Source organism: Azospirillum sp. UENF 112521 (genome assembly GCF_058780665.1).
In genome coordinates this window covers 56,223-167,199 of record NZ_JBSNCI010000009.1, presented here as the reverse complement: position 1 = coordinate 167,199, position 110,977 = coordinate 56,223, and the positions used below count along the sequence as shown (strand labels likewise).

The following is a 110,977-nucleotide window of genomic DNA, read 5'->3' as shown; positions in this document are numbered from 1 at the left end:
GAGCAACGCCGTCGTGTGCCACTCGTCCAGGTGGCGGCGCAGGGTCGAGCCCGAGGCACGCCCGTCCGCCGCTCGAAGCTCACGCCACTGGACGCCCTCACGCAGGAAGAAGCGGAGCGTTTCGATGATCTCGACGGGGGGCATTGGCGGACGCCCGGCACCGATAGGCCGATCCTCGATCCGGTCGATGATCCTCGCCACCAAATCGGCAATTGTTGGCCCCATGTCTGCCTCTCTGTGCCAAAGGCACAGGAAACCGACAGCAGATCAGCGGGTTTCCAGAGGGTGATCATCGGATGGAGGTTCTGGAACCGGTCTCTTAGCACCACTTTGGCAGTTCTACTGGCGCCTGTGCGGGACGAGCCAGCACCGACAACAGGGGCATCGGATCGGCACGATCTGATGAATATGCGCGAGAATGGCTCGGCGTACAGCGGGCAGCAAGGCGCTTGGCCAGCACGCTGGGGTCAGGGCGCAGTTGGGGCCGCCAGCGCAGCGGCCTTCCGGCTGGCGCGCGGGGCGCGCTTGGGCGGGTTTGCCGCCAGTTTCGCCTGTCGCGCGGCGACCTCCGCCTGGATGGCGGGCATCGCCGCCTGGGCCGACTTCTGCTGCTTGGGTGTTCCCGCCCGCACCAGCCGCTCGGCATTGGTGACGAGGGTGGAGAGGTCGGCGTCGGCCATGCCGGGAAGCCGGTCGATCAGTTCGGTGGTCATGTAATCATCCTGTCGTGATGGCATTGGCATCGGCAGCGCTGCGGAAGGCAGCGTCGCGGAGCGGGGCGATGCCGGGAACCGGGAACCCCGAAGCGGGGAGCCCGGCTGCGGGTGTGGAAGCTGGACCAGGAGGGGAGCGGACGCCGCGTCATGGTCATAGGCGCGCCAGCCGGCAAGCCAGCTCTGCGCGAGGGCGCTGTCCGTCGGGTGCGGGTTCGATGACCAGGCGGTGCCGGCTGTCGCCGCCAACTGTCCGGTCATATGAGCGACACGCATCCAGGGATCGACGAAATGCCCACGCGACGCCTGAGCTGCTTTCTTTAGGCGCATGCCCACTCCGGTCATTGTTCGGGAAAAATTGCAGCGTCGCGTATTATGGTCTTTTTCTGGAAAATACCAAGCGCACATTTCGGCTGTGCTCGGAAGCATCTGCATCGGCGGCGACGGTAATCCGGACATCGGCCGTCTGTTCTTGTGTCTTAGTGTATCGTCGACGGTCTTTTCTGAACCGTCCATATCGTGCACGGCCGTGGGCGGGGATCTTATGATCGCACGGTCGGCGGAAGGGCCATGGCCCGGAAAGAAACAGTGCGAGCGACTGGCAGAGGGCCTGTTCCCAAGCCGATCGACACCGATGGTTCACGACTTCCCATCATCGGCCAGTTCTGGCCCAACACCTACCGCGTCAAGGAGCGAAAAAGCGCCGTCGCGCCTCATTACCACAAGGCGCCTGTCAATCCGGCCACATCACGGTGGAACTGCCAAAGTAGTGTTAGGGCGCGTCCTCATTCGGCTCGGCGGCGGCTCGACGCATTTCCGTGCCAGCGTGCACGCTATGGATCACGGTACGAGCTTGCCGGATGTTTTGAAGGTCAAGAGCATAGCCGATGCCCGCTTGCTTCAGATCGGCTTCGAACGTATGCACGGCTTTAATCAACTTCTCTCTTGCCTCCCCATGCTCGGGAGCTGACGACAAAGTGATATAGCAACTAAGTTCATAGTCCATGATTTCTTCCCTTCTGGAAGATCAACACTGCAAAATCATTTTCGTCACTTCGGAGAAAACCGTTTTCCAGACATGCAATTTATCGATAAATATTTTCTCATAACTTTCAGTTGTACTGTGCTGAACACCGCCTTCCCCCGAACTCGCTCACCTCGTCGCGGCGAAGACGGCCTTTGCCTTATCTGTGCCAAAGGCACAGGAAATCGACGGCAGATCAGCAGGTTTCTGGAACGGTGATCATCGAATGAGAGTTCTGGAAACCGCCTCTTAAGTTGCGGGATAGAGGAGCGCTGGCCTGGAGGCGCTTCGCCGATTTGCCGATCGGCCGGCACTTCTTTCGGCGTCATCCCCGCGAAGGGCGGAGCCGGCTTCCCTGCCGTGCTCCCGGTTTTGCACAAAATCCACCATAAAGGATCAAAATCCTATAACCTCTCCGCAAACCGTCCACCAGCCTGCGGAGCGACGCCATGGCCCTCGACAGCCGTACCTTCCAGAACGACAATTTCCCCCGCTGGGCCGAAGAGCCGCCGGTGCCCTCGGATGGCTCGCTGGTCCCCGGTTCGCAGTTCCATGAGGAGCAATGGATCATGGCCGCCGGCATGCTGGCCCGCGGCAGCAGCTTCCTCTATGTCGCCCGCGCCATGGGATGCAGCCGGACGACACTCTGGCGGGCCTATTACGGTTCCAAGGATTTCCGTCACAGGGTGTGGTGGGAGCGGCAGGCACTGAGACGCGAGGCCGACCTGCGGCTGTCCTCGCTGCGCAGTCTGGTCGTCGAGCAGATCGAACGGCTGGTCTCCTCCGGCGATCCGTCCACGGTGCGCTGGCTGGCCGACCGGCTCGGCATCCTCGACGGGCTCGCCGACCAGCCGGCGCAACGGCCGGCGCATCAGCCGCAAACATCTCAGCCGTCGGAAGACCCGTCGGCCATGCCTGCTGCCGACCTTGCCGCCGACCTGATTGCCGACCTCGACGACGACAGCATTCCCGGCGCCTTCCGCGAACGCACCCCGCCCGATCCGCGCGCCGTCGCCGCCATCCTCGCCCGCCCGGAAGCGACGGGGCCGAAAGGCGTCTATCCCTACACCCTCAACCCCGACGATCCCTATCCCACCCTCGGCTCGGCGCTGGAGCGCAAGGGCGGAAAGGCCGCCTTCGACCGTCTGTGAGGCGGCCGGTCGTGAGGCGACCGGCCGTGAGGCGGGCCGGTGAACATGGAACAGCAGCCGGAAACCGTTTCACGCTGTTCCATCCCCTCTGATGCCCCCCCGATGCCGCCCGGGATGGCCCCCAGGAGGTAAGGATCGGCGGAATCCTCCCCCGCCGACCTCGTCATCCCATCCCCCGAACCCTCAGCCCTGCTTGGCCTTCAGCGCCGCCAGACGGTCGGACAGGCTGGTCGGCGCCGTCTTGCCCGACGCGGCGGCCAGCGCGGCGGCGATGTTGGGGTCTTCCTTCTCCGGGGCCGACGGGCGCAGCAGCTTGGCCTTGGCGTTGGCGGCCTCCGCCGCGGCCAGATCCTTGGCCGCCGTGTCCTGCATCGCCTTCAGCGCGACGGTCAGGCCGCTGGTGGCGCCGGCGAGGCCGGCGGCCTGGCGGGCGGCTTCGGCCTGACGCTCGGCCATGGCGCGCTGCTGGTCGGCGCGGCCCATGTCGCGCTGGGCGCGGGTCAGCTCGGCGCGGGCGGCCTTCAACTTGGCGCCGGCGTCGGCATAGTTCTTCTCCAGCATCTCCAGGAACTCGCGCGCCTCGACGGCGTCGCGGACCTCGCGCTCGATGTCGGGGGCCATCTCCTCCAGCATGGCGATGACGGTCTCCAGGCTCTTTTCCAGGGCGGCCTTGCGCGACGGATCGGTCTCGGCGTCGATCTGGCGCTGCAGATGCTCGGCGGCGGCCATGCGCTGGGTCGACAGGGCCTTGATCTCGTCGGCCTCGCGCTGCTCGCGGTCATGGATGGCGCGGGCTTCCGCCACCTGCCGGCCAAGCCCGTCGAGATGCTGCTCCATGGTCCGCAGCTCCGCCTCGGTCGCGGACTTCGGATCCCAGCGGACCAGCGCCTCCATGGCGCCCTGGACGGCCTGGTCGGTCTTGACACCCATAAGGTTGCGGATGAAGGCAAGCATGGCTGATTCCTGTCGAAGGAGGGTTGTTGGAGGCGCCCCCGGACCAAGGCCGCGGACGCTTCGCCTGCACAGATGGGGTGGGGGCGATCCGGGAACCAGACCCCCGTCCTTACCTCTCGGGGGCGATTTTCTCTATCCCGCCCCGTTTACCCGGCCCGGCTCATCCCGCCATGGCGGCGGCGTTGATCACCGCCACCCCGAGCTGGACGCCGACCAGCGTCGCCGCCGACGCGACGTTGCCCGATTCGATCTGGCCGCGCAGGTCGCGGATCAGCAGGGTCGCCACGGCGAAGGCGACCAGCTGGAGGATCACCGCCACCACGCCCCACAGCACGATGTCCAGCAGGAAGCTGCTGGTCGCCAGCGTCGCCGCCAGCGGAATGGCGAGCGCCACGATGGACCCGCCCAGCGTCAGGCCGCCGGCGGCATTGCCTTCCGCCACCAGCCGGCGCTCGTCGAAGGGGGTGATGCGGGTGTAGACGGCGACGCCGACCGCCAGAAGCGCCAGCGTGACGGCGAGCTGGACCAGCAGCACCGGAAGGCCGGTGCCGAGCGCGGTCAGGATGGAACCGAAGGTGCTTTCCATGGGGCCGGCACTCTTGTCGTGTGGGGGGTTAGGACAGGGAGAGGGAGGCGGGGTTCACGTCGATGCCGGCGGCGATCTCGACCGACGCGCGGCCGGCGCGCTCCACCGCCTCCACCAGGATATATTCGGTGGCGGGCGCCGGGTCCCCGGCGTTCGTCGGGGCGCCGTACAGCATCGCCTGGCTGGTCACCGTCTCGGTCCCGCGCAGGGTCTGGCGCGCCTCGCTGAGGGTGAAGGGCTGGATGCGGCTGGCGCCCGGCTGCCAGACGCGGGGATAGAGCTTGCCGTCCTTGGTCTGGAACTCCGGCCAGCCGATCATCCCCTCCGCATCATCCAGCCAGAAGCCCCACTCGCCCTCGTCGGACGGGGTGACGCTGTCGATGGGGGTGAAATAGCGGCACTCGTCCGGCTGCCCGTCGGGGCCGAGATGGATCTGGAAGAAACCCCCTCCCGGCAGATGCAGGCGGTAGACGGTGGCCGGGCCGGAGGTGACGGTTCCCACCGCCTCGATCGACACCAGCCGGTCGGTGCCGGTGTCCGGCGCCTTGACCTTGGTGGCGCTCTCCGCCAGCAGGAAGGGGGTGGGGTCGATGGTGACCGTCATGCCCAGCCGGAACAGCGACGGGCTGTAGGCCTTGCCGCCGAGCTTCTGGTTCACATAGTTGCCGAGCGTTCCGAACAGGGGCACGTCGAATCCTCCCTTGGAGCCGGAGCCCTTGGAAACAGGGCTGCCGGCGACTGCATTCGGTTTGGATGGCGCATCCATCCGCCGCCGCGCCCGCCACAGCAGGAACAGCACCGCCGCTCCCAGCAGCAGCAGGCCCCACCACCAGAAGCCGTGCCCGGAGCTGCGCGACGCCTGCGCGGCGCTGGCGCTGTCCACCGAACTGGCCGAACTGGCCGAATCGGCGCGCGCCGAGATCCGCCGGCACGTCGGGCGGCAGCTGGCCGGCCTGGCGCGGGGTGCCGGCCTGGGCCGCCACCGACTGGTCGAGCTGGTCCAGCTTGCCGCGCAGCTCCGCATTGTCGCGGGCCAGCCGGTCGGCCTCCTGGCGCCATTCGCGGTAGCCGGGGTCGTCGGCGTTGTTGTGGAAGAAGGCGGCATGGCCCGGCCGGGTCAGCGTGTCGAGCATGAACCACAGGAACAGCCCGTCCCAGACGCCGAAGCGGCGCGGGGCGCTGACGGTGTAGGGCGGCGGGCTCCAGCCATAGCCGCCATAGGGATTGGCCGGCGCCGGGCGCGTCGACGGCGTGCGGTTAGAGGAGCCGCCCCAGCCCCAGCCCCAGCTGGACCCGCCGGAGCTGCTGGAACTGTTGGACCCGCCGGTCCGCCCCTGGGTGGAGGCGGCGGGCGGCGGCGCGCCCGGCTGGGCCGGCGGGGTGCGGTCGGCCTCCTGCTTGGTGCGGTAGCGGTTCAGCGCATCGGCCGAGCCCTGCTGGCTGAAGGTCCGGTCACCTGCCGAGGTCGGCGGGGCGGCGACCGACGGGGCGCTGTTGCCCGGCCGGGCATAGCCGCCGCTCGAACTCGAAGACCCGCCGGAGAACCAGCCGCCGCCGCTTCCGGTGGACGGCGTCCGCGAGGTGGAGGGGCGGGAGTATCCGCCGCTGCCGCCGCTGCTGCCGACGGACGGGGTGCGCGATGGGCGCGAATAGCCGCCGGACGACCGGCTGCTGGACGACCGGCTGCTGGACCTGGCGCGGGCCTCGGCATCGCCCGGCGCCAGCGTGACGGCTGCTGCGGTGACGGCGATTGCAAGCGGGGCAGGGCCCGCGGGAGCGGTCAGGATGGTGCCGACGGGGGCCGCCAGCGGCTGTACCATCATCAGCAGGGCGACGGCGGCTGCGCGCCATCGCTCCGTCCAGCGATCCTGGTACCGGGTAGGCCTGGGGGGCTTCGCGGTCTGCGTCATCCATCCTCTCGCGCGTCATCCGGGGCCGGTTCAACCGGCCCTCCCGGCGATTCGTTGCGCGAGGGTAGGCAGATACGCGGCGGCGCTCAAGGGATTAACCGTGGGGACCGGCCCCTATGCCTTCCGTCAGGAGACGGCGGCCGCCGTCCGCTTGCCCTGTGCCGGCTCAGGTGGCGGCGGGCGCAGGGTGGGCGGTCCGCCGGCCGCGGTGACGAGGCGGTCGCTCGCGGCCTCCAGCCGCTCCTCCAGGTCGCGCATCGCTTCGGCGCGCGGCTGGCCGGGCATGATCGGCGGCAGGAACTCCACCACCACCGTGCCGGGGTGCTTCAGGAAGCTGTGGCGCGGCCAATAAAGGCCGGCATTGAGCGCCATCGGCACGATGGGAATGCGGAGGCTGTCATAGAGCATGCCGACGCCGATGCGGTAGGGGCGATAGGTGCCCGGCGCCACGCGGGTGCCCTGGGGGAAGATCACGATGGGGCGCCCCTCGTCCCGCACCGGGCGGGAGTTGCGGATCAGCGACTTGATCGCCGCCCCGCCGGCGCCGCGGTCGACCGGGATCATCTTCGCCTTGGCGGCGTACCAGCCCCAGATCGGGATCCACATCAGCTCGCGCTTCAGGATGATCGCGGGGTCCTTCACCAGCAGGTGAAGCTTCATGGTCTCCCATGCCGACTGGTGCTTGGCCGCCAGCAGGAAGGGGCCGTCGGGCAGGTTCTCCCGCCCGCGCACCTCGTAGCGGATGCCGACGAGCGTGCGCTCCAGCCAGCCGACCGTGCCGAGATACCATTTCACCACCGCGACCATCTGCGGACGCGGCAGCAGCAGCATCCACAGCAGGGCGAAGCACATCAGCGCGGTCCAGAGGTGGAACGCGATGTTGAAGGCGAGGGACCGGATCCAGATCATGGCCGGCAACTTGTCAGGTCTTCGCCGACTTCTCAAGTATTCCGCGCGGTCAGGGAGAGGACGGCGGAGAGAGGACGGCGGGGAGGGGAGGGCCTTTTGCCGGGCAGGGTGGACTCCGCTCCCGGCCGGGTGCATTGTCCCCGGCATGGAGGGGGGCTGCGCGAAAGGGTGACAAGCTGTGGTGGAACCGTGATCCGTTTCGAGAATGTCGGCCTGCGTTACGGCACCGAGGCGGAGGTGCTGCGGGACATCAGCTTCACCCTTCAGCCGGGCTCGTTCCATTTCCTGACCGGTGCCAGCGGGGCGGGCAAATCGTCGCTGCTGAAGCTGATGTATCTGGCCCACCGGCCGTCGCGCGGGCTGGTCACCCTGTTCGGCCGCGACATGGCGGTGGTGACCCGCCGCGACCTGCCGGAACTGCGCCGCCAGATCGGCGTGGTGTTCCAGGATTTCGCATTGCTCGACCACCTGTCGGCGCTGGACAATGTGGCGCTGCCGCTGCGCATGGCCGGCACGCCGGAGACCGACGTGGTCGCCCATTGCAGCGAGATCCTGCGCTGGGTCGGTCTGGGCAACCATCTGCACGCCACGCCCTCCACCCTGTCGGGCGGGCAGAAGCAACGGGTCGCCATCGCGCGGTCGGTGATCAACCGGCCGCGGCTGCTCCTGGCCGACGAGCCGACCGGCAACGTCGACGACGGCATCGGCATGCGGCTGCTCTACCTGTTCGAGGAACTCTACAAGCTGGGGACCACCGTGGTGATCGCCACCCACAACGAGGCGCTGATCCGCCGGTTCGACCACCCGCGCCTTCATCTCGACAACGGCCGGCTGATGGTGCTGCCGGCGCGCGGCCGCGTCGAGGCCCGCACGAAGGATGCGCGGGCCAATGACCCGGGGCCAATCGATTCGAGGCCCATCGACTCAAGGTGGGAGTAGCGGCATGGCGCTTCGTCCGGTGCGGCCCCGTTCCGACCTGCCGCTGGCGGTCGACCCCTCCTCGCGCTTCCTCGGCTGGATCACCGCGCTGATGGCGTTCCTGGCGGCGCTGGCGCTGGCCGGCGCCATGCTGGTGTCGGACATGGCCCAGCGCTGGGACAGCGGGCTGGCCGGCGGCCTGACCGTGCAGGTGGCGCCGATGCCGGGCGCCCCCGTCGCCCCGTTGGACGAGCGGGCGGAGGCGGCGCTGACCGTCCTGCGCTCCTTCCCCGGCATCCGAACGGCGACCCTGCTGGGCGGGGGGAGATCGCCCGGCTGCTGGAGCCCTGGCTGGGAGCGGGGGCGGCGGATCCGCTGCTGCCGATGCCGCGGCTGATCGACGTCGCCGCCGACGGGCCGGTCGATGTCGCGGCACTCCGCCTGCGCCTGACCTCCGCCGCGCCGGGGGCGACGCTGGACGACCATGCGGTGTGGCTGGCCGATCTGCGCTCCTTCGCCGGGGCGATCCGGCTGGCGGCGCTGGGTGTCGTGGTGCTGATCGGGGCGGCGGCGGTGATGACCGTGGTCTTCGCCGTGCGCACCGGCCTTGCCCTCCACCGGCCGGTGGTGGAACTGCTGCATTTGATGGGCGCCACCGACCGCTATGTCTCGCGCCAGTTCGAACGGCATGTGGTGGGCCGCAGCCTGCGCGGCGGCGGGCTCGGGCTGCTGCTGGCCGGCGGCACGATGTATGGGTTGCACCGCGCCTCCCAGGGGCTGCGGGCCAGCCTGCTGCCCGATCTGGCGTTGCAGCCCTGGCAATGGGGGGCCCTGCTGCTGGTGCCGGCGGGGCTGGCCCTTCTGGCGCTGGTCACCGCGCGCTGGACCGTGCTGCGCACGCTGGAGTCCATGCCATGATTAGGGTCATGATCCGCGCCATGAGTGGGGCCATGGCTAGGACCGGGGGTTGGTCGGCACCATGATGAGCCACGGTCACCGGCGGCGCGGCGGCGGAATGATGGCGCGGGCGATTGCGCATGTGATCGTCGGCATGCTGGTGCTGGCGGCCGTCTGGCTGGGCGGGCTGTTCTGGTATGCGGCCGACGTGCCGCGGTCGTCCCCCGGCGGTGCCGAGGCCGACCGGCCGACCGACGCCATCGTCGTGCTGACCGGCGGCAGCCACCGGCTGGGCACCGGGCTTGAACTGCTCGCCGCCGGCCGCGCGAGGAAGCTGTTCGTCTCCGGCGTCTATGACGGGGTGGATGTGCAGGAACTGCTGAAGCTGTCCCGCCGTTCCCCGACCGAACTGGAGTGCTGCATCACGCTGGGCTATTCCGCCGACAGCACCATCGGCAATGCCTATGAGACGGCCGACTGGATGCGAGACCAGGGATTCCGGTCGTTGCGGCTGGTGACGGCCAACTATCACATGCGCCGCAGCCTGCTGGAGCTGTCGATGGCGATGCCGGATGTGGAACTGGTTCCCCATCCCGTCGTCGCCCCCACCGTCCATCTCGACGACTGGTGGATGTGGCCCGGCACCGCCAACCTGCTGGTCAACGAATACAACAAGCTGCTGGTGGTGGGGCTGCGCTGGGCGGTACGCCGCGCGGTTCGGGACTGATCGCGGGAGAGGATGTCAATTTTCAAAAGCGAATGAGAATGACTTGCAATTGGCTTCGGGCCGAGTTAGGGTCCTGTCCAGGGTTCACGCCCGGACATCGCCAACCGCAACGTCCGTCCAGCAAGAAAGACTCGCCATGCACGACAGCGCCGTCTCCGTTCCCGCTTCCTTCGCCGCATCCCTGCCGGTGGTCGAATCCGGCCGCCTGATGTCGGGCAGCCGCGAGATCGTGATCCAGCACGCCGGGCAGAGCTACCGCCTGCGTGTGACCCGCGCCAACAAGCTGATCCTGACCAAATAAAACGACCTTCAAAGAACCTTCCGGGAAAAACGCCGCCGAGAATGGGCGCCCGACCACTTTGGTCCGGCGCCCATTTTCTTATTTGTGATGACCTTTCACGCCCGGCCCTGTACCTCATAGCCGGCATCCTCGATGGCTTGCCGGATGGCGGATTCTTCGGCGCCGCCTTCGATCGCGACCTCGCCGGCCTTCAGGTCGACCAGGGCGCGTTCCACGGTAGGGAGAGCCTCTAAGGCCTTGGTCACGGTCTGGGCGCAATGGCCGCAGGTCATTCCGGAAACCTTCAACGTCAGCATGGATCTTCTCCCTTGGGAGTTAAGGTGTGCGGATGATCTGGAAAGGCTGCACCTTCCAGCAACGGGAAGGTCAAGCGGCATTCCGCAGCTCCGCTCAACCACCCGATCTCCCGATCGTCACGCTTGAAGCCATGTCTCGAAAATAAGACAAAATCTTGAAAACGAGACGATTCCTCAGTCAATAGTCTCGAAAAAGAGAGAGGCCGGTCCCTGGCGATTTTAGTGTGCACTGCAAAAAATCCGCTATTCCAAAGGTTTCGCCTGCGACATCCTGTCAAGGCCGCCCTGGCATAACCCTTGCTGATACGGATGCATGCACCCCCGTCCCGGGGTTTGCCAGGAAAGAGCGCCGCGATGCCGCTTGTCACCGCCACAACCCTTCTGCCTGTCCCGGCGCGCCACGTGTGGCCGCTGGTGCGGTGGGATGGCGCTGTCGGTGAATGGTATCCCGGCGCGGTTTCCATGACCGTGGACGGGACGGAAAAGGGCGCGCTCAGGCGCCTGCGGCTTTACGACGGCTCGCCGGTCGTCCACCGGCTGGAACATGTCAGCCGGGTCGATGACGCCTACACCTATGCGGTGATCGAGGGACCGTATCCGGTCGCCGACCTGCTGGCGCAAATCCGCCTGCGGGCCGATGGGGAGGGGCAGGCCGTGCTTCACTGGACCGCCACCTTCCATTCCTACGCCTCCCACCCGCAAGAGGGGACGGAGGCGGAAGCCGAACGGTTCGTCCGCGACCTCTACGACGCCGGCATGGCCCGGCTCCGTACTCTGCTTCATCCGTGAATTCCGAAAACGACACTCCAGACGCCAAGCGTCGGAAAAGAATAACCGAGGGAGCACCGTCCAAATGAGTTTCCTGATCTGCCTGGGAGCGCTCGCGTTCCTCATGCTGGTCGCCTACCGGGGCTTCAGCGTCATCCTCTTCGCGCCGGTGGCGGCGCTGGGGGCCGTGCTGCTGACCGACCCGTCCGCGGTGCCGCCGATCTTCACCGGCCTGTTCATGGACAAGATGGTCGGCTTCGTGAAGCTGTACTTCCCGGTCTTCCTGCTGGGCGCGGTGTTCGGCAAGGTGATCGAGCTGTCCGGCTTCTCCAAGTCGATCGTCTCGGCCGTGATCAAGCTGGTGGGGCGCGAGCGCGCGGTGACCTCCATCGTGCTGGTCTGCCTGCTGCTGACCTACGGTGGCGTGTCGCTGTTCGTCGTGGTCTTCGCCGTCTATCCCTTCGCGGCCGAGATGTTCCGGCAGGGCGACATCCCCAAGCGCCTGATCCCCGGCGTGATCGCGCTCGGTGCCTTCACCGTCACCATGGACGCGCTGCCGGGTACGCCGCAGATCCAGAACATCATCCCCACCACCTTCTTCAAGACCGACGCCTATGCCGCTCCCTGGCTGGGCCTGATCGGTTCGGTCTTCATCCTGACGCTGGGCCTGCTGTATCTGGAATGGCGCGTCCGTTCGGCCATCGCGCGCGGCGAGGGCTATGGCAGCGGCCACACCAACGAGCCGGAAGCCGTGGCGTCCGAGGCGCTGCCGAACCCGATCCTGGCGCTGTCGCCGCTGGTCGCCGTCGGCGTGCTGAACAAGCTGTTCACCATGGCGATCCCCAGCGTCTACGGCGCCACCAGCGAAGTGGCGCTGACCCCCGGCGCCAAGCCGCTGGTGACGCAAGTGTCCTCGGTCGCCGGCATCTGGGCGGTGGAAGGGGCTCTGCTCTGCGGCATCCTGATGGTGCTGGCCTTCGCCTGGAAGCCGGTGTCCCAGCGCTTCGCCGAAGGCACCAAGGCCGCCATCGGCGGTTCGCTGCTGGCCTCGATGAACACGGCGTCCGAATACGGCTTCGGAGCGGTGATCGCGGCACTGCCGGGCTTCCTGGTGATCCGTGACGCGCTGGCCGCCATTCCCAACCCGCTGGTGAACGAGGCGGTGACCGTCACCGCGCTGGCCGGCATCACCGGATCGGCGTCGGGCGGCATGAGCATCGCGCTGGCGGCCATGGCCGACCAGTTCATCACCGCCGCCAACGCCGCCGGCATCCCGATGGAGGTGCTGCACCGCGTCGCCTCCATGGCCAGCGGCGGCATGGACACCTTGCCGCACAACGGCGCCGTCATCACCCTGCTGGGCGTCACCGGCTTGACGCACCGGCAATCCTACGGCGACATCTTCGCCGTCACCTGCATCAAGACGCTGGCGGTCTTCTTCGTGATCGCCGTCTACTACCTGACCGGGATCGTCTGATCATGAAGAACAAGCTCATTTCCCTGGAGGACGCCGTCGCGCGCATTCCCGATGGGGCGTCCCTGCTGATCGGCGGCTTCATGGCCGTCGGCGGCCCCAACCGGCTGGTGGACGAACTGATCCGCCAGGGCAAGCGCGAACTGACCATCATCGCCAACGACACCGCCCGGCCCAACAACGGCCTGGGCAAGCTGGTGGTGGAGAAGCTGGTCCGTCGCGTCGTGACAAGCCACATCGGCCTGAACCCCGAGACGCAGAAGCAGATGATCGCCGGGGCCATCGAGGTGGAACTGGTGCCGCAAGGCACGCTGGCCGAGCGCATCCGCGCCGGCGGCGTCGGGCTGGGCGGCGTTCTGACCGCCACCGGCGTCGGCACCATCGTGGAGGAGGGCAAGCGCACGGTCGAGATCGACGGCGTCACCTACCTGCTGGAAATGCCGATCAAGGCCGATTTCGCGCTGGTCGCCGCCAAGCAGGCCGACCTGTACGGCAACCTGACCTACGCGCTGACCGCCCGCAATTTCAACCCGTTGATGGCGATGGCCGGCGCCACCGTGATCGCCGAGGCCGAGGACATCCTGCCGGTCGGCTGCATCCCGCCCGACGCGGTGATGACGCCGTCGGTGCTGGTCGATTACATCGTCGCCGCAACGCCGCGCTGATCGGGGAGTAGAGAGCCATGGATGAAAAGACCCTGATCGCCAAGCGCGTTGCGCTGGAACTGATGGATGGCGACCTCGTCAACCTGGGCATCGGCCTGCCGACCCTGGTCGCCCGCTATGTCCCCCCTGGCCGCCATGTGTTCTTCCAGTCGGAGAACGGCATCGTCGGCATGTCCGGCCCGATCACCGGGGCGGAAAACCACGACCTGACCGATGCCGGCGGCTCGCCCATCTCGGCCCTGCCGGGGGCGGCGTCCTTCGACAGTGCCTTCTCCTTCGGGTTGATCCGCGGCGGCCATCTGGACGTCACCGTGCTGGGCGGCCTGCAGGTGGACCGCGAAGGGCGGCTGGCCAACTGGATGGTGCCGGGCAAGATGGTGCCGGGCATGGGCGGCGCGATGGACCTCGTCACCGGCGCCCGCCGGGTGATCGTCGCCATGCAGCACAGCGCCAAGGGCGAGGCGAAGATCGTCGAACGCTGCGCCCTGCCGCTGACCTCGGTCCGCCGGGTCGATCTGGTGGTGACCGACCTCGCCGTCATCGAACCGACCGACGCCGGCCTCGTCTTGAAGGAAACCGCCCCCGGTGTCACGGTGGAGCAGGTGATCGCCAACACCGGGTGCGAACTGATCATCGCCCCGGACCTCCGTTCCATGCCGATCGAAGGATAAAGAAGAATGACCAATCTGAAGGGGAAGGCTGCGCTCGTCACTGGGTCCACCAGCGGGATCGGCCTTGGGATCGCACGGCAACTGGCGGGCCAGGGCGCCGACCTGATGCTGAACGGCTTCGGCGATGCCGGCTACATCGCCGAGCTGTGCCAGTCGCTGTCCAAGGAGTTCGGCGTGCGCGTCGCCCACAACGGCGCCGACATGTCGAAGCCGGAGGAGATCGAGGCGATGGTCGCCGCCACCGAGGCGGCCTATGGCCGGCTGGACGTGCTGGTCAACAATGCCGGCATCCAGCATGTGTCGTCGGTCGACACCTTCCCGGTGGAGCGCTGGGACGCGGTGATCGCCATCAACCTGTCGGCCGTCTTCCACGGCACCCGCGCCGCTCTGCCGGGCATGAAGGCGCGCGGCTGGGGCCGGGTCATCAACATCGCCTCGGTCCATGGGCTGGTGGCTTCGGTCAACAAGTCTGCCTATGTCGCCGCCAAGCATGGCGTGATCGGCCTGACCAAGGTGACGGCGCTGGAACTGGCGGAGACCAACATCACCTGCAATGCCATCTGCCCGGGCTGGGTGCTGACGCCGCTGGTGCAGAAGCAGATCGACGCGCTGGCCGCCACGCGCGGCCTGTCGGTGGAGGAGGCTGGACGCGAACTGCTCAGCGAGAAGCAGCCGTCCAAATCCTTCGTCACGCCGGAACAACTGGGCGAACTGGCGGTGTTCCTGTGCTCCGAGGCCGCCGGCAACATGCGCGGCGCGGCTCTGACCATGGATGGTGGCTGGACCGCCCAGTAAATGGTGCGTCGGCCCAAGCGGTTCCAAAGCGGCTTGGGCTGGACGCGCACCGAAGCGTCCCGGGAGCGGATCGAAAGGTCCGTTTCCGGGGCTGCTTTTTTTCCGGTTTCAGGTTTCGCTGGTGGCCGGAACCGTGTCGAAGGGCGTCGCGATGAAGGGGCGGCCCTGTCCATGGCCGGCGCGGGCGTGACCGCGTTCGGTCGCCGCCTGCCGGAAATAGCCGACAACGAACACGCGCAGGGCATTTGCAAGGGAAACGCCCGACCGTGATGAATGGCGGGCCTGCTGCTCCATGCGGTCACGCACGTCGTCGCACAACTCGTCCACCGTCATAACTTCCCGCCGGCAGATCTCCTCCAGCCCTTCCCAATAGGAAGGCTCAAGCCGGATCGAAACGTCACGTCCAGACAATTTCAGCGTGCGAGAGGCCAGAGAAGCGGCACCTGTGGATTGATCGATGCGAGATTTGCTGTCCCCAACGCTCGACATGTTCGTATGCCCTCGTGCTACCCGTGCGATTGCCCCCAACGCATGAACACTATAACGCGACCACAACCGGTTTTGGGAACAAAACTTTAGGCATGTAAGGATTCCCCCTAGGGGGTGCGTTCCGGATCTCCGGCCATGTCCTTGAGCAAAGCCACATCGTTGATGACGATAAAACCTTTGGCATATGTCACTGTTCCGGTCCTGCGCAGGGCGCCAAGACACTTGTTCACCATTTCACGGGTGACGCCCAGCATGTTTGCCAATGCTTCCTGGGACAGGGGCAAAGTCAGCCGCAGACCGGCGGGGGTTGGCTGCCCGTAACTGTCCGACAGCAGCAGCAGCCGGCGCGCGAGCCTGCGTGGAACATCGTGGAACACGGCGTCCTCGATGTTCTCCGACACCCAGCGCAGCCGGTCGCAAAGGACGATCATCATGCGGGTGCAGAGACGCGGGTGACGCTCCAGGAAGGGGATGAAGTCGGCGCGGTCGATCCGGAACAGCTCGACCGGCCGCAGGGCGACCGCGGCGGCGGTCCGTTCCCGGCCGTCGATCAGCCCGATCTCGCCCAGGACATCGCCGGCTTCCAGGATGTTCAGCAGCATGGTCTTGCCATCCGCCGATGAGGTGCGGATGGCGATCTGGCCCTTCAGCACGGCGAACAGGCTGTCGCCCGGGTCGCCCTTGTCGAAGATGATCTGGTCGGCATCGAAGCGTGCCATGCGGCCCAGAGCCACCATCTCGGCCATCTGCTCGGGATCGAGTTCCCCGAGCAGCCGGTTGCGCCTCAGCACCGATGCGACATCCACAGGCGCGTTCATCCGTTCGTCCAGACACAGTTTCGAGCCGGGCTGGCGGTCATCGCCACCCCGGCGCGATCAGTCTAGCCAAAACGCGCTTACATCGCGAGCGGCGCCGCATCGCGCAGGGCGCGTTCCCACAGGACGGTGTGTTCAAAATGGAAACGGGCTTCGGTGGTCGCATCATCGCTCGTCGCGCGGCCCAGCCGGCGTGCCATGGCGCGCAGCATCGCCTTGGCGTCCTCGCGCTTCTGGTCGAAACGACCCAGCGGCAGCCAGCCGCGAAAAGCCGCCAGTTCGGAAGCCGGCAGGGCGATGTCGCCGCCCAGCCGCAGCATCCGGCCATAGCCGCGCTCGCGGTAGGGCAGTTCCTTGGCGATGGACTCCAGGCGCAGGGCCGTCCCGGCGGTCAGCACCCGGTCGGCGACCGCGTCGGACAGGGTGCGGCGGATGTTGACCATCGCCTCCGACAGGGAGGTGTAGCCCAGCTCGGCCGGGCCGTGGATCACCGCCACCTCGTCGTCGTCCTCCAGCCGGCCGTCGCGGAAGGCCTCGAAGATGGCGCCGACGCCGGTCATGCCGAAGGGATACAGTTCCGCCGCGCGCAGGGCGCCCATGCTGGAGGCGCCGAACACCGGGATGCCGGCGTGGATGGCGTAGAGGATTTCCTTGTGCCAGACCGACGGCACGCTTTCGAAAAAGCCGTCGATGATGCCGATGGCCGCTGGCTTTTCGGCGCACAGCCGCAGAACGTCGCCCTGGGCGACCGGCGGCAGGTAGGTGGCGTCCAGCTCCAGCGCCGCATCCTCGCGCGGCAGGGTGGGGCCCAGGAAGACATAGATGCCGCTCATGCCGCCTTCTCCATGGCTTGGCTGCCGAGAGCGCGCAGGCCGCGTTCGCCCAGCAGGTAATCGGGGGATTCGTCGGCACCCTCCAGCCCGGGCACGACGACACGCACGACCGGGATGCCGAATTCCGGCTTGGTCAGGTCGACCGCCACCGCCTCCTCGATGCCGACGGTGCGCAGCCTGTCAAGCTGATGGGCGAGATCGGCCTCGATGGTGGGCGCGGCGCCGGTCGGGCAGTGGTGGAAGGATCGCCTGCCGACGCCCTCCACGATCATCGCCTTCCAGCGGGCATGGTGGGCGGGGTCGAGGTGGCGCTCATACTCGGCACGGGGCATGTCGTCGCGGGCACCGGCGATGAAGGTCAGGCGGCTCTGCGCCGCCTCGGTCAGGGCGCGGGACAGGGCGATCTCGCGCGCCACGTGGCAGCCCATGCCGATGGCCGGGCGGATGGAATGCTGGGGCAGCTCCTCCCGTTCGACGATGCGGCAGAGGAAGGCGGGCAAGCCGACGTCGCTTGTGGTCTCCCACACGCCGACGGCGACGCCGGCCGCCTCGAAGCGGTCGATCAGCGAGCGGCAGACCGGATCGTCGATGCTGTCCAGGTCGATGCGGGTCGCGACCTGGGCAGCGGGCTCCTGCAGGTGCCACAGGGTGGTCGCATCGCGCTCCACCAGTTCGGTGACCGCGTGGCTGATCGCCTCGACCTTGTGGTTGCCGGATGCCAGACCGTTGGAGCCGGCCAGGAAGGCACCGTGGCCGGGGGCCATCGGCACGGTGAAATTCAGGTGGACCATTTCGAACGGCACCCATTTCGGGCCGCCGCTCAGCAGGTCCTGACCCTCGATCCACAGGATGGGGCTGTGGGGATTGAAACTTCCGGTCGACAGCCGGGGCAGGCGGTCGACATCCACCACCGGATGGGTCCAGCGCAGCTCTTCGAAGCTGGCGAACTTCAGCGGCAGGGTAATGCGTTCGGCGTGATAGCTCTCGATCGATTCCATGACCCCCGACGCCTTGGCGGCGGCGAGCGTCACTCCCTTGCCCTGCGACACCGAGATGGAGCGCGAATTCGGCCGCGTCACCATCACCACCGGAATGCCGACGGCATCCAGTCCGGTGACGTTTGCGACCCGGGTGATCCCCATGATCGGCAGGAACGGGGCGACCCGCGCCAGGGTCTGTTCGGGTGCCACGACCCGGTGGGTGCCGACCGTATGGGCCTTCACCGCATCCGAAACGGAGGCTTTGATATCGAGCAGATCGAAGGGCATCGCAACTGATCCGGGGCGGAGGAAAATCGAAGAGGCGTCCTGTTCCCGGGTCCGTGGCCGGTCAGCACCTCATCGGTGCTGGTGGCCACGGTCCAAAAACCGGTACCGGGATTCCGATCAGGCGCCCGGGGTGATGCTGTAGCGACCGGCTTCATGATCGGCGGCATCGAAGGTGCTGCGGTCACCGGAGCGGACGAGGTTGCGGGCCGTGGAGGCCTGAATTTCGGCGATCTCGGTCACGCCCTGGGCCGAAACATTGTACAGACGGCCATCAGCGCCACGGATCATCGAGGACTGGGACAGGTTGAGCGACATCGTGCATCTCCTTGGTGTGAGGTGATGTGCCTATTTCTTCGAATTCGAACTGATTTACGCTGTGAAGTTTTTCACTTTGCGAGCACTGGCATTGGGATAACACGGCACTGCCAGTCGGATGTATCCGTGACGGCGACGGCCAAGGAGTTCCATACAATGCTGAACACCGTCAGCAAGCGTCGTGAGGATCGGTCCAGCCATTTATCCGGGTTGATGGATTGGCCCGCGATGTCGGTCCGTGTCGTTCCGGTTGGAAACGGCCAAAGGCGCGTGCGTCTTGAAAATGCAGTGTGGGATAGCTTGGATGCAATTGCCCAATCCGAGGGGCTTCTGACCAAGCAACTCTGCGCAAAACTTGATGCCCGCCGCTGTGAAAGCGTTGCGCTGAGCAGCGAAATTCGCAGTTTTGTGTTGGATTATTTTCGGAGAAAAGACCAGATCTAGAAAATTATCTCAGGAATTTTCGATTTCATTGAGGTTTCATTAGGCGTCCAGTCTCATTTTTTCCGTTCGAACGTTTCTCCCACCTTGACTGCTGAATGTCGTCAGCAGTCCCCCCGCATGCGCCACCAGTGACGTTTGAGAGGTGTTGCGGGCAATTTCCAACCCGTTGCGTGCGGCTTGCATGGCTTCATCCAGCCTTCCCGTGGAAGCGAGCGCCTGGGCATACCAGATCATGACCTGAGGAACGCGCCCAAGCGGGTGAAGCCGCCCATTGCCGCCGCCCTGCTGGAGGAAAAGCGCGAAGCTGCGATCGAACATCGCGAAGCCGGCCTCCCGGTCTCCCGTCAGGACCGACGCATACCCGATGCCGCCCATGACCAGCGGCAGCAGCAGCGGAGCATGGATTGCGTGTCCGATGGACAATGCGGTTTCGAATGCTGGGACGCTGTCTTTCAAGTGCCCGCAGATGATCTGCGTCCATCCCAGATGCGTCAGGGCAAACAATCTCGAGAAAAGGTGATTGCTTTCCTCGGCGATCTCGACCGACCGGCGACCGGCCTCCACCGCCTCTTCGGCCCGTCCCAGTTGGGCAAGACAGCGTGCCGCGATGCTGCCCATATGCACCTGTGCGACGGTTGCCAGTCCATAGCGGTCGTGCGGGCGGGATGTGGTGAGCATGGTGGCGCCAAGCTCGAACGTTTCCAGGGCGTCGACGAAAAGTCCCTTGTCTGTTTGCAGGCCGCCCAGCCGGAACAGAAGCTGGACGCGGGTGCGGCGGTCGTCCCGCTCGTCCAGTGCGGACAAGCCGTCCCGGCAAAGTGCCAGCCCCTGATCCAGATCGCCGAAAGTCCACAGGAACGACGCCAGCATCGAGCAGGCTCGGGCGTAGCGGACGCGGTCGCCCGACTCCCGCGCCATGGCGATGGCCCGTTGCAGGTGGTCGTCCACCCCCATCGATCCGCGCGGCAGCAGCGACCGCGGAAGTGCGATCAGCAGATCGATTTGACGCGCCGTGTTCCTTGGATGATCCGGCAGATGCCGCACCGCGGCCAGGGCGTTGGCGTAATGCCGGCTGGAGTCCTCCAGTTTGGAGCGGCCCTCGGCCCTTTCGCCCGCCCGCCGGCCAAACAGGTGCGCGGCCGGCCAGTTCTCCGCCATGAAGGCATGGTGGGCCAGCAGGTCCAGGCGGTTCGGCAGGTCGTGGTCGCGGCGGTGGCGCAACGCCTCCAGCACGCGGGCATGCAGCGCCCGGCGGTCGGACTTGGTCAGGGTGGCGTAGGCGACTTCCTGGATCAGCGCATGCTTGAAGGAATATTCCAGGTTGGGCAGCAGACGGGTGCGCAGCACGAAGCCGGCGCGCTCCAGATAGGCCAGGGAGTCGGACAGGACCGGCGTGGACAGTCCGGTCAGCGCCTGGAGCAGCCCGACGTCGAAGGTGGTGCCGATCACGGCTGCATTCATCAGCAGCCGGCGCCGCTCCAGCGTCATCATGTCCATGCGCTCGGCCAGCAGGGCATGAAGCGTGCGCGGCAGCTTGTGGACCACCAGAGGATCGATCAGCCGGTAGGCACCCGGCGTGCCCTCGATGGCGTTCGACGCCTCAAGCGTGCGCAGAACCTCCTCCAGATAGAGCGGAACGCCCTGGCAGCGGCTGGCGACCTGGGCCTTCAGCTCCACCAGCGACCAGTCGGGGCCGAGCCAGTGTGCCAGGAACCTTTGCACCTGATCCGGCGACAGCATGCCCAGATCGATACGGCGCCCGCCCGGACGGCCGCTCCAGCCCCGTTCTTCCGACTCCGGTCCCAGCGGGGGAGGCCGTCGTGTGGCGAGCAGCAGCAGGCGAGCCCTCGACCCCGGCAGCGCCTGGGCCAGCCGGTCCAGCAGCCGCACCATCACCGGCCGGGCCCAATGGGCGTCCTCCACCAGCACCAGCAGCGGTCGTCCCACTGCTCCACTCGCCGTCCCATCCCCCGAGTCGCTTCCACCGCCGGTTCCGAGCGGTGCTGCCAGTTCCAGCGTCGCCCCCACCAGACCTTCGATGCCCAGGGACAGGCGCTGCGCCGCGTCCAGGCCGCTCCACAGCGGATCCAGCCCGGATCGGCCGAACAGCGCGTGCACGGCATCGCCGGCCAGCGAGCCGGACCGGCGGCGTGCCGCTTCGCAGACCCAGCCGATGCCTTCCTCGCTGGCGCAGCCGGCCACCTGTTCGGCCAGGCTCAGCGCCACCGCCTCGAGGTCGTCGGGATCGGCCAGCCGGCGGATCGGCATCTGCGGCCATTGCAGCAGGGTCCAGCGCCGGCTGCGCGGGTCGCGCAGGAACTCGCCGACGAGGCGGGACTTGCCGATTCCGGCCTCTCCCTGGAGCAGAAGCTGGGCGGGAGCCCCGGCCTCCACCGAATCGGCGATGGCGAACAGGGTCGCCACCTCCTCTTCCCGGCCGACATGCGGGGCGTCGGTGGCGGACAGCAGGTCGGTGGCGGTGCGGCGGACGGCACGCGCCCCGTCGAGCAGGAACGCCGGCATCGGCTCCACCTCGTCGGACAGGCGCAAGCTTCCCATCGGGCGCGCGGCCACCCCGACCGGGATCAGGTCCAGCGTGTCCCGGCTGAGCTGTGCGGTGTCGGAAGCCGCGCGCTGCTGCAGCTTGGCGGCCATATGCACGCACTCGCCGACCGCGCGATAGTCGGTCCACAGCCCATTGGTCACCACATGGGCGACGACGTCACCCGAACTGATGCCGATGCGGATGTGGAAGAGAGGCCGTCCCTGTTCGTCGCGGGTGGCGCTGAGGATGTCCTGGGCGGCAAGGCAGGCGCGCAGTGCATGGTCCTCCTTGGCGCCGGGGGCGCCGAAGGTCGCCAGGAAGCCGTCACCCAGCATCTGGGTCACCGTGCCTTCGAAACGCGGCACAGCCTCCGTCACACGGTTCAGGATCGAAAGGAGCAGATCGTCCGCATCCTCGGGATCGCGGCCTGCCACCATGGCGGAGGAACGGACGATGTCGACGAACATCGCCGTGACGACCTTGCGTTCGCGCGGCTTATCGCCCGGCAGGCGAGATGCCTCCTGCCAGGGACGGCCTTCGTCCGTCGCTGCGCCCAACATGGTGTCCGCCACGTCCGCCCCCCTCGCGGAATTCGCGTTGGCATATTAGAGCATGCATTTCGAATTTTGCGAACATCCGAGCGATGCGACACCCGAAGATTTTCCCGCCAACGGAAAGTAACATATCTGTGTATGTAATTCCTGGCAAAAAGAAAGCGCCGCGACTTGCGCGGCGCTTTGATTGTTACTTGTGATGAATGTTCGTTGTGCCTGATTGCGGCGCTGCCGGCGCCCGTTGCCTAAACCATGTCAGCGGCGGACGGCGATATTCTCCACCTGGGTCACGTCACGCACGGCGCCGCGGTCGGCACTGGTGGTCAGGGCGGCGTAGGCGCGGAGAGCCGGGGAAACCAGACGGTCGCGGTTGACGGGCTTCCAGGCATCCATGCCCTTGGCGTTCATCGCGTCGCGGCGGCGCTGCATCTCCTGGTCGTCGACGGCGAGACGGATGATGCGGTTGGGAATGTCGATCTCGATGCGGTCGCCATCCTGCACCAGCCCGATGGCGCCGCCCTGGGCTGCTTCCGGAGAGACGTGGCCGATCGACAGGCCGGACGTCCCGCCGGAGAAACGGCCGTCGGTCACCAGCGCGCAGGCCTTGCCCAGCCCCTTCGACTTCAGATAGCTGGTCGGGTACAGCATTTCCTGCATGCCGGGACCGCCGCGCGGGCCCTCGTAGCGGATGACCACCACCTCGCCAGCCTTGACCACGTCGCCCAGGATGCCGGCGACGGCATCGTCCTGGCTTTCGAAGACGCGGGCCGGACCGGCGAAGACGAGGTTGGAGGCGTCGACGCCCGCCGTCTTCACGATGCAGCCGTTCTCCGCGATGTTGCCGTACAGCACGGCGAGGCCGCCATCCTGGCTGAAGGCGTTCTCGGCCTTGCGGATCACGCCCTTCTCACGGTCGAGGTCCAACTCAGGCCAGCGGCGTTCCTGGCTGAAGGGCACGACGGTCGGGATGCCGCCGGGGGCGGCCCGATACAGGGTGTGGACGGACTGGTCCTGGGTGCGCATCACATCCCAGCGGTCCAGCGCCTCGCCGAGCGACGGCGCATGGACGGTCGGGGTATCGCGGTTCAGCAGACCGGCGCGGTCCAACTCGCCAAGGATGCCGAAGATGCCGCCGGCGCGGTGGACGTCCTCGATGTGGACGTTGGCCACGGCGGGAGCGACCTTGCAGACATTGGGGACGCGGCGCGACAGCCTGTCGATGTCCTCCATGGTGAAATCGATGCCGCCCTCCTGCGCCGCCGCCAGGATGTGCAGGACTGTGTTGGTCGAGCCGCCCATGGCGATGTCGAGCGTCATCGCGTTCTCGAACGCTTCTTTGGTGGCGATGCCGCGCGGCAGGGCGGTGGCGTCCTCCTCCTGGTACCAGCGGCGGCAGAGATCGACCGCCATGCGGCCGGCGGCGAGGAACAGCTCCTTGCGGTCGGCGTGGGTCGCCAGGATGGTGCCGTTGCCGGGCAGCGACAGGCCCAGCGCCTCGGTCAGGCAGTTCATCGAGTTGGCGGTGAACATGCCGGAGCAGGAGCCGCAGGTCGGGCAGGAGCCGCGCTCCATTTCCGCCGCCTCTTCATCCGAGACGGTCGGATCGGCGGCGGCGACCATGGCGTCGATCAGGTCGACCGACTTGATCTTGCCGCGCCACTTGACCTTGCCGGCCTCCATCGGGCCGCCGGAGACGAAGACCGCCGGGATGTTCAGGCGCATCGCGGCCATCAGCATGCCGGGCGTGATCTTGTCGCAGTTGGAGATGCAGACCAGCGCGTCGGCGCAATGGGCGTTCGCCATGTATTCCACCGCGTCGGCAATCAGCTCGCGCGAGGGCAGGCTGTACAGCATGCCGCCATGGCCCATGGCGATGCCGTCGTCCACGGCGATGGTGTTGAACTCCTTCGCCACGCCGCCGGCCTTCTCGATCTCGCGCGCCACCAGCTGGCCCAGATCCTTCAGATGGACGTGGCCGGGGACGAACTGGGTGAAGGAGTTGGCGATGGCGATGATCGGCTTGCCGAAATCGCCGTCCTTCATGCCGGTTGCCCGCCACAGGCCGCGCGCGCCCGCCATGTTGCGGCCATGGGTGGAGGTGCGGGAACGGTAGTGCGGCATGGATCGGTCCTCAGCTGGTCGATTTTGGCGAATTGGCGAAAGGAATGGAACGAAACGGGTGGGCACCTTAGCAATCTCCTGTCGCGCGCGCCAGAGGCGCGATCTCGTCCAGGGCGCTGGAGGCGCGACGCGGACGTGGCCCTGCCATGCACGCCGCGAGGATTGCCGATGATAAGCTTGCTTATTAGTTTTGAGGAACCAATAAGCAAGCTTACGATCCGCCGATGTCCTCCCCTGCCGATCCCCGCTCCGCAAATGCCCATTCGACGAGTCTGGGCGCCGTTTTGACCGACACGGCGCGCTTGATGCGCGTCCGTTTCGACCAGCGCGCCCGCCATCTCGGCCTGACCCGCGCACAATGGTCGGTGATCGCCACGCTGGCGCGGAACGAGGGGATCAAGCAGGCGGCGCTGGCCGACCTGCTGGAGATCGAGCCGATCACGCTCTGCCGGCAGATCGACCGCATGGAGGAGGGCGGCTGGATCGAACGCCGCACCGATCCGACCGACCGGCGCGCCCGGCTGCCGCACCTGACGCCGAAGGCGCATGCGGTGCTGGAGCAGGGCCGGGCGCTCGCCGCCGGGCTCTATGCGGAGGCGCTCACCGGCCTGCCGCCCGATGCCGAAGCCATGCTGGTCGGGATGCTGGCCCACATGCGCGCCAACCTTTCCGACCGCCGGGCGGAACCGCCCGCGAAGACCGCCGCTGAAAAGATCGCCGCCAAAGCCTGACGACCCCGCCTTTTTCTTCGGGACCCGACCGCCATGACCGCCGTGACCGACCGCGATACCGATACCCGCCCGGATGCTCAGAATCCGGCAGCCAAGCCCATCCGACGGACGCGCTGGCGCCGCTGGCTGCTGATGGCCGCCCTGCCGCTGCTGGTGGCGGTCGGCGGCGGCTATGAATATGTTGTGGGCGGACGTTATGTCTCGACCGACAATGCCTATGTCCAGCAGGACAAGGTGACGATCAGCCCGGATATCTCCGGCCGCATCGTCGAGGTGGCGGTGCATGAGAACCAGCAGGTCCATCGCGGCGACCTGCTGTTCCGCATCGATGACGAGCCCTACCGGCTGGCCTTGCAGCAGGCCGATGCGGCACTCGCCTCTGCCCGGCTGAAGGTGGAACAGCTGCGCGCCGACCTGGGCGAGGCGCAGGCCAAGCAGGCCGCGGCGGAGGAGAAGGTCTCCTTCGAGCAGCGCGAGTTCCAGCGCCAGCAGGATCTGCTGAAGACCGGCGTCGCCGCGCGGGCCACCTACGATTCGGTGCGCCACGACCTGATGGCGGCCCAGCAGGATCTGAACACGGAGAAGCAGGCGGTGATCAGCGCCCGCGCCGCCCTTGGCGGCGATCCCGAAATCCCCACCGACCGCCATCCGACGGTGCTGGAGGCGCTGGCGAAGAAGGCATCGGCGCAGCGCGACCTAGACCACACGGTGGTGGCGGCGCCGGCCGACGGCGTGGTGAGCCAGACCGACCGGCTTCTGGTCGGGCAATATGCCTCGGTCGGGCTGTCGGCGGTCAGCTTGGTGATGAGCGGGTCGAGCTGGGTCGAGGCCAATTTCAAGGAAACCGACCTGACCCACATGGCGGTCGGCCAGACCGCGACGGTGGTGCTGGATGCCTATTCCGGCCGCACCCTGACCGCCCATGTCGAGAGCATCGGCGCCGGCACCGGATCGGAATTCTCGGTCCTGCCCGCCCAGAACGCCACCGGCAACTGGGTGAAGGTGGTGCAGCGGGTGCCGGTCCGCCTCCGCATCGACCGGCCGGAGGGCGAGCCCGTGCCGCTGCGCACCGGCCTCAGCGCCGAGGTGGAGGTCGACACCCACCACAGCCGGCCGTTGCCGGGCGCCATCGGAAACGCGGTCGCGGCGATCCGGTAAGGCAACCACGCATCCATCATCCGCAGGCATCCCATGGCCGCCAGCCAATCCTCCGTAGCCCCGCATGAGGTGAAGCATCGCGGCATGATCACCGTGTCGATCATGCTCGCCACCATCATGCAGGTGCTGGACACCACCATCGCCAACGTCGCGCTTCCCAGCATGCAGGGCAGCCTGGGGGCGGCGCAGGACACCATCACCTGGGTGCTGACCTCCTACATCGTCGCGGCGGCCATCGCGACACCGGCCACCGGCTGGATGGCGGACCGGTTCGGGCGCAAGCGCCTGTTCCTGATCGCGGTGGCGGGCTTCACGGCGGCGTCGGTGCTGTGCGGGCTGGCCGGCAGCCTGACGCAGATGGTGGCCTTCCGGCTGGTGCAGGGCGTCTTCGGCGCGGCATTGGTGCCGCTGTCGCAGTCGGTGCTGCTCGACATCAACCCGAAGGAGCGGCACGGGCAGGCGATGGCGCTCTGGGGGGCCGGTATCATGGTCGGTCCCATCGCCGGCCCGACGCTGGGCGGCTGGCTGACCGACAGCTTCAGCTGGCGCTGGGTCTTCTACATCAACCTGCCGGTCGGGCTGCTGGCCTTCGCCGGCATGGCGGTCTTCCTGCACGAGACCAAGGGGCGCATCCGCAGCTTCGATTTCTTCGGCTTCGCCATGCTGGGGCTGGCGGTCGGCGCCTTCCAGATGCTGCTGGACCGCGGCGAGCAGCTGGACTGGTTCGGTGCGACCGAGATCTGGATCGAGACGGCCCTGGCCGCCTGCGCCTTCTGGGTTTTCGCCATCCACATCGCCACCGCCCATGGCAACACGAAGACCGAGCCCTTCATCGACCCGGCGCTCTTGCGCGACCGCAATTTCGTCACCGGGCTGGTCCTGATCTTTGTGATCGGTGTCATCCTGCTGGCGACCATGGCGCTGCTGCCGCCGATGCTGCAGAACCTGCTGGGCTACCCGACGGTCACCACCGGGCTGGTGCTGGCGCCGCGCGGCGTCGGCACGATGATCTCGATGCTGATGGTGGGGCGGCTGGTGCGCCGGGTGGATGCGCGGCTGCTGATCCTGGCCGGCGTGCTGCTGACCAGCTGGTCGCTGTGGTCCATGACCGGCTTCACCATCGTGATGGACCGCGAGCCGATCATCATCAGCGGCGTGGTGCAGGGGCTGGGCCTGGGGCTGGTGTTCGTGCCGCTCAGCACCATCGCCTTCGCCACGCTGGAGCCGCGGCTGCGCACCGATGCCGCCAGCCTGTTCAGCCTGGTCCGCAACCTGGGCAGCAGCGTCGGCATCTCGGTGGTGATGACCCTGCTGTCGCAGAACACCCAGATCAACCACGCCAGCCTCGCCGCTCACCTGACGCCCTTCTCCCAGATGATGACGGAGCAGGTGACCGCCACGCCCGAGGCGCTGGCGATGCTGAATGCCCAGGTCACGCAGCAGGCGGCGATGATCGCCTACATCGACGACTTCAAGCTGATGATGTATGTCGCCCTGCTGGTCATCCCGATGCTGCTGCTGCTCCGGCGGCCGAAGGCGGGAGCCCCGGCGCCGGAGGAAGCGGCGGTGATGGAGTAGGGGCGCCGCTCCGGTCAGGCGGCCATGCTCGACATCGCCCGGCAGCTTTCGGCGCAGCGGCGGCACATCTCGGCGCAGCGCTTCATCATGGCGTCGTCGGCCATGCGGTCGCACTGGTCGGCGCAGGCCGCACAGATCTCGGCGCAGGCGCCGCAGGTTAGATGGTGGAAGCGGGAGCCGCGGATCATGAAATCCGCGCTGGTGCGGCAGATGTCGACGCAGTCCAGCAGCAGGCGGACATGCCCGGCCTCCGCATGCGCACCGCCCTTGGTCAGGCAGTGCGATACGGTTTCCAGGCAGACCGTGTGGCAATCGGTGCAGTTGCGGATGCAGTCGTCCATCGACGGCGTGCCGGCCATGACGGTTCCTCCGGAGAAGAGTGCAGGGATTACCTGACAACCGGCTCCGGGGCCGCTGGGTTCCGGCAAGGGAGGCTGGATCAGCCGGCGGTGGCGCTCTTGCCGCCGTCCTTCTTCGAGCTGCGCGGGGGCTTTGCAGCCGGAGTCTTTGCGGTTGTGGACTTGGTGGGCGCCGCCTTGGCGGTGGTTTTTGCCGGAGCCTTGACGGAGGCGGCCTGCTCGGCCGGAGCGGCATCGGCCTTCGGCTTCGAGGCAGTCGCTTTGGAGGCAGCGGCCGGCTTGGCCTTCGCCGGCTTGGCCGCTTCGGATTTGGCGCTCTCCGCCGGGGCGCTCGCGACTTCCGACAGGGATTCGGCGGCGGCACGGGTGCTCTTGCCGGCGGCCTTGGAGCTGGAAGGCTTCTTGCGCGAGCCGGCGACCTTGCCGGTCGGCTCCAGCGCACCGGCGCCGCGAACCTCCGCCTCGGCCTGGGTCCAATGGTCGGAGTCGCGGCCGTGCGGACGGCCCTCGCTCTCCCACAACTCGTGGGCACGGCGTCGGATACGCTCCTGGATATCGTCGGTATCGGCCATCGAGTTCCCCATGTGTCTGTCCGGCAATCGTCTGCCCGGCGGGTCTGCCATACCGTATTTTGTGGCAGCGACCCGCCAACGTTGCAAAGCCACTCGTGCGAGGCACCACGAAAGAGGCGGAGACTCCCGACTCCGCCGTTCCATGAGGGCAACACCGGAGCAAGCGTCTGGTTCCCAGGGGAAACGGGAGATGGTTCCCAACCGGCCTGTTCCGTGCCACAAGGCGGCCGACCTGAACCGTGAGCCGTGCCAATCATGATGCCTGCACCCTCCGCCGCCCGTCCCTCCCTGCTCGACCGCGTCGCGGCGGCGCCTTGGTGGCTGCTGTGCGCCGGGCTGGCGGCGGCGATGGCGCTGTCGGTCCTGCTGGTCGGGTTCCGTCTGCCCTATTGGGTGCATTCCGATCAGGATCTGGTGCTGGCCTATCACGGGCTGCTGTTCGGCGACGGGCTCTCGCAGGAGTATTTCGACCATCCCGGCTACGGCTATTTCCTGGTGATCGACGTCTGGTACCGGCTGCTGCATGCGGTTGGGCTGCTGCCGGTCGCCAGCCTGTCGGCCCTGCCGCCGGGCAGCGACGTCGCGGCGACCGAAGCCGTTTGGCAGTCGCTGGTCCAGGCCGGGCGGGCGCTGTCGATCCTGCTGACCGCCGCCTTCGCCGTCAGCTATGCCACGCTGCTGCGCGGGCTGGTGGAGGACCGGCGGGTGGCGCTGCTGGCCGGCATCCTGCTGGCCTTCGGCGTCGGGCTGACGGCGCAGGGGCGGCAGATGCGCACCGACCTGCTGTCGGCCGGTTTCGTCGTGCTGGGGCTGCTGCTGGTCCTGCGGGCGGTGCGGCCGGCGGACGGCAAGCCGTGCGGCGGCGCATCGCTGCTGCAACTGGCGCTGGGCGGGTTGCTGGTCGGGCTGGCCATGGTGACCAAGGTGCAGGCGGTCTTCCTGGCGATGGGGCTGCCGGTGGCGGCGATCCTGTTCGGGCGGCCGGCGGAGGCCGTGCCGGAAAAGGGCTGGGGCGTTGCCGCGCTGGTCGGGCTGATGGCGGTGGCCGCGGCGGTGCCGGCCTTCGGGCTGATCCAGGCCGGGCTGGCCGGCTGGGGGCGGGCGGTCTATCCGTATACTCCCGTTGGCGGCGGGCTGTCGGGCGGCGGCTATCAGAGCATCGTCGCCGGCTGGGTGCTGGTCGGCATCCTGGTCCATGCGGCGGTCCACCGGGTGCCGGTGGCCCGCGTGGTGGCCGGGGCGGCGGCGGTGCTGCTGGGGCTGGCGGCCGGGCTGCTGGCGCTCGACATCCGCTGGAACGAGCAGAACGCCATCGCCGTGGCGAACTTCGTCGAGCATATGTTCGTCTTCTCCTCCTGGCGGCACGGGGCGGAGCTTCAGGGCCAGGGGAATGTGGTCGGGCAGGGGACGCTCGGGCTGCTGCTGGCCGGCATCGGCCGGACGCTGGCGATCCGCACCATCGTCCTGCACCCCGACAACATCCCGCAGACCATCGTCGTCGAGTGGTTCGCGCTGGCCGGTGCGGTGGTGCTGTGGCGGCGGGGAGAGCGGCTGGCGGCGGTGCAGGCGCTGTTCCTGCTGCTGGTCGCCTGGGGGCTGGAGTCGCTGTTCTCGCTGCGCGGCTTCCAGCGCGCCTATGCCGCCTACACCGACCCGCTGGCGATCCTGTCCGCCGCCTGGGTGCTGGCGCGGATGCCGGGGTTGCTGGAGCGGGCGAGGCCGCGGCGCTGGATCCTGGCGGGCGTGGCGCTGGTGGTGGTCGCGGCCCATGCCTGGCCGGTCATCGAAACCCGCAAGCTGCCGAACCCGGCGACCCATTGCGAGTGGATCCCGGTCTACATGCCCAAGGTGGCGCCGTTTCCCTTCTGTCATTAAGTCCCTTCTGCCGTTAGGAACCTCCCAGGGTCCGCGCGCGGTCGAGTGCCTCGACCACGCCGGCGCTGTCGATGTCGTTGAAGTCGGGACGGTGGTGGATCAGCACGCGCGGGCCGGTGCTGTGGATCGGGTTGGAGGCGTCGGAGAACACCACGACGGTGGGGCAGCCGACGGCGGCGATCAGGTGGGTCGGGCCGGTGTCGTTGCCGACCGCCCCCCAGGCCCGGCGCGCCAGCCCGCCCAGCTCCGGCACGCTGGTGCGGTCGGTGAGGTCGACCGCCTGCGGGCAGGTCTCGGCGATCACGCGGGCGAGGTCGCGCTCGATGCCGGTGCCGATCACCGCCGGCACGATGCCGCGCTCGGCCAGCGCCGCCGCCACCTCGGCATAGCGGCGGGCCGGCCAGCGCTTGTCCGGCCGTCCGGGGGAGGAGCCGGGGACCAGCAGGGCGAAGCGCTCCGGCAGACCGAACTTGGCGATGTCGGCATCGAGCCAGGACAGGTCCGGCGTCTCGTCCGGGACGATGCCGAAGGGAGCGAGCTGGCGGACATAGCGGTCGCGCACCGGCACCTTGCGCCGGCCTTCGTAGCGGTCGGGATGCGAGGCGCCGCGGGCGGTGCCCGACCATTCCGGCCAGGGGCCGGGGAACAGCAGCCGGTGATAGAGGTCGGTGCGCGTCTGCGCCTGGAGATCGTAGACGCGGTCGAAGCGCTGGGCGCGCAAGGCCCGGCGGATCGCCAGATAGGCCGACAGCGAACGGTCGCGCGGGTCCTCCAGCACCTCGTCGAACAGCCCGCTCATCCGGGCGAGCGGGGCGAGCGAGGGCAGGGTCAGCAGGGTCAGCCGGTCGCCGGCATGGTGGCGGCGGATGGCGGCGAAGGCGGTCTGGGCCAGGAAGAAGTCGCCGAAGGCGCCCAGCTTGATGACCAGGATGCGGAGCGGGCGCTTGCTCATCGTGTCTTGTTCCCGATAGGGGCCCCGATGCGGGTCGCCAGCCGCAGCATCAGCGCCGCGGACAGGAAGCCTGCCATCCACCAGGGTTGCCAGATGCCGTAGGCGGTGCTGCCCATCGCCATCGCCGTGGCGAACAGCGCCAGCGCGAAGGGCTGGTCGCGGCGCTCCAGCCGGGCGGTGGCGGCCAGCAGCAGCAGCATCGCCGCCAGCGCCAGCGCCGCCCCGACCGCCCCGGTCTCCAGCCAGAGCTGGAGGAAGGCGTTGTGGGGATGCAGCGGCAGCAGGCTGTCGCCGATCGGCGAGAATTCCGACACCGCCCCTTCCGGCGGCAGGGAGCGCGAGGCGTCGATGCCCTGGCCGAACACCGGCGTGCGCAGCGCGCGCTCCGCCGCATGGCCCCAGATCTCCACCCGGTGCTGGGCGGAGCGGAACAGCAGGCCGGAATGGTCGAGGTCGAGCGGGCCGGAGAACAGCAGGGCGGCGGGCAGCACCAGCAGGAAGGCGGCAGTGACCGCGGTGCTGAACAGCCGGCGGGTCCATTTGGCGGAGGCGCGGGCGGCGGCGAGCGTGACCAGCCCGGCGGCGATGCCCAGCATGGCCGACCGGCTGGTCAGCGGCAGGCAGGCCAGCGCATAGCCGACCGGCACCAGCAGGGCCAGCGCCTTGCGCCCGAAGCGGTCCACCGCCAGGGCGGCGGGCCAGACCAGCAGGCAGAGCAGCGCCGCCGTCCGCTTCGGCACATTGCCGTTCAGCAGGTTGGGCAGCTGGTCGTCGGGCACGCTGTTCCACCAGCGGTTCAGCGGGAAGTCCAGCGCCGCCTCCACCGCGAACAGCAGCCCGCCGGCCAGCCCGCCGGCCAGGAACAGCCCGGCCAGCCGCCGCGCGTCGGCCGCCGGCAGCCCGGCGATCCAGGCGCCGCCGGCCAGCGCACCGAGCGCGATGTAGCCGATCTCCAGCACCGTCGCGAGCGCGCGGTCCGACGGGCTCCACAGGGTGGAGGCCAGGGCCAGGAGAAGGAAGGCGCCGACGGCGGCGACCGGCGGCGTGAGGCGCAGGATGCGCCCGAAGGCCCCGCGCCGGGCCAAACCGGCGAGCGACAGCACCAGCACGAGGATGGCCCAGACCGGCAGCCCGCGCGGGGCGAGTGCTGCCAGCGGCCCCAGCACCAGGGCGGCGGCCCCGGCCACACCGTGCAGCACGGCATCGACCCCGCGGCCGGCGGGAGACGGGCGGGGAACTGGGGGAGCGGGGCGCGACGCGGTGGCGTCCAGGGACTTGACGGGCATGACCTTGACGCGGATCAGCGGAAACCGGCGGCGACTTAACCGCACTCCCGCCCCGAAAGCAACGGCGCGCGGTCGGTGGCGGCCGGGCGCCCTATGGGAGGCGTGTAACGGCGTGGAACAGGGATCCGGGGGCTGTTCCATTGTTTCATCCGCCGTCGGGGCGGTGCCGGAGGGTGCGGCCGGGCTGACGGTTTGAAACAGCGTGGAACAGGAATTCGGATCGTGTTCACCTCTTTCATGCGGAGCGGGGGCAGTACCGGGGGACGCGGGGCGGGCTGACGGTTTGAAACAGCGTGGAACAGAAATCCGGGTGTGTTCCACTGTCTCACCAAGGGTGAAGGCATTGGCGGGAAACGCAGATCGGGTGAACGGCGTCCGGCGCGGCATGGCGGCTCCTGGCCGGCAGTAGCAAGGATGATAGTCCTATCATGGTTGTCGCGGCTTGGGGAAAGGGTGGATGAAAATCGGGGTTGCCCCCTCTCCCCGGGGGAGAGGGGATCTTGGTCGTGTCGCTGGGTGGCTCCCAGCACGCCGTGGATTGCGTTACGCTCTGTTCCATAGGGGCGAAGGGGGCGGAGATGGAACGCAGCGGGGCGCAGGGGACCGACGGCTATCGGGTCCGTGTAATGAGCCGGGCCGACCTGGATCTGGCGGTCGACTGGGCGCGGCTGGAAGGGTGGAACCCCGGCCTGCACGATGCCGGCGCCTTCCATGCCGTCGATCCGGCCGGCTTCCTGGTCGGGCTGCTGGACGGCCAGCCGGTCGCTTCGCTGTCGGTGGTCCGCTATCCGGGGAATTTCGGCTTCCTCGGCTTCTATATCGTGCGGCCGGAGGCGCGCGGGCGCGGCTATGGCTGGACGCTGTGGCAGGCGGGGCTGCGCCATCTGGAGGGCTGCACCGTCGGGCTCGACGGCGTCGTCGCCCAACAGGACAATTACCGCAAATCCGGCTTCGCCCTGTCCCACCGCAACATCCGTTTCGGCGGCGTTCTGCCGGGGGATGGGGGCGGCGGGACGAGGCTGGTGGACGCCCGGACGGTGCCCTTCGACCGGTTGACGGCGTTGGATGCCGCGCTGTTCCCGGCGCCCCGCCCCGGCTTCCTCGCCAACTGGGTTGCCCTTCCCGGTGCGACGGCGCTGGCGGCGGTGGGGGACGGCGATGTGACGGGCTTCGGGGTGATCCGGCCCTGCCATGACGGCTGGAAGATCGGCCCGCTCTATGCCGCGGACGCGAGGATCGCGCGGGATCTGCTGCTGGCGCTGGGTCGGGCGGCCGGGGCCGGGAGCAGGGTCGGCCCGGTGTTCCTCGACGTGCCGGAACCGAACGCGGCAGGGGTGCGGCTGGCGGAGGAATTGGGGCTGTCGCCGCAGTTCGAGACGGCGCGGATGTATCTTGGGCCGGCTCCAGCGACCGGGCTGGGGCGGGTGTTCGGAATCACGAGCTTCGAGTTGGGGTGATTCCCTTGTGGGCGGCGGAGCCCCTCACCCCGCCGCCGTTCTGTCCGCCGTCCTTTCGGCCGTCCTCTCCAGCGAGCGGACGATGTGCTCGGCCAGCAGGTCCACCGCCTTGGGCAGCGGGCCGGGCTGGCGGTAGAGGGCGGTTTCGATGTCGGGCAGGTCGGGCAGGCCGTGTTCGGCGTTCACGATGTGGAAGCCGGGGGCCAGCATGTCCTTCGGCAGGATGGTGACGCCCAGCCCGGCGGTCACCGCGGCCTTGATGCCGGCGAGGCTGGGGCTGGTGTAGGCCATGCGCCAGGGGCGGCCGTGGGCGTCCAGCGCGTCGATGGCGCGCTTGCGGTGGATGTCCGGCGCCGGGGCCAGGACCAGCGGGACCGGGGCGCCCGCGTCGAGGATCAGCCGGTCCGACGCCACCCAGAACAGCGGCTCGCGCCAGACCCGGACGCCGCCGGCCGGACCCTGCGGCTCCCGCTTGCACAGCACGAGGTCGTATTCGCCGCGGGCGAAACGGTCGAGCAGGTTGACGGTGAAGTCGCACTGCACCTCCAGCGCCACCTGGGGATGGGCGCGGGAGAAGCGCCACAGCACGTCGGGCAGATGGGCGGTGGCGAAATCCTCCGGTGTGCCGAGCCGCACCACGCCGCCGACCTCCGGTTCCATCAGCAGGGCGCAGGCCTCGCCCGCCATGCCCAGCAGGCGGCGGGCGTAGGTCAGCAGGATTTCGCCGTCGGGGGTCAGGTCCAGGCCGCGGCCCTCGCGCAGGAACAGCCGCTTGCCCAGCCCGTCCTCCAGCCGCTTGATCTGCAGGCTGATGGTGGACTGGGTGCGGCCCAGCCGCTCCGCCGCCCGGGTGAAGCCGCCGCTGTCCACGATGGTCACGAAGCTGCGCAGCAGGTCGAGGTCGAAGGGCGGCAGCGGAGCGGGCATGGCAGGCGGAGGGGAGGGCAACGTGGAGGGCGGCATGGCGGTGGTTCCGGCTCGGCCGGTCAGGTCAGCACCGCCCGGCTCACTGCGAGGTAGAGTGGAATACCGACGAGGATGTTGAAAGGAAATGTGATGCCCAGCGACAGCGGAAGCGACAGGCCGGGCTCCGCCGCCGGCAGGGCATGGCGCAGCGCCGCCGGCACCGCGATGTAGGAGGCGCTGGCGCACAGCGTCACCAGCAGGGCGGCGTCGCCGAGACCGAGCCCCAGGGACGCGGCGGCGGCAAGGCCGATGCCGGCGCCGGCCAGCGGCATGACGATGCCGAAGGCGATCAGCCGCGGGCTGAGCGACACCGCTTCCCGCAGCCGGGAGGTGGCGAGATAGCCCATCTCCAGCAGGAACAGGCAGAGCACGCCGTCCCACGGCGCGATGAACAGGCCGTGCAGGCTTTGCAGGCCGGGCTTGCCGATCACCAGCCCGACCAGCAGCGACCCGGCCAGCAGCAGGACCGAGCCGTTGAAGGCGGCCTCGCGGATGGCGCCCTTGATCGAGCCACCCTGGACCGGGCCGCCGCCGAGCGGCACCGACAGGCTGCCGCCGCCGCCCGCCGCCACGCCGGACACCATGCCGGCGGCGCCCGCCAGCAGCAGGCCGCTGACGATGGCCGGGCCCTCCATGATCGCCAGTGCCGCGACCATGTGGCCGCCGAAGGTGACGCCCTGGCTTTCCAGCAGCTTGGTGGCGGTGACGAAGGTGACGAGGCTGACCGAGCCGTAATGGGCGGCGATGGCGGCCGCATTGACCTGATCCAGACCGACCGCCGAGCGCAGCAGCCCGAAGCCGAGGACCGGCATCAGCAGGCTGAGCAGGCCGGCGGTCAGCAGCAGCGGCAGCACCGCGCCGACATCGGCGCCCGCCAGCGCCACGCCGCCCTTGAGGCCGATGGCGACCAGCAGATAGGCGGCGAGCGCCTTGCCGAAGCCCTCCGGGAACGGAATGCGCGCCCCGGTAAGCGCGATGACGGCACCGAGGCCGAAGAACAGAATCGGTGCCGACAGCAGCGTGTCCATGATGGATCTTCCCTCGTTTCGATCGTCTGCACGGGTCTTGCCGCAGTGTGGAAATCCGTGGCGGAAAACCATGGGACGGACGCTAACGGGGTATGGTTCTCATGGGAAATTGATAGTTTTCAGCGCTTCCATTGATTTCTTCAATGGAGGGCGGCGGGCCTCAGGCCAGCAGATCGTCCTGCCGGTTGCGCCGCATCCACAGGGCGGCGTAGCTGCACAGCGGGACGATCTTCAGCCCCTCGGTGCGGGCGGTCGCCACCACCCCTTCCATCAGGCGGCCGGCGGCCCCGGTGCCGCGCAGCGAGGGCGGGGCCTCGACATAGGAAATCACCAGGGTCTGGCCGTTGCGGCGGTAGTTGGCGAACACCGTCTGGGTGCCGACCGCCAGTTCAAACCGGTTCATCGCGCGGTTGTCCGTGACCGCCTGTCCCATGCCTTGCTCTCCATCGGTTGTGGGGGCCTGCTCCCTTCAACAGATGGGAGGCGGCGAAGACGCCGGAAGCTCCTGCTTTTTCGCGGCGGCGTCTTACTCGCCGTGCCAGCCGCAGGCGGACAGCGCGTCCCGCATATGCTCCGGCGCCGGGGCGACGGCGCTGACGGGGGCGTACTCGAAGGCCATGCGGAAGGCGACGGAGCGGGCCAGCAGATGCAGATTGCCGGACGGCCGGCGCTCGGGACCGTAGAAGGGCTCGCCCACCAGCGGGCAGCCGATGGCGGCGCAATGGACGCGGATCTGGTGGGTGCGGCCGGTGCGCGGGCGAAGCTCCAGCCAGGAGCGGCCGTTGCCGGTGCCGAGAACCCGGTAGTCGGTGACCGCCGGCTGGCCGGCCGGGTCGGGCAGGATCGTCCAGGAGGAGCGGCCGAACCCTGCGGCGGACTTGGGTTCGATCCGTTTCAGCAGCGGCAGGTCGATCACGCCGGTCCCGGCCTCCGGGATGCCCTCGGCCACTGCCCAATAGGTCTTCCCGACATGGCCGGCGGCGAACATCTGGCCCAGGCGCTTCAGCGCCCAGGGCGTGCGGCCCAGGATCAGGCAGCCGGCGGTGTCGCGGTCGAGCCGGTGGGCGAGCTTCGGCGCTTCCCCGTCCGGCTCCGCCAGATGGGGCAGGTAGAGTTCCAGATGGTCGGTGATGCGCCCGGCCTTGTGGACGGCCAGACCGGCCGGCTTGTCGATCACGAAGCACAGCTCGTCCCGGTGCAGCACACGGGCGCGCAGCTGGTCCGCGGTGAGCGAGCCGGGAGCGGGCTCGTCCTGAGTCGGGGGAGTGGGGGTAAGCGAGTCGGGGATCATGGCCGGCACCATGAGGGCGGACGCCCCCTTCGTGCAAGTATTCGCAACAAAACGTCATACGGAAAGTTCGTTTGTAAAGCCATGACGCCGTACTGGCAGCGGCACGGTGTCGCGCCGGTGGAATCCGTCGCTTTTTCAAGCGGTCCAGCCTATGAGAAAGGTTTGGTGCCGGCCTGGACGTAACGGATAAAGATCGGCTTGATTGAGGAGTTTCAGCCGGTTTTCATTTGATTTCGGCCTCTAGGACTAGCCTTTTGCCCGGTCTCGGAAGGTTTGTTGCGCAGTGACGGAAGGCGTGGCAGAAAGCCGGAACCACGGTCGTGCTTCCGCAGGCTTCGCTTGCGGTCGGGTCCAGCCGTGGAACCATGGATTTGACTTCGCCTCAACCACAAGAGACGTCCAATGCGGAAACCCGTGCGCAAGGTGGTGTTCCCGGTCGCCGGTCTCGGCACGCGCTTCCTGCCGGCCACCAAGGCCATCCCGAAAGAGATGCTGCCGCTGGTCGACCGCCCCCTGCTGCAGCACGCCGTCGAAGAGGCGCGCGCCGCCGGCATCGAGGATTTCGTTTTCGTCACCGGCCGCTCCAAGCGTGCCATCGAAGACCATTTCGATGCCGACACCGAACTGAACCGCACGCTTGAAGAGCGCGGCAAGATCGACGCGCTGGAAGAGGTTCGCCACAGCGAGATCGCGCCCGGCCGCTGCTTCTACACCCGCCAGCAGGTTCCGCTGGGCCTCGGCCATGCCGTCTGGTGCGCCCGCGCCCTGATCGGCAACGACCCGTTCGCCATCGTGCTGCCCGACGACTTCGTCCAGGGCAAGACCCCCTGCCTGAAGCAGATGGTCGAGGCGTACGAGGAGGTCGGCGGCAACGTCGTTGCCGTCGTCGACGTTCCGCGCGAAAAGACCAGCAGCTACGGCATCCTCGACGTCGAGAAGGACGACGGCCGTCTGGCCACCGTCCGCGGCCTCGTCGAGAAGCCGAAGCCGGAAGACGCGCCGTCGACCCTGTCGATCATCGGCCGCTACATCCTGCAGCCGGAAATCTTCGACCATCTGGAAAAGCAGCAGCGCGGCGCCGGCAACGAAATCCAGCTGACCGACGCCATGGCCAACCTGATCGGCAACCAGCCGTTCCACGGCCTGCGCTTCGAAGGCACCCGCTACGACTGCGGCGACAAGGTCGGCTTCATCGAGGCGACGCTCGCCCACGCGCTGAACCGGCCGGACATGGCCGACAAGGTGCGTGCCATGCTGCGTAAATATTGCTGACCGACGGGCAGCACGCCTGACGCGGTGCCCGCCCCCGTCCCCTGATCCGGACGGGGGCGGGCGCATGCGTTTGGACTGCATTTCAAGAAGAGCCGGCCGGAAACGAAAAGGCCGGCCGTGAGGAACGCCTCGCGGCGGAGATCCGCCAGGGCATCCCGAAACATACAGGTTTTCCTTTTTTCAAGGACATGAGGGGGACGCGATGCGCATTGCGATGATCGGCACGGGCTATGTCGGCCTGGTCTCCGGCGCCTGCTTTTCCGAATTCGGCGTGCACGTCACCTGCGTCGACAAGGACGCCGGCAAGATCGAGCGGCTGAAGAACGGCGAGATTCCGATCTACGAGCCCGGCCTGGACGACCTCGTCGCCCGCAACGTCGCCGCCGGCCGCCTGTCCTTCACCCTGGATTTGAAGGAGGCGATGCAGGGCGTCGACGCCGTGTTCATCGCGGTCGGCACCCCGTCGCGCCGCGGCGACGGCCACGCCGACCTGTCCTACGTCTATGGCGCCGCCGAGGAGATCGCCCAGCATCTCGACCACTACACGGTGGTGGTGACGAAATCGACGGTCCCGGTCGGCACCGGCCGCGAGGTCGAGGCGATCATCCGCCGCGTCCGCCCCGAGGCCGAGTTCGACGTCGCCTCCAACCCGGAATTCCTGCGCGAAGGCTCGGCCATCGGCGACTTCATGCGGCCGGACCGCGTCGTCATCGGCGCCACCTCGGACCGTGCGGGCGAGGTGATGCGCCGGCTCTACCGGCCGCTCTACCTGATCGAGACGCCGATCGTGGTGACCTCGCTGGAGACGGCGGAGCTGACCAAATACGCCGCCAACACCTTCCTGGCCGCCAAGATCACCTTCATCAACGAGATCGCCGATCTCTGCGAGAAGGTCGGCGCCAACGTCCATGACGTGGCGCGCGGCATCGGGCTGGACGGCCGCATCGGCAAGAAGTTCCTGCACCCCGGTCCGGGTTACGGCGGGTCGTGCTTCCCGAAGGACACGCTGGCGCTGGTGCGCACCGCCCAGCAGGTCGGCAGCCCGCTGCGCATCATCGAGACGGTCGTCGACATCAACGACAAGCGCAAGAAGCAGATGGCCGAGCGCATCATCGCCGCCTGCGGCGGGTCGGTGGACGGCAAGACCGTCGCGGTGCTGGGTGTCGCCTTCAAGCCGAACACCGACGACATGCGCGACAGCCCGTCGCTCGACATCGTCCCGGCGCTCCAGGCGGCGGGGGCCCATGTGCGCGCCTTCGATCCGGCGGCGATGCACGAGGCCGAAAAGCTGCTTCCCGGCGTGGAATGGGCGAAGGACGCGTACGGCACCTTGGAAGGGGCCGATTGCGTCGCTATTCTCACGGAGTGGAACGAATTCCGTGCGCTCGACCTGCGTCGGGTCAAGTCGATGCTGAAGCGGCCGGTGATGATCGACCTGCGCAACATCTACAACCCCGAGGACATGGCGAAGGCCGGCTTCACCTATACCTCCATCGGCCGGCCGTCGCCGGCCGGCGGGATGGACCGTGGCTGACGGTCCAAAGACGGCGTCCAACAGAGGACTAACGAGACGATGAGCGAAGCCCATACCTTCCACCCCACGGTGCTGCGCGAGTACGACATCCGCGGCATCGTCGGCAAGACGCTGACCCCGGCGGACGCCCGCGCGGTCGGCCGCTCCTTCGGCACCGTGGTGGTGCGCAAGGGCGGCAAGACGGTCTGCGTCGGCTATGACGGCCGTCTGTCCTCGCCGGAACTGGAGGAGGCGCTGGTCGAGGGGCTGGTTTCCACCGGCCTGCATGTCCTGCGCATCGGGCTCGGCCCCACGCCGATGCTGTATTTCGCCACCCGCGACCGCGAGGCGGCGGCCGGCATCATGATCACCGGCTCGCACAACCCGCCGGACTACAACGGCATCAAGATGATGCTGGGCAAGGGTCCGGTCTATGGCCAGCAGATCCTGGAACTCGGCACCATGGCGGCCAAGGCCGACTGGGAGCAGGGCCAGGGCTCGTCTGAGAAGATCGACGTCCAGGACGAGTATGTCGCCCGCCTGCTGAAGGACTATGACGGCACGCGCGACCTGAAGATCGCCTGGGACGCCGGCAACGGCGCGTCGGGCGAGATCCTGCGCCGCCTGACCGCCAAGCTGCCGGGCACGCATGTCCTGCTGTTCGACGACATCGACGGCAACTTCCCCAACCACCACCCGGACCCGACGGTCGAGGCCAATCTGGTCGACCTGAAGAAGGCGGTGGCGGAGCATGGCTGCGACATCGGCATCGGCTTCGACGGCGACGGCGACCGCATCGGCGCCATCGACCACAAGGGCCGCGTGGTGTGGGGCGACCAGCTGGTGGCACTCTATGCCGCCGACGTGCTGAAGAGCCATCCGGGCGCCACCATCATCGCCGACGTCAAGGCCAGCCAGGCCCTGTTCGACGAGATCGCCAAGCATGGCGGCAACCCGCTGATGTGGAAGACCGGCCACTCGCTGCTGAAGGCCAAGATGGCGGAGACCGGCTCGCCGCTGGCCGGCGAGATGTCGGGCCACATCTTCTTCGCCGACAAGTGGTACGGCTTCGACGACGCGCTCTATTGCGGCGTACGTCTGGCCGGGCTGGTCAGCAAGCTGGACACCACGCTGGCGGCCCTGCGCGACGGGCTGCCGGACATGGTCAACACGCCGGAGACCCGCTTCCAGATCGACGAGGAACGCAAGTTCGCCGTGGTCGAGGAGGTCAAGGGCCGCGTCAAGGCGTCGGGCGCCAAGGTCAACGACATCGACGGCGTCCGTGTGACGACCGACGACGGCTGGTGGCTGCTGCGCGCGTCCAACACCCAGGACGTGCTGGTGGCGCGTGCCGAGTCCTACAGCACGGAAGGGCTGGAGCGGCTGAAGGGCGCGCTGATCGAGCAGCTGGTGGCTTCGGGGCTGGCGGCACCGTCCTTCGAGGGCGGCGGGTCGCACTGATCCGAGCGGTTGGGGAAAGGCGCCGTCGGCTGACGGCGCCTTTCTTCGTTTTATCTGAAACTCGCCAGATGCCGCCGGAACCGGGCCAAACTCCAGGCGAAGAACAGGGCACCGATCCCGGCCGTCGCGGCGAAGCGCGGCCACACCACGTCGAAGCCCGCGCCGCGGAACAGGATCGCCTGGGCGAAGGCGACGAAATGGGTCGAGGGTGACAGCTGCATCGCCAGTTGCAGCCATTCCGGCTCGCTTTCCAGCGGGGTGAAGCCGCCGGACAGCATGTTCATCGGCAGCACGATCAGGATGAACAGCAGCCCCAGCTGCGGCATCGAGCGCGCCACCGTGCCGAGAAAGATGCCGAGCGCGGTCGCGAAGAACAAATAGAGCGCCGTCCCGGCCAAAAACAGCGGGACCGATCCGGCCAGCGGCACCGACAAGAGGCCGCGCAGCACGGCATAGAGCGCCACCAGCGTCAGACCCAGGATCACCGCACCGTTGGCCAGCACCTTGGCGGCCATGATCTCGGCCGGGCGGACCGGCATCACCAGCAGATGCTCCAGCGTGCCGTGTTCGCGCTCGCGGATCAGGGCGGCGCCGGCCAGCAGCACCGCCAGCATGGTGACGTTGCTGACCACCGACATGGTGCCGGTGAACCATTTCGTATCCAGCGCCTCGTTGTAGGCGACGCGGACCTGCAGGCTGACCGGGGCGGCGCTGCCGTCCGCTTCGTGGCGGACGAAGCGGCCGACCTCGTCGTCGACGATGCCCTGGATGGTGCCGGCGCCGATGCCGGCCTGCATCATCGCGGTGGCGTCGATCAGCAGCTGGATCGCCGGGCTGCGGCCGGCCAGCACGTCGGCCTGGAAATCGGGCGGGATGTCGAGGACGAAGGTGTAGCGGGCGGAATCCATCGCCGGGTCGATGTCGGCATGGCCGATCGTCGCCGGGGTCTGGAACTCCGGCCCATGGAAGCTGGAGGCCAGACGCTGCGACAGGGTCGAGCGGTCCTCGTCGACGATGGCGATGGCGGCGTTGCGCAGCTCGTGCGAGATGCCGGTCGCTTGGCTGTAGACGGAGAAAGTGAAGGAATAGACGACGAAGCCCAGCATGAAGACGTCGCGCAGGAGACTGATCCACTCCTTGCGCGCCAGTGTCAGGCTGTTGCGGAGGAAGTGCCGCATGGCTCAGCGCTCCTGTTTCGGCAGGAAGACGACGCCGAGCGCCAGGAAGACCGGGATGAAGGCGGCGGTCGCCAGGATGAAGGGGAGAAGCTCGGGCAGGGCGAGGCCCTTGGTGAAGGCGCCGACGGAAATTTTCAGGAAATGGGTGGTCGGGAACAGCGTGCCGAACAGCCACGCCCCGCCTTCCAGCGTCGCGACCGGTTGCAGCATGCCGGAGAATTGGGTGGCCGGCAGCATGGTGACGATGGCGGTGCCGAACACCGCCGCCGTCTGGGTCGCGGTGAAGACGGAGATCAGCAGCCCCAAGGCTGTCGTCGCCACCACATAGACCAGCCCGCCGAGCAACAGCCCGGTCAGGCTGCCCTTCACCGGCACGCCGAACAGGGTGATGGCCATGACCACCATCAGCAGCAGGTTGAAGGCGGCCAGCCCGATATAGGGCAGCTGCTTGCCCAGCAGGAATTCCAGCCGGGTCACCGGGGTGACGTAGAGGTTGGTGATCGAGCCCAGTTCCTTTTCCCGCACCACGCCGAGGGCGGCGAGGATGGCGGGGATGAAGACCAGCAGCAGGCCGATGGTGCTGGGGACCATGGCGTCGAGGCTGCGGAAGGCTTGGTTGTACCGGTAACGCATCTCCAGCGTCGCGGGGGAGGCGGGCAGGGTAACGCCGGAAGCGAGGGCGGCATCCTGGATGAAGCGCTGGTGCAGGCCGGCGACGTAGCCCTGGATGGTCTCGGCCCGGAAGGGCATGGCGCCGTCGATGCGCACCGCCACCTCCGGGATGCGGCCACGGCGCAGATCGCGGCCGAAGCCTTCGGGGATCTCGATGGTCAGCGATGCCTCGCCGCGTTGAAGGCGGAGTGCCAAGTCGCGGGCGTCCACGGCCGGCGGGGTGGTGCGGAAGCTGCGGGAGCCGTCGAACTGCTCGATGTAGGCGCGGCTTTCGGGCGAGCGGTCGTGGTCGAGGACGGCGAAGGTCAGGTTCTCGACATCCATGGTGATGCCGAAGCCGAAGACCAGCATCAGCAGCACCGTGCCGAGCAGGGCGACGGTCAGGCGGACGGGATCGCGGCGCAGTTCGAGGGTTTCACGCCAGGCGTAGGCGAGCAGGCGGCGGGTGGAATATCCCCTCTCCCCCCGGGGAGAGGGTTAGGGTGAGGGGGTGGCGCGACGGCCCTTTCCCGAGAATCCTCGCTGTGCATCCCCCTCACCCCGACCCTCTCCCCGGGGGGAGAGGGGGAATAGGATGGTTGAGAGGGGGGGCGCCCTCCGCCTGCTCCATGAACCCAATGAAGGCGTCGTCCAGGCTGTCGGCTCGCTGCTGGCGGCGCAGCTCGTCGGGCGGGCCGGCGGCGATGACGCGGCCGGCGTTCATGAAGGCCACCCGGTCGCAACGCGCCGCCTCGTTCATGAAGTGGGTGGAGACGAAGATCGTCACCCCCTGCTCGCGCGACAGGGCGATCAGGTCGCGCCAGAACTGGTCGCGCGCCACCGGATCGACACCGGAGGTCGGCTCGTCGAGGATCAGCAGCTCCGGTTCATGCAGGATGGCGACAGCCAGCGACAGCCGCTGCCGCACGCCCAAGGGCAGCCGGTCGGCCACCGCCTCGATGTAGGGCGACAGGCCGAACCGCTCCACCAGTGCCGCCAGCCGGGTGTCGGCGTCGGGCAGGTCGAACAGGCGGGCGTGCAGGTCGAGGTTCTGGCGCACCGTCAACTCGCCATAGAGCGAGAAGGCCTGCGCCATGTAGCCGACGCGGCGGCGGCTCTCCAGATCGGTGGCGTCCACCGGCCGGCCGAACAGCCGCGCCTCCCCGGCGCTGGCGGGCAAGAGGCCGGTCAGCATCTTCATCGTCGTGGTCTTGCCGCAGCCGTTGGATCCCAAAAAGCCGAAGATCTCGCCGCGGCCGATGCGGAAGCTGATGTCCGACACCGCGGTGAAGTCGCCGAAGCGGCGGGTCAGGCCGATGGCCTCGATGGCGGGTTCGGCGCCGGCCGGCTCGGGCGGGCGGGGCGGGACGGTCAGGCGCTGGTGGCCGCGTTTGGCGTCCTCCGGCAGCAGGGCGACGAAGGCCTCCTCCAGATCGGCGGCGCCGGTGCGCGCCTTCACCGCCGCCGGGGTGTCGTGGGCGAGCAGGCGGCCGGCGTTCATCATGACGACTTGGTCGAAGCGCTCCGCCTCGTCCATGTAGGAGGTGGCGACCAGCACGGTCATGCCGGGGCGGCCGGCGCGGATGCGGGCGATCAGGTCCCAGAACTGCCGGCGGGACAGCGGATCGACGCCGGTCGTCGGCTCGTCGAGGATCAGCAGGTCGGGGTCGTGCAGCAGGGCGCAGCACAGGCCGAGCTTCTGTTTCATGCCGCCCGACAGCTTGCCGGCCGGACGGTCGGGGAAGGGGGCGAGACCAGTGGACTCCAAGAGGTCGGCGATGCGGCGCCGGCGCTCGGCGGCGTCGAGGCCGAAGAGGCGGCCGAAGAACTGGAGATTCTCGGCGACGCTGAGGTCGGCGTAGAGGTTGCGGCCGAGCCCTTGCGGCATGTAGGCGATGCGCGGCTGGAGGGCGGCGCGGCCATGGCGGTCGGAAACGTCGGTGCCCAGCACACGGACGCTGCCCTGCTGGATCTTCTTCGCCGTGGAGATCAGGCCGAGCAGGGTCGATTTGCCGACGCCGTCCGGGCCGATGACCGCGACGCTGGTGCCGGGAGCGATGTCCAGCGAGGCGTCCGCCAGCGCCACCGTCCCGCCATAGCGGTGCCGCACGCCCGACAGCGAGACGGCTGGGGCGGGGGTCATGATCTTTCGCCTGTGGGAATATCCCCTCTCCCCCCGCTCTCGCGCAAACTTCGTTTGCGCTGACGCGACAGGCGGACCATCGGTCCGCCGAAAGTGGGGAGAGGGTTAGGGTGAGGGGGGAGCGTGGGGTGGATTGGGGGGCGGAGGGTGACTGATTTTCGGCGAAGTCACGCGGTGCGTCCCCCTCACCCCGACCCTCTCCCCGGGGGGAGAGGGAGTATTCCCGGGGGAAGAGGTTGCTTCGCGCGTCAGGGTCGACTCCAGCCAGTCGGGCCAGACCGCCTTGTCGTCCAGCTTCACATAGGCCATGCCGGTCAGGCCGGTCTTCACCCGCTCGATGTACCGGGTCACCAGCGCTTCGGGCACGCGGGCCTTGACGCGGAACATCATGCGGTCGCGTTCGGACTTGGTCTCCACCTGCTTGGGCGTGAACTGGGCGCGCGGGGCGACGAAGGTCACGGCGGCAGGAATCGCGGTGTCGGGAACGGCGTCCAGCAGGATGCGGGCCTCGGCGCCCAGAGCGAGGTTGCCGGCCGTGTCGGTCGGCAGGAAGAAAGTCATGTAGACGTTCGACAGGTCGAGCAGAGTCGCCGCCTTGCCGCCGGCCGCCAGCACCTCGCCGGGTTCGGACAGGCGGTAGAGCACGCGGGACTTGCGCGGCGCCTTCAGCACGCCGTCGGCGACCAGATCGGCCAGCCGGTCGACATCGCCGGCCGCGGCGGCGATGGCCTCCTCGGCGCTGGCGAGGTGGCTCTTGGCGGCCTCCAGGGCTGCGTCGGCGGTGCGGCGGCTGTTGCGGGCCTGATCGACGCGCTGTTCGGAGACATGGCCCTTGCCGAACAGGATCAGCGCCCGTTCCATCTCCTTGGCGGCGAAATCGGCTTCGCTGACGCGCTGGGCGACCAGGGCGGTGGCTTCCTCGCGGGCACGGCGGGTCTGGCGCAGCTGGGCCTCGGCGGAACGGAGCTGCGCTTCGAGGTCGCGGGTGTCGAGCGTGGCGATGATGGTGCCGGCCTCCACCAGATCGCCCTCCTCGACCGGGATGGTCAGGACGCGGGCGGCGTATTTGGTGGCGATGTCGATCTCGTTCGCCTCGATCCGGCCATTGCCGGAGGCGAAGCCGGCGGGCAGGCGGTTGCCCTGCATCGCTCGCCAGCCATAGGCGGCCCCGGCGCCGAGGATCGCCAGCAGAACCACGGCCACAAGGAGGCGTTTCAGGGTCATGGACGGGTTCCTTTCCCAGTGTCGAGCGCGCCCATCACGCCGGCCAGGATGCGGTCGCGCGCCGCATCGTCGGGGGCGGCGTCCAGCGTGCGGCGGAGCGCCAGCAGCGCCTCGGCATAGTGGTTGTGCCAGTCGAGGCCGGCGGCGAGGTCGGCGGGGGCGAGGCGGGGGTGGCGGTCGGCCGGGGCGAGCGGGCGCGGGGCGGCGAGATCGACGCGGTCGTCCAGTGCCGGCTGGGCGATGCGTTCCGGCGACCAGCCCTTGTCGAGCAGGGCCTGGCGGATGGCGGCGCGGGCGGGCTCCTCGCCATGGACCAGGAACAGCCCGTGGCCGACGCCGTGGCGGGCCGCCACCCAGTCCAGCAGGGCGCTGCGGTCGGCATGGCCGGAATAGACGTCGATGGAGCGGACCCTGGCTTTCACCGCGATCTCCTCGCCATGGATGCGGACGCGGGGCGTGCCCTCCTGCAACAGGCGGCCCAGCGTGCCGGGGGCCTGGTAGCCGACCAGAAGCACGGTGTCCTGCGGGCGCCACAGCCGGTTCTTCAGGTGATGGCGGATGCGGCCGGCATCGCACATGCCGCTGGCCGCCATGACGATGGCGCCGCCGGCGATGCTGTTGAGGCGCTGGCTGTCGGGCACGCCGCGGACATGGTGGAAATTGGCGCGGGTGAAGGGGTCGCCGTCGGTCTCCAGATCGTCGAGATGGCGGCGGAAGACGCCGGTCACCGCGTCGGCGAGGGGGGAGTCGAGGAAAACGTCCACCGCCGGCAGCTGGCCGCTGTCGAACAGGCGGTCGAGGTCGTAGAGCAGCTCCTGCGTCCGCTCCACCGCGAAGACCGGGATCAGCAGGACGCCGCCGGCCGCCAGGGCGGTGGACACCTCGGCGCGCAGCACCGCCTGCCGCCCGGCCTCGTCGAGGTCGGTGCGCTCGCGGTCGCCGTAGGTGGTCTCCAGCACCATCCAGTCCGGCCGCTCCGGACCGTCGGCGTCGGCGTGGAAGCTCTTGCCGCCGGGGCCGAGGTCGCCGGAGAACAGGATGCGGGTGGGGTCGCCGGCGCCGTTTCCAAGGCCGTCTGAGACTTCGACCTCGATGGAGGCGGAGCCCAGGATGTGGCCGGCCTGCCAGAAGCGGGCACGCAGGCCGGGCAGGATGTCGGTCCAGCGGTCGTACTCGACACGGCGGAGCCGGCGCAGGCTGCGGATGGCGTCGTCCTGGGTGTAGATTGCCTGGACCGGCGGACGGCCGCGCTGGCGGTTGCGGCGGTTGAGCCGCTCGACCTCGCCCTCCTGGATGTAGCCGCTGTCGGGCAGCATGTACTCGAGCAGATCGACCGTGCCGCCGGTGGCGTAAATCCGGCCGCGGAAGCCCAGCTTCGTCAGCTTCGGCAGCAGGCCGGAATGGTCGATGTGGGCGTGGGTCAGCAGGACGGCCTTGATCGCCGCAGGATCGAAGGGGAAAGGGCGGTAGTTCAGTTCCCGGATCGTCTTGGTGCCCTGGAACATGCCGCAATCGATCAGCACGTCGCCCGCGGGCGTCGACAGGCGGAAGCAGGAGCCGGTCACCGTTCCGGCGGCGCCATGGAAGGTCAGCGACAGGGACATTGGTCGGCTCCTTCAGATGCTCACCCCACTGCCACCCCGCTGCTCTCTGCGGCATGGGCCTGGGCGAAGGTGAAGTCGGCGTTGGTGCTGGCGTGGATGCGGTAGAGCGGCTCGCCACGGCGCACCGGCTCGCCCACCTTGCGCAGCAGGTCGATGCCGGCCCCCTTGTCGGTCGGCGCGCCGGCCAGCCGGGCGATGCGGGCGAGGCGGTAGCAGTCGAGCGACGAGACGATGCCGTCGGCGGGCGAAGCCACCTCCGCCACCAGCGAGCCCAGCGTCGCCACGGCGGGCGGCGGGCCTTGCATCTCGATGATGCGCTCCATGGCGGCGAGTGCCGCGCCCGACGCCAGCAGCTCGCGCGCCCGGCGGGTGCCGCTGCCGCCGCGAACCACGGGGTCGAATTCCAGGATGCGGCCGGCCAGCAGCAGGGCGCGTTCCTTCAGGTCGGCGGGACCGGCGGGATCGTTGCGCAGCACGGCCATCACGTCGCGCGCCTCCAGCACCGGGCCGATGCCGCGCCCGACCGGCTGCGAGCCGTCGGTGATCGCCACCTCCAGCGTCAGGCCCAACCGGTCGCCGACATGCTCGAACAGCTTGCGCAGGCGCACCGCCTCGCCGGCGTTGCGGATCTTGGCGCTGGGGCCGACGGGGATGTCGATCAGCAGATGGGTGGAGCCGGCCGCCACCTTCTTCGACAGGATCGAGGCGACCAGCTGTTCGCGGGTGTCGATGGCAAGCGGCCGTTCGACCGAGATCAGGATGTCGTCGGCCGGCGACAGCCGGACATGGCCGCCCCAGACCAGACAGCCCTTGGCCTCACGCACCAGGGCCTGCATGCGCTCCATCGGCACGTCGACATTCGCCAGCACCTCCATGGTGTCGGCGGTGCCGGCGGGCGAGGTAATGGCGCGCGACGAGGTCTTGGGGATCGGCAGGCCGTGGGCGGCGACGATGGGCACGACGATCATCGAGGTGCGGTTGCCGGGAATGCCGCCGATGCAGTGCTTGTCGGCAATCGTGCCGAGACCTTCCCAATGCAGCCGCGTGCCGGCGGCGATCATGGCGCGGGTCAGGCCCAGCACCTCCGCCGTCGTCATGAAGCTGGCGCAGGCGATCAGGAAGGCGGCGATCTCGATCTTGGAATAACGCTGCTCGGTGACGTCGCGGATGATGGCAGCGAGCTGCTCGTCGCTGAGCGCGGCACCGCCGACCTTGGCGCGCACCAGCTCGAAGCTTTCCGGCGGGGTCGGGGGCACGAGATGGACGGCGGAACCCTCGGCCAGCCCGAGCTGGCCGAAGGCGGGGTCGGACAGGCCGATCTCGTCGGGAGCGACGATGGCGGGGTCGTCGACGACGTTCAGCACCGCCAGCAGGGAGCGGCCGTCGTTCCGCACCTCCACCCGTCCCAGCCCGAGGAAATCCTCGACATGGTACCGGGTGCAGCGGCGGTTGAGGAAGGCGACGTTCTCCCGGACGGTGTCTATCGCCAGATGTCGAAGCGTCAGCATGCGCACAGTCTACGCCCGGCCCGGCAGGCCAGCGTCGCCGAGCCTGCGCGGCAGCCATGCCGCACCTTACGCCCTGCGGTTGATCCGGATCATTGGCGGGGCGGAGGGGCTGTGCTCTGTCACGTGCTTTCCCGCGCGATGAAGGTCAGGCCGAGGTCGAGCCGCCGCTGCGGCGGCTCCTTGCCGTCCATCAGGTCGAGCAGCATGGCGGCGGCGTGGCGGCCGATGGCGTAGCGCGGCGTGGCGACGGTGGTCAGGGTCGGCGTCGTCCAGGCCGACGCCGGCAGATCGTTGAAGCCGGCGACGGCAAGCTGGTCGGGCACGCGGATGCCGCGGCGCCGGCATTGGAACAGGGCGCCCTGGGCCAGATCGTCGTTGCAGAAGAAGACGGCGTCGCAGTCGGTGTTCTCCGCCATCAGCCGGTCGATCATCGCAGCACCCAGATGGATGGAGGACGGGTCGGGCAGCCGCCAGACGCGGCTTTCGTCATACAGACCGGCCTCCTCCAGCGCGTGGCGGTAGCCGTCGAGGCGGGCCAGCGTGCGCGGGTCGAGCTGCACGGCGACGAAGCCGATGCGGCGGTAGCCGCGTTCCAGCAGGTGGGTGGTCATCAGCCGGCCGCCCTCCTCCTGCGAACAGCCGACGCTGAGGCTGTCGGGGTCGTCCAGCAGCTCCATCATGTGGACGGTCGGGCTGGCGAGCGCCGACAGGTAGGTGCGGGCGACCGGGGTATGGTCGGTGCCGGTCAGCAGGATGCCGTCGGGCTGGAACTGGAGATAGGTGCGGATCAGTCGCTCCTCCTCCTCCGGCGAATAGTGGGTGACGCCGATCAGGGCGCGGTAGCCGCGCGGCAGCAGCATGTCGTGGATGCCGGCGAGCGTCTCGACGAAGACCATGTTGGTCATCGACGGGATCAGCACCGCCACCGTCATCGACCGCGCCGAGGCCAGCGCGCTGGCGGCCTGATTCGGCACGTAGCCCATCGACTGCGCGGTGTCGAGGATGCGCTGGCGCAGCTCCGGCATCACCAGCTCGGGACGCTTGAAGGCACGCGACACGGTGATGGCGCTGATGCCCACCCGCTCCGCCACGTCCGCCATCGTCGCCCGGCCGGTGCGCGAGGAGCGCGGCTTGCGCGTCTTGACCGCCGGGGTTGCCGTCCCATCGCCGCCACGGGTCGTCACAGGGCTTCGTCCTTCCGTTTCCGGCCGGCGCGACGGAAGGTCGCGCGGGCTCGCTGGTCACCGGTGTGTATCATACTCGGCAACGGCCGCGGTCCATGCGCAGACATCCCATCCGGGGGCTCAACCTGCAACCCGCGGCCATCCCCGATCAGTTTGTCCGCAACTCAAACAAAACTCTTTACGGCCGTCAAGGTTAGCGCTAACAGTATCGCCACCTCATCCCGGCGTCACCCGCGATTTCCGGCCGGCAGGCTGGCAGCGTCGTTTTGACCCGGTGATGATAGCGCTAACATCATTGTGTCGGTGCGAGGGCCGCCGCGATCGCTATCGCGGGGGCGGTGCCGCACCGGTCTTCGGGAACACGAGCCTCATGAACGGTCCCCCCATCGCGCCGTCCCCCGGCCTGAACACCATTCCCCCCGAGCTGTTGGGCGGTGCGCCGCCGATCGTCGTGGTGATGGGGGTCGCCGGCTGCGGCAAGTCCAGCGTTGGCCAGAGCCTCGCCACGAAGCTGGGCGACGCGTTCATCGAGGGCGACGCCCACCACCCGCCCGCCAACATCGAGAAGATGTCGGCCGGCATCCCGCTGACCGACGCCGACCGCGACGGCTGGCTGGGCACGCTGGCCGGCTTCATCGCCGAGGCGCATGGCGCGGAGCGCGGGCTGGTCGTCGCCTGTTCGGCGCTGAAGCGGCGCTACCGCGACCGGCTGCGCGGCGACTGCGAGCGGGTGGTCTTCCTGCACCTGCACGGCGACAAGGCGCTGATTGCGTCCCGCATGGGGGCGCGCACCGCCCATTTCATGCCCACCGCCCTGGTCGACAGCCAGTTCGCCGACCTGGAGATGCCGACAGCCGACGAAGCCGTGCTGTCCTATGAGGTGACGCTGCCGGCCGAGGCCATCGTCGCCGATGCCTATGCCCGCCTGACCGGCACCGGCGGGACATCGAACCAAGGCGGCGCAGCCGCTGAGAATCAAAGCGGCTCAGCCGCTGGGAATCAGAGCGGCGCAGCCGCTGGGAGGAACGCATGAAGAGCGTTGCGGATCTGCTGGAGCGGATCACCGAATGGATCATGGCGGCGATGCTGGCGGTCATGGTCGGTCTCGTCTTCGGCAACGTCGTGCTGCGCTACATCTTCAACAGCGGCCTCGTCGCGGCGGAGGAGATCGCGCGGCTGATGTTCGTCTGGCTGGTGTTTCTGGGCGCCACCGTGGCGCTGCGCCACCAGAGGCATCTGGGGCTGGAGATCCTGCAGGCCCGCCTGCCCTTCAAGGTGCGCCGCGCCTGTGCCGTGATCGCGCACCTGATGATGCTGTACGCGCTCTACCTGTTCGTGCAGGGCAGCTGGATCCAGCTGCTGATCGGCATGGAGACCTTCTCCACCGTCCTGCGCTTCCCGATGGCCTTCTATGCCGCGGCCGGCTTCTTCCCGGCCATCGCCATGGCGCTGATCGTGCTGGCGAACCTGTGGCGGATCGTCACCAACCAGCCCGGCGCCCGCATCCCCGGCGACCCCGACACGATGATGGACCATCCGGAGTCGCACGGCCCGGCCGTGGCGCCCCCTGTGGATCCGGCGGCACCCGGCAGCCATCCCGGCGCCGCCGTCGCCAAGCGCTGAAGCCCAGCCCAGAAGACCCTTTGCGGACGGAGACGCCGCCATGACGCTCACCATTTTCCTGGGCTCGCTGTTCGGCTTCATGCTGCTCGGCATGCCCATCGCCTTCGCGCTGATGCTGACCGGCGTCGCGCTGATGGTCCACCTAGACTTCTTCGACGCCCAGCTGGTCGCCCAGAACATGCTGAGCGGCGCCGACAACTACCCGCTGATGGCGGTGCCCTTCTTCATCCTTGCCGGCGAGCTGATGAACGCCGGCGGCATCTCCCAGCGCATCATCAACCTGGCGGTCAGCCTGGTCGGCCACATCAAGGGCGGCCTGGGCTTCGTGACCATCGGCGCCTCGGTGATGCTGGCCAGCCTGTCGGGCTCGGCCATCGCCGACACCGCGGCGCTCGCCACGCTGCTGATCCCGATGATGCGCGACCACGGCTATCCGGTGCCGCGCTCCGCCGGGCTGATCGCGTCGGGCGGCATCATCGCCCCGATCATCCCGCCCAGCATGCCGTTCATCATCTTCGGCGTGACCACCAACACCTCGATCAGCTCGCTGTTCATGGCCGGCATCGTTCCCGGCCTGCTGATGGGGCTGGGGCTGATCGCCGCCTGGATGTTCGTCGTCCGCGACATGACGGTGAAGCTGCAGCCGAAGGCCAGCGGGCGTGAGCGGCTGAAGGCGCTGGCCGACGGCGTCTGGGCGCTCGCCCTGCCGGTCATCATCATCGGGGGCTTGCGCGGCGGCATCTTCACGCCGACCGAGGCCGCGGTGGTCGCCGCCGTCTATTCGCTGTTCGTGGCGCTGTTCGTCTACCGGCAGGTGACGCTGCCGCAGCTGGTGCCGCTGCTGGTCCAGGCGGCGCGCACCACCAGCACCGTCATGTTCCTGTGCGCCGCCGCCCTGGTGTCGTCCTACATGGTGACGCTGGCCGACCTGCCGCAGCAGATGACCGAGCTGCTGGCCCCGCTGATGGGCCATCCCAAGATGCTGATGCTGGCCATCGCCGTCCTGCTGCTGGCCGTCGGCACGGTGATGGACCTGACCCCGACCATCCTGGTGCTGGGTCCGGTGCTGACCCCGCTGGCGATCAAGGCCGGCATCGACCCGACCTATTTCGGCGTGATGTTCGTCCTGATCGGCACGCTGGGCCTGATCCATCCGCCGGTCTGCACGGTGCTGAACGTGGTGTGCGGCGTCGCCCGCATCTCGCTGGAAAGCGCCACCAAGGGCATCTGGCCCTTCCTGCTGACCTACATCGTGCTGGTGGGCCTGCTGATCGCCGTGCCGGAGATCGTCACCGCCCCGCTGCACATGTTCCACTGACGCCTGCCCAAAACCAAGCAAGCCCAAAACCAACCAAACACCAGACGCCAATCACCAGATGGCAAGGGAGATCGACCCCATGTTCCGCAAACTGCTGCTCGCCACCGGCATCGCCGCCGCCCTGCTGGCTCCGGTCGCCGCCTCGGCGCAGGACGTGAAGACCCGCATCATCCGCTTCGGCTACGGCCTGTCGGAAAGCAGCAACCAGGGCCGCGCGGTGAAGTATTTCGCCGAGGAGCTGTCCAAGCGCAGCGGCGGCAAGCTGAAGGTCAAGGGCTTCGGCGACGCCAGCCTGGGCAGCGACATCCAGATGCAGAACGCCCTGATCGGCGGCGCGCAGGAGATGATGGTCGGCTCCACCGCCACCCTCGTCGGAATCGTCAAGGATTTCGGCGTCTATGACCTGCCCTTCCTGTTCAACAACGAGAAGGAGGCCGACGCCGTCCTCGACGGCCCGTTCGGCGAGAAGCTGCTGAAGTCGCTGAACGACAAGGGCTTGGTCGGGCTGGTCTATTGGGAGAACGGTTTCCGCAACCTGACCAACAGCAAGCGGCCGATCACCAAGCTGGAGGACATGGGCGGCATCAAGCTGCGCGTGATGCAGAACCCGGTCTACATCGACATGTTCAACCGCTTCGGCGCCAACGCGGTGCCGCTGGCCTTCTCCGAGCTGTTCACCGCGATGGAGACCGGCACGGTCGACGGCCAGGAGAACCCGGTCACCACCATCCAGTCGTCCAAGTTCTATGAAGTGCAGAAGTACCTGACGATCTCCCGCCACGTCTACAGCCCGTGGATCATGCTGGCCAGCAAGCGCTGGTATGACGGCCTGTCGGCCGACGAGAAGAAGATCCTGAACGAGGCCGCCGTCGCCTCGCGCGATTTCGAGCGCAAGGACAGCCGCGAGGCCTCGGCCCAGAGCATCGCCTACCTGAAGGAAAAGGGCATGCAGATCAACGAGCTGAGCCCGGCCGAGCTGGAGCGCATGCGCGAGATGGTCAAGCCGGCCTTCGACAAGTACGCCGCCGACGGCGGTGCCGACGTGCTGAAGGACCTGCAGGGCGCCATCGCCGCCTCGCGCAAGTAAGCGCGGCGACGCGGGTTTGCGAGGATGACGGGGGCGGGCCGGATCAACCGGTCCGCCCCCTTTCTTTTGCGGCTGTCCGATCCGGGTTGCAGCGATTGGAACGATTCGCAAATCGGTCCTTGGATATGGTTTGCGGATGCGGGTCCGAGTTCTTCGGTGGTTTTGAGAACAACTCGCAGTTACTGTTGGCTGGACTGATATATTGATAATTAATTTACTCGAATTTAACAGAATTACGAGACAGTTGCCCTGGGGTGTCGTGCCCTTGTCCGGGTGTGTCGTGGGGACTGTCGATGTTCAAGAAGCTGCCTTTGGTGACCAAGCTGGTATTGGCGATCGGACTGGTCATGACGATCGGGCTGGGGGCCGGGTCGGTCGTGATCTCCGTCAAGAGCGGGGCGGACACCGACGCGCTGTCCTTCCAGGTCGGGGAGGAGCTGGGCAAGTACCATGCGGCGACGGTCGAGCGCCGGCTGAACGATGCGTTGGACATCAGCCGCCATATGGGCACGACGCTGCTCAGCCTGAAGCGGAGCGGCGTTGCCGACCGCGGCGCGCTGAACGACTGGCTGAAAAGCCTGCTGGAGGCCAACACCGGCCTGATCGGCGTCTGGGTCGGCATGGAGCCGAACGCGCTGGACGGTAAGGATTCCACCTTCGCCAACACCCCCGGCACCGATGCCAGCGGCCGCTTCATCCCCTATTGGAACCGCGGTGGCGGCAAGGTCCAGCTGGAATCGCTGGTCGGCTATGACGATCCCGGCCCGGACGGCCTCTATTACCAGCAGGCCAAGCGCACCGGCAAGGAGGTGATCGTCGAGCCCTACAGCTATGTCGTTGCCGGCAAGAGCGTGCTGATGGTGTCGCTGGCGGTGCCGATCCTCGACAACGGGAAATTCATCGGCGTCGCCGGCGTCGACATCGCCACCGACGTCATCTGGGACGAGTTGAAGACGGCTAGGCCGTTCGAGACCGGGTCGGTGTTCCTGATCTCCAATGCCGGCGCCTGGGCGGCCTACAGCAACCCCGACCATCTGGGCAAGCCGATCCTGGAAACCAATCCCCGGCTGAAGGACGCGATGCCCGCCGTCCGCGAAGGCCGGCCCTTCGCCCATTTCTCGGTGTCGGCCAGCCTTGGCTCCGAGGTGAAGCAGCTGTTCCGGCCGGTCGCCATCGGTAACACCGGCACGCCCTGGTCGATTTTGGTCAACCTGCCCATCAACAAGGTCGAGGTGCCGAAGCAGGAGCTGCGCACCTTCATCGCGGTGGGAGCGGTGCTGCTGACCGTGGCGCTTCTGCTGGCACTGTGGCTGACCAGCCGGGTGGTGGTCGGCCAGCCGCTGCGCCGGATCATTGCCACCATCCAGGCGCTGACCGCCGGGCGGCGCGACGTGGAGGTCGCCGACCGCGACCGCGCCGACGAGATCGGCTCCATCAACACGGCGTTGCAGCTGTTCAAGGAGAATGCCGGCCGCGTCGCCGAGATGGAGGAGCAGCGCCGCCTGGACGAGCAGCGCGCCGCCGAGCAGCGCAAGCAGGATCTGGCCCAGCTGGCCCAGCGCTTCGAGGGCTCGGTCGGCGACGTGGTCGCCAGCGTCGCCCGGCAGGCCGAGATGATCCGCACCGATTCCGAAGGGCTGTCGGCCATCGCCGAGCAGACCAACGCCCAGGCCTCCGCCGTCGCCAGCGCCGCCGACGTCGCCAGCGGCAACGTGCAGACGGTGGCCGCCGCCGCGGAGGAGTTGGCCCATTCCATCGAGGAGATCAACCAGCGCATCGCCGCCTCGTCGCGCATGGCGAACGACGCGGTGGGCGAGGTCGAGAAGACCAACGGCACGGTGGCCGGCCTGGCCGAGGCGGCGCAGAAGATCGGCGACGTGGTGAATTTGATCCAGTCCATCGCCGGCCAGACCAACCTGCTGGCGCTGAACGCGACCATCGAGGCGGCACGGGCGGGGGAGGCGGGCAAGGGCTTCGCCGTCGTGGCGCAGGAGGTGAAGAACCTCGCCAGCCAGACCGCCAAGGCGACGGAGGAGATCGCCGCACAGATCGCCGAGATCCAGTCGGTCAGCGGCAGCGCCGTCGGCGCCATCCAGGCCATCGGCCGCACCATCCTGGGTATCAGCGAGACGGTGACCGCCGTCGCCGCCGCCGCCGAGGAGCAGGGGGCGGCGACGCGCGAGATCAGCCGCAACGTCCAGCAGGCCGCCAGCGGCACCCGCGAGGTGTCGACCAACATCGAGGGCGTCACCCGCGCCGCCAGCGAGACCGGCAGCATGGCCTCGCAAGCGCGTGCGGCGGCCGACACGCTGTCGCACCAGTCGGCGCAGCTGCGCGGCGAGGTGCAGCGCTTCGTGGCGACGATCCGCGAGGCGTGACGGGGTGGGGAAGCCGCAGGTCGGCGGCTCCCCCCTTCACAACAGTCCCACCCTCAGCAGTCGAAGAAGACCGTTTCCCCGTCGCCCTGGATGCGGATGTCGAAGCGGTAGACCACGCCGCCCGGCGTCTCGGCGCGGGTTGCGATCAGGGTATCGCGGCGGTCGGCCGGGACGCTCGCCAGCACCGGGTCGGCCGCATTCGCCGCGGTCTCGTCGGAGAAATGCAGGCGGGTGAAGGCGTGGCTCAGCATGCCGCGGGCGAACACGGTGACCGCGATGTGCGGGGCATGGCCGGGGTCGCAGGCGCCGGGCTTCACCGTGTCGAAGAAATAGCGGCCGGCGTCGTCGGTGCCGCAGCGGCCGAAGCCGGCCGCACCGGGGAGGTGCCTGCCGTCGGCGCCGGCCTGCCAGATCTCCACCACGCAGTCGCGGACGATCTGGCCCTCCCCGTCATAGACCACGCCTTCGATGCGGATGTGCTCGCCGGCCATGTCGCGGGTGGCCAGCCGGTTGGTCGCCAGCGGGCGGCGGCCGTAGAGCTCCGGCGTCCAGGCATAGGCGAAATAGGGGCCGACGGTCTGGGAGGGGGTCTGTTTCAAGGTTTGGCTCATGACGGTCAGCCCTCCATCGGCGTGGCGTGGCGTCCGCGCAGGACGATGTCGAACTCGTAGCCGAGCGCCCACACCGGCTCGGTCACGTCGATTGAGAAGCGGGAGACCAGCAGCTCGCGCGCACCCTCCGGCACCCCGTTGTAGATGGGGTCGAGCGGCAGCAGCGGGTCGCCCGGGAAATACATCTGGGTGACCAGACGGGTCAGGAAGGACGGCCCGAACAGCGAGAAATGGATGTGCGCCGGCCGCCAGGCATTGTGGTGGTTGCCCCAGGGATAGGCCCCGGGCTTGATCGTGGTGAAGCGGTAGCGGCCCTCGGCGTCGGTGAGGCAGCGGCCGGCCCCGAAGAAGTTGGGGTCGAGCGGCGCGTCATGCTGGTCCCAGCGGTGGACGTAGCGGCCGCAGGCGTTGGCCTGCCAGATCTCCAGCAGCGTGTGCGGCACCGGCCGGCCATCCTCGTCCAGCACGCGGCCGGTGACGATCATCCGCTCGCCGATCGGCTCGCCGTTGACGCGGCCGTTCTTGGTCAGGTCGTGGTCGAGCGGATCGAGGCTGTCATGGCCGAACACCGGGCCGGTGCGCACCGACAGCCCCTGCTTCATCGGGATCAGCGGCTTGGACGGCGAGCGCAGCACCGTCGATTTGTAGAGCGGCGACAGGTAGGGCGGGTGTTGCGCCCAATCGCGGGGGCGGAAATCGCCCTCCTTGTCCTGAACGGCGGTGTCCATCTCGGCTGTCCTCCTTGGGCGCGGTCAGTTGTGCTGACGCTGTTGGGATCTGTGATCGGCGAGTGCGCGGTCGATGAAGTGGGAGGCGGCGCCGGTGTAGCGCAGCGGGTCGAACAGCCGGTCGAGGCCGTCCAGGCCCAGCGCCTGCATCACCTCCCCATCCTCGGCCAGCACGTCGCGCAGCGGACGGGCGGCGGCGGCGGCGCGGCGGCTGGCCTCGGCGACGCGGGAATGGGCGGCCATGCGGCCCATGCGGTCGCCCAGCGCCATGGTGACGGCTTCGGCCAGGATCAGGCCGCGGGTCAGGTCCAGGTTGGCGCGCATGCGCTCCGCATCGACGGTCAGGCCGGAAACGGTCTCGCGGGCATGGCGGGCGGCACCGGCAACGAGGCGGCAGAGGTCGGGCAGCGCCTGCCACTCGGCATGCCAGCCGCCGAGGCCGCGCTCATGCTCCTGCACCTGGGCCGCCAGCAGCCCGCCGACCAGGGCGGGAGCGCGGATGGCGGCGGAGAGCAGGACGGCGCAGGACACCGGGTTGCGCTTGTGCGGCATGGTGGAGGAACCGCCGCGGCCGGGGGCGCTGGGCTCGAAGGCTTCTGCCACCTCCATCTGCATCATCAGCGAGATGTCGCGGCCGAGCGTGCCAAGCGTTCCGGCGAGGATGCCGAGGGCGGCGGCCAGTTCGGCGATGCGGTCGCGGCTGGCGTGCCAGGGCAGGGCGGGCAGGGGGAGGTCCAGCTCCTTCGCCAGCGCCTCCGCCACCGCCGGACCGGCGTCGCCGAGTGCCGCCAGCGTGCCGGCGGCACCGCCGAATTGCAGAGCGAGGCGGGCACGGGCGGCGGCGAGGCGCTGGCGGTCGCGGCCGAGCGCGTCGAGCCAGCCGGCGGCCTTCAGGCCGAAAGTGGTCGGCAGGGCGTGCTGAAGCCAGGTGCGGGCGACCATCGGCGTCGCGCGGTGGCGCTCGGCGAGGTCGGCGAGGCCATCGGCGAGCACGGCCAGATCGGCGTCGAGACCGTCGAGGAAGCGGCGCAGCTGAAGCATCAGGCCGCTGTCCATCGCGTCCTGGCTGGTGGCGCCCCAATGGACGTAGCGCGACGCCTCCTCGTCGGCGGCCTTCACGGTGGCGGTCAGATGCTTGACCAGGGGGATGGCGGTGTTGCCGGCGAGCGCTGCCTCCGCCCCCAGCGCGGCCGGGTCGTAGAGATCGGCCCTGCACGCCGCCTCGATGGCCGGGACGGCGCGGGCGGGGATGACGCCGACCGCCGCCTCCGCCCGCGCCAGCGCCGCCTCGAACTCCAGCATGCCTTGCAGCCTTGCCGAGGGGGAGAAGGCGTCGGCCGCGGCATCGCTGGTGAAGAGCGGGTCGAGCAGGGGGTCGGCGTGGATGGTGGTCATGCTGCTCACCCCTTCTTCGCGTCTTCCTCGTCCATCTCGGCATAGACGGCGCGGGCGAGCGCTATCGCGTGGTTGGCGGCGGGGATGCCGGCATAAATGCCGGCCTGCATCAGGATTTCCTTCACCTCGTCGCGGGTGACGCCGGTGTTGCGGGTGGCGCGGATGTGCAGCTTCAGCTCGCCGTCCTTGCCGAGTGCGGCCAGCATGCCGATGGTCAGCATGCTGCGCGTCCGGATGTCCAGCCCCGGCCGGGTCCAGATCTGGCCCCAGGCGGTCTTGGTGATGAACTCCTGGAAATCGGCGTCGAACCCGGTGGCGCGCTCCAGCGAGCGGTCGACATGGGCGTCGCCGAGGACCGCGCGGCGCACCGCCATGCCGCGGTCGTACAGATCCTTGTCCGTCATTTCACGGTCGGCCATCACAGGTCCCTCAGGAAGCCGTCGATCAGGGCTGCCAGCTCCGCCGGCTTCTCGACGCCGGGGATGTGGGCGGCGCCGGGAAGCAGCTCGAACCGCGCGCCGGGGATGCCGGCCGCCAGCTCGCGGGCGGCGTCGGGCGGGGTCGCCACGTCCTCCGCGCCGCAGATCACCAGGGTCGGCGCCGTGATGGCGGCGTTGGCGGCGCGGAGATCGGCGTCGCGGATCGCCATGGCGCAGCCGACATAGCCATCCTCGGGAATGCGGGCGACCATGGCGGTGTAGCCGCGGATCTGGTCGGGACGGCCGTCGCGGAAGCTTTGGGTGAACCAGCGCGCCATCACCCCGTCGGCAATCGCTGTCATGCCGCGGGCGCGGATGGCGGCGATGCGGTCGGTCCAGACCGACGCCGGGCCGATGACGCCGGCGGTGTCGCACAGGATCAGGCCATGCACCCGGCCCGGCGCCTTGACGGCGAGGCGCTGCGCCATCATGCCGCCGATCGACAGGCCGCAGACATGGGCACGCTTGACGCCGAGCGCGTCGAGCAGGCCGGCGGCATCGTCGGCCAGCAGATCCATGCTGTAGCCGGCGTCCTCCGTGACCGGCGTCACCTGGGTCAGGCCATGGCCGCGCATGTCGTAGCGCAGGATGCGGTAACGCTGCGACAGGTGCGGCACCACCGCGTCCCAGATGTGGAAGCTGGTGCCGATGGAGTTGGCCAACAGCAGCACCGGCGCGTCGGCCGGGCCGGTCAGGTCGTAATGCTGGGTGATGCCGGCGGCTTCGATGAAGGGCATTGGGTCTGCCTTCGCTTGTTGTGGCGGTCGCGACTGGGTTTGACGCTACACCCGCTCGATCATCACCGCGATCCCCTGGCCGACGCCGATGCACATGGTGCAGAGCGCCGTCCGGCCGCCGGACCGTTCGAGCTGGTAGACCGCGGTGGTCGCCAGACGGGCGCCGCTCATGCCGAGCGGGTGGCCGAGTGCGATGCCGCCGCCGTTCGGGTTCACATGGGCGGCGTCGTCCGGCAGGCCAAGCTCGCGCAGGATGGCCAGCGCCTGGGCGGCGAAGGCCTCGTTCAGTTCGATCAGGTCGATGTCGCCGACGGTCCGGCCAAGCCGCTCCAGCAGCTTGCGGGTGGCCGGGACCGGGCCGATGCCCATGACGCGCGGCGGCACGCCGGCGGTGGCGCCGCCGAGGATGCGGGCGCGCGGGGTCAGGCCATGGCGCTTCACCGCCGCTTCGGAGGCCACCAGCAGGGCGGCGGCGCCGTCATTGACGCCCGACGCGTTGCCGGCGGTGATCGTGCCGCCGGGGCGGACGATGGGCTTCAGCGCCGACAGCGCCTCGATGGTGGTGGCGCGGGGGTGTTCGTCGGTGGTCACCACCGTCTCGCCCTTGCGGGTGCGGATGGTGACGGGAACGATCTCGCGGGCCAGGCTGCCGTCGGCGATGGCGCGGGCGGCGCGCTCCTGGCTGCGCAGCGCGAAGGCGTCCTGGTCGGCGCGGGCGATCTTCCAGTCGTCGGCGACGTTCTCCGCCGTCTCCGGCATCGAATCGACACCGTAGGCCGCCTTCATCGCCGGGTTGACGAAGCGCCAGCCGATGGTGGTGTCGAAGATCTCGGCCTGACGGGAGAAGGGGGCGTCGGACTTGCCCATGACGAAGGGGGCGCGGCTCATGCTCTCCACCCCGCCCGCGATCATCAGGTCGGCCTCTCCCGCCTTGATCGCACGGGCGGCGGTGGCGAGCGCGTCGAGGCCGGAGCCGCAGAGCCGGTTCATCGTCGTGCCCGGCACCGCGTCGGGCAATCCCGCCAGCAGCGCCGACATGCGGGCGACGTTGCGGTTGTCCTCGCCGGCCTGATTGGCGCAGCCATAGATGACGTCGTCCACCGCGGCCCAGTCGACCGAGGGGTTGCGCTGCATCAGGGCGCGGATCGGCACGGCGCCGAGATCGTCGGCGCGCACCGACGACAGGGATCCGGCATAGCGGCCGATGGGAGTGCGGATGGCGTCGCAGATATAGGCGTCACGCATGGTCTTATCCTTCCCCGCCAACCTGCCCGTGGGCGGCGGCGGTGCGGGCCTGGAGGTCGCGCAGCGCCGCCAGGGTTGCGGCATCCGGGATGTCGGTGGTCTTCAGGTCGGGCGAGATCTTCAGATCCCAGCCGGTGGCCGCCTTCACCTGCTCCACCGTCACGCCGGGGTGGATGCCGGTCAGGGTCAGTTCCTTGGTCACCGGGTCGGGGGTGAGGATGCCGAGGTCGGTGATCACCGCGGTCGGTCCGGCGCCGGGGATGCCGGCCCTGGCCCGTGCATCCCCGCCGTCGAGATAGCCCGCCGAGGTGACGAAGGGCAGCTTGGCGACGAAGGCCTTGGGGCTCTGCTTCAGGACGATGAAGACCTCCTTGGCCTGGGAGGCGATCTCCGGCGCGCCGCCGGCACCGGGCAGCCGCACCTTGGGTGAGTCGTAGGGGCCGATGACGGTGGTGTTGATGTTGGCGAAGCGGTCGACCTGGGCGGCGCCGAGGAAGCCGACGTCGATCCGCCCGCCCTGGAGCCAGTAGCGGAAGATCTCCGGCGTGCCGACCACGGTGTCGGCGGTGAGCGCGAGGTCGCCGTCGCCGATCGACAGCGGCAGCACCGTCGGCTTGGCGCCGATCGGCCCCGATTCATAGATCAGCACGACGTCCGGCGCATGGGTCAGCCGGGCGAGGTTGGCGGCGGTGGAGGGCAGGCCGATGCCGACGAAGCAGACAGTGCCGTCCTTCAGCAGGCGGCTGGCCGCCACCGTCATGATCTCGGTCGCGGTGAAGTCTTCGGAACCCATCACACGGCCTCCTTCATGATCTGGGCCATGCTTTCGGCCAGCACGCGGCGGAAGCCGGCGAAATCGTCGGTGTCCAGCACATGGCGCTGCATCCAGGCCTGGAAGGTCTCGCGCGAGCGGGCGATGGGATCCCAGGCCTTGTAGAAGCGGTTGTCGCGCTCCGAATAGCCCTGCGCGTAGGACGGATAGGCACCGCCGGGGACAGGGCAGACAGCCGACAGCGCCCAATAGGGCAGCACGCAGGCGTTGGGCGGCGCCTCCAGGTCGTCGACGATCTCCTCCACCGTGACGATGGAGCGCTTGGCGGCCAGCACCGCTTCCTTCTGGACGCCGAGGATGCCCCAGAGCAGCACATTGCCGCGGCGGTCGGCCTTCTGGGCGTGGATCACCGTCACGTCCGGCCGGACCGACGGGATGGCGGCCAGCTTTTCGCCGGTGAAGGGGCACTCGACGAAGCGGATGTTGGGGTTGACCTTCGGCAGGTCGGAGCCGGTGTAGCCGCGCAGCAGGGCGAAGGGCAGGTTGGAGGCGCCGGCGACATAGGCGTTCGCCATGCCGGCGTGGCTGTGCTCCTCGATCTCCAGCCGGTGCGGCCAGCTTTGCTCGACCGCATCGCGGAAGCGGTGGAGGGAACCGACGCCGGGGTTGCCGCCCCAGGAGAAGATCAGCTTCGCGGCGCAGCCCATGCCGATCAGCTGGTCGTAGATCAGGTCCGGCGTCATGCGCACCAGCGTCAGGCCGCGCCGGCCCTGCCGGATGATCTCATGCCCGGCGGCATGGGGGATCAGGTGGGTGAATCCTTCCAGGGCGACCGTGTCGCCGTCGTGCACGAGGCTCGCCACCGCCTCGCGCAGGGGCGTGATCTTCGCCATATGACCTCCCGGATGTGCGAAAATCGCACAGATATTCGTCGTTACGCACAGAGTGGCGAGCGGTGCGCTGCGCTGTCAAGGGCGAAAAATGCTTGTATCGTGCGATGATCGCCCATATTGCGGCGCAACATGAGGATTGCTTTGTCGATGCGACCGGAATGAAAGAGAAAAAATATATTTATCAAATACTTGAATTGATGACTGATTCTGTGCGATTATAGAACATAACATCAAATATCGCACTTGACGGTTCGGTCCTCCCTCAGTACGGTGGACGGAACAGTCAATGACCGGAATAGCGAATTCCGGCGCCGGCATATGGTCACATGTGGGAGGGACGATGACGAGGACTCTGCGCAACGCGCTGTTGGGCAACGCGCTGCTGGGTGCGGCGTTCGGTCTGGCGCTGGCGGCCGGTCCGGCCGGTGCCGCCACCATCAAGGTCGGCGTCGTGGCGCCCTTCTCCGGGCCGTTCGGCGTGGTGGGCAAGAGCTTCAAGGAAGCCATCGAGGTCTATCAGGCCGAGCACGGCAAGACCGTCGGCAACGACACGGTGGAGTTCATCTACAAGGACCTCGACCAGGCGAACCCGGCGCAGAGCAAGGCGCTGTCGCAGGAGCTGATCGTCAAGGAGAAGGTGTCCTTCCTCGCCGGCTATTTCTTCACGCCGGATGCGCTGGCCGTCGCCCCGCTGATCGACGAGGCGAACATCCCCTGCGTGATCTTCAACGCCGCGACCTCCGCCATCACGGAGAAGTCGCCGCGCTATGTCCGCACCTCCTTCACGCTGTGGCAGAACACGGTGCCGCTGGCCGAACACATGGCCAAGCAGGGTATCAAGAAGGCGATCTCGGCGGTCAGCGACTATGGTCCCGGCATCGACGGCGAGGCCGCCTTCAAAACCACCTTCGAGAAGAACGGCGGCACGGTGGTGGACACCATCCGCATGCCGCTGAAGTCCACCGACTTCGCCCCCTTCATGCAGCGGATCAAGGATTCGGGCGCCGAGGCGGTCTATGCCTTCCTGCCCGCCGGCCCGACAACGCTGGCCTTCGCCAAGGCCTTCAACGACACCGGGCTGAAGGCGGCGGGCATCAAGTTCTTCGGCCCCGGCGACCTGACCCAGGAACCGGACCTGCCGGCGCTGGGCGACGCGGTGATGGGCATCACCACCACCTTCAACTACAGCCGGGCGCACGACTCGGCGATGAACAAGGCCTTCGTCGCCAAGCACAAGGAGATGTTCGGCTCCTACGACAGCGTCACCTTCACCTCGGTCGGCGCCTATGACGGCACGCATGTCATCTATCAGATGATCAAGAACAGCGGCGGCAAGATCGACGGCGCCAAGGCGGTGGAGTCGGTGAAGGGCATGAGCTGGGAAAGCCCGCGCGGTCCCCTGACCATCGATCCCGACAGCCGCCACGTCACCCAGACGATCTATCTGCGCACTGTCGAGATGGTCGACGGCCGATTGGAGAATGTCGAGAAGCAGTCGTTCCCGAAGCAGCCGGACTATGGGTACAAGCTGGCGAAGTGAGGGGATGGTCTCCCTCTCCCGTCCCGGTAAGAATGCCCTCTCCCCCCTGCTTTCGCGCATACTTCGTTTGCGCTGACGCGACAGGCGGACCAAAGGTCCGCCGAAAGCGGGGAGAGGGTTAGGGTGAGGGGGACGCGCGGCAGGATTTACGGGTAAGGCACGCAGTGCTTCCCCCTCACCCCGATCCTCTCCCCGGGGGGAGAGGGGGAGGGGCGGGTGGAGAGACATCATGGAAACCATGTTCGGGATCGCCGTCGACGGGGTCGCCTACGGCATGATCCTCTTCATCATCTCCGTCGGGCTGTCGGTGACGCTGGGGCTGATGCGGGTGGTCAATCTGGCGCATGGCGCCTTCGCCATGGTCGGCGGCTATGTCGCCTCCTATGCAGCACAGAGCGCCGGGCTGCCCTATGGGCTGGCGCTGGTGGTGGCGGTGGCGCTGACCGTGCTGGCGACGCTGCCGCTGGAACGGCTGCTGTACCGGCGCATCTACGGCTCGGCCAACGAACTGGCGCAGGTGCTGCTGACCATCGGGCTGACCTTCGTCATCGTCGCCGGCATCAATTACCTGTTCGGCCCGACGCTGAAGCGCATTCCGCTGCCCGATCTGCTGACCGGCACGGTGCAGCTGGGGCCGAAGTCGATCCCGACCCACCGCGCCTTCGTGATCGGCGCCGGGGCGGCCACCCTGCTGGGGCTGTGGTGGCTGTTGGAGCGCACCGATTTCGGCATCCGGCTGCGCGCAGCGGTGGATGACCCCGCCATGGCGGCGGCGCTGGGCATCCGGACCGAGCGGCTCTATCTGGCGACCTTCGCGCTCGGCACCGGGCTGGCGGCGCTGGGCGGCGTGCTGGGGGCGGAACTGCTGCCGTTGGAGCCCTATTACGCCATCCGCTACATCGTGCTGTTCCTGGCGGTGGTGGCGGTCGGCGGGGCGGGCAGCATCTTCGGCTCGGCGGCGGCGGCTTTGGCGCTCGGCATCGTCGACACCGCCGGCAAATATTTGATCCCCAATTTCGGCGAGTTCTTCTTCTACGCCGCCCTGATCCTGATCCTGTTCCGCTGGCCCCACGGCTTCTTCAAAGGGAGGACGGCATGACGAGCGTCGCCGAGCGCGACGGAAAGGCCGGCGCGGTGACCCGCCCCGCTCCGCTCGGGCGGCGCCGCGATCTCGGCTGGATCGGCATTCCGCTGGTCGCATTGGCCGGGCTGGCCGCCTATTGGCTGCTGCCGGACGATCTGGCGCTGCTGACCCGCATCGCCGCCTCGGCGCTGTTCGTGCTGTCGCTCGACCTCGTGCTCGGCTATGGCGGGATCGCCACGCTGGGGCAGGCGGCGATGTTCGGCACCGGCGCCTATGCCGCCGGCATCGTCGCGGTCAACTGGAACAACGACCCCTTCGTCATGCTGGCGGCCGGCGGGCTTGCCGGCGGGCTGGTCGCGCTGGCGACCGGCGCGCTGATCCTGCATGCGCGCGGGCTGACCCTGCTGATGCTGACCATCGCGGTCGGGCAGATCGTGCAGGAGGTCGCCAACAAGGCGCGCGACTGGACCGGCGGCAGCGACGGGCTGTCGGGCATCGACCCGGCTCCGGTGCTGGGGCTGTTCCGCTTCGACATGTTCGGCCGCACCTCCTACCTGTTCGCGCTGGCGGTGCTGGTGGCCGGGCTTTTGGTGGCGCGGCGGATCGTGCGCTCGCCCTTCGGGCTGGCCTGCCGCGGCGTGAAGGAGGACCCCTTGCGGATCTCCGCCATCGGCGGCTCGCCGAAATCCTATCTGGTGGCGCTCTATGGCGTGGCCGGGGTGTTCGCCGGGGTGGCCGGGGGGCTGACCGCGGTCACCAGCGGCATCGTCGGGCTGGACAGCGCCGGCTTCCCCTGGTCGGCGGAGGCGCTGGTGATGCTGGTGCTGGGCGGCACCGGGCGGCTTTACGGTGCTGTGATCGGTACGGCGGCCTTCATGGGCATCCACCACATCCTGGCCGCCAGCGATCCCTTCCACTGGATGGGCTTCATCGGCCTGTTCCTGATCGGCATCGTCCTGTTCCTGCCCGGCGGCATCGCCTCGGGTCTGGAGCGGCTGGGCGGGCTGTTGCGCCGGCCGGCTGGACAGGGGGAGGGTGGGGCATGACCAAGCTTCTTGAGGTCGAGGGGCTGAGCAAGAATTTCGGCGGTTTGCAGGTGTCGTCCGACATCACCATGACGCTGAGTGCCGGCGACCGCTGTGCCCTGATCGGGCCGAACGGGGCCGGCAAGACGACCTTCGTCAACCTCGTCACCGGGGTGATCCCGCCCAGCGCCGGCACCATCCGGCTGGACGGCCGCGACATCACGAGGCTGCCGGCGGCGGAGCGGGTGCGGCTGGGGCTGATCCGCAGCTTCCAGGTGGCGCGGCTGTTCAAGTCGATGACGGTGCGCGAGCATCTGGAACTGGCCGTCCTCCAGCGCGACCGCCGCACCTTCCGGCTGTTCGCCAATGTCGCCAGGGTGGCCGGGCTGGCCGACGAGGTGGCGGGGCTGCTCGATGCCATGGGGCTGACCCATGCGGCGCACACGGCGGTCGGCTCGCTGGCCTACGGGCAGCAGCGGCTGCTGGAGATCGCGCTGGCGCTCGCCATGAAGCCGAAGGTGCTGATCCTCGACGAGCCGGCGGCCGGCGTGCCCCATTCGGAAAGCCAGCGCATCCTCGACGCCATCGACCGGCTGCCCAAGGATCTGGCGGTGCTGATGATCGAGCACGACATGGATCTGGTGTTCCGCTTCGCGAAGACCATCGTCGTGCTGGCGCAGGGGCGGTTGCTGTGCAGCGGCACCGCCAGGGAGATCGTCGCCGACCCGCGCGTGCGCGAGGTCTATCTCGGGAGCCGTGCCGATGCACACTGAGCCGCGTGGGGCTTTCGAGATCGCGGATCTGCGCGCCGGCTACGGCAAGACGCTGATCCTCGACGGCGTGTCGCTGGCCGTGCCGGCGGGCGGGCGGCTGGCCCTGCTCGGCCGCAACGGGGTGGGCAAGACGACGATTCTGGCGACGCTGGTCGGCCAGACCACCCGCCATGGCGGCAGCATCCGGCTGGACGGGGTGGAACTCGGTGGGATAACTAGCTCGGGTCGCGCGGCAGCCGGGCTCGGCTATGTGCCGCAGACGCGCGACATCTTCAAATCGCTGACGGTGGAGGAGAATCTCGTCACCGGGCTGAAGGGGCGGCCGCGTTCGGCGCTGGAGGAGGCGTACGAGCTGTTCCCCCGGCTGGGCGAGCGGCGGCGCAACGGCGGCGGCGAACTGTCGGGCGGCGAGCAGCAGATGCTGTCGGTCGCCCGCGCGCTTCTCGGCAAGCCGACGGTGCTGCTGCTGGACGAGCCGCTGGAAGGGCTGGCGCCGGTGATTTGCGACACGCTGATGGCGGCGCTGTCCAGGCTCGACATGACCATCCTGCTGGTGGAGCAGCAGGTCGACCGCGCGCTGGACTTTGCCGACCGCGTGGTCTTCCTCGACCGCGGCCGGGTGGTGCATGCCGGGCCGGCGGCGCAGGCGAAGGCCGATCCGGCGCTGCTGGAGCGGCATCTGGGCGTTGCGCTGGCGGCGTAGGGGGGGCCTACCGGAACGGTGGCGCGTAGAGCAGGCCGCCCTGGGTCCAGGGCTTGTTCATGCCGCGGTCCATGCCGTAGGGGGTGCCGAGGTTGCGGTCGAAGATCTCGCCGTAGTTCCCGACCTGGGCCAGCACCTGCAAGGCCCAGTCGTCGGGCAGTCCGAGGGTGCGGGAGACGCTGCCGGCGTGGCCCAGCATGCGGTGCAGTTCGGGATCGTCGGGGATGCGGCCGGCCTGGACGTCGGCCGAGGTGACGCCCTTGGCATCGGCCAGCACGATGGCGTGGAGCACCCAGCGGGTGATGTCGTACCAGTTGCGGTCGCCGCGCGCGATGTAGGGCGTCAGCGGCTCGCGCGAGATCACGTCGGGGTAGATGTAAATGCCCATTCCCGCCTGGCGGTAGCCGGCCAGCGAGGTCACCAGCACCGTGCGGTCGGTGGTCAGCAGGTCGCATTCATGGGCGAGGAACGCCTGCAACGCCTCGTCCAGCGTCTGGAAGGTGCGGATCGTCCAGGGCAGGTCGGACTTGCGGATATGGTCCTCCAGATTGCGGACCGTGGTGGTGGCGGTCTTGACGCAGACGGTGCGCACACCCAGCCGGTCGAGCGGCGGCGGCGGGGTGCCGTCCGAGTGGATGGCGAAGCCCTGGCCGTCATGCAGCAGCGGCATCAGGAACTCGATGTCGTGCGACAGCTCGCGGCTGAAGGTCCAGGTCGTGGTGGTCAGTGCCACGTCGACCTCGTGCTTCTCCACCGCCTGGAATTCCTGCGGCTTCTCCGGCAGGCGGACGACGCGGATGGCCTGGGCGTTGCCGAGCGTCGCCGCGGCGAAGACCCGGCAGACATCGACCAGGAAGCCGTCGAGATGCCCCTGCGGGTCGGAGAAGGAGATGCCGCTGACGCCGCTGCGCAGGCCGCAGATCAGGAAGCCGCGGCCGTGGATGCGCTCCAGCGTGTCGCCGTCCTCGGCCCAGGCCGGTGGCATTAGCGCCGGTAAGGCCGAAACCATCGCCAGCAGCACAAGCAACACCAGCCGCATTCCGACACCCATTCCCCTGACCCGCCTCTTCCACCGCGTGCCGGCGGCGGGCGGGGTCAGGCCGCCTGCCCGGCGCGCAGCGTGCCGAGCAGACTATGCAGCGAAGCCGCTTCCTCGGCCAGCGTGTTCGCCGTCTCGGTCAGCGAGGCGGCGATGTCGCCGGTGCGGGCGGCCTGGGCACTGACGCCGTCGATCAGGCTCGCCACCTCGCCGGTGTTGCCGGCGATCACGCCGACGCGGCGGCGGATGTCGGTGGAGGAGTCGGTCTGGCGGGCCACGGCACCGCCGATCAGCTCCTGCACCTCGCTGATGCGCTCGACCGAGCCGGAGATGCGGGCGAAGGTGCCGACGGTGTTCTGGATGCTGCCGTTGATGGCGCTGACCGACGTGGCGATCTGCACGGTGGCGTTGGCGGTCTCCTCCGCCAGCTTCTTCACCTCCGCCGCCACCACGGCGAAACCGCGGCCCGCCACGCCGGCCGCCGCCGCCTCGATGGTGGCGTTCAGCGCCAAGAGCTTGGTCTGGTGGGCGATGCCGGTGATGACGTCGACGATGCGGCGGATCTGCTCGGTGTTGTCGCCCAGCTGGCCGACCACCTCGCGGGCGGCGGTCAGCTCGCCCAGCGTTGCGCCGACCACGCCGGCCGCCTCGCTCGTCAGGCTGGAGACGGTGCCGATGGTGTCCATCAGCGTGCCGGCGCTGTCGTTGCAGGTGTTGGCGTTGCGGTTGCTCTCGGCGACGAAGCTGCCGGCGCTGACCGTGCTGTCGATGGTGCCGGAGGATTCGCGGCGCAGCGCGTCGGCCAGCTCGCGCAGCTGGCCCGACTGGGTGGCGACGCCCGACGCCACCTGATGCACGTCCTCCATCAGCTGGCGGGCCAGCGCTGCCGAGCGCATCTGCTCGGTCACGTCGGTCCAGGACAGCGTCTTGCCCAGCACGTTGCCCTGGTCGTCGAACACGGTGTCGACATGGGCCTCCACCGTCGTCTCGTCCACCGTCAGGGTGCGGCGCGGGATCTGCGGACGGGCGGGGTCGGTGCAGGCGGCGGTGAAGTCCGGCCCCTGGGCCAGCAGGTCGGGACCGGCCGGGTCGATGCCGTGCGCCTCGCAGAAGGTCCGGGCGGCGGGATTGACGAAGCCGACCTGCCCTTCGCCATTTGGGCCGTCGGTGCGCAGGAGGGCGGTCGGCACCGGGCTGCTGTCGACCATCCGCTTCATCAGCAGCACCTGCTCGACGCTGCCGCGCAGGCGGCGCAGCGCGGCGGCCATCACCGCCAGCTCGTCGCGGCCGGTGCGGGGAACCTCGATGGACAGGTCGCCGGCGGCGATCTGCTCCATGGCGCGGGCGAACTTGCGCAGGTTGGCGATGACGGCGACGCGCAGCAGCAGGGCGGCGGCGATGGCGACGGCCAGCGCGAAGGCGGCGACCATCTTGAGGGCGTCGTTGCGCAGGGCCTCCGTCGCGCCGACGAATTCCGACACGTCGCGCGAGATCTCCGCCGTCGCCCAAGGCAGCCCGCCATCGCCGCCGAGCGCCACGGTGGTGGTGGAGAGCTGCGCATGGGCCGACGGCTCGCCGCCCTTCGCCTCGAACAGAACGCCGCCCTTGGCGTCGGTGATGCGGATGTCGGCGTCGAGCACGGCGCCCAGGTTGGACAGGGCGGGCAGGGGATCGGTCACCACCTCCAAAAAGCCCAGGACGCGGAAGCCGCCGATGGGGACGATCATGCTGAACAGCGGCCGACCCTGGCCGTCGCGCCACAGCAGGCTGGCCGGACGGCGCTTGTCGGCGATGTCGCGGGTCTTCAGCGCCTCGAACAGCGGGGCGACGGTGGCGACGCTGTCCTGCTCCCCGCCGGTGGCGGCGATGCGCGCCATGTCGGCGTCGAACACGGCGACCGAGACCAGCCGCACCTCGCGGTCGACCACCACGGGCCGCGCGTTGATGTTCTTCAGCGCCAGCATCGTCTTGGCCGGGTCCTTCTGGTTGATGCTGTCGACCAGGAAGGCGTCGCGGCTCCATTCGTTGGCATGGCCCTGGAGCCAGTCCGTGTAGTTCTTGCGGATGCGGTCGTTGGCGAGAACCCGCAGGGTGGCCGCGGCACTGCTGTTGAAGGTGGTCAGCGCGAAGTCGGTGTAACGCTGCGACACCCAGGCCTGGCTGGCGATCAGCGCCGCCACCAGCACGCCCACCACCGACACCATGGCGCGGCGCAGGGTCCAGAAGCGGTGGCGCGCACCGCCATCGTCCAAGGTGCTGCCCGCATTCGTCGAGATCGCCGTCATGCCCAAACCCCCGCCGCCAGTGAACGGTTTCAACGGATTGCTACACGCATATCGTCGCAGGGCCCTTTGAACGGTTTAGCGTTCATTTGTGAACAGTTCGTGTCTTTTCGTTTGTATTTGAGGCAAGCGGGGATGAAGGCGCTAAGGAAACAGGTGGTCTTTTGGGCGGATATGCGGTCTATGACTTTCCCAGGGGGGAATCCGACAAGAAGAAAAGCAACCGGATGTGGTGGATTGACTTCGGAGCAGGCTGTCTGCCCGCGTTAACGCATAAAAAATGGGCCACGGAAGCGCGCGAAAAATTTTCGCGATTTCCGTGACCCAGGCTGCCGAGCGCGTGGCCGCCGCGAGACTGAAGCGACGGGGGAGTTTGCTCGGGGTTAGGTGGATGGGCGCCCTATACCCCCTCTCCCCCCTGGGGAGAGGGTCGGGGTGAGGGGGATGCAGGGAGTGGATTCGGTGGCGAATGGGGGAGTGTGCGACTTTATGAAGATCCTCGCCGCGCGACCCCCTCACCCTAACCCTCTCCCCGGGGGGAGAGGGGATTCCGGCCGGTTCGAAGAACTCCTTACCCATCCTGCGTGACGTCGCCGGCGAACAGGTAGCCTGTGCCGTGGACGGTGACGATCAGCCTCGGGTCCGCCGGATCGGTCTCGATCAGGCGGCGCAGGCGGCGGACCAGGCTGTCGATGGTGCGGTCGGTGGCATCCGTCTTGCGCCGCGTCGTCGCCGTCAGCAGATAGTCGCGGTTCATCACCCGGCCGGGGTTGCAGACGAAGGTCGACAGCAGCTCGAACTCGGCGCCGGTCAGCCGCACCGGGTTGCCCTGCGGGTCGGTCAGGCGCATGCGGTCGAGCCACAGCGTCCAGCCGGAGAAGCAGCGCCGGCGGTCGTCGCGCTGGTCGCCCGGCGCCTTCAGCCGGCGCAGCAGGTTCCGCACCCGGGCCAGGATCTCTCGCGGCTCGAAGGGCTTCGCGATGTAGTCGTCGGCCCCCATCTCCAGCCCGATGATGCGGTCCAGCTTCTCCGCCCGGCTGCTGACCAGGATGATGCCGATCTCCGACACCGCGCGAAGCTCGCGGGTCAGGGTCAGCCCATCCTGGCGCGGCAGCCGGATGTCGAGCAGCACCACGTCCACCGACGCCGCCGCCAGCAGATCCTTCAGCTCCTCCGCACTTCGGGCCAGCAGGACGTCGAAGCCCTCATCTGTCAGATAGGACTTCAGCGTCTCGCGCGTCACCGCGTCGTCGTCGGTGATGGCAATGGTCGCCGCCATGACCCTCTTGTCCGCCTCTCAGCGCGCCTTTTGCCTCAATGCTCCAGGATCTGGCCCAGGAACTGGCGGGTGCGCTCGCTTTTCGGGTTTTCGAAGAATTCGGCCGGCGACCCGCTCTCGATGATCGAGCCTTCGGCCATGAAGACAATAGAGTCGGCGACCTGCCGGGCGAAGCCCATTTCGTGGGTGACGCAGACCATGGTCATGCCCTCGCCGGCCAGCTCGGTCATGACGTCCAGCACCTCCTTGACCATTTCGGGGTCGAGTGCCGAGGTCGGCTCGTCGAACAGCATGATCTCGGGGCGCATGCACAGCGCGCGGGCGATGGCGACGCGCTGCTGCTGGCCGCCGGACAGCTGGCCGGGGAACTTGTGCGCCTGGTCGGGGATGCGCACCCGCTTCAGGTACATCATGGCGATTTCCTCGATCTCGGACTTCGCCATGCCGCGGACCCAGATCGGGGCCAGCGTCAGGTTCTGGAGCACCGTCAGGTGCGGGAACAGGTTGAAGTTCTGGAACACCATGCCGACCTTGCGGCGGATCTTCTCCACCGCCTTGACGTCGTCGGTCAGCTCGATGCCGTCGACGATGATGTGGCCGGTCTGGTGCGCCTCGAGCCGGTTGATGCAGCGGATCATCGTCGACTTGCCCGACCCGGAGGGGCCGCAGACGACGACCTTCTCACCCTTGCCGATGCTGATGCTGACGTCGCGCAGCGCGTGATAGCTGTTGTACCACTTGCCGACCTTGCGGAGTTCGATGATGGCGTTGGCGGTCATGGCGTGTCTCCAGAAGGCCGGTCAGCGGCGGGTGTAGCGGTTGGCCAGACGCTCCAGCCACTGGCTGTAGCGCGACATGCTGAAGCAGAAGATCCAGAACATCAGCCCGGCGAAGACATAGACCTCGGCGAAATAGGGGCGCCATTCGGGGTCGGTCGTCGCGACGGTGGCGGCGGTCAGCAGGTCGTACAGGCCGACGATGGTGACCAGCGAGGTGTCCTTGAAGGCGCTGATGAACTGGTTGACGATGGGCGGGATGACGATGCGCAGGGCCTGCGGCAGGACGATCAGCATCGTCTTCTGCCAGTAGCTGAGGCCAAGCGCGTCGGCGGCCTCGTACTGGCCCCTGGGGATCGCCTGCAAGCCGCCGCGCACGGCCTCGGCCAGATAGGCGGCGGTGAAGAGCGTCATGCCGGCGAGTGCCCGCAGCAGCTTGTCGACCGTGACGCCTTCCGGCAGGAACAGCGGGAACATCACCGAGGCCATGAACAGCACGCTGACCAGCGGCACGCCGCGCATCGTCTCGATGAAGCCGACGCAGAAGGTGCGGATGGCGGGCAGCGAGGACTGGCGGCCCAGCGCCAGCAGGATCGACAGCGGGAAGGCGAGAGCGATGGAGAAGACCGACAGCATCAGCGTGATCGGCAGCCCGCCCCAGCGGTCGTTCGGCACATAGGTGAGGCCGGCGATGCCGCCCCACATCAGCACGCCCATGCCGACCAGGGTCAGCGCCCAGGCGACGGCCAGCCAGGGCCGCCAGAAGGCGCGGACGCCGCTGGCCCCCAGCATCGCCACGAACAGGGCGCAGGCCAGGAAGGGGCGCCACTGCTCGTCATAGGGGTAGGTGCCGAAGAAGATCAGCCGGTGCTTGACCACGATCACCGACCAGCAGGCGCCGGCCGCCTCGCGGCAGGCCTCCGACGACCCGGACCAGCTGGCGTTCAGCAGCAGCCAGTTCGCCATCGGCGGCACCACCAGCCACAGCAGGAACAGGCAGGCCAGCGTCAGCGCGGTGTTCAGCGGCGTGTTGAAGAGGTTGTCCTTCGCCCAGCCGAAGGGCTTCAGCGCCGTCATGCCGTTGGCCTGCGGCGGGGCGGAGGCCTGGGTCGGCTCCTCCTCGTAGGACGCGGCCCAATGGGCGGGGGGACGGGAGCGGTGGGAATCGGGGCCGGATCGGCCGGGAACTGCTTGCTCATCGGGTCACCAGAGCCACGCGGCGGTTGTACCAGTTCATGAAGCCGGAGATCGCGAGGCTGATGATGAGATAGACGAGCATCATCATCGCCACTGCCTCCACCACCTGGCCGGTCTGGTTGGCCGAGGTGTTGGAGACGCTGACCAGGTCCGGATAGCCGATGGCGACCGCCAGCGAGCTGTTCTTGGTCAGGTTCAGATACTGGCTGGTCAGCGGCGGCACGATGACGCGCAGCGCCTGCGGCAGGATGACGAGGCGCAGGATCTTGCCCGGCGACAGGCCCAGCGCCAGCCCGGCCTCGGTCTGGCCGTGCGGCACGGCGAGGATGCCGGAGCGCACGATCTCGGCGATGAAGCCGGCGGTGTAGACCGATAGGCCGATCAGCAGCGCGGTGAATTCCGGGGTGACCGATCCGCCGCCCTCGAAATTGAAGCCGGCCAATGCCGGCACGTCGAAGGCCAGCGGGGCGCCGGTGACGATGAAGGCGAGCGCCGGCGGCAGCAGCAGGGCGGCGATGACGGCCGGCAGGGTCGGGAAGGGCTTGCCGGTGGTCTCGCGCCGGCGGCGGCCGTAGCGGACGACGGCGATGGCGGCGGCGATGCCGGCGACCAGCGCCAGCAGGATCCAGCCATGGCCGGCATGCTCCACCAGGACCGGGAACTTCATGCCGCGGTTGCTGAGGAAGATGCCCGGCAGCACCTCCAGCGCCTCGCGCGGGCTGGGGAGCCGGTTCAGGATGGTGTACCAGACCACCAGCTGCAACAGCAGCGGCACGTTGCGCACCGTCTCGACATACAGGGTGGCGAAGCGGTTCACCATCCAGTTGGACGACAGCCGCCCGATGCCGATCAGCACGCCCAGCACGGTCGCCAGCACGACACCGGCGGCCGACACCGCCAGCGTGTTCAGGAGGCCGACCACCAGGGCCGTCAGGTAGGTGTCGGACGCGGAATAGGGCAGCAGGCTCTCGCCGATCTCGAAGCCGGCCTCGCGGTGCAGGAAGCCGAAACCGGTGGCGACGCCGCGGGTGGCGAGGTTGGTCAGGGTGTTGGAGACGAGATACCAGGCGACGGCGAGGGCGCAGGCCAGGAACAGAGCCTGATACAGCCACCCCCGCACGCGCGCGGAATTCAGCGCCTGGACCGGGTTTGTCATGGTGTTGCTCCGTGCGGGGGGTGAAAGGCCCTCCCTTCCCCCGGAAGGGGAAGGGAGGGAGGGCGCCCTTACTTCATCGGCGGGGCGTACATCAGGCCGCCTTCGGTGTAGAGGGCGTTCTGGCCGCGCGGCATCTTCAGCTTGGAGCCCGAGCCGACGTTGCGCTCATAGCTCTGGGCGTAGTTGCCGACCTGCTTGATGATGGCGTAGGCCCAGTTCTCCTCGACGCCCAGCGCCTTGCCGTTGCCGGCGGTGACGCCCAGCAGGCGCTTCACGTCCGGATCGGGCGAGGTCATGGCGGCGTCGACGGTCTCCGAGGTCAGGCCCTTCTCCTCGGCCTGGACCATGGCGTAGAAGGCCCAGGTGACCAGGTTCATCCACTCCTCGTCGCCCTGGCGCACGGCCGGGGACAGCGGCTCCTTGGAGATCAGCTCGGGCAGGATGACGTAGTCGTTGGGGTTCTGCACCTCGGCGGCGCGGATGGCGGCCAGCTGGGAGGCGTCGGAGGTCAGGGCGTCGCAGCGGCCGGCGAAGAAGGCCTTGTTCAGCTCCTCGTTCTTCTCGATGACGACCGGCTTGAAGGTCATCTTGTTGGCGCGGAAGTAGTCCGACACGTTCTGCTCGGTCGTGGTGCCGGGCAGGACGCAGACGGTGGCGCCGTTCAGCTGCTTGGCGCTCTTCAGCCCGAGCTTGGCCGACACCATGAAGCCCTGGCCGTCGAAATAGTTGGTCGGCGCGAAGTTCAGGCCGTTGGCGGTGTCGCGGGTCAGGGTGCGGGTGGTGTTGCGGGCCAGCAGGTCGATCTCGCCGGACTGGAGCGCCGGCAGGCGCTGCTGCGCCGACAGCGGGGTGTACTTCACCTTCTCGGCATCGCCGAACATGGCGGCGGCGACGGCGCGGCACATGTCGACGTCGAGGCCCGACCACTTGCCCTTGTCGTCGGGCGAGGAGAAGCCGTACAGGCCCAGGTTGACGCCGCACTGGACGTAGCCCTTCTGCTTCACGCCGTCGAAGGTGGCGCCGGCCTGGGCCGTGCCGGACAGGGCGAAAGCGGAGACCGACAGCGTGGCCGCGATGGCGAGCGCGCTCAGACGGGACTTCATGGCACGGGTCTTCACGGGGCGGGGCTCCTTCAGCCTTGGTGGTTCGTTGGGCGCCGGGGCAGGGGGCTCCGGCCGCCGCATGCCGCTACAATCGCTCCGTGGATTGAACAAAGTGCCCGCCCGTCATGAACGGATGTGGTGGAAATGTGAACAGCTTTGGACAGATGGGCCGCGCGCACGGCGAAGGCGATGGCCGGGCTTCTCCCGACGATGGTCACGGGGGCCGGCCGATAATTCACGTGCACGGGCTTGGCCTTGCCCTTACAAGCGATTGGTGTCGGCCATATGTTTTCGCCGGGAATCCTGGGGGTTTTGAGGGAATGGGGTCCGATCGGCCGGTCTGGCGGTGGTTTGCGCGCTTTTCGCTGCTGCGGCGCGGGCCGGTGCAGCGCTATGGCGCCGCCCTGCTGACTTTCGCTGTCGCGCTGGTGTTGCGTCTGGCCGCCGACGGCACCCTGCCCACCGGCTTTCCCTATCTCACCTTCTTTCCGGCGGTGATTTTGACCACCTTCATGGCCGGTCGGGGGCCGGGGGTGGCGGTTGCGGTGCTGTCGGGACTGGCGGCCTGGTATTTCTTCATTCCGCCCTATTACTCCCTCGGTCTGGATGCCTCCGTCGGGCTGGCGCTGGCCTTCTATGCCGTGATCGTCACCGTCGACATCGCGCTGATCCATGGCATGCAGGTGACGCTGGCGCGCCTGAACGAGGAGCGCGGCCGTACCGCCTCCCTGCTGGAGGCGCAGACCACCATGTTCCACGAGCTGCAGCACCGCGTCGCCAACAACATGCAGTTCGTCTCCGCCCTGCTTGCCCTGCAACGACGGTCGATCAACCAGTCGCCGGAAGGGGCGCTGGCGGCGCTGGAGGAGGCTGGGAAGCGGCTCGACACCATGGCCCGGGTGCACCGGCGCCTGCACGATCCGCAATCCGGCGACGATTTCGGCAGCCACATCGACGCGCTGTGCCGGGACATGCTGGCGGCGGCCGGCATGTCCGGCGTCACCTGCCGCGTGAGCGTGCAGGCCGCGCCGCGGTCGCCCGAACGGCTGCTGGCGCTGGCCATGCTGATCGTGGAGGCGCTGACCAACAGCCTGAAGCACGCCTTCACCGGCCGTGACGGCGATGGTGGCGGCGGTGGTGGCGGCACCGTCACCATCGAGCTGAGCGAGGTGCCCGGCCAGCCCGGCCAGCTGCATCTGCTGGTGGCGGACGATGGCGTCGGCCTGCCGGACGGGTTCGACGCGCAGCACCTGCCCAGCCTGGGCTGGAAGATCATCCAGAGCCTGGCGGTCCAGCTGTCCGGCCGGTTGAGCTATGGCCCGGCAGATGGACCTGCCGGCAGCACAGGAACGCGGATCGACCTGCGCTTTCCGGCCTGAGACGGCATCCCCGTTTGAATCCAATCGCGGCTTTTCCGTCGCCATCGGACGAACTATCTGTGATCTTGCCGGTTGCTGCGGGGAACCGGCAGAGGAAAGCAGGAGAGGACTTATGGCGACGCTGAAGGAATTCGAGGACGCATTGAAGGCGTCGGGCAACACGGCCGCGCTGGAGATCCTGGAGTCCCTGCGGGCGCGCGACCGCTCCCAGCGTTCCGTCCGGCCGGCGCGCCGGCTGACCGGGCGCAAGATGACTCCGGAGCTGGCGACCGAGATCCTGCACCTGCACGAGACCACCAACATGACCCAGCAGGAGATCGCCTTCCAGCTGGGGGTGAATCAGGGCCGGGTGAACGAGGTCATCAAGCGCCGCAAATGGCTGAGCGAAGACCCCGCCGCCCCGGAGGCACAGGCCCGCGACCAGGCCAAGCAGCGCGCCAAGGAGGGCGTCGGCATCCCGCCGCGCCCGCCGTCCCGGAAGAAGAAGGCCAAGCCCGCGGCCGAAGCGGCGCCGGAGGCGGCTCCCGCTCTGCCGCCCGAGGCGGTGGCGCCGGTGGAGCCGCCCGTGCCGCCGGCGGAGCCGGAGGTCGTCGTGGCACCGGAGCCCGCGCCGCCGGTCGCCGCGGAACCGGCCGCCAAATCGCGTGCTGCCAAACCGCGCGCCGCCAAGCCGCCCACGGCGAAACCAACCGCTGCCGAACCGCCGATGCCGGTGGCCGCACCCGAGTTGCCGTTGGAGCAGCCGGAAACGGCCAAGCCGAAGAAGGCGCGCAAGCGGGACAAGGCGGCGGAGATGCCGCTGTTCAAGGACCTGCTGTAAGGGTACTTGAAAGCCCTCTCTCGCCTGGGGGAGAGGGCATAAGCCATGCCCGCCGGTCATTTCGCACCTGCGGAATTAACGGCCTGCGGCGGATTGCCTCAGCGGGGGGTAGGCAAATATCCTGACCCTGCCCCGGTTGCTTTCGATTCCCCTGCCGCCGGGCTTCGCCTTCCTTGACCCAGCGCGACAGCGGAGAAACGACAATGGCGTCTGCCGGCCATCACGGCGACCTGCGTGCCGAGGCACAGCTGGCCTCGGCCCATCCCGGTCTGGTGCTGCTGGCGCTCGCCATGGGTGGATTCGCCATCGGGACGACCGAATTCGCGACGATGAGCCTGCTGCCCTATTTCGCCCAGGGCTTGGGCATCGACGAGCCGACCGCCGGCCATGTCATCAGCGCCTATGCGCTGGGAGTGGTGGTGGGCGCGCCGGTGATCGCGGTGCTGGCGGCGCGGGTGGCGCGGCGGACCCTGCTGATCGGGCTGATGGCGGTCTTCGCCGCCGCCAATGTGGCCAGCGCCTTTTCGCCCTCCTATGGCTGGATGCTGGCCTTCCGCTTCATGAGCGGGCTGCCGCACGGCGCCTATTTCGGCGTCGCGGCGCTGGTCGCCGCCTCGCTGGTGCCGCCGCAGCGCCGGGCGCAGGCAGTGGCGCGGACCATGCTGGGGCTGACGGTGGCGACCGTCATCGGCGTGCCGATGGCGAACTGGATCGGGCAGGTGCTGGGCTGGCGCTGGGGCTTCGGCGTGGTCGGGCTGCTCGCCCTGCTGACCGTGGTGCTGGTCTGGATCTTCGCCCCCAACGACCGGCCGCACCCGGATGCCAGCCCGCTGCGCGAACTGGGCGCGCTCAAGCGGCGGCAGGTCTGGCTGACGCTCGGCATCGGCGCCATCGGCTTCGGCGGCATGTTCGCGGTCTACACCTATGTCGCCTCCACCCTGATGGAGGTGACGCAGGTGTCGCCGGCGATGGTGCCGGTTGTGCTGGCGGTGTTCGGGTCCGGCATGACCGTCGGCACGCTGGTCAGCGCCTGGGCCGCCGACCGCGCCCTGATGCCGACCGTCGCCTTCACCCTGCTGTGGAGCGCCGGGTCGCTGGCGCTCTATCCCTTCGCCGCCGGCAATGTGTGGCTGGTGTCCATCGTCGTCTTCATGATCGGCTGCGGCGGCGGTCTCGGCACGCCCCTTCAGGCCCGGCTGATGGATGTGGCGGAGGATGCGCAGACGCTGGCCGCCGCGCTGAACCACAGCGCCTTCAATGCCGCCAACGCGCTCGGCCCCTGGCTGGGCGGCATGGCGATCGCCGCCGGCTGGGGCTGGACCTCCACCGGCTGGGTCGGCGCGGCGCTGGCGTTGGGCGGTCTGGCGGTGTGGGCGGTGGCGCTGCTGGACGACCGTGCGACGGCCAGCCGTGCCGCCAGCCGCGCGGCCGAGTCCCGGGAGTCCGAGTCCCGGGAGTCCGAGGCCCGGCTGGCCGAGGCCTGCGCCGGGGACTGAGCGGCCGGCATCGCCAGGAAGTCAGCGCCCCCCGGCCACGCTCCAGGCGATGCGCGCCGGATGTTCGCCGAGGTCGAGGGAGCCGATGACGATCTCGCCCCGGCCGGACAGCGGCGCCACGTCGCCCATCTTCAGCAGGCGCTGCTCGCCGGCCTGCGGCACCAGACGGGTGCCGTTGCGGCTGAGATCCTCCAGCGTGAAGACCCCGTCGCGCAGCCGGATCAGGGCATGCCGGCGCGAGGCGGAGGCGTGGTCCAGCATGATGCCGCAGTCCGCCCCGCGTCCGATCACCAGATCGCCGCCAGCATCGGGCACCGCCACCGTCCGGCCCTGGTAGCTGAGCGTCAGGCGCAGCGCCGGCGCCGGCGGGGCCCGCATGTCGACCGTCATGTCCGTCGGCTGGGCATGCGGCGCGGCTCCGGTCCGCAGGCCCGTCACCACGCCGATGCCGGTCACCGACACGCGCTGGTCATCGGGGATGGCGGCGATCTTGGCGATCAGCCCATCGGCCAGCGCCCGCGGGATGCCGGCGGCGCGCAGGCGGCGGCCCAGCCCTTCGCGCACCTCCTGGAGGGAGGCGCCGGGGGCGGCCAGCTCCGCCGCGGACTTCACCCGGTTGAATTCGTCGGCGACGCGCTGGATGACGGTGCTGATCTTCTTGTGGCCATAGGCGCTGGCGCCGAGGTCGAGCAGATAGCCGAGCCGCCCCGCTGCCGTGGTGAAGCGGCCGGCCAGCCGCATCATCGTCTCCTCGAAGGGCAGGTCGGTGCCGCCGGTGGCCCAGACGGTCTTGCCGCGGCGGGTCAGCGACTCGGCCATGGCCGGGCCGCCCATATAGCCGTCGAAGGCGATCATGCCGTCGACGATGGCGGCAAAGGCGCGGGCGTCGCTGGCCGCCCCGCTGCGGGTCAGCGGGGTCAGCCCGTCCAGCCCGCCGCGGATGCGGTGCAGCAGCGCCTCGCGCGTGCGGGCGAAGCCGAAGCCGGTTCCGTCGGAGGCCAGCGCGTTCGACAGCGCCAGCAGCGGCTCGGTGTGGGGCAGCCGGTCGTCCAGATCGCCGCGCAGCGCCGCCAGCAGCGCCAGCAGGGCGGAGGCGAGATCGGGCGCATAGCCGATCAGGGCGCGGATCGGCTCCCGACCGTCGACGATCTCCGCGGAGAACTCATCGACCAAACGGATGTTCTCGCCATCGCCCTCCTGGTGGAGGCGCAGGACGGCGGTCAGCTTGGCCCCCCACTCCCGATGCGGTTCCAGCAGGGTGGCGAAGGCATGGGTGACGATGCGGTCGCGCTCCTCCACCGGCCGGTCGACCGCGGCCAGCAGCAGGCCGGAAATCCCGCCGCGCATCAGGGCCTGGTCGTAGGGGGCCAGCGTGTCGGATTTCTGGGCAAGCTCCTTCAGCGCCGTGAACAGGCGGATGATCTGGTCATAGCGCTCATGCGGCTTCACCCCCAGCATCGGCGCCTGGAGGGTGGCGAGCCGGCTGACCGCGGGATTGAACAGCAGCGCCTCGCGCTCGAAGTAGCGCAACGGATAGTAGCGGTGAAGCTGCTCCGACGGAATGACGCCCTGGTCGTCCCAGTAACCGCGCAGCAACCGCAGCAGGGTCATCCGGCTGTCGAAGGAGAAAACCTGCAACACGTCGGTGCAGAGGTTGGCCGTTTCGATGGGCGAGATGGTGGTCAGCTTGGCGCCGCCGGAAGAGGTCTTCTGGAAGATGGTTTCTTCCCGGCCGGTGCCGGTGACCTTCACCACGCGCACCACCGGGAACTTGGCAAGGCGCAGCAGGAAGTTGGCGCGTTCCGTCGCCGACTTCTCGTCTTCAAAGACGCCGTCGATGTTGGGCTTGCCGCCCTGCTCGACCACCACCTCGAAGCGCGCTTCGCGCCGCTTGGACATCGCCATACCGTCCCCCTTTGGCTTGCCCCGGTCGGAGTGTCCTTTTCCGATTGGCGCCCGGCTACGTCCCTGTTCGCGATTCCCGGCGATTTTTTACCAAAATACTTTATGAAAGCTTCCATCAGAAGCGGAAAGACCCGAACCGTGACCGCAATCCGTCGCTCCGGTAGCCGACCCGATAACCGGCCCACTCTCGGCCGCCGGCCTTTCCTCGGTCTCTTGGGATCGCTGGGCCTGTCGGCGGCGCTGAGCCCGCTTCCTGCCCTGGCATCCACCACCAATGGTTTAGAAAGTTCCGCGGTCGGTTATCTCCTGTTCGAGCCGGACAGCGGCACCGTGCTGGAGTCGCGGGCGGCGGACACCCCCTTCATCCCGGCGTCGGTGGCGAAGCTGCCGACGGTGGCGGCGGCGCTGGCCCTGCTGGGGCCGGACCACCGCTTCGCCACCCGGCTGCTGGCGACCGGCCCGCTGACGGGCGGGGTGCTGCGCGGCGACCTGATCCTGCAAGGCGGCGGCGACCCGGCGCTGGCGACGGAGGGGCTGGTGCAGCTGCTGGGCGGGCTGGCCGCCGCCGGGCTGCGCCGGGTGGAGGGGCGGTTCCTGTACGACACCGCCCTGCTGCCCGATCTGGCCGAGATCGACGCCGGGCAGCCCTGGGCGGCCCCCTACAACACCGGGGTCGGGGCGCTGTCGCTGAACTACAACCGCGCCCTGCTGAACTGGAAGCGGGGTGCTGCCGGGCCGGAGGTGCTGACGGTCGCCGATGCCGGGCGCCTGCCGCTGGACAGCGTCGCCGTGCGGCCGATGGCCGGGAGCAGGGGCTTTCCTCTGCTGCCGGACGGGGCCGACCGCTGGCTGATGGCGCCGCCCGCCGCCGGGGAGGCGGCAGGCGCCTGGGTGCCGGTGGCGCGGCCGGGGCTGGCCGCCGCCACCCTGTTCCGCCGGCTGGCCGGCGATGCTGGCATCGCTTTGCCGCTGCCGGGGGTCGGGCGTACGCCGGCCGGCGCGACGGTGTTGGCGGCGCTGGACAGCCTGCCGCTGTCGGAACTGGCGCGCGGGCTGCTGCGCCATTCCAACAATTTGTCGGCGGAGGTGATCGGGCTGGCGGCGTCGAGGCGGCTGGACCCGTCGGTCGCGACGCTGGACCGGTCTGCGGCGCTGTTGCAGGGCTGGCTGACGCGCCAGGGTGCCGGCTGGCGCGGGCTGCGGCTCGCCAACCATTCGGGGCTCGGCACCGGGTCGCGCGCCACGCCGCGGCAGATGGCGGCGCTGCTGCGGGCCGGCGGACCCGCCTTGTGGGAGCTTCTGCCGGGGGAGGAGGACGGCAAGGCGCTGCCCTCCGGCGTCCATGCCAAGAACCGGCACGCTGGCCTATGTGAAGGGGCTGGCCGGGCTGCTGACGGCGGGCAGCGGCCGGCAGCTGGGCTTCGTCCTGTTCATCGCCGACCCGGCGCGCCGGGCAGCGCTGGACGCCGCGCTCGACCGCCGGGTCACCGCCATTCCGGCGGAGGCGCGCGGCTGGGCCGCCGCCGCCCGCAGGGTGCAGGACGAGACGCTGGGACGCTGGGTTCTCACCTATTGACTGAGATAGGTCATAGGACAGAAGATAGCCTGACCGGTAAAATGCAGATCAAAGTCGATTCGATGCGGAGTCGATTTGAGAAAGCCCTGCCTGCGTCGATTGATCGCGGGCATATCCGGACCATATGCGTCGGCAACCAGCAGCGAGAGCCCGCGACCCGATGATGACAGACCGTTCCGCCACCTCACCCGCGCGCAAAATCCTGCGCCGCCGGCTGGAACGTCAGGATGTGGCCGCCAACCGCTATCACGACCAGCGGCTGGGGGCGGAGGTGGTCAACATCGTCGTCGGCGGCTGCGTCGTCACCGACGATCCGAACGTCGTCATCACCACCACGCTGGGCTCCTGCGTCGCCGCCTGCCTGTACGATCCGGTGGCGGAGATCGGCGGCATGAATCATTTCCTGCTGCCCGACGCCGGAACCGACACGCTGTCGCTGTCGTCGCGCTATGGCGCCACGGCGATGGAGCATCTGATCAACCGGCTGCTGGCCGTCACCGGCCGGCGCGACCGGCTGCGCGCCAAGCTGTTCGGCGGTGCCAACGTCAACCTGAACACGCTGCGCACCGCCAACATCGGCCAGCGCAACGTCGAGTTCGTCATGGAGTATCTGGCGACGGAGGGCATCCCCACCGTCAGCTGGGACGTCGGCGGCGCCACCCCGCGCGCCGTGCGCTTCTTCCCCACCACGGGCCGCAGCCAGCGCCGGCTGATCGGCGGAGAGACGCTGCACGAGATCGCCCGCAACGAGTCGTCCTACATGGAGCATCTGGGCCGGACGCGGATCGAAGGCGACGTCGAGCTGTTCTGATAAGCTCGACCGGGGGGCGCCGGTTCGCCGCGCGCTCCCACCCCGCCGTTTTTCCGCGGAGCCCGTCATGGCCGACACGCTGTTCCGGATCGCCACCTTCAACCTGGAAAACCTGGACGACGATGCCGACGAGCCGCCTTTCGAGGTGCGGATCGCCACGCTGCGCCCGCAGTTGGAACGGCTGGAGGCCGACATCCTCTGCCTTCAGGAAGTCGACGCCCAGCATCCGGTCAAGAGCGAGCCGCGCATCCTGCGGGCGCTGACCCGGCTGCTGGAGGACACGCGCTATGCCGGCTACCACGTCACCGCGGGCGACGCCGCGTCGCCGGCCGACCGCCACAACCCGGTGATCGTCAGCCGCTGGCCGATCCGGGCGGCACGGCTGCTGCGCCATCATCTGGTGCCGCCGGCCCGCGTGCGGCTCGCCACCGCCGATCCGGCGGCGGAGGGCGAGACGGAGGTCGGCTGGGACCGGCCGGTCCTGCATGCCGAAATCGAGATGCCGGACGGCCGCACCCTGCACGTGTTCGACCTGCATCTGCGCGCTCCGATCGCCGCCCCGGTGCCGGGGCAGAAGGCCGGCGCCCAGATCTGGAAGACGGCGGCCGGCTGGGCGGAGGGCTATTATCTCGCCTCGATCAAGCGGGCGGGGCAGGCGCTGGAGACGCGGATGGCGGTGGACCGGCTGTTCGACGCCGACCCCGACGCACTGATCCTGGTGGCCGGCGACTGCAACGCCGACCTGGAGCAGACCGCCGTCCGTATCATCCGCGCCGCGCCCGACTTCACCGGCAATGCCGAGCTTGCCAACCGCGTTCTGGAGCCGCTGGAGCAGGCGATCCCGGAGGAGCGGCGCTACACCGTGCTGCATGGCGGAACGCCGGTGCTGCTCGACCATCTGCTGGCGTCGCCGCGGCTGGCCGAACGGCTGCGCGACGTGGCGATCCACAACGAGGATCTCATCGACGAGGTCGATCACGCCGACGAGCCGTCGCCGGTCAGCTACCATGCGCCGGTGGTGGCGGGGTTCAGCCTGCAGGGCGCACGCGGCTAGGGCATAGGTGGTTCACGCGGTGGGGACGGTGCCGCCGTCGATGACGTATTCCGTGCCGGTGATCGTCCCGGCACGGTCGGACGCCAGGAAGGCGATCAGGTTCGCAACGTCTTCCGGCTTGGATGGCCGGCCGATCGGAATGCCGCCGAGCGAGTCCATGATGATCCGCTTGCCGCCTTCGTAATCGGTGCCGGCCTCCTTCGCGAGCCGCTCGGCCAGCCCTACCGCTGCCTCCGTCTCGATCCAGCCGGGGGACACGCGCACCACGCGCACGCCCTTGGGCGAGACCTCCTTGGAAAGGCTCTTGCTGTAGGTCGAGAGCGCGGCCTTCGCGGCGGCATAGGCCGTCGTCGCCTCCGGCAGCGGCAGCTGGCGCTGGATGGAGGTCACGTGGATGACCACGCCATGGCCCTGGGCCACCATCGCCGGCACAAGGTCGCGGTCGATCCTGACGGCGGGCATCAGGTTGAGATCGAGCTCCCTTGCCCAGTCCGCGTCGCCCAGCGCCGCATGGCCGCCCGCCGGAGACGACGAGCCGCCCAGCATGTGGACGATGACGTCGACGCCGCCGAGCCGCTCGCGCACCGCGGCGGCGAGCGTGGCGCAGCCCTCTGCGGTTGTGAGGTCCGCGCCGACGAACATCTCCTCGCCGAGCGTGTCGGGCCGGGACCGGGCGGCGGTCAGCACGCGGGCACCGAGTTCGCGGAACAGGGCGACGGTGGCAGCACCGGCTCCGCGCGTACCGGAGGTGATGAGCGCTCTTTTGCCTTCAAGGCTGATGAACCCGGTCATTGGCCGATCTCCAGTCCGGCAATCCGCCCGTTCTCGATCCGGAACGCGAAGACCAGCGTGGCGGGGCTGCCGGGAAACCGCCCGGACACCGTTGCAAGGACCTTGGCGACCCCGTCCGTCTCGGACAGTTCGAGCGGTTCGATCACATGGGCGTATTTGGCCTTCGCGGCGCGCCACCACGCATCGATGGCGTCGTGGCCGGCATGGGACCCGCCTTCGTCCCCGACGACGGCATCGGGCGCGAAGGCGGCGAGCAGGGCCGCGCCATCGCTCCTCCGGTCGGCATCGAAATAGGCCTGGATCGGTGAGGGGAATGTCATCGTGTATGTCTCCTGAGCGGGGTGTCTTCTGTCCTTTCCAAGATGAGCGTGGACATCGGTTTCGATAATCAGGATAAAACGGGATATGGAATTTCGGTTTGCGGGACAATGACGCGGGCAGACCTGAACGATCTCGACGCCGTCTTTGCCATTGCGCGCAGAGGCTCGTTCCGTGCCGCGGCACTCGACCTTGGCATGTCCACGACCGCGCTCAGCAACGCCGTCAGGACGCTCGAGACGGAACTGGGCGTCCGCCTGTTCAACCGGACGACGCGGAGCGTGTCGCTCACCGATGCCGGCCGGCTGTTCGTCGAGCAGGTCGGCCCGGCGTTGCAGGACGTCCATGGCGCTTTGGAAGCCGTGCGGTCGCAGCAGACGACGCCGTCGGGCACGCTTCGCATCAATGCGTTCGCCATGGCGGCGCGGGAGATCCTCTCGCCGCTCGTTCTCGAGTTCCTCCGCCGACATCCGCAGGTGCATGTCGATCTCGTCACCGAAGGGCGGCTGGTGGACATCGTCGCCGAAGGATTCGATCTGGGTGTCCGGGTGGCCGACCTCGTGCCGACCGACATGATCGCGGTTTCCCTGGGCCGGCCGCAGCGATACGCCGTCGTCGGCTCGCCGGCCTATTTCGAGAAGCGCGAGAAACCCCGCGTCCCGCCCGACCTGCTCTACCACCCCTGCATCCGTGTCCGCCTGCCGAACGGCGCCCTGTACCGGTGGCAGTTTGAGAAGGACGGGCAGGCGACGCAGATCGACGTGCGCGGACCGATCACCCTGGACGAGTCCAGCCTCGCGCGGACCGCCGTCCTGGAAGACATCGGGCTCGGCTTCTTCATGGAGCAGGACGTGCGCAGCGACATCGAGGCCGGCCGTCTCGTCCGCGTGCTCGAAGACTGGACCCCGGTGCGTGCCGGGCTCTGCCTCTACTATCCCGGACGGCGCAATCCCTCGGCCGCCCTCAGGGCTTTCATCGGCCTCGCCCGCGAACTCGGTGCGAAGCCGGGTGTTTCTCCTTGAACCCATCGCCGTGTTCGGCCAGTCGGCGGGACATGGCGCTGGATTCAGGAACGCAACTGGTGGACAACAGCGTCTTCGGGAATTTTGCGGCGCTGCGCTCCGGTCGAGAGGGCGGGCGCCTTTCAGCAGGTGCCATTTGGGAGACAGCATGTTCACTGCCGCCAGCTTCCGCGTCGGCGACCGCGTGACCATCCGCAGCGGCCAGTCCATTCCGCAGTCCATTGCCACGGTGGAGCGCTACACCGAAGGGGGGCGCTGCATGGTGCTGTCCGACGGCAGCGAATGGCGCGCCGACGGCCGCCGCCAGTGGAGCTTCCGCGGCGGCTACTACAAGGGTCCGGTGGTCGAGCCGTTCGAGCAGGGCGACGACGAGTTCGTCGCGCGCCGCCGCGTCATCGGTGCGCTGCGCAAGTTCGGCGACAGCCTGACGATGGAGTCGGCCCTGAGCACCGAGGCGTTGCAGCGAATCCTGGATGCGGTGGACAAGGAAAAGGCGGCGGTGAAGAAGTAGAGGCTTCACATTTCGAACAACAAAAAGCCGGCGGCCCCCTGCGGGGCCGCCGGCTTTTTCATCCCGGACCGGTCACTCCGCCGCGATGGACTCGCGGGCGGGCTCCTCGGCCGGCACGGTGCGGATCAGGTGGTCGAAGGCGGCCAGCCCGGCCTTGGCACCCTCGCCCATGGCGATGACGATCTGCTTGAACGGCACCGTCGTCGCGTCGCCGGCGGCGAACACGCCGGGCAGGGAGGTCTGGCCGCGGTTGTCCACCTCGATCTCGCCGCGCGGAGTCAGGGCCAGCGTGCCCTTCAGCCATTCGGTGTTCGGCACCAGCCCGATCTGCACGAAGATGCCTTCCAGATCGACCCGCTTCAGCTCGCCGCCGGTGCGCTCCTTGTAGGACAGGCCGACCACCTTGTTGCCGTCGCCATGCACCTCGGTGGTCTGGGCCGACAGCAGGACGGTGACGTTCGGCAGGCTGTGCAGCTTGCGCTGCAACACCGCGTCGGCACGCAGCTGGCTGTCGAACTCGATCAGCGTGACGTGCGAGACGATGCCGGCGAGGTCGATGGCCGCCTCCACACCGGAGTTGCCGCCGCCGATCACCGCCACGCGCTTGCCCTTGAACAGCGGACCGTCGCAGTGCGGGCAGTAGGCCACACCCTTGTTGCGGTATTCCGCCTCGCCCGGGACGTTCATCGAGCGCCAGCGGGCGCCGGTCGACAGCACCACGGTGCGGGACTTCAGCGAGGCGCCGCTGGCCAGCTTCACCTCGATCAGGCCGCCCTCCTGGGTGGCCGGGACCAGGGCGGTGGCGGTCTGCAGGTTCATCACGTCGACCTCATAGTCCTTGACGTGCTGTTCCAGCGCCGCGGCCAGCTTCGGCCCCTCGGTGTGGGAGACCGAGATGAAGTTCTCGATCGCCATGGTGTCGAGCACCTGACCGCCGAACCGCTCGGCCGCCACGCCGGTGCGGATGCCCTTGCGGGCGGCGTAGATGGCGGCAGCGGCGCCGGCCGGGCCGCCGCCGATCACCAGCACCTCGAACGGAGCCTTGGCCTTGATCTTCTCGGCGGCGCGGGCGACGGCGCCGGTGTCCAGCTTGGCGACGATCTGCGCCACGTCCATCCGGCCCTGGGCGAAGGGCTCGCCGTTCAGGAAGACGGTGGGGACGGCCATCACCTGACGCTGCTCGACCTCCTGCTGGAACAGGGCGCCGTCGATGGCGACATGCTTGATCCGCGGGTTCAGCGCGCTCATCAGGTTCAGGGCCTGGACCACGTCCGGGCAGTTCTGGCAGGACAGCGAGAAATAGGTCTCGAAGCTGAAATCGCCGTCGAGGGTGCGGATCTGCTCCAGCAGCTCCTCGGACTCCTTCGACGGGTGGCCGCCGACCTGGAGCAGGGCCAGCACCAGCGAGTTGAACTCGTGCCCCATCGGCAGGCCGGCGAAGGTGACGCCGATGTCGCTGCCGTCGCGCTTGATGGCGAAGGAGGGCCGGCGGGCGTCGGCGCCGCTGCGGTCCAGCGTGATCTTGCCGGACAGCGAGGCGATGTCCTCCAGCAGGCCCAGCATCTCCTGCGACTTCGCACCCTCGTCCAGCGACGCCACCAGCGTGATCGGGTGGGTGATGCGCTCCAGATAGGCCTTCAACTGCGTCTTCAGATTGGCGTCCAGCATGGCTTTCGTTCCCAACGTCTCGTGTCCGGGGCGGATCGCCTGCGCATAGTCGCGGCGGTCCGGGCGGAGAAAATGGTGGCCCGAGCAGGAAGAGCCGGTCGGGCGGGCGGTCTGGTTTTGAAACAGTGGAGGGTTTGAAACGTCATCGTCCTCCCCGCGCAGGCGGGGATCCAGATTTTGAAAGGACTGCGACAAAACGCGCCTGGATGCCCGCCTTCGCGGGGATGGGGAAACCGGTGACGGAACCCGAATGGGGAGGCTTTTGAAAGCCGGCCCGTAAAAACCTGCCTTGCGGCCGGCTGCGGCGGCAAGGGTACCCGTTAAATCCCGCCATCCAAGCCTGTCGGCGGCGGGGGTGGGGGCCGGCTGGAGCCGGCCCCCGATCCGTGGTTTTCCCTTTAAGGGAAAAGCCTTAGATCTTGCCGACGAGGTCGAGCGACGGGGCGAGGGTCTTCTCGCCTTCCTGCCACTTGGCCGGGCAGACCTCGCCCGGGTGGGCGGCGACGTACTGCACGGCCTTGATCTTGCGCAGCAGTTCCTTGGCGTCGCGGCCGACGCCGCCGGCGGTGATCTCGACGATCTGGATCTTGCCGTCCGGATCGACGACGAAGGTGCCGCGGTCGGCCAGGCCGACTTCCTCGATCAGAACCTCGAAGTTGCGGCTGATCGCCAGCGTCGGGTCGCCGATCATGGTGTAGCCGATCTTGCCGATGGCCGGCGAGGTGTCGTGCCAGGCCTTGTGGCAGAAGTGGGTGTCGGTCGAGACGCTGTAGACCTCGACGCCCAGCTTCTGGAATTCGTCGTAGTTGTCGGCCAGGTCTTCCAGCTCCGTCGGGCAGACGAAGGTGAAGTCGGCCGGGTAGAAGAACACGACCGACCACTTGCCCTTCAGGTCGGCGTCGGTCACGTCGATGAACTTGCCGTTCTTGTACGCGGTCGCCTTGAAGGGCTTAATCTCGCTGTTGATCAAGGACATTTGTGTTCTCCGATAGGTGCGATGATTTGGTTGTCGCCTCAATCCCTGGCCGCTGGCCTCGGCCGGTGGCCGTGACATGCCCGACTTAGTGCGGCGCACCGGGTCGAACAAGGGGGCCTGCCGTGTGGCCAGGGGATGGGGCGATGTTCCCTGTGTCCCGTTGACCCGTGGAGGAATACGGGAAATCTGTGATCAAGAGAAGTAGAAAATACCAATTGAACTGATCGATAAATCCGATTACATAACTGGGCATGAAACCGCTCCCCACCCTGCGCCAGCTCCGCTATCTCGTCGCCGTCGTCGACCGCTGCCATTTCGGACAGGCGGCCGAGGCCTGCCTCGTCAGCCAGTCGACCTTGAGCGCCGGTTTGCAGGAGCTGGAGGATTTGCTGGGCGCCACCCTGGTGGAGCGCACGCGCCGCTCCGTGCTGCCGACCCCGCTCGGGCGCGAGATCGCGGAGCGGGCGCGCCAGCTTCTGAAGGGGGCGGAGGAACTGGTGGACATCACCCGCTCCGCCGCCGACCCGATGTCGGGGGCCCTGCATCTGGGGGTGATCCCGACCATCGGCCCCTTCCTGATCCCCCGCGTGATGCCGGCCCTGCGCGAGAGCTTCCCGCGGCTGCGGCTCTATCTGCGCGAGGACCAGAACGGCGCGGCTGCTGGAGCAGCTGAACGCCGGCAAGCTGGACGCGGCCCTGCTGGCCTTGCCCTACCCGATGGGCGATCTGGAGACGGAGGACATCGCCGAGGACCGTTTCTCCTTCGTCTGTCCGTCCGGCCACCGGCTGAACGGCGGCGACCCGGCGCAGCCGGTGACGGTCCCGTCGGAGGATCTGCTGCTGCTGGAGGACGGGCACTGCCTGCGCGACCACGCCATGGCGGCCTGCACGCTGGACAGCACGCCGCACAACACCGCTTTCCAGGGCACCAGCCTGCACACGCTGGTGCAGATGGTGGCGAACGGGCTGGGGGTGACGCTGCTGCCGCAGATGGCGGTCGATTCCGGCATCCTGCGCGGGCTCGATCTGGCGGTGCGCCCGCTGGCCGGCGACCGGCCGGGGCGGCGGATTGCGCTGGCCTGGCGCCGCACCTCGGGACGGAAGGAAACCTTCCAGCGGCTGGCCGAAGCGCTGAGGGCGGAGATGACGGCGAAGGACGGCTGACGGGGCGGCGGCGAAAGATTCGCTTGGTCCCGCGGGTGCGAGGTGGTTTAAACGGGACGGTTTTTCGCCCGTTCACTCCGCTTTGGGGACACCCAGCGTCATGTCCACCACCGCCACCGCTTCCGTTTCCGCCCCTGGCCCCCTGTTCGACCGCGTCGCCATCGTCGGCATCGGTCTGATCGGCTCCTCCCTGGCGCGGGCGCTGGCGGAGTATGGGATCGCGCGGCAGGTGGTCTGCACCGACCGCAGCGCCGAGGTGTGCGCCAAGGCGCTGGAGCTGGGCATCGTGGCGGAGGCCTCCACCGATCCGGCCGCGGCCCTGGCCGGCGCCGATCTGGTGGTGCTGTCGACCCCGGTCGGCAGCTATGCCGCGGTGGCCGAGGCCATCGGGCCGCTTCTGCAACGCGGGACCATCGTCACCGACGTCGGCTCGGTAAAGCAGGCGACCCTGCGCGACGTCGGGCCGCATCTGCCCGACGGCGTCCATCTGATCCCCGGCCATCCGGTGGCGGGCACCGAGCATTCGGGACCGGAGGCTGGTTTCGCCACGCTGTTCCAGGGCCGCTGGTGCATCCTGACCCCGCCGCCCGGCGCCGACAGCGCGGCGTTGGAGCGGGTGACGGAGCTGTGGCGCCGCGTCGGCTCCACCGTCGAGATCATGGAGGCCAGCCACCACGACCGCGTGCTGGCCATCACCTCGCACCTGCCGCACCTGATCGCCTACACCATCGTCGGCACCGCGTCGGACCTGGAGGAGGACACCAAGTCCGAGGTCATCAAATTCTCGGCCGGCGGTTTCCGCGACTTCACCCGCATCGCCGCCAGCGACCCGGTGATGTGGCGCGACGTGTTCCTGAACAACCGCGAGGCGGTGCTGGAAATCCTCCAGCGCTTCACCGAGGATTTGACGGCCTTGCAGCGCGCCATCCGCTGGGGCGAGGGGGAGCAGTTGCAGGACCACTTCACCAAGACCCGCGCGGTGCGCCGGGGGATCATCGACGCCAAGCAGGCGTGAGCACCCTCTCCCCGGAGGGGAGAGGGGAAACGCACCCCGGCGGCTCCGGTCCTGTCTGTTACGACGCCCGCAGCGCCCCCAGGAAGCCGTCGACCTCCCGGCGCATCCGCCCGGCGTCGTCCTGCACCGTGTCCACCGAGCGCACCATCACGCCGCTGGCCTGTTCGGCGGACGCGGCGGCGGCGGTGACGGCGGCGATGTTGTCGGAGACGCTGCGGGTGCCGTCGGCGGCGTCCTGGATGTTGGCGGCGATCTCGCCCACCGCGGCGGTCTGCTGTTCGACTGCGGCGGCGACCTCGCTGGAGATCTCGTTCAGCCGGGCGATGGTGCGGGTCACAGCACCGATGGTGTCGACCGCGGTGCCCGACGCGCTTTGAATTTCGGCGATGCGCGCCTGGATTTCAGCGGTCGCCTTGGCCGTCTGGCCGGCGAGCTGCTTCACCTCGCTCGCCACCACTGCGAAGCCCTTGCCGGCCTCCCCGGCGCGGGCGGCTTCGATGGTGGCGTTCAGCGCCAGCAGGTTGGTCTGGCCGGCGATGCCGGAAATCATCTCCACCACCTTGCCGATCTCCTCCGCCGCCTCGGCGAGGCTGCCCATCACGGTGGTGCTGCGTTCGGCGTCGCGGGTGGCGTCGGCGGCGATGCCGGCGGAATCGGCGACCAGACGGGCGATCCCGGCGAAGCTGGCCGACAGTTCGGCGGTGGCGGCGGCGACGCTGTCGACATTGGCCGAGGCGCGGCCGGCGGCCGACGACACAGCGTCGGAATGGCGCGCCGTCTCGGCGGCCCCCTCGGCCATCGCGGACGAGGCCGCGGCCATTTCGGCGGTGGAGGCCGACAACGCCTCGACCAGCCGCTTCACCGTCGCCTCGAAGCCGTCGGCGAGCGTGCGCAGCTCGCGGCGGCGTTCCTCGGCGGCGGCGGTCTTCAGCCGCTCCTGCTCCTGCTGGAGACGTTCGGTATCGAGCATGGTGTCGCGGAAGACGCGGGCGGCGGTCGCCATGCGGCCGATCTCGTCGCGGCGGCCTTCTTCAAAACTGGCGGTGAAATCGCGGGCGGCCAGACGCTCCAGCGAACCGGCGACGTCGAGAATCGGGCGGGAGATGCCGCGCACCAGCACGGCGCCGAAGCCCAGCGCCAGCAGGGTGCACAGCGTCACCCCGCCCAGCACCATGCCGTGGGCGCTGCTGTAGACCGCCGCCCCCTGGTCGGCGACGGCGCCGGCGTCGGCCATCGTGCCGTCCACCAGCGCGTCGAGCGCCTCCTGCACGCGGGCGAAGGCGACGGCGCTGGGGCGCTTGAAGACGCTGACGGCGGACTGGGCGTTGCCGTCGCGGGCCTGGCCGCGCACGCGGTCGGCAGCGGCGGCATAGGCGGTCCAGGCCTCGTCGAAGGCGGCCAGACGGGCGGCACCCTCGCCGCCGGCGAAGCGGGCTCCGGCGGCCTGACGGCGGGCGGTCACTTCGGCAACGGCCTCGGTCCAGCCCTTTTCCGCCTGGTTCACCTGCATCTCGTTGGTGGCGAGCGCATAGGCGGCTTCGGCGATGCGGTGGCTCTGCGCGGCGGAGGTCAGTTGACCGGCCAGCTGGGTCGCCGGCAGCGAACGGCTGCGCATTGTTTCGGCAGCATTGTTTAGGATTTCCAGCCGGCTGAGCGTGAAAATCCCGAAGGCGCCGGCCATCACCACAGTGCCCAACACCGCGACGATGATCTTGGCGCGGATGGTCAACTGTCCGAATGCTCGAATTTTAGCCATGTTGCCTGCATCCCCGCCAAGCCTTCGGCAAGAATTCCATCCATCCGAAGGTATTGTCCGACCCTCAACCTTACTAATCCGAATGTTTAAAATTATCAACGCGGAAGGTGAGTGAATTCGTCGGAAATCCGGTGTGCCGGGCAATGGTCACAGGCTGCTGGTCGAATGGGGCGTGAAGGAAGCCCGAAAACGAAATGGCCGAGGATGGAGATCAGGCGGCCCTGCGAACGGAACCCAGCTCGGTGAACAGCTTCACCACGGCTTCGACGAACTCGTTCAGCTGGTCCTGGCCCGGCGCCGAGACCGTGATGTCGTCGACGACCAGGGCCTCGCTCAGATGCTTGTCCACCGGGAAGTGATGGCCCTAGGACTTTTGCCGTGCCAGCCATTGACCAGACCCGTCTCGGTCGAGATGGTACGCAGCGTGGCGCCGGTCTTGATCAGGGCGCGTTGCGGCTCGGTCATCTCCGCTTCTTCGAAGCCATTGGAGACGAGGATGGCGATGGACTTTCCTGCGAGCGATTGATCCATACTGTCTTGTCCTTTCATCGTTTCACCAAAGAACGCCGGGGCATCTCCGATGGCATGTCGGCCAGGGGAGAGCCCGCCGGGGGGCCCACCGGAGCAGGGGAGGCGGTCGGGAAACGGTCACAGTCGCGCGCTTGGTCTCCTCGGACGTCTTACCATCCACCGCATGTCTGTCGTCCACCGCATGTCTGTCGATTCGGGTGAACTGGCATCCGCATCGCCGGCACAGCCAACGCTACTTACCCCGGGCATGACCAGGCTTCACCACCCGCATACAGACTACGGCGCAGAAAATATCATCCGCTCTTTCTGCGTGTACCGATCAGAAAGAGCGCTGGAGACGATTAGCGATAAGAATGCATCAACGGCACAATGTCGACATGTATCACGCTGTCCATTCTCTCGAACGTTAATTGATGGAATATCTCTGCTTGAATTTCAGCCCATCGGAGTGGATATTTTGATACCGTTCCATCGCTAAATTGCATTCCCAAGATATCCCGTGGGTGTTTCGAAGGATTTTCTTTAAGCAATTCCATTTTCTCATCAAGTGTTTTATTCACTCTTTTGAACCATTCCGTTGTAAAACTGCTTCTTTTCTTGAACAAGAAAGCTGCATTCCCGATCAATTTCTTATATGCTGCCCTCAGCGCGGGGCCATCGGATGAGGGATGAACGGCAACGCATCCTGGACCAAGCTCAGTATATCCAGCTCCATCTGCGTCACTGTTCTCCAGTGCAGAAAATGCATGAAGCCAGTTGTAGCCAGTCAACTTAATATCTGAATAACCACCTCCGAAATGATGCATTAGATAACACCTGAGATAGTCACTTTTATGAGTCTCGCTTAGGTATTCGTAAGCGGGATGCAATGGCGAGTCCGGCAATATCCAATTGGAAAGTGTGCTGCTCTTTAAAAGTATTACTGGGCAGCAAGGATTTTGCATGAGAGAAAATAGACAGTTAAGTCTTTGTTGGCTAAGCGGGTTTTTTCCAGTCCATGCGCAAAATATCGTTCTGCTGGACAAGCCATTGAATCCAGACATATCTACGCTCATCTTTCAATATACTCCACTATTGATAGATCATACACTGTCACAAGAGCACACCGCAGGGCAATCGGGTAAATTTGGACGCGACACCGCGTAAGACCCCATTTCGACAGTCCCCGTTTCGACAGACCATGGAGCGGTTTGGATGTCGTCGGTTTGGATGGCCGAGCCGGTGGGTCATCATGCGGATGGCGGCGACGCTGTATCATTATCAACGCGGAAGGTGAGCGAATCCGTCGGAAATCCGGGCTGTCGGGCAATGGTCACAGGGCGCGATTCGACTGGGGCGCGAAGGAGGGCCGAAAACGAAACGGCCGCCGCACCCGGATGGTGCGGCGGCCGTTTCGGGACCGTCCGAGGATGGAGATCAGGCGGCCTTGCGAACGGACCCCAGCTCGGTGAACAGCTTCACCACGGCTTCGACGAACTCGTTCAGCTGGTCCTGGCCCAGCGCCGAGACCGTGATGTCGTCGACGACCAGAGCCTCGTCGCTGATCTTGCCGCCGGCGGCGGTCAGGTCGGCGCGGTAGGCTTCCGGGGCGGCCAGCAGGCGGCCGCGCAGCTTGCCGGGGATCGCCAGCAGCTGGATGCCCTGGTCGATGGCGGCGATCGGCTTGCCGGCATCGAGGAAGTGGCCGACGATGCGGCGGGTGTGGGCCGACTGCTGCAGCTTCGCCACGCTGCGCTCACCGCCCGGCAGCAGCAGCATGTCGAAGTCGGCGCCGAGCGCCTCGCTCAGATGCTTGTCCACCGGGAAGTAATGGCCCCAGGACTTGCCGTGCCAGCCGTTGACCAGACCCGTCTCGGTCGAGATGGTACGCAGCGTGGCGCCGGTCTTGATCAGGGCGCGTTGCGGCTCGGTCATCTCCGCTTCTTCGAAGCCGTTGGAGACGAGGATGGCGATGGACTTTCCTGCGAGCGATTGATCCATACTGTCTTGTCCTTTCATCGTTTCACCAATAGAACGCCGGAGCATCCCCGATGGCATGTCGGCCAGGGGAGAACCCGCCGGGGGGCCCACCGGAGCAGGGGAGGCGGCCGGGAAACGGTCATCGCCGCGCATGGGGATGCGCGGCGGCCAGTTCCGCCCGCCGGGACCCCGAGGTCGGGTGCCGGCGTGTGGGACCTTTACGTCCCGGATCGGTTTGTTTTCAGCATGCGGACTTAATTGGTCCCGATGAGGCCCCAAGTCAACAAGGGATTCCGCGGCGCACCCAAGGATGGGGCGTGCCGGATTCCATTGGAACCGGTGGATTCGGCTGCATTTTCCAGCCCAGTTCAAGACTTTCGGGCCAACCGGCCCATACCACCGGTTGATGCGGCGCAGGTCAGCCATACCATGGGGGCGTGGCTTCCCCGAAGGATTATTCCGAATGAACCGGGTGTAGGCTGCATGACGCAAAAAAAGCGGCCGGGGGGAAGGCCCCCGGCCGTCGGCAAGTCAAAGCATCAGCCGTTCGAAAGAATCCAGCTCGCACACTGGATCACGGACCACTCCCGTTGATCGGAACCTGCGATCAATGGAACTGGTCAGCCTCGGTGGAGTCCTTGTACGCGGTGGTCGAGGAGGTGCCGCCGGAGATCGCCGTGGCGACCGCGTCGAAGTAGCCGGTGCCGACTTCGCGCTGGTGCTTGGTGGCGGTGTAGCCGTCCTTCTCGGCCGCGAACTCGGCCTGCTGCAGTTCGGAATAGGCGGCCATGCCGCGCTCGGCGTAACCCTTGGCGAGCGTGAAGGCCGAGTAGTTCAGGCTGTGGAAGCCGGCCAGCGTGACGAACTGGAACTTGTAGCCCATGGCGCCCAGCTCGCGCTGGAACTTGGCGATGGTCGCCTCGTCCAGGTTGGCGCGCCAGTTGAAGGAGGGCGAGCAGTTGTAGGCCAGCATCTTGCCGGGGAACTGCTTGTGCACGGCCTCGGCGAAGCGGCGCGCCTCGTCCAGGTTCGGCTTGGAGGTCTCCCACCACATCAGGTCCGAGTACGGCGCGTAGGACAGGCCGCGGGCGATGCAGTGCTCGACACCGACGCCCTTCTTCAGGCGGAAGAAGCCCTCGGCGGTGCGGCCGGCGTCGAAGTCGATGAAGGGATGGTCGCGCTCGTCGACGTCGGAGGTGATGAGCTGCGCCGATTCGGCGTCGGTGCGGCAGATCACCAGGGTCGAGGTGCCGCAGGTGTCGGCGGCCAGACGGGCGGCGTTCAGCGTGCGGATGTGCTGCTGCGTCGGGATCAGAACCTTGCCGCCGAGATGGCCGCACTTCTTTTCCGAAGCCAGCTGGTCTTCCCAGTGCACGCCGGCGGCGCCGGCCTTGATCATCGCCTTCATCAGTTCGAAGGCGTTCAGTGGGCCGCCGAAGCCGGCCTCGGCGTCGGCGATGATCGGCGCGAACCAGTAGGTGTCGCCCTTGCCCTCGGAGGTCTGGATCTCGTCGGCGCGCTTGAAGGTGTTGTTGATGCGCTCGACGACCGCCGGGACCGAGTTCACCGGATACAGGCTCTGGTCCGGGTACATCTGGCCGGCGGTGTTGGCGTCGCCGGCGACCTGCCAGCCCGACAGGTAGATGGCCTTCAGGCCGGCCTTGACCGCCTGCATCGCCTGGTTGCCGGTCAAGGCACCCAGCGTGTTGATGTAGGGCTCGGTGTTCAGCAGCTCCCACAGGCGGCGCGCACCCAGCTCGGCCAGCGTGTACTCGATCTTGACCGAGCCGCTCAGACGCTTGACGTCGTCCATGGTGTAGTCGCGGCGGATGCCCTCGTAACGGGCGGCGTGGATGGCGGTCTTGGTCTTTTCATCGAGCGACATGGGTCAGGTTCCTTTTGTCCGGTGCGCCCGGTCGATCGGGGCGGAACTGGGGTCTCGGGGCGGGCCTTTTGTCGGTCCCGGCATCCGGTTGCGGACAGTGGCGTTTCCTCCCGCCTTGCTCTGCCGTCCGGTGTCTTCGGGGCCGCTTGCGCTTTACAGCGCGGCCGTGAACCAAGACTTAAACCCGGCCCGAGTGCGTTGCAATAAGCCCTTGTTTGTAAAAAGGTCCGTTTGTAAACTGCCGTCTTCACAAAGCTGTAAATCGGTAAATCTTGTAAAGCGGAGAAGCGCGGTGGCGACCATGGAAAAGAAGGCGATGCTGGGACCGAAGGTCCGCCGCCTGCGCCGCGACCAGGGGCTGACCCAGGCGCAGATGGCCGACCAGCTCGGCATCTCCCCCAGCTACCTGAACCTGATCGAGCACAACCAGCGCCCGGTCACGGTGCCGCTGCTGCTGAAGCTGGGCCAGCAGTTCGGCGTCGATCTCCAGGCCTTCGCCGAGGATGAGGAAAGCCGGCTGGTGGCCGGCCTGCGCGAGGTGTTCTCCGACCAGCTGTTCGACGGCTCCGACATCAAGAACCAGGATTTCCGCGAACTGGCGGCGGTGGCGCCGACGCTGGGGCAGGCGGTGGTGGCGCTCTATCGCGGCTTCCGCGGGGCGCGCGACGATCTCCAGGCCCTGGCGGAGCGGGTCGCCGACCGCGAGAAGCTGCATCTGGTGCAGGCCACCGGCTTCCCGCAGGACGAGGTGCGCGACCTGTTCCAGACCCATTCCAACCATTTCCCCGAGTTGGAGGCGGCGGCGGAAAGCCTGTGGCAGGACGGCAAGCTGGAACGCGGCGACCTCTATCGCGGGCTGGTCGACTGGCTGAACACCCAGCACAGCGTCCGTGTCCGCCTGCTGCCGTCGGAGGTGATGGGCTATGCGGTGCGCCGCTTCGACCGCCACAGCCGGCGCATCCTGCTGTCGGAGATGCTGGCGCCGTCGGGCCGCACCTTCCAGCTCGCCTGCCAGATCGCGCTGCTGCGCCACCGCGACCTGCTGAACGGCATCGTCGATGCCGCCAATTTGTCGGACGACGAGGCGCGGCGGCTGACCCGGATCGGGCTGGCGAACTATTTCGCCGCGGCGGTGCTGATGCCCTATGCCCGCTTCCACGAGGCGGCGACCCAGCTGCGCTACGACATCGAGATCCTGCGGCGGCGCTTCGATGCGTCGTTCGAGCAGGTTTGCCACCGGCTGACCACCCTGCACCGGTCGGGGGCGAAGGGCGTGCCCTTCTTCTTCATGCGGGTGGACAGCGCCGGCAACGTGTCGAAGCGTTTTTCGGGTGCGGGCTTCCATTTCGCCCGCTTCGGCGGCGGCTGCCCGCGCTGGATCGTTTATGAGGCCTTCCGCACGCCCGGCAAGATCCACAGCCAGATGGCGGAGATGCCGGACGGCACCGCCTACTTCTCCATCGCCCGCACGGTGGTGAAGGCCGGCGGCGGTCACCGCAGCCCGCCGCAGCAATTCGCCGTGGCGCTGGGCTGCGATGTCCAGCATGCGGCTCAGGTCACCTATGCGGACGGGTTCGACCTGTCCAACACCGATGCGGCGACGCCGATCGGGGTGAATTGCCGGCTCTGCCCGCGGCTGGACTGTTCGCAGCGGGCGTTTCCGCCGCTGAATCATCGGCTTATCGTCGATGAGAATCTGCGCGGCCTGTCGCCCTACCTGTTCGCGCCGCCCAGCGCGGAATAAGGATTCAATTGACCGGGATCAATGTTGTACGGCGGAATTCGTGTTGTTTGCCGGAAAGCCCGTCATTTGACTGGTATAAATCCGTGGCCTTCGACCGGGTTTGTTGATAGGTTTCGGCCGTTGCGTCGCGGCAGCTCCGCTCGTGTCATCGCGCCGGCCACCTGAACGCAGCGTCCCGGACTTCTGTATTGAACATTGCCAACAGAGCTTGGCCTCGACAGGTTTTGGAACGCCCCCATGAGCAACTTGATCAAAGAGCGCGTGCTGACCGTTCACCACTGGACCGACACGCTGTTCAGCTTCACCACCACGCGCGATCCGTCCTTCCGCTTCCTGCCGGGGCAGTTCACCATGATCGGGCTGGAGGTCGAAGGCCGGCCCCTGCTGCGTGCCTACAGCCTCGTCAGCGCGCATTACGAGGAGACGCTGGAGTTCTTCAGCATCAAGGTGCAGGACGGCCCGCTGACCTCGCGGCTCCAGCACCTGAAGGAAGGCGACACGCTGCTGGTGAACCGCAAGGCGACCGGCACGCTGATCACCGACAACCTGCTTCCCGGGCGGAACCTGTATCTGCTGAGCACCGGCACCGGCCTGGCGCCGTTCCTCAGCATCATCAAGGACCCGGAGATGTACGAGAAGTTCGACCGGGTGATCCTGACCCACGGCACCCGCACGGTGGCGGAGCTGGCCTATGACGACCTGATCCACCACAGCCTGCCGGAGAACGAGTTCTTCGGCGAGCAGGTGAAGGAAAAGCTGCTCTATTACCCGACCGTGACGCGCGAGCCCTTCTGCAACCAGGGCCGCCTGACCACGCTGATGGAAACCGGTAAGCTATACGAAGACCTGGGCCTGCCGGAACTGGACGCCGAGAAGGACCGCGTGATGATCTGCGGCAGCCCGGCCATGCTGGCCGAGACCACCGCGATGATGGAAAAGCGCGGCTTCGTCATGGGCACCAACGGCGAGCCGGGCGGCTTCGTCATCGAAAAGGCGTTCGTGGAGCGCTGAGGGTATCGGCTTTCGGGCCGCGCCAGAGTTTCATGCGTTCCACCGGAGTCCATCAGGCGTTCACGGAAGTGCCTGATGGACTTCAGGCTTCCGGTTTTCCCAGCGTCCCTCCGCTCTTCCCGGGTTGATTGGATTCGATGACTGGGAGGCCTGGTTGCAGCCCGGACGCGTCGTTATGGTGGTGCGATGACGGACGCGGCCGATCAGATCATCGAGATTTACCGAAAGCATGGCCTTGCGTGGGAGTCCAGCCGCGGCCGTAGCCTTTTCGAGAAGGTCTGGCTCGATCGTTTCCAGGAGCTTCTGCCGTCCGGGGGTGCTGTCCTGGATCTGGGCTGTGGGGGCGCCGACCCCGTGGCGCGCTATTTCATCGAGCGCGGGTTCGCGGTGACGGGGATCGATACGTCTCCGCCTCTTCTGGGACTGGCGCAGGAGCGGTTTCCCGAGCATCGTTGGCTCTTGTCGGACATGCGCGGACTGTCCTTGCCCAGGCGTTTTGACGGCATCCTGGCCTGGAACAGCTTCTTTCATCTGCGCTGGGATGACCAACAGCGGATGTTCGAGGTTTTTCAACGCCATGCGGCGCCGGCGACCGCTCTCATGTTCACCAGTGGCCCCGCGCATGGAGAGGCGATCGGTGCTCTCCAGGGTGAACCCCTGTTCCATGCCAGCCTGGACGGGGATGAATACCGTGCGTTGCTGGATGCGCACGGGTTCGATGTCGTCGCGCATGTACGAGAGGATCCTGAGTGCAACGGTCACACGGTTTGGCTGGCGCGTGCCCAAGCGGGCTGATGAGGCCGGTTACGGCGTCTTGCGTTTCATACTGAGCGCACGAAGGCCATTGACCTGCATAAATTGTCGCCCCGGCGGAATAAACCTCCCCTCCCGCCGGTTTACCGAATTGTGACGAAGGCACGTCACTCAATCCTTGACCGACTGGGCGCGCCTCCTTTGGGGGGCGCGCCCATTTTCTGTCCGCATCCGTGAATAAAATCGGCGTCCGGCCTGTTGGTGCGACGGTCGCCGTTCAAACCGTCAAGCCTTTGGTGTAGACATCCCGCCCATGCGCCTGATCCTCATCCTTGCCGCGCTGCTCGTCGCCGGCCTCGCCAATCTCGCCGTCTGGTCCCTGCCGAACCTGCCGGTGCCGCTCGACCCGCCGCCCGGCGGCAAGCTGCGCAGCGTGTCCTTCGCGCCCTTCCGCGACGGGCAGAGCCCGCTGACCGGCGTCCTGCCCTCCACCGCCCAGATCGAGGAGGACCTCGTCGCACTGGCGCCGCAGGTGGCCGGCATCCGCACCTACACCTCGCTGGAAGGCCTGCAGGTGGTGCCGGAACTGGCGCGCAAGCACGGCATGCAGGTCACCATGGGGGCTTGGCTGTCCTCGCGGACCGACAAGAACGAGGCGGAGATCGCCTCGCTGATCGACCTCGCCAACCGCTATCCCGACGTCATCACCCGCGTCATCGTCGGCAACGAGGTGCTGCTGCGCCGCGAGCTGACGCCGGAGCAGGTCGCCGGCTACATCGACCGCGTCAAGGCGGCGGTGAAGCAGCCGGTGTCCTATGCCGACGTGTGGGAATGGTGGCTGAAATACCCGCAGATCGCCGACCACGTCGATTACCTGACCATCCACCTGCTGCCCTATTGGGAGGATGTGCCGGCCGGCGTCGAGGCGGCGACCGAGCGCATCCGCCAGAGCTACCGAACCATCGCCCACCGCTTTCCCGGCAAACCGATCCTGGTCGGCGAGACCGGCTGGCCGACTCAAGGCCGCTCGCGCGGGGCCGCCGTGCCGGGGCTGGTCAACAAGGCGAAGTTCGTCAATGCCTTCGTCCGCATGGCCGAGCAGGAGGGCTTCGACTACAACGTGATCGAAGCCTTCGATCAGGAATGGAAGGCCAAGCTTGAGGGCACGGTCGGCGGCCATTGGGGCCTGTACAACGCCGACCGCACGCCGAAATTCTCGCTGGCCGGGCCGGTCGTCGGCAATGTCGCGTGGCCCTGGCTGTTCGCGGCGTCGAGCGGGCTGGCGCTGGTGCTACTGGGCGGGCTGTCGCTGCTGCGCCGCCATGTGCCGGGCACCGGCTGGGTCGTGCTGATCCTGCTGGCGCAGGCGTTGTCCACCCTCTATATCCGCGCCGCCTTCCTGGCGGAGCATGGCAAGCATTACTGGCAGGACACCACGCTGGCGGTGGCGATGCTGGCGCTGACCGCGGCGCTGGCGCTGGCGGTTCTGCTGACCGCCCACCGCACGCTGGCGAGCGGCGGTCTGGCGAGCGAGCCGCTGGCCGGCCTGCGCCATGCCCGCCCGGCCCTGACCCGCACCGAGCGGGTGGGGCGGTGGAGCGCCGTGGCGCTGGGCGTCGCGGCGCTGGTCTGGTCGCTGCTGATCGTCTTCGACGGCCGCTACCGCGACTTCCCCAACCCGTACCTGCTGATCCCGGCGGTGGCGCTGCCGGCGCTGGGCCTGATCCGCGCCGCCCGCCGGCCGGTGGGGACGGAGACGCAGGGCGCGCTGGGCATCGCCAGCCTGTTCCGTCCGGCGATTCCCGTCGCCGACGGCGAGCCGCGCGGCCTGTGCGGCGCCGTCCGCCGCCTGCCGGTCGAGTCGGCTCTGGGCTTCGGCCTGCTGCTGGCGGCGCTGCTGACCGTGGTGGCGGAGGGCTTCGTGCCGCTCGAATCGCTGATCTACGGCCAACTGCCCTTCATGGAGGCGCTGCACGAGGTCGAATGGACCCGGCCGAACTGGGAAGCGCTGGGTTGGGCAGCCTTGCAGGTCCTGCTGGCGCTGCCCTTCCTGGCCGGGGTGTGGAGCGCCCGGCGTCCGCTTCGGCGAATTTGAAGAAAGTCAGGTCCGGATCAGCCCGTCCTGCTTCGTCGGTTCCGGAGCAGGGGCCGGGCCGGGCGCCGGAGCGGCGGGCGGCGTCAGCTGCCAGTTGTCCAGGGCCCGTTTCAGCGCGTCGAGCCCGGCGCCGGCCGAGTTTTTCGCCTCGTCCGCCGCGCGGGTGATGGCGGCGCAGAGGTCGGCGCGGCGCTTGGGATCGTTGCGGCTTTCCTCCAGCGCGCGGCCGACATCGTCGGTCGTGCCGCCGCCCTTGGCGTCGGGCGGCACCGCCTTCGGGTCGATCCCCAGCAGCGGCAGCAGATACTCCCGCCCCTTCTCGCGCGCCACCGCCGCGGCCTTGTCGCCGAAACGCTCCGCCGCCGCGACCCCGGTGTCCCAGGTGCTGAGCGCCGCCGAGACGGTCGGGCTGCACCGGCCGGCCGGGTCGCCGGGTGGAACCGTCTGGGCATGCAGCGGGGCGGCGCTCAGCAGCAGGACGGCGAGCGCCGGCATGGCAAGGCGGAGAGCGGGGGATGGGCACGTCATGGGCGGAACCCTGCGGTCGGGGGAGGGGCTTTGTGAGATTTGGGAAGGCGGCCGGCGGCTTTCCATGGTCCCTGGTTATGGGGCCGGCCCAACCGGTTTGCCGGATTGGTTGGAAGGGTGAAAAGCGGCGATGTGCCGCGACCTGTGGCGATTTTGCTACCAAATGACTGTTTCATGACCTTTACATGACATGCCGCCGCTGCACCGCACCGCGAAGCGTGCTAAGAGCAGCGCCAAACCATTCCAGTCTACGCGAGTCACCGTCCCATGCTGCTGCGCGCATTCCGTTCGCTGATGCCGAAGGAGGAACGCTTCGTCGACCAGTTCGTCGAGCAGGCCCGCCACATCGTGGCAGCATCCATCGCACTGGAAGCGGTGATGGATTCCGGACCGGACGACCGCGCGCAGAAGGTCGCAGCGCTGAAGCGGGTGGAGAAGGACGCCGACCGCATCGCCAAGGATGCCGGGCGCGACCTGCACCGCGCCTTCATCACCCCCTTCGACCGCTCGGACATCCTGTCGCTGATCAACGCGCTGGACGACGCCATCGACCTGATGGACGAGGTGCCGCGCCATGCCGGCCTCTACGGCATCGAGGCGTTCGACGAGCCGATGCGCCGCTTCGTCGCCCTGATCCGCCAGCAGGCCGACGTGCTTGTCGAGCTGATGCCGCTCCTGGGCGCCATCGCCCGCAACGCCGAGCGGATCGACCATCTCTGCGGCCGGCTGTCCGACATCGAGGACGAGGCCGACGATATCCTGCGCAGCGCGCTCCAGTCGCTGATCGCGGAAAAGCCGGACATGATCGCCTTCCTCGGCCGGCGCGAGCTGTACGAGATGCTGGAGGCGGTGACCGACCGGTGCGACGACGTCGGCGACTTGGTCGCGGGCATCACGCTCGATCAGGTCTGAGGCGGTCCCGGTCATGGAGGCCCTGCAGCTCGGCCTGCCGGCGATCGCCGTCATCGTTCTGGTGGCGCTCGCCTTCGACTTCATCAACGGCCTGCACGACGCGGCGAACTCCATCGCCACCGTGGTGTCGACCCGCGTGCTGTCGCCCAAGCTGGCCGTCCTGTGGGCGGCCTTCTTCAACTTCATCGCCTTCCTGTTCTTCGGCCTGCATGTCGCCACCACCATCGGCACCGGGCTGGTCGATCCGCTGGTGATGGACCCGGCGGTGATCCTGGCGGCGCTGATCGGCGCCATCGGCTGGAACCTGATCACCTGGTATCTCGGGCTGCCGTCCTCGTCGTCGCATGCGCTGGTCGGCGGCATCGCCGGGGCGGGCATCGCCAAGGCCGGCTTCGGCGCCATCATCGCCAGCGGCTTCACCAAGACGGCGGTCGCCATCGTGCTGTCGCCGGGCATCGGCCTCTTGCTGGCGCTGCTCCTGATGCTGGTGCTGTCCTGGGCGCTGCGCCGGGCCGCCCCCTTCGCGGTCGACCGCCAGTTCCGGCACTGGCAGCTGGTTTCGGCGGCGCTGTACAGCCTGGGCCATGGCGGCAACGACGCGCAGAAGACGATGGGCATCATCGCCGTCCTGCTGTTCAGCCAGGGCATGCTGGGCGATACCTTCCACGTGCCCTTCTGGGTGATCATCGCCTGCCAGCTGGCGATGGGGCTGGGCACCATGATGGGCGGCTGGCGGATCGTCCGCACCATGGGGTCGCGCATCACCGACCTGAAGCCCTACCAGGGCTTCTGCGCCGAGACGGCGGGCGCCATCACCCTGTTCGGCGCGACGTGGCTGGGCATCCCGGTTTCGACCACCCACACCATCACCGGCGCCATCGTCGGCGTCGGCTCCGCCCGCCGCACCTCGGCGGTGCGCTGGGGGCTGGCGGGCCGAATCGTCTGGGCCTGGGTGCTGACGATTCCCGCCTCCGGCATCGTCGCCTGGCTGTCCTACCTGCTGGTGGCGAGCGTCCTGCACCCGTAAGGGCCTCGATTTGGGGGAGAACACCCTGTGAACGAGGGGGCGGATACCAGTACGATCGGATAAGCCCTTCGTGACGCAGCCCGCCCTTGACCCGCAAGGGCGGGAACGGCAGGATCGGTCCGGTGGAGACAGGATACCGGTCATGCCGCATATCGAACGCACCGACCAAGGTGAGCAGTATGTGCTTCCCGGCACCGAACGCCGGACGGTCCCAGGCTTGCCTTATGCGGCGGAAGCCGACGGCCAGCTGACCCTGCATTTCTACGCCCCACCCGAGAAGACCGAGCGCCGTCCACGCCCGGCCTCGGCGCGCGCGCTCTCCGCCACGCCCCTGCCCATGGCACCGCTGCCCGCCAGCCAGGCGGAGCCGGTCGTGACCGACGCCACGCCGCAAAGCCTGTTCGGCCGGCGTCTCGCCCATTTCCCGAGGGTGTTCGAGCAGCCCTGACCCGGCTTCAGGCGGGCCTTCAGGCGGCGCCGGTGCGGCTGCGCCCGGCGGCCAGCGTGCGGGCGACCTGACGCAGCAGCAGGTCGCGCTCATAGGGCTTGCCGATGTGCCCGTTCATGCCGGCCTCGTAGCAGTCGCGCCGCTCCTCGTCCGACGAACCGGCGGTCAGCGCCAGGATCGGCAGGTCGCCCAGCGGCGGCGGCAGGGCGCGGATGATCCGGCTCGCCTCCAGCCCGTCCATCTCCGGCATCTGCACGTCCATCAGCACGAGGTCGTAATCGCCGGCCTTCACCGCTTCCACCGCCGCGGCGCCATCGGCCACCAGATCGATGCGGTAGCCGCTGTCCTTGAACAGCGCCGCCAGCAGTTCGCGGTTGATCGACAGAATCCTCGGCGATCAGCAGGCGCGGCGGTCCGGCGGGATGGGGCAGGGGAGTGGGGTGGGGTGGGGTAAGCTGGGCAGGCGGCGGGGCGGCGATTGCCTGAGCCTGGGCTGCCGTCTCCGCCCGCCGGCCGGCGACGCGGGCAAGCTGCCGGCGCAGGTCGTCGATGGAGAAGGGCTTGGCGATCATCGCCACGTCGGGGCCGAAGCCGGCAGGCGTGCCGACGGCATGGGCGGCAAAGCCGGAGGCCAGCAGAACCGGCAGGCCCGGGCGCATGCGGGCGGTGTGCCGGGCCAGTTCCGTCCCGTCCATGCCCGGCGGCATGACGACGTCGCTGAGCAGCAGATCGAGCTTCTCCGGCCCGTCCAGCACCACCAGCGCTTCGTTGGCGTTGGTCGCCGCGATCACCCGATGGCCCCAGCCGCGCAGCAGCCCGGAAACCATGTCGCGCACGGTCGGGTCGTCGTCCACCAGCAGGATCGACAGCGGTCCGGCCGGCGGCGGGGAAAGCGCAGGCGGCAAGGGCTGGGCCGCAGGCTGTGGGGGGACGGCGGGGGCGATGGCTGGGCGGGTGATGGCCGAGTGAGCGATGGCCGGGTGGGCCGGGGGTGCCGCTGTCCTGCCCGAAGCCTCCGCCGGCAACAGGCGGTTCGCCGGCAGCCGCACCGTCACCGTGGTGCCGACGCCCAGCGTGCTGCGCAGCGCCAGCGTGCCGCCATGCAGCTCGACCAGCCGCTTGGTCAGCGGCAGGCCCAGCCCGGCGCCCTCCACTCCGCGGTGGTCGGCGCTCTCGACACGGGCGAAGGGTTCCAGCACGCGATCCAGATCCTCGGCCGGGATGCCCAGCCCCGTGTCGGTGATGCGGATCACCGGCGTGCCGTCCTCCAGCAGGGCTGACAGGGTCACCGATCCGCCGGACGGCGTGTATTTCACCCCGTTGGCGATCAGGTTCAGCAGGATCTGGCGGATGCGGCGGTCGTCTCCGCGCAAGGCACTCACCGCCGGCGCCACCACCGCCGACAGCAGCACACCGGCGCGCTCCGCCCGCGGGGTCAACATGCGGACGGCGAAATCCGCCGCG

General features: G+C 68.3%; 104 protein-coding genes and 3 pseudogenes (2 of these 107 only partly in view). 48 read left to right on the top strand and 59 right to left on the bottom strand.

Annotation, left to right across the window (positions count from 1 at the left end; all coding sequences use genetic code 11):
* From ACWPN8_RS32360 to ACWPN8_RS32350, 3 genes are all read right to left on the bottom strand, one after another.
* Positions 1-225, bottom strand: the beginning of a protein-coding gene (locus tag ACWPN8_RS32360; RefSeq protein WP_492243769.1) for an IS5 family transposase. 543 nt of this gene lie to the left of the window's left edge; only the first 225 of its 768 coding nucleotides appear in the window; its start codon is at positions 223-225; its stop codon lies beyond the left edge, outside the window.
* Between the two features lie 242 nt (positions 226-467).
* A complete protein-coding gene (locus ACWPN8_RS32355) occupies positions 468-713 on the bottom strand; it encodes a hypothetical protein (protein WP_109096884.1) in 246 nt (81 codons plus the stop codon).
* A gap of 772 nt (positions 714-1,485) precedes the next feature.
* Positions 1,486-1,719: a hypothetical protein gene (locus tag ACWPN8_RS32350; protein ID WP_109096885.1), complete on the bottom strand. Its 234-nt coding sequence runs from the start codon at positions 1,717-1,719 to the stop codon at positions 1,486-1,488.
* A gap of 467 nt (positions 1,720-2,186) precedes the next feature.
* Between ACWPN8_RS32350 and ACWPN8_RS32345 the strand changes: the two genes are divergently transcribed.
* The gene (locus ACWPN8_RS32345; protein WP_492243768.1) at positions 2,187-2,888 is read left to right on the top strand and encodes a hypothetical protein; all 702 of its coding nucleotides are present in this window, start codon (positions 2,187-2,189) and stop codon (positions 2,886-2,888) included.
* 183 nt (positions 2,889-3,071) lie between these two features.
* On the opposite strand, the gene ACWPN8_RS32340 is transcribed toward ACWPN8_RS32345, so the two are convergent.
* The 3 genes from ACWPN8_RS32340 to ACWPN8_RS32330 form a co-directional block, all read right to left on the bottom strand.
* On the bottom strand, positions 3,072-3,842 hold the full coding sequence (locus ACWPN8_RS32340) for a hypothetical protein (protein WP_492243767.1): 771 nt from the start codon (positions 3,840-3,842) through the stop codon (positions 3,072-3,074).
* A 160-nt stretch (positions 3,843-4,002) separates the two neighbouring features.
* A complete protein-coding gene (locus ACWPN8_RS32335) occupies positions 4,003-4,428 on the bottom strand; it encodes a DUF350 domain-containing protein (protein ID WP_109448796.1) in 426 nt (141 codons plus the stop codon).
* Positions 4,429-4,456: 28 nt separating this feature from the next.
* On the bottom strand, positions 4,457-5,311 hold the full coding sequence (locus tag ACWPN8_RS32330; protein ID WP_492243766.1) for a DUF2491 family protein: 855 nt from the start codon (positions 5,309-5,311) through the stop codon (positions 4,457-4,459).
* Positions 5,312-5,652: 341 nt separating this feature from the next.
* Here ACWPN8_RS32330 and ACWPN8_RS32325 point away from each other — a divergent pair, with 341 nt between their 5' ends.
* The gene (locus tag ACWPN8_RS32325) at positions 5,653-5,838 is read left to right on the top strand and encodes a hypothetical protein (protein WP_492243765.1); all 186 of its coding nucleotides are present in this window, start codon (positions 5,653-5,655) and stop codon (positions 5,836-5,838) included.
* 626 nt (positions 5,839-6,464) lie between these two features.
* On the opposite strand, the gene ACWPN8_RS32320 is transcribed toward ACWPN8_RS32325, so the two are convergent.
* Positions 6,465-7,247, bottom strand: coding sequence for a lysophospholipid acyltransferase family protein (locus tag ACWPN8_RS32320; RefSeq protein WP_109448792.1), 783 nt, complete (start codon positions 7,245-7,247; stop codon positions 6,465-6,467).
* 189 nt (positions 7,248-7,436) lie between these two features.
* Here ACWPN8_RS32320 and ftsE point away from each other — a divergent pair, with 189 nt between their 5' ends.
* The 5 genes from ftsE (at position 7,437) to hemP (ending at position 10,090) form a co-directional block, all read left to right on the top strand.
* Complete coding sequence (gene ftsE, locus ACWPN8_RS32315; protein WP_109448790.1) at positions 7,437-8,186, top strand: cell division ATP-binding protein FtsE; 750 nt, start codon at positions 7,437-7,439, stop codon at positions 8,184-8,186.
* Positions 8,187-8,190: 4 nt separating this feature from the next.
* Positions 8,191-8,562: a hypothetical protein gene (locus ACWPN8_RS32310; RefSeq protein ID WP_492243764.1), complete on the top strand. Its 372-nt coding sequence runs from the start codon at positions 8,191-8,193 to the stop codon at positions 8,560-8,562.
* Positions 8,550-9,083 (top strand): cell division protein FtsX, encoded by a 534-nt coding sequence (locus ACWPN8_RS32305; RefSeq protein WP_492243763.1) that lies wholly within the window; start codon positions 8,550-8,552, stop codon positions 9,081-9,083. The genes ACWPN8_RS32310 and ACWPN8_RS32305 overlap by 13 nt, the downstream gene beginning before the upstream one ends.
* 64 nt (positions 9,084-9,147) lie before the next feature.
* Positions 9,148-9,789 carry a YdcF family protein gene (locus tag ACWPN8_RS32300; protein ID WP_492244003.1) on the top strand — a complete coding sequence of 214 codons (642 nt, stop codon included), beginning with the start codon at positions 9,148-9,150 and terminating at the stop codon, positions 9,787-9,789.
* A 136-nt stretch (positions 9,790-9,925) separates the two neighbouring features.
* Positions 9,926-10,090, top strand: coding sequence for a hemin uptake protein HemP (gene hemP, locus ACWPN8_RS32295; RefSeq protein ID WP_098735831.1), 165 nt, complete (start codon positions 9,926-9,928; stop codon positions 10,088-10,090).
* A gap of 95 nt (positions 10,091-10,185) precedes the next feature.
* On the opposite strand, the gene ACWPN8_RS32290 is transcribed toward hemP, so the two are convergent.
* Positions 10,186-10,386: a heavy-metal-associated domain-containing protein gene (locus ACWPN8_RS32290; protein ID WP_109448786.1), complete on the bottom strand. Its 201-nt coding sequence runs from the start codon at positions 10,384-10,386 to the stop codon at positions 10,186-10,188.
* Between the two features lie 309 nt (positions 10,387-10,695).
* Here ACWPN8_RS32290 and ACWPN8_RS32285 point away from each other — a divergent pair, with 309 nt between their 5' ends.
* The 5 genes from ACWPN8_RS32285 to ACWPN8_RS32265 all read left to right on the top strand — a co-directional run bounded on the left by ACWPN8_RS32285 (position 10,696) and on the right by ACWPN8_RS32265 (position 14,759).
* Positions 10,696-11,175 (top strand): SRPBCC family protein, encoded by a 480-nt coding sequence (locus tag ACWPN8_RS32285; protein WP_492243762.1) that lies wholly within the window; start codon positions 10,696-10,698, stop codon positions 11,173-11,175.
* A 64-nt stretch (positions 11,176-11,239) separates the two neighbouring features.
* Entirely contained in the window at positions 11,240-12,631 is a 1,392-nt protein-coding gene (locus tag ACWPN8_RS32280; protein WP_109448782.1) for a GntP family permease, read from the top strand.
* Between the two features lie 2 nt (positions 12,632-12,633).
* Complete coding sequence (locus ACWPN8_RS32275) at positions 12,634-13,293, top strand: CoA transferase subunit A (RefSeq protein WP_492243761.1); 660 nt, start codon at positions 12,634-12,636, stop codon at positions 13,291-13,293.
* 17 nt (positions 13,294-13,310) lie between these two features.
* The gene (locus ACWPN8_RS32270; RefSeq protein WP_098735836.1) at positions 13,311-13,964 is read left to right on the top strand and encodes a 3-oxoacid CoA-transferase subunit B; all 654 of its coding nucleotides are present in this window, start codon (positions 13,311-13,313) and stop codon (positions 13,962-13,964) included.
* Positions 13,965-13,970: 6 nt separating this feature from the next.
* A complete protein-coding gene (locus tag ACWPN8_RS32265; protein WP_109448777.1) occupies positions 13,971-14,759 on the top strand; it encodes a 3-hydroxybutyrate dehydrogenase in 789 nt (262 codons plus the stop codon).
* 108 nt (positions 14,760-14,867) lie between these two features.
* Here ACWPN8_RS32265 and ACWPN8_RS32260 read toward each other — a convergent pair whose 3' ends face one another.
* The 5 genes from ACWPN8_RS32260 to ACWPN8_RS32240 form a co-directional block, all read right to left on the bottom strand.
* Positions 14,868-15,248, bottom strand: a complete 381-nt coding sequence (locus ACWPN8_RS32260) for a ribbon-helix-helix domain-containing protein (RefSeq protein WP_109448775.1) — start codon at positions 15,246-15,248, stop codon at positions 14,868-14,870.
* Positions 15,249-15,355: 107 nt separating this feature from the next.
* A complete protein-coding gene (locus ACWPN8_RS32255) occupies positions 15,356-16,066 on the bottom strand; it encodes a Crp/Fnr family transcriptional regulator (RefSeq protein ID WP_109448773.1) in 711 nt (236 codons plus the stop codon).
* 77 nt (positions 16,067-16,143) lie between these two features.
* Positions 16,144-16,896: a TfuA-like protein gene (locus ACWPN8_RS32250; protein ID WP_109448771.1), complete on the bottom strand. Its 753-nt coding sequence runs from the start codon at positions 16,894-16,896 to the stop codon at positions 16,144-16,146.
* Complete coding sequence (locus tag ACWPN8_RS32245) at positions 16,893-18,164, bottom strand: YcaO-like family protein (protein ID WP_492243760.1); 1,272 nt, start codon at positions 18,162-18,164, stop codon at positions 16,893-16,895. Before ACWPN8_RS32245 ends, ACWPN8_RS32250 begins: the two co-directional genes overlap by 4 nt.
* 117 nt (positions 18,165-18,281) lie before the next feature.
* The gene (locus tag ACWPN8_RS32240) at positions 18,282-18,479 is read right to left on the bottom strand and encodes a hypothetical protein (RefSeq protein ID WP_109048258.1); all 198 of its coding nucleotides are present in this window, start codon (positions 18,477-18,479) and stop codon (positions 18,282-18,284) included.
* A gap of 156 nt (positions 18,480-18,635) precedes the next feature.
* Between ACWPN8_RS32240 and ACWPN8_RS32235 the strand changes: the two genes are divergently transcribed.
* Positions 18,636-18,923, top strand: coding sequence for a ribbon-helix-helix domain-containing protein (locus ACWPN8_RS32235; protein WP_492243759.1), 288 nt, complete (start codon positions 18,636-18,638; stop codon positions 18,921-18,923).
* 39 nt (positions 18,924-18,962) lie between these two features.
* Here the strand turns inward: ACWPN8_RS32235 and ACWPN8_RS32230 are convergent, their stop codons facing one another.
* Positions 18,963-22,040: an ATP-binding protein gene (locus ACWPN8_RS32230; RefSeq protein ID WP_492243758.1), complete on the bottom strand. Its 3,078-nt coding sequence runs from the start codon at positions 22,038-22,040 to the stop codon at positions 18,963-18,965.
* A 237-nt stretch (positions 22,041-22,277) separates the two neighbouring features.
* A complete protein-coding gene (gene ilvD, locus ACWPN8_RS32225; RefSeq protein WP_492243757.1) occupies positions 22,278-24,143 on the bottom strand; it encodes a dihydroxy-acid dehydratase in 1,866 nt (621 codons plus the stop codon).
* 305 nt (positions 24,144-24,448) lie between these two features.
* Between ilvD and ACWPN8_RS32220 the strand changes: the two genes are divergently transcribed.
* Genes ACWPN8_RS32220 through ACWPN8_RS32210 form a run of 3 tightly spaced genes read left to right on the top strand, consistent with a single transcriptional unit; the run spans position 24,449 to position 27,610 of the window.
* Positions 24,449-24,874, top strand: a complete 426-nt coding sequence (locus tag ACWPN8_RS32220) for a MarR family winged helix-turn-helix transcriptional regulator (RefSeq protein ID WP_492243756.1) — start codon at positions 24,449-24,451, stop codon at positions 24,872-24,874.
* 33 nt (positions 24,875-24,907) lie between these two features.
* Positions 24,908-26,032, top strand: coding sequence for an HlyD family secretion protein (locus tag ACWPN8_RS32215; RefSeq protein WP_492243755.1), 1,125 nt, complete (start codon positions 24,908-24,910; stop codon positions 26,030-26,032).
* Between the two features lie 33 nt (positions 26,033-26,065).
* The gene (locus ACWPN8_RS32210) at positions 26,066-27,610 is read left to right on the top strand and encodes a DHA2 family efflux MFS transporter permease subunit (RefSeq protein WP_109448758.1); all 1,545 of its coding nucleotides are present in this window, start codon (positions 26,066-26,068) and stop codon (positions 27,608-27,610) included.
* A 14-nt stretch (positions 27,611-27,624) separates the two neighbouring features.
* Here the strand turns inward: ACWPN8_RS32210 and ACWPN8_RS32205 are convergent, their stop codons facing one another.
* Together ACWPN8_RS32205 and ACWPN8_RS32200 are read right to left on the bottom strand one after the other, a co-directional pair.
* Entirely contained in the window at positions 27,625-27,969 is a 345-nt protein-coding gene (locus tag ACWPN8_RS32205; RefSeq protein WP_109448755.1) for a four-helix bundle copper-binding protein, read from the bottom strand.
* 80 nt (positions 27,970-28,049) lie between these two features.
* Positions 28,050-28,553 (bottom strand): DUF2934 domain-containing protein, encoded by a 504-nt coding sequence (locus ACWPN8_RS32200; protein ID WP_199237646.1) that lies wholly within the window; start codon positions 28,551-28,553, stop codon positions 28,050-28,052.
* A 243-nt stretch (positions 28,554-28,796) separates the two neighbouring features.
* On the opposite strand from ACWPN8_RS32200, the gene ACWPN8_RS32195 reads away from it, so the two are divergent.
* The gene (locus ACWPN8_RS32195) at positions 28,797-30,416 is read left to right on the top strand and encodes a hypothetical protein (RefSeq protein ID WP_492243754.1); all 1,620 of its coding nucleotides are present in this window, start codon (positions 28,797-28,799) and stop codon (positions 30,414-30,416) included.
* A 13-nt stretch (positions 30,417-30,429) separates the two neighbouring features.
* On the opposite strand, the gene ACWPN8_RS32190 is transcribed toward ACWPN8_RS32195, so the two are convergent.
* Complete coding sequence (locus ACWPN8_RS32190) at positions 30,430-31,368, bottom strand: glycosyltransferase family 9 protein (protein WP_109448751.1); 939 nt, start codon at positions 31,366-31,368, stop codon at positions 30,430-30,432.
* Entirely contained in the window at positions 31,365-32,654 is a 1,290-nt protein-coding gene (locus ACWPN8_RS32185) for an O-antigen ligase family protein (RefSeq protein ID WP_492243753.1), read from the bottom strand. Before ACWPN8_RS32185 ends, ACWPN8_RS32190 begins: the two co-directional genes overlap by 4 nt.
* A gap of 578 nt (positions 32,655-33,232) precedes the next feature.
* Here ACWPN8_RS32185 and ACWPN8_RS32180 point away from each other — a divergent pair.
* Positions 33,233-34,111, top strand: a complete 879-nt coding sequence (locus tag ACWPN8_RS32180) for a GNAT family N-acetyltransferase (RefSeq protein ID WP_492243752.1) — start codon at positions 33,233-33,235, stop codon at positions 34,109-34,111.
* Between the two features lie 24 nt (positions 34,112-34,135).
* Here the strand turns inward: ACWPN8_RS32180 and ACWPN8_RS32175 are convergent, their stop codons facing one another.
* The 4 genes from ACWPN8_RS32175 to ACWPN8_RS32160 all read right to left on the bottom strand — a co-directional run bounded on the left by ACWPN8_RS32175 (position 34,136) and on the right by ACWPN8_RS32160 (position 37,396).
* Complete coding sequence (locus ACWPN8_RS32175; RefSeq protein WP_492243751.1) at positions 34,136-35,074, bottom strand: LysR substrate-binding domain-containing protein; 939 nt, start codon at positions 35,072-35,074, stop codon at positions 34,136-34,138.
* Positions 35,075-35,097: 23 nt separating this feature from the next.
* Positions 35,098-36,105 (bottom strand): sodium-dependent bicarbonate transport family permease, encoded by a 1,008-nt coding sequence (locus ACWPN8_RS32170; RefSeq protein WP_492243750.1) that lies wholly within the window; start codon positions 36,103-36,105, stop codon positions 35,098-35,100.
* Positions 36,106-36,265: 160 nt separating this feature from the next.
* Positions 36,266-36,538, bottom strand: coding sequence for a GNAT family N-acetyltransferase (locus ACWPN8_RS32165; RefSeq protein ID WP_109448741.1), 273 nt, complete (start codon positions 36,536-36,538; stop codon positions 36,266-36,268).
* A gap of 93 nt (positions 36,539-36,631) precedes the next feature.
* Entirely contained in the window at positions 36,632-37,396 is a 765-nt protein-coding gene (locus tag ACWPN8_RS32160; RefSeq protein ID WP_492243749.1) for an RluA family pseudouridine synthase, read from the bottom strand.
* Between the two features lie 402 nt (positions 37,397-37,798).
* Here ACWPN8_RS32160 and galU point away from each other — a divergent pair, with 402 nt between their 5' ends.
* From galU to pgmG, 3 genes are all read left to right on the top strand, one after another.
* Positions 37,799-38,668, top strand: coding sequence for a UTP--glucose-1-phosphate uridylyltransferase GalU (gene galU, locus ACWPN8_RS32155; protein ID WP_109448739.1), 870 nt, complete (start codon positions 37,799-37,801; stop codon positions 38,666-38,668).
* 202 nt (positions 38,669-38,870) lie between these two features.
* Positions 38,871-40,202 (top strand): UDP-glucose dehydrogenase family protein, encoded by a 1,332-nt coding sequence (locus tag ACWPN8_RS32150; protein ID WP_098735855.1) that lies wholly within the window; start codon positions 38,871-38,873, stop codon positions 40,200-40,202.
* 39 nt (positions 40,203-40,241) lie between these two features.
* The gene (gene pgmG, locus ACWPN8_RS32145) at positions 40,242-41,642 is read left to right on the top strand and encodes a phosphoglucomutase/phosphomannomutase PgmG (RefSeq protein ID WP_109448734.1); all 1,401 of its coding nucleotides are present in this window, start codon (positions 40,242-40,244) and stop codon (positions 41,640-41,642) included.
* 50 nt (positions 41,643-41,692) lie between these two features.
* Here pgmG and ACWPN8_RS32140 read toward each other — a convergent pair whose 3' ends face one another.
* The 7 genes from ACWPN8_RS32140 to gntR all read right to left on the bottom strand — a co-directional run bounded on the left by ACWPN8_RS32140 (position 41,693) and on the right by gntR (position 51,134).
* Complete coding sequence (locus ACWPN8_RS32140; RefSeq protein ID WP_492243748.1) at positions 41,693-42,820, bottom strand: ABC transporter permease; 1,128 nt, start codon at positions 42,818-42,820, stop codon at positions 41,693-41,695.
* Between the two features lie 3 nt (positions 42,821-42,823).
* Entirely contained in the window at positions 42,824-43,843 is a 1,020-nt protein-coding gene (locus ACWPN8_RS32135; RefSeq protein WP_492243747.1) for an ABC transporter permease, read from the bottom strand.
* 184 nt (positions 43,844-44,027) lie between these two features.
* The gene (locus ACWPN8_RS32130; RefSeq protein ID WP_492243746.1) at positions 44,028-45,614 is read right to left on the bottom strand and encodes an ATP-binding cassette domain-containing protein; all 1,587 of its coding nucleotides are present in this window, start codon (positions 45,612-45,614) and stop codon (positions 44,028-44,030) included.
* A gap of 105 nt (positions 45,615-45,719) precedes the next feature.
* The gene (locus ACWPN8_RS32125) at positions 45,720-46,838 is read right to left on the bottom strand and encodes an HlyD family secretion protein (protein ID WP_492243745.1); all 1,119 of its coding nucleotides are present in this window, start codon (positions 46,836-46,838) and stop codon (positions 45,720-45,722) included.
* Positions 46,835-48,442 carry an MBL fold metallo-hydrolase gene (locus tag ACWPN8_RS32120; protein WP_492243744.1) on the bottom strand — a complete coding sequence of 536 codons (1,608 nt, stop codon included), beginning with the start codon at positions 48,440-48,442 and terminating at the stop codon, positions 46,835-46,837. Before ACWPN8_RS32120 ends, ACWPN8_RS32125 begins: the two co-directional genes overlap by 4 nt.
* A gap of 20 nt (positions 48,443-48,462) precedes the next feature.
* Positions 48,463-49,950: a thymidine phosphorylase family protein gene (locus ACWPN8_RS32115; RefSeq protein WP_492243743.1), complete on the bottom strand. Its 1,488-nt coding sequence runs from the start codon at positions 49,948-49,950 to the stop codon at positions 48,463-48,465.
* A gap of 119 nt (positions 49,951-50,069) precedes the next feature.
* Complete coding sequence (gene gntR / locus ACWPN8_RS32110) at positions 50,070-51,134, bottom strand: HTH-type transcriptional regulator GntR (RefSeq protein WP_492243742.1); 1,065 nt, start codon at positions 51,132-51,134, stop codon at positions 50,070-50,072.
* 370 nt (positions 51,135-51,504) lie between these two features.
* On the opposite strand from gntR, the gene ACWPN8_RS32105 reads away from it, so the two are divergent.
* The 5 genes from ACWPN8_RS32105 (at position 51,505) to ACWPN8_RS32085 (ending at position 57,540) form a co-directional block, all read left to right on the top strand.
* Positions 51,505-52,167, top strand: coding sequence for a gluconokinase (locus ACWPN8_RS32105; RefSeq protein WP_492243741.1), 663 nt, complete (start codon positions 51,505-51,507; stop codon positions 52,165-52,167).
* Complete coding sequence (locus ACWPN8_RS32100) at positions 52,164-52,757, top strand: TRAP transporter small permease (RefSeq protein ID WP_492243740.1); 594 nt, start codon at positions 52,164-52,166, stop codon at positions 52,755-52,757. The genes ACWPN8_RS32105 and ACWPN8_RS32100 overlap by 4 nt, the downstream gene beginning before the upstream one ends.
* Before the next feature lie 40 nt (positions 52,758-52,797).
* Positions 52,798-54,075, top strand: a complete 1,278-nt coding sequence (locus tag ACWPN8_RS32095; protein ID WP_492243739.1) for a TRAP transporter large permease — start codon at positions 52,798-52,800, stop codon at positions 54,073-54,075.
* Positions 54,076-54,154: 79 nt separating this feature from the next.
* Positions 54,155-55,162: a TRAP transporter substrate-binding protein gene (locus tag ACWPN8_RS32090; RefSeq protein ID WP_109448718.1), complete on the top strand. Its 1,008-nt coding sequence runs from the start codon at positions 54,155-54,157 to the stop codon at positions 55,160-55,162.
* 293 nt (positions 55,163-55,455) lie between these two features.
* Entirely contained in the window at positions 55,456-57,540 is a 2,085-nt protein-coding gene (locus tag ACWPN8_RS32085; protein WP_492243738.1) for a methyl-accepting chemotaxis protein, read from the top strand.
* 53 nt (positions 57,541-57,593) lie between these two features.
* Here ACWPN8_RS32085 and pcaG read toward each other — a convergent pair whose 3' ends face one another.
* From pcaG to ACWPN8_RS32045, 8 genes are read right to left on the bottom strand one after another with little or no spacing between them, the layout of a single operon-like run.
* Positions 57,594-58,139 (bottom strand): protocatechuate 3,4-dioxygenase subunit alpha, encoded by a 546-nt coding sequence (pcaG, locus tag ACWPN8_RS32080; protein WP_492243737.1) that lies wholly within the window; start codon positions 58,137-58,139, stop codon positions 57,594-57,596.
* Between the two features lie 17 nt (positions 58,140-58,156).
* A complete protein-coding gene (gene pcaH, locus ACWPN8_RS32075; RefSeq protein WP_492243736.1) occupies positions 58,157-58,879 on the bottom strand; it encodes a protocatechuate 3,4-dioxygenase subunit beta in 723 nt (240 codons plus the stop codon).
* Between the two features lie 24 nt (positions 58,880-58,903).
* Positions 58,904-60,274: a 3-carboxy-cis,cis-muconate cycloisomerase gene (locus ACWPN8_RS32070; protein ID WP_109452972.1), complete on the bottom strand. Its 1,371-nt coding sequence runs from the start codon at positions 60,272-60,274 to the stop codon at positions 58,904-58,906.
* 5 nt (positions 60,275-60,279) lie between these two features.
* Complete coding sequence (gene pcaC, locus ACWPN8_RS32065) at positions 60,280-60,693, bottom strand: 4-carboxymuconolactone decarboxylase (RefSeq protein ID WP_492243735.1); 414 nt, start codon at positions 60,691-60,693, stop codon at positions 60,280-60,282.
* Positions 60,693-61,490, bottom strand: a complete 798-nt coding sequence (gene pcaD, locus ACWPN8_RS32060) for a 3-oxoadipate enol-lactonase (RefSeq protein ID WP_492243734.1) — start codon at positions 61,488-61,490, stop codon at positions 60,693-60,695. Before pcaD ends, pcaC begins: the two co-directional genes overlap by 1 nt.
* Positions 61,491-61,535: 45 nt before the next feature.
* Positions 61,536-62,735: a 3-oxoadipyl-CoA thiolase gene (gene pcaF, locus ACWPN8_RS32055; RefSeq protein ID WP_492243733.1), complete on the bottom strand. Its 1,200-nt coding sequence runs from the start codon at positions 62,733-62,735 to the stop codon at positions 61,536-61,538.
* Positions 62,736-62,739: 4 nt separating this feature from the next.
* On the bottom strand, positions 62,740-63,528 hold the full coding sequence (locus ACWPN8_RS32050; protein ID WP_492243732.1) for a CoA-transferase subunit beta: 789 nt from the start codon (positions 63,526-63,528) through the stop codon (positions 62,740-62,742).
* Positions 63,528-64,400 carry a CoA transferase subunit A gene (locus ACWPN8_RS32045; RefSeq protein ID WP_492243731.1) on the bottom strand — a complete coding sequence of 291 codons (873 nt, stop codon included), beginning with the start codon at positions 64,398-64,400 and terminating at the stop codon, positions 63,528-63,530. The genes ACWPN8_RS32050 and ACWPN8_RS32045 overlap by 1 nt, the downstream gene beginning before the upstream one ends.
* Before the next feature lie 340 nt (positions 64,401-64,740).
* On the opposite strand from ACWPN8_RS32045, the gene ACWPN8_RS32040 reads away from it, so the two are divergent.
* The 5 genes from ACWPN8_RS32040 (at position 64,741) to ACWPN8_RS32020 (ending at position 69,525) form a co-directional block, all read left to right on the top strand.
* Positions 64,741-65,940, top strand: a complete 1,200-nt coding sequence (locus tag ACWPN8_RS32040; RefSeq protein ID WP_109445991.1) for an ABC transporter substrate-binding protein — start codon at positions 64,741-64,743, stop codon at positions 65,938-65,940.
* A gap of 229 nt (positions 65,941-66,169) precedes the next feature.
* Positions 66,170-67,039 carry a branched-chain amino acid ABC transporter permease gene (locus ACWPN8_RS32035; RefSeq protein ID WP_109048582.1) on the top strand — a complete coding sequence of 290 codons (870 nt, stop codon included), beginning with the start codon at positions 66,170-66,172 and terminating at the stop codon, positions 67,037-67,039.
* Positions 67,036-68,070 carry a branched-chain amino acid ABC transporter permease gene (locus ACWPN8_RS32030; RefSeq protein WP_492243730.1) on the top strand — a complete coding sequence of 345 codons (1,035 nt, stop codon included), beginning with the start codon at positions 67,036-67,038 and terminating at the stop codon, positions 68,068-68,070. Before ACWPN8_RS32035 ends, ACWPN8_RS32030 begins: the two co-directional genes overlap by 4 nt.
* On the top strand, positions 68,067-68,822 hold the full coding sequence (locus ACWPN8_RS32025) for an ABC transporter ATP-binding protein (protein ID WP_492243729.1): 756 nt from the start codon (positions 68,067-68,069) through the stop codon (positions 68,820-68,822). Before ACWPN8_RS32030 ends, ACWPN8_RS32025 begins: the two co-directional genes overlap by 4 nt.
* Complete coding sequence (locus ACWPN8_RS32020) at positions 68,812-69,525, top strand: ABC transporter ATP-binding protein (protein WP_492243728.1); 714 nt, start codon at positions 68,812-68,814, stop codon at positions 69,523-69,525. The genes ACWPN8_RS32025 and ACWPN8_RS32020 overlap by 11 nt, the downstream gene beginning before the upstream one ends.
* Before the next feature lie 7 nt (positions 69,526-69,532).
* Here ACWPN8_RS32020 and ACWPN8_RS32015 read toward each other — a convergent pair whose 3' ends face one another.
* The 7 genes from ACWPN8_RS32015 to ACWPN8_RS31985 form a co-directional block, all read right to left on the bottom strand.
* Complete coding sequence (locus tag ACWPN8_RS32015) at positions 69,533-70,576, bottom strand: amino acid ABC transporter substrate-binding protein (protein WP_492243727.1); 1,044 nt, start codon at positions 70,574-70,576, stop codon at positions 69,533-69,535.
* 44 nt (positions 70,577-70,620) lie between these two features.
* Positions 70,621-72,849 carry a methyl-accepting chemotaxis protein gene (locus tag ACWPN8_RS32010; RefSeq protein ID WP_492243726.1) on the bottom strand — a complete coding sequence of 743 codons (2,229 nt, stop codon included), beginning with the start codon at positions 72,847-72,849 and terminating at the stop codon, positions 70,621-70,623.
* A gap of 568 nt (positions 72,850-73,417) precedes the next feature.
* Positions 73,418-74,125, bottom strand: coding sequence for a response regulator (locus tag ACWPN8_RS32005; protein ID WP_098735879.1), 708 nt, complete (start codon positions 74,123-74,125; stop codon positions 73,418-73,420).
* A gap of 35 nt (positions 74,126-74,160) precedes the next feature.
* Positions 74,161-74,904, bottom strand: a complete 744-nt coding sequence (locus tag ACWPN8_RS32000; protein ID WP_042694164.1) for an amino acid ABC transporter ATP-binding protein — start codon at positions 74,902-74,904, stop codon at positions 74,161-74,163.
* A 21-nt stretch (positions 74,905-74,925) separates the two neighbouring features.
* A complete protein-coding gene (locus tag ACWPN8_RS31995) occupies positions 74,926-75,978 on the bottom strand; it encodes an amino acid ABC transporter permease (protein ID WP_492243725.1) in 1,053 nt (350 codons plus the stop codon).
* 118 nt (positions 75,979-76,096) lie between these two features.
* Entirely contained in the window at positions 76,097-77,254 is a 1,158-nt protein-coding gene (locus tag ACWPN8_RS31990; protein WP_109446009.1) for an amino acid ABC transporter permease, read from the bottom strand.
* Between the two features lie 68 nt (positions 77,255-77,322).
* On the bottom strand, positions 77,323-78,357 hold the full coding sequence (locus ACWPN8_RS31985; RefSeq protein WP_109446010.1) for an amino acid ABC transporter substrate-binding protein: 1,035 nt from the start codon (positions 78,355-78,357) through the stop codon (positions 77,323-77,325).
* Positions 78,358-78,677: 320 nt separating this feature from the next.
* On the opposite strand from ACWPN8_RS31985, the gene ACWPN8_RS31980 reads away from it, so the two are divergent.
* The 3 genes from ACWPN8_RS31980 (at position 78,678) to ACWPN8_RS31970 (ending at position 82,052) form a co-directional block, all read left to right on the top strand.
* The gene (locus ACWPN8_RS31980) at positions 78,678-79,736 is read left to right on the top strand and encodes a sensor histidine kinase (RefSeq protein ID WP_492243724.1); all 1,059 of its coding nucleotides are present in this window, start codon (positions 78,678-78,680) and stop codon (positions 79,734-79,736) included.
* Positions 79,737-79,848: 112 nt separating this feature from the next.
* Entirely contained in the window at positions 79,849-80,556 is a 708-nt protein-coding gene (locus ACWPN8_RS31975) for a hypothetical protein (protein ID WP_492243723.1), read from the top strand.
* Positions 80,557-80,759: 203 nt separating this feature from the next.
* On the top strand, positions 80,760-82,052 hold the full coding sequence (locus tag ACWPN8_RS31970) for an MFS transporter (RefSeq protein WP_109446013.1): 1,293 nt from the start codon (positions 80,760-80,762) through the stop codon (positions 82,050-82,052).
* Between the two features lie 21 nt (positions 82,053-82,073).
* Here the strand turns inward: ACWPN8_RS31970 and ACWPN8_RS31965 are convergent, their stop codons facing one another.
* Entirely contained in the window at positions 82,074-83,957 is a 1,884-nt protein-coding gene (locus ACWPN8_RS31965; RefSeq protein ID WP_492243722.1) for an FHA domain-containing protein, read from the bottom strand.
* Between the two features lie 138 nt (positions 83,958-84,095).
* On the opposite strand from ACWPN8_RS31965, the gene ACWPN8_RS31960 reads away from it, so the two are divergent.
* The 3 genes from ACWPN8_RS31960 (at position 84,096) to ACWPN8_RS31950 (ending at position 87,398) form a co-directional block, all read left to right on the top strand.
* On the top strand, positions 84,096-85,697 hold the full coding sequence (locus ACWPN8_RS31960; RefSeq protein ID WP_492243721.1) for a D-alanyl-D-alanine carboxypeptidase/D-alanyl-D-alanine-endopeptidase: 1,602 nt from the start codon (positions 84,096-84,098) through the stop codon (positions 85,695-85,697).
* Positions 85,694-86,344: a chemotaxis protein gene (locus ACWPN8_RS31955; RefSeq protein ID WP_109446018.1), complete on the top strand. Its 651-nt coding sequence runs from the start codon at positions 85,694-85,696 to the stop codon at positions 86,342-86,344. Before ACWPN8_RS31960 ends, ACWPN8_RS31955 begins: the two co-directional genes overlap by 4 nt.
* 67 nt (positions 86,345-86,411) lie before the next feature.
* Positions 86,412-87,398: an endonuclease/exonuclease/phosphatase family protein gene (locus tag ACWPN8_RS31950; RefSeq protein WP_492243720.1), complete on the top strand. Its 987-nt coding sequence runs from the start codon at positions 86,412-86,414 to the stop codon at positions 87,396-87,398.
* A 12-nt stretch (positions 87,399-87,410) separates the two neighbouring features.
* Here the strand turns inward: ACWPN8_RS31950 and ACWPN8_RS31945 are convergent, their stop codons facing one another.
* A complete protein-coding gene (locus tag ACWPN8_RS31945; protein WP_492243719.1) occupies positions 87,411-88,190 on the bottom strand; it encodes an SDR family oxidoreductase in 780 nt (259 codons plus the stop codon).
* Entirely contained in the window at positions 88,187-88,510 is a 324-nt protein-coding gene (locus tag ACWPN8_RS31940) for a nuclear transport factor 2 family protein (RefSeq protein ID WP_109446024.1), read from the bottom strand. The genes ACWPN8_RS31945 and ACWPN8_RS31940 overlap by 4 nt, the downstream gene beginning before the upstream one ends.
* Before the next feature lie 42 nt (positions 88,511-88,552).
* Here ACWPN8_RS31940 and ACWPN8_RS31935 point away from each other — a divergent pair, with 42 nt between their 5' ends.
* Together ACWPN8_RS31935 and ACWPN8_RS31930 are read left to right on the top strand one after the other, a co-directional pair.
* Positions 88,553-89,530: a LysR family transcriptional regulator gene (locus ACWPN8_RS31935; RefSeq protein ID WP_492243718.1), complete on the top strand. Its 978-nt coding sequence runs from the start codon at positions 88,553-88,555 to the stop codon at positions 89,528-89,530.
* Positions 89,531-89,678: 148 nt separating this feature from the next.
* Positions 89,679-90,041 carry a hypothetical protein gene (locus ACWPN8_RS31930; protein ID WP_109048545.1) on the top strand — a complete coding sequence of 121 codons (363 nt, stop codon included), beginning with the start codon at positions 89,679-89,681 and terminating at the stop codon, positions 90,039-90,041.
* Positions 90,042-90,113: 72 nt separating this feature from the next.
* Here ACWPN8_RS31930 and ahpF read toward each other — a convergent pair whose 3' ends face one another.
* Both ahpF and ahpC read right to left on the bottom strand, forming a co-directional pair.
* The gene (gene ahpF / locus ACWPN8_RS31925) at positions 90,114-91,709 is read right to left on the bottom strand and encodes an alkyl hydroperoxide reductase subunit F (RefSeq protein WP_492243717.1); all 1,596 of its coding nucleotides are present in this window, start codon (positions 91,707-91,709) and stop codon (positions 90,114-90,116) included.
* 412 nt (positions 91,710-92,121) lie between these two features.
* Positions 92,122-92,685, bottom strand: a complete 564-nt coding sequence (gene ahpC / locus ACWPN8_RS31920) for an alkyl hydroperoxide reductase subunit C (protein ID WP_109446030.1) — start codon at positions 92,683-92,685, stop codon at positions 92,122-92,124.
* Between the two features lie 251 nt (positions 92,686-92,936).
* On the opposite strand from ahpC, the pseudogene ACWPN8_RS31915 reads away from it, so the two are divergent.
* Positions 92,937-93,849: pseudogene (locus ACWPN8_RS31915) on the top strand (hydrogen peroxide-inducible genes activator).
* A 100-nt stretch (positions 93,850-93,949) separates the two neighbouring features.
* Complete coding sequence (locus ACWPN8_RS31910; RefSeq protein ID WP_109446034.1) at positions 93,950-94,864, top strand: prephenate/arogenate dehydrogenase family protein; 915 nt, start codon at positions 93,950-93,952, stop codon at positions 94,862-94,864.
* 58 nt (positions 94,865-94,922) lie between these two features.
* On the opposite strand, the gene ACWPN8_RS31905 is transcribed toward ACWPN8_RS31910, so the two are convergent.
* From ACWPN8_RS31905 to aceA, 6 genes are all read right to left on the bottom strand, one after another.
* The gene (locus ACWPN8_RS31905; protein ID WP_109446036.1) at positions 94,923-96,620 is read right to left on the bottom strand and encodes a methyl-accepting chemotaxis protein; all 1,698 of its coding nucleotides are present in this window, start codon (positions 96,618-96,620) and stop codon (positions 94,923-94,925) included.
* Positions 96,621-96,831: 211 nt separating this feature from the next.
* Entirely contained in the window at positions 96,832-96,969 is a 138-nt protein-coding gene (locus tag ACWPN8_RS31900; RefSeq protein WP_492243716.1) for a hypothetical protein, read from the bottom strand.
* A complete protein-coding gene (locus tag ACWPN8_RS31895) occupies positions 96,954-97,151 on the bottom strand; it encodes a hypothetical protein (protein WP_492243715.1) in 198 nt (65 codons plus the stop codon). Before ACWPN8_RS31895 ends, ACWPN8_RS31900 begins: the two co-directional genes overlap by 16 nt.
* A gap of 341 nt (positions 97,152-97,492) precedes the next feature.
* Positions 97,493-98,206, bottom strand: coding sequence for a glycosyltransferase family 32 protein (locus ACWPN8_RS31890; protein WP_492243714.1), 714 nt, complete (start codon positions 98,204-98,206; stop codon positions 97,493-97,495).
* Between the two features lie 361 nt (positions 98,207-98,567).
* Positions 98,568-99,131 carry a DJ-1/PfpI family protein gene (locus ACWPN8_RS31885; protein ID WP_109048549.1) on the bottom strand — a complete coding sequence of 188 codons (564 nt, stop codon included), beginning with the start codon at positions 99,129-99,131 and terminating at the stop codon, positions 98,568-98,570.
* A 586-nt stretch (positions 99,132-99,717) separates the two neighbouring features.
* Positions 99,718-100,995 (bottom strand): isocitrate lyase, encoded by a 1,278-nt coding sequence (aceA, locus tag ACWPN8_RS31880; protein ID WP_109446038.1) that lies wholly within the window; start codon positions 100,993-100,995, stop codon positions 99,718-99,720.
* Between the two features lie 301 nt (positions 100,996-101,296).
* Between aceA and ACWPN8_RS31875 the strand changes: the two genes are divergently transcribed.
* The 4 genes from ACWPN8_RS31875 (at position 101,297) to ACWPN8_RS31860 (ending at position 106,598) form a co-directional block, all read left to right on the top strand.
* Positions 101,297-102,739, top strand: coding sequence for a helix-turn-helix domain-containing protein (locus tag ACWPN8_RS31875; protein ID WP_098736258.1), 1,443 nt, complete (start codon positions 101,297-101,299; stop codon positions 102,737-102,739).
* Between the two features lie 237 nt (positions 102,740-102,976).
* The gene (locus tag ACWPN8_RS31870) at positions 102,977-103,750 is read left to right on the top strand and encodes a ferredoxin--NADP reductase (RefSeq protein WP_492243713.1); all 774 of its coding nucleotides are present in this window, start codon (positions 102,977-102,979) and stop codon (positions 103,748-103,750) included.
* A gap of 186 nt (positions 103,751-103,936) precedes the next feature.
* Positions 103,937-104,545, top strand: a complete 609-nt coding sequence (locus tag ACWPN8_RS31865; protein WP_492243712.1) for a class I SAM-dependent DNA methyltransferase — start codon at positions 103,937-103,939, stop codon at positions 104,543-104,545.
* Positions 104,546-104,816: 271 nt separating this feature from the next.
* Entirely contained in the window at positions 104,817-106,598 is a 1,782-nt protein-coding gene (locus ACWPN8_RS31860; RefSeq protein ID WP_492243711.1) for a glycoside hydrolase family 17 protein, read from the top strand.
* Positions 106,599-106,604: 6 nt separating this feature from the next.
* On the opposite strand, the gene ACWPN8_RS31855 is transcribed toward ACWPN8_RS31860, so the two are convergent.
* Positions 106,605-107,126 carry a hypothetical protein gene (locus tag ACWPN8_RS31855; RefSeq protein WP_109446043.1) on the bottom strand — a complete coding sequence of 174 codons (522 nt, stop codon included), beginning with the start codon at positions 107,124-107,126 and terminating at the stop codon, positions 106,605-106,607.
* Between the two features lie 267 nt (positions 107,127-107,393).
* Between ACWPN8_RS31855 and ACWPN8_RS31850 the strand changes: the two genes are divergently transcribed.
* From ACWPN8_RS31850 to ACWPN8_RS31840, 3 genes are all read left to right on the top strand, one after another.
* A complete protein-coding gene (locus ACWPN8_RS31850; RefSeq protein WP_109446044.1) occupies positions 107,394-108,038 on the top strand; it encodes a DUF47 domain-containing protein in 645 nt (214 codons plus the stop codon).
* A gap of 13 nt (positions 108,039-108,051) precedes the next feature.
* Complete coding sequence (locus ACWPN8_RS31845; RefSeq protein WP_109446045.1) at positions 108,052-109,065, top strand: inorganic phosphate transporter; 1,014 nt, start codon at positions 108,052-108,054, stop codon at positions 109,063-109,065.
* Positions 109,066-109,207: 142 nt separating this feature from the next.
* The gene (locus ACWPN8_RS31840; RefSeq protein ID WP_109446046.1) at positions 109,208-109,513 is read left to right on the top strand and encodes a hypothetical protein; all 306 of its coding nucleotides are present in this window, start codon (positions 109,208-109,210) and stop codon (positions 109,511-109,513) included.
* Positions 109,514-109,637: 124 nt separating this feature from the next.
* On the opposite strand, the pseudogene ACWPN8_RS31835 reads toward ACWPN8_RS31840, so the two are convergent.
* Positions 109,638-109,835, bottom strand: a pseudogene (locus ACWPN8_RS31835) (response regulator); the annotation flags it as partial.
* Between the two features lie 268 nt (positions 109,836-110,103).
* A pseudogene (locus ACWPN8_RS31830) lies at positions 110,104-110,977 on the bottom strand (ATP-binding protein) (its annotated part continues 1,121 nt past the right edge of the window); the annotation flags it as partial.

Coding starts and splice junctions, on each gene's coding strand:
- ACWPN8_RS32350 (WP_109096885.1), bottom strand. CDS start 1,719: ATGGACTATGAACTTAGTTGCTATATCACTTTGTCGTCAGCTCCCGAG.
- ACWPN8_RS32035 (WP_109048582.1), top strand. CDS start 66,170: ATGGAAACCATGTTCGGGATCGCCGTCGACGGGGTCGCCTACGGCATG.
- ACWPN8_RS32125 (WP_492243745.1), bottom strand. CDS start 46,838: ATGACCCTGAAACGCCTCCTTGTGGCCGTGGTTCTGCTGGCGATCCTC.
- ACWPN8_RS32250 (WP_109448771.1), bottom strand. CDS start 16,896: ATGAGCGGCATCTATGTCTTCCTGGGCCCCACCCTGCCGCGCGAGGAT.
- ACWPN8_RS31975 (WP_492243723.1), top strand. CDS start 79,849: ATGGCGACGCTGAAGGAATTCGAGGACGCATTGAAGGCGTCGGGCAAC.
- ACWPN8_RS31840 (WP_109446046.1), top strand. CDS start 109,208: ATGCCGCATATCGAACGCACCGACCAAGGTGAGCAGTATGTGCTTCCC.
- ACWPN8_RS31990 (WP_109446009.1), bottom strand. CDS start 77,254: ATGACAAACCCGGTCCAGGCGCTGAATTCCGCGCGCGTGCGGGGGTGG.
- pcaH (WP_492243736.1), bottom strand. CDS start 58,879: ATGGACACCGCCGTTCAGGACAAGGAGGGCGATTTCCGCCCCCGCGAT.
- pgmG (WP_109448734.1), top strand. CDS start 40,242: ATGAGCGAAGCCCATACCTTCCACCCCACGGTGCTGCGCGAGTACGAC.
- ACWPN8_RS32220 (WP_492243756.1), top strand. CDS start 24,449: ATGCGCGTCCGTTTCGACCAGCGCGCCCGCCATCTCGGCCTGACCCGC.
- ACWPN8_RS31850 (WP_109446044.1), top strand. CDS start 107,394: ATGCTGCTGCGCGCATTCCGTTCGCTGATGCCGAAGGAGGAACGCTTC.
- ilvD (WP_492243757.1), bottom strand. CDS start 24,143: ATGCCGCACTACCGTTCCCGCACCTCCACCCATGGCCGCAACATGGCG.
- aceA (WP_109446038.1), bottom strand. CDS start 100,995: ATGTCGCTCGATGAAAAGACCAAGACCGCCATCCACGCCGCCCGTTAC.
- ACWPN8_RS31890 (WP_492243714.1), bottom strand. CDS start 98,206: ATGAGCGTAGATATGTCTGGATTCAATGGCTTGTCCAGCAGAACGATA.
- ACWPN8_RS32040 (WP_109445991.1), top strand. CDS start 64,741: ATGACGAGGACTCTGCGCAACGCGCTGTTGGGCAACGCGCTGCTGGGT.
- ACWPN8_RS32095 (WP_492243739.1), top strand. CDS start 52,798: ATGACGCTCACCATTTTCCTGGGCTCGCTGTTCGGCTTCATGCTGCTC.
- hemP (WP_098735831.1), top strand. CDS start 9,926: ATGCACGACAGCGCCGTCTCCGTTCCCGCTTCCTTCGCCGCATCCCTG.
- ACWPN8_RS31970 (WP_109446013.1), top strand. CDS start 80,760: ATGGCGTCTGCCGGCCATCACGGCGACCTGCGTGCCGAGGCACAGCTG.
- ACWPN8_RS32165 (WP_109448741.1), bottom strand. CDS start 36,538: ATGGGACAGGCGGTCACGGACAACCGCGCGATGAACCGGTTTGAACTG.
- ACWPN8_RS32130 (WP_492243746.1), bottom strand. CDS start 45,614: ATGACCCCCGCCCCAGCCGTCTCGCTGTCGGGCGTGCGGCACCGCTAT.
- ACWPN8_RS32205 (WP_109448755.1), bottom strand. CDS start 27,969: ATGGCCGGCACGCCGTCGATGGACGACTGCATCCGCAACTGCACCGAT.
- ACWPN8_RS31910 (WP_109446034.1), top strand. CDS start 93,950: ATGTCCACCACCGCCACCGCTTCCGTTTCCGCCCCTGGCCCCCTGTTC.
- ACWPN8_RS31905 (WP_109446036.1), bottom strand. CDS start 96,620: ATGGCTAAAATTCGAGCATTCGGACAGTTGACCATCCGCGCCAAGATC.
- ACWPN8_RS32300 (WP_492244003.1), top strand. CDS start 9,148: ATGAGCCACGGTCACCGGCGGCGCGGCGGCGGAATGATGGCGCGGGCG.
- ACWPN8_RS32245 (WP_492243760.1), bottom strand. CDS start 18,164: ATGCCCTTCGATCTGCTCGATATCAAAGCCTCCGTTTCGGATGCGGTG.
- ACWPN8_RS32320 (WP_109448792.1), bottom strand. CDS start 7,247: ATGATCTGGATCCGGTCCCTCGCCTTCAACATCGCGTTCCACCTCTGG.
- ACWPN8_RS32285 (WP_492243762.1), top strand. CDS start 10,696: ATGCATGCACCCCCGTCCCGGGGTTTGCCAGGAAAGAGCGCCGCGATG.
- ACWPN8_RS32305 (WP_492243763.1), top strand. CDS start 8,550: ATGCCGCGGCTGATCGACGTCGCCGCCGACGGGCCGGTCGATGTCGCG.
- ACWPN8_RS32025 (WP_492243729.1), top strand. CDS start 68,067: ATGACCAAGCTTCTTGAGGTCGAGGGGCTGAGCAAGAATTTCGGCGGT.
- ACWPN8_RS32050 (WP_492243732.1), bottom strand. CDS start 63,528: ATGGGTTCCGAAGACTTCACCGCGACCGAGATCATGACGGTGGCGGCC.
- ACWPN8_RS32175 (WP_492243751.1), bottom strand. CDS start 35,074: ATGCCGCCCTCCACGTTGCCCTCCCCTCCGCCTGCCATGCCCGCTCCG.
- ACWPN8_RS32255 (WP_109448773.1), bottom strand. CDS start 16,066: ATGAACGCGCCTGTGGATGTCGCATCGGTGCTGAGGCGCAACCGGCTG.
- pcaD (WP_492243734.1), bottom strand. CDS start 61,490: ATGCCCTTCATCGAAGCCGCCGGCATCACCCAGCATTACGACCTGACC.
- ACWPN8_RS32010 (WP_492243726.1), bottom strand. CDS start 72,849: ATGACGGCGATCTCGACGAATGCGGGCAGCACCTTGGACGATGGCGGT.
- ACWPN8_RS32150 (WP_098735855.1), top strand. CDS start 38,871: ATGCGCATTGCGATGATCGGCACGGGCTATGTCGGCCTGGTCTCCGGC.
- ahpF (WP_492243717.1), bottom strand. CDS start 91,709: ATGCTGGACGCCAATCTGAAGACGCAGTTGAAGGCCTATCTGGAGCGC.
- ACWPN8_RS32005 (WP_098735879.1), bottom strand. CDS start 74,125: ATGGCGGCGACCATTGCCATCACCGACGACGACGCGGTGACGCGCGAG.
- ACWPN8_RS31865 (WP_492243712.1), top strand. CDS start 103,937: ATGACGGACGCGGCCGATCAGATCATCGAGATTTACCGAAAGCATGGC.
- ACWPN8_RS32185 (WP_492243753.1), bottom strand. CDS start 32,654: ATGCCCGTCAAGTCCCTGGACGCCACCGCGTCGCGCCCCGCTCCCCCA.
- ACWPN8_RS31950 (WP_492243720.1), top strand. CDS start 86,412: ATGGCCGACACGCTGTTCCGGATCGCCACCTTCAACCTGGAAAACCTG.
- galU (WP_109448739.1), top strand. CDS start 37,799: ATGCGGAAACCCGTGCGCAAGGTGGTGTTCCCGGTCGCCGGTCTCGGC.
- ACWPN8_RS31965 (WP_492243722.1), bottom strand. CDS start 83,957: ATGGCGATGTCCAAGCGGCGCGAAGCGCGCTTCGAGGTGGTGGTCGAG.
- ACWPN8_RS31985 (WP_109446010.1), bottom strand. CDS start 78,357: ATGAAGTCCCGTCTGAGCGCGCTCGCCATCGCGGCCACGCTGTCGGTC.
- ACWPN8_RS31860 (WP_492243711.1), top strand. CDS start 104,817: ATGCGCCTGATCCTCATCCTTGCCGCGCTGCTCGTCGCCGGCCTCGCC.
- ACWPN8_RS32215 (WP_492243755.1), top strand. CDS start 24,908: ATGACCGCCGTGACCGACCGCGATACCGATACCCGCCCGGATGCTCAG.
- ACWPN8_RS32265 (WP_109448777.1), top strand. CDS start 13,971: ATGACCAATCTGAAGGGGAAGGCTGCGCTCGTCACTGGGTCCACCAGC.
- ACWPN8_RS32335 (WP_109448796.1), bottom strand. CDS start 4,428: ATGGAAAGCACCTTCGGTTCCATCCTGACCGCGCTCGGCACCGGCCTT.
- ACWPN8_RS32270 (WP_098735836.1), top strand. CDS start 13,311: ATGGATGAAAAGACCCTGATCGCCAAGCGCGTTGCGCTGGAACTGATG.
- ACWPN8_RS32015 (WP_492243727.1), bottom strand. CDS start 70,576: ATGGGTGTCGGAATGCGGCTGGTGTTGCTTGTGCTGCTGGCGATGGTT.
- ACWPN8_RS32120 (WP_492243744.1), bottom strand. CDS start 48,442: ATGTCCCTGTCGCTGACCTTCCATGGCGCCGCCGGAACGGTGACCGGC.
- ACWPN8_RS32280 (WP_109448782.1), top strand. CDS start 11,240: ATGAGTTTCCTGATCTGCCTGGGAGCGCTCGCGTTCCTCATGCTGGTC.
- ACWPN8_RS32260 (WP_109448775.1), bottom strand. CDS start 15,248: ATGTCGAGCGTTGGGGACAGCAAATCTCGCATCGATCAATCCACAGGT.
- ACWPN8_RS31955 (WP_109446018.1), top strand. CDS start 85,694: ATGATGACAGACCGTTCCGCCACCTCACCCGCGCGCAAAATCCTGCGC.
- ACWPN8_RS32085 (WP_492243738.1), top strand. CDS start 55,456: ATGTTCAAGAAGCTGCCTTTGGTGACCAAGCTGGTATTGGCGATCGGA.
- ACWPN8_RS31895 (WP_492243715.1), bottom strand. CDS start 97,151: ATGGATCAATCGCTCGCAGGAAAGTCCATCGCCATCCTCGTCTCCAAT.
- ACWPN8_RS32105 (WP_492243741.1), top strand. CDS start 51,505: ATGAACGGTCCCCCCATCGCGCCGTCCCCCGGCCTGAACACCATTCCC.
- pcaF (WP_492243733.1), bottom strand. CDS start 62,735: ATGCGTGACGCCTATATCTGCGACGCCATCCGCACTCCCATCGGCCGC.
- ahpC (WP_109446030.1), bottom strand. CDS start 92,685: ATGTCCTTGATCAACAGCGAGATTAAGCCCTTCAAGGCGACCGCGTAC.
- ACWPN8_RS32275 (WP_492243761.1), top strand. CDS start 12,634: ATGAAGAACAAGCTCATTTCCCTGGAGGACGCCGTCGCGCGCATTCCC.
- pcaC (WP_492243735.1), bottom strand. CDS start 60,693: ATGGCCGACCGTGAAATGACGGACAAGGATCTGTACGACCGCGGCATG.
- ACWPN8_RS31870 (WP_492243713.1), top strand. CDS start 102,977: ATGAGCAACTTGATCAAAGAGCGCGTGCTGACCGTTCACCACTGGACC.
- ACWPN8_RS32310 (WP_492243764.1), top strand. CDS start 8,191: ATGGCGCTTCGTCCGGTGCGGCCCCGTTCCGACCTGCCGCTGGCGGTC.
- ACWPN8_RS32340 (WP_492243767.1), bottom strand. CDS start 3,842: ATGCTTGCCTTCATCCGCAACCTTATGGGTGTCAAGACCGACCAGGCC.
- ACWPN8_RS32070 (WP_109452972.1), bottom strand. CDS start 60,274: ATGACCACCATCCACGCCGACCCCCTGCTCGACCCGCTCTTCACCAGC.
- ACWPN8_RS31945 (WP_492243719.1), bottom strand. CDS start 88,190: ATGACCGGGTTCATCAGCCTTGAAGGCAAAAGAGCGCTCATCACCTCC.
- ACWPN8_RS31930 (WP_109048545.1), top strand. CDS start 89,679: ATGTTCACTGCCGCCAGCTTCCGCGTCGGCGACCGCGTGACCATCCGC.
- ACWPN8_RS31875 (WP_098736258.1), top strand. CDS start 101,297: ATGGAAAAGAAGGCGATGCTGGGACCGAAGGTCCGCCGCCTGCGCCGC.
- ACWPN8_RS31940 (WP_109446024.1), bottom strand. CDS start 88,510: ATGACATTCCCCTCACCGATCCAGGCCTATTTCGATGCCGACCGGAGG.
- ACWPN8_RS32290 (WP_109448786.1), bottom strand. CDS start 10,386: ATGCTGACGTTGAAGGTTTCCGGAATGACCTGCGGCCATTGCGCCCAG.
- ACWPN8_RS32045 (WP_492243731.1), bottom strand. CDS start 64,400: ATGGCGAAGATCACGCCCCTGCGCGAGGCGGTGGCGAGCCTCGTGCAC.
- ACWPN8_RS32235 (WP_492243759.1), top strand. CDS start 18,636: ATGCTGAACACCGTCAGCAAGCGTCGTGAGGATCGGTCCAGCCATTTA.
- ACWPN8_RS32020 (WP_492243728.1), top strand. CDS start 68,812: ATGCACACTGAGCCGCGTGGGGCTTTCGAGATCGCGGATCTGCGCGCC.
- ACWPN8_RS32210 (WP_109448758.1), top strand. CDS start 26,066: ATGGCCGCCAGCCAATCCTCCGTAGCCCCGCATGAGGTGAAGCATCGC.
- ACWPN8_RS32200 (WP_199237646.1), bottom strand. CDS start 28,553: ATGGGGAACTCGATGGCCGATACCGACGATATCCAGGAGCGTATCCGA.
- ACWPN8_RS32240 (WP_109048258.1), bottom strand. CDS start 18,479: ATGTCGCTCAACCTGTCCCAGTCCTCGATGATCCGTGGCGCTGATGGC.
- ACWPN8_RS32355 (WP_109096884.1), bottom strand. CDS start 713: ATGACCACCGAACTGATCGACCGGCTTCCCGGCATGGCCGACGCCGAC.
- ACWPN8_RS32115 (WP_492243743.1), bottom strand. CDS start 49,950: ATGCTGACGCTTCGACATCTGGCGATAGACACCGTCCGGGAGAACGTC.
- ACWPN8_RS32135 (WP_492243747.1), bottom strand. CDS start 43,843: ATGCTGGTCTTCGGCTTCGGCATCACCATGGATGTCGAGAACCTGACC.
- ACWPN8_RS32000 (WP_042694164.1), bottom strand. CDS start 74,904: ATGACCGCCAACGCCATCATCGAACTCCGCAAGGTCGGCAAGTGGTAC.
- ACWPN8_RS32190 (WP_109448751.1), bottom strand. CDS start 31,368: ATGAGCAAGCGCCCGCTCCGCATCCTGGTCATCAAGCTGGGCGCCTTC.
- ACWPN8_RS31855 (WP_109446043.1), bottom strand. CDS start 107,126: ATGACGTGCCCATCCCCCGCTCTCCGCCTTGCCATGCCGGCGCTCGCC.
- ACWPN8_RS32090 (WP_109448718.1), top strand. CDS start 54,155: ATGTTCCGCAAACTGCTGCTCGCCACCGGCATCGCCGCCGCCCTGCTG.
- ACWPN8_RS31845 (WP_109446045.1), top strand. CDS start 108,052: ATGGAGGCCCTGCAGCTCGGCCTGCCGGCGATCGCCGTCATCGTTCTG.
- ACWPN8_RS32170 (WP_492243750.1), bottom strand. CDS start 36,105: ATGGACACGCTGCTGTCGGCACCGATTCTGTTCTTCGGCCTCGGTGCC.
- ACWPN8_RS31885 (WP_109048549.1), bottom strand. CDS start 99,131: ATGGATCAATCGCTCGCAGGAAAGTCCATCGCCATCCTCGTCTCCAAC.
- ACWPN8_RS32180 (WP_492243752.1), top strand. CDS start 33,233: ATGGAACGCAGCGGGGCGCAGGGGACCGACGGCTATCGGGTCCGTGTA.
- ACWPN8_RS31935 (WP_492243718.1), top strand. CDS start 88,553: ATGAGCGTGGACATCGGTTTCGATAATCAGGATAAAACGGGATATGGA.
- ACWPN8_RS32100 (WP_492243740.1), top strand. CDS start 52,164: ATGAAGAGCGTTGCGGATCTGCTGGAGCGGATCACCGAATGGATCATG.
- ACWPN8_RS32140 (WP_492243748.1), bottom strand. CDS start 42,820: ATGCGGCACTTCCTCCGCAACAGCCTGACACTGGCGCGCAAGGAGTGG.
- ACWPN8_RS32160 (WP_492243749.1), bottom strand. CDS start 37,396: ATGATCCCCGACTCGCTTACCCCCACTCCCCCGACTCAGGACGAGCCC.
- ACWPN8_RS32195 (WP_492243754.1), top strand. CDS start 28,797: ATGATGCCTGCACCCTCCGCCGCCCGTCCCTCCCTGCTCGACCGCGTC.
- ACWPN8_RS32030 (WP_492243730.1), top strand. CDS start 67,036: ATGACGAGCGTCGCCGAGCGCGACGGAAAGGCCGGCGCGGTGACCCGC.
- ACWPN8_RS31995 (WP_492243725.1), bottom strand. CDS start 75,978: ATGACGGCGCTGAAGCCCTTCGGCTGGGCGAAGGACAACCTCTTCAAC.
- ACWPN8_RS31980 (WP_492243724.1), top strand. CDS start 78,678: ATGGGGTCCGATCGGCCGGTCTGGCGGTGGTTTGCGCGCTTTTCGCTG.
- ACWPN8_RS32345 (WP_492243768.1), top strand. CDS start 2,187: ATGGCCCTCGACAGCCGTACCTTCCAGAACGACAATTTCCCCCGCTGG.